Source organism: Bacillus sp. FSL W8-0183, from assembly GCF_038006825.1.
GTDB lineage: Bacteria > Bacillota > Bacilli > Bacillales > Bacillaceae > Bacillus > Bacillus altitudinis.
In genome coordinates this window covers 344,355-459,697 of sequence record NZ_JBBOVY010000001.1, presented here as the reverse complement: position 1 = coordinate 459,697, position 115,343 = coordinate 344,355, and the positions used below count along the sequence as shown (strand labels likewise).

95 protein-coding genes, 2 pseudogenes and 1 riboswitch (2 of these 98 cut by a window edge) are annotated in these 115,343 nt (G+C 42.3%); of the genes and pseudogenes, 25 read left to right on the top strand and 72 right to left on the bottom strand.

Going from position 1 to position 115,343, the window contains the following annotated elements:
* From NSQ64_RS02515 to NSQ64_RS02480, 8 genes are all read right to left on the bottom strand, one after another.
* On the bottom strand, positions 1 to 1,343 hold the start of the coding sequence (locus NSQ64_RS02515; RefSeq protein ID WP_341014873.1) for a non-ribosomal peptide synthetase. 9,352 nt of this gene lie to the left of the window's left edge; the window shows 1,343 of its 10,695 coding nt (coding positions 1–1,343); its start codon is at positions 1,341 to 1,343; its stop codon lies off the left edge, out of view.
* A gap of 19 nt (positions 1,344 to 1,362) precedes the next feature.
* Positions 1,363 to 12,078 (bottom strand): non-ribosomal peptide synthetase, encoded by a 10,716-nt coding sequence (locus NSQ64_RS02510; RefSeq protein ID WP_341014871.1) that lies wholly within the window; start codon positions 12,076 to 12,078, stop codon positions 1,363 to 1,365.
* A gap of 146 nt (positions 12,079 to 12,224) precedes the next feature.
* Positions 12,225 to 12,318, bottom strand: a riboswitch (cyclic di-GMP riboswitch).
* 368 nt (positions 12,319 to 12,686) lie between these two features.
* Positions 12,687 to 13,490, bottom strand: a complete 804-nt coding sequence (locus tag NSQ64_RS02505; protein WP_326377260.1) for an ABC transporter permease — start codon at positions 13,488 to 13,490, stop codon at positions 12,687 to 12,689.
* Positions 13,483 to 14,352: an ABC transporter permease gene (locus NSQ64_RS02500; protein WP_008347830.1), complete on the bottom strand. Its 870-nt coding sequence runs from the start codon at positions 14,350 to 14,352 to the stop codon at positions 13,483 to 13,485. Before NSQ64_RS02500 ends, NSQ64_RS02505 begins: the two co-directional genes overlap by 8 nt.
* Positions 14,352 to 15,443: an ABC transporter ATP-binding protein gene (locus tag NSQ64_RS02495; RefSeq protein WP_326377261.1), complete on the bottom strand. Its 1,092-nt coding sequence runs from the start codon at positions 15,441 to 15,443 to the stop codon at positions 14,352 to 14,354. Before NSQ64_RS02495 ends, NSQ64_RS02500 begins: the two co-directional genes overlap by 1 nt.
* An 8-nt stretch (positions 15,444 to 15,451) precedes the next feature.
* Positions 15,452 to 16,537: an ABC transporter substrate-binding protein gene (locus NSQ64_RS02490; RefSeq protein ID WP_341014868.1), complete on the bottom strand. Its 1,086-nt coding sequence runs from the start codon at positions 16,535 to 16,537 to the stop codon at positions 15,452 to 15,454.
* Positions 16,534 to 18,519: a hydantoinase B/oxoprolinase family protein gene (locus NSQ64_RS02485; RefSeq protein WP_268383551.1), complete on the bottom strand. Its 1,986-nt coding sequence runs from the start codon at positions 18,517 to 18,519 to the stop codon at positions 16,534 to 16,536. Before NSQ64_RS02485 ends, NSQ64_RS02490 begins: the two co-directional genes overlap by 4 nt.
* Complete coding sequence (locus NSQ64_RS02480; RefSeq protein ID WP_268383549.1) at positions 18,509 to 20,578, bottom strand: hydantoinase/oxoprolinase family protein; 2,070 nt, start codon at positions 20,576 to 20,578, stop codon at positions 18,509 to 18,511. The genes NSQ64_RS02485 and NSQ64_RS02480 overlap by 11 nt, the downstream gene beginning before the upstream one ends.
* A gap of 366 nt (positions 20,579 to 20,944) precedes the next feature.
* Between NSQ64_RS02480 and NSQ64_RS02475 the strand changes: the two genes are divergently transcribed.
* The 3 genes from NSQ64_RS02475 to comJ all read left to right on the top strand — a co-directional run bounded on the left by NSQ64_RS02475 (position 20,945) and on the right by comJ (position 23,720).
* Entirely contained in the window at positions 20,945 to 21,373 is a 429-nt protein-coding gene (locus NSQ64_RS02475) for a NucA/NucB deoxyribonuclease domain-containing protein (RefSeq protein ID WP_058336347.1), read from the top strand.
* 126 nt (positions 21,374 to 21,499) lie between these two features.
* On the top strand, positions 21,500 to 23,197 hold the full coding sequence (locus tag NSQ64_RS02470; protein WP_056703001.1) for a methyl-accepting chemotaxis protein: 1,698 nt from the start codon (positions 21,500 to 21,502) through the stop codon (positions 23,195 to 23,197).
* A gap of 136 nt (positions 23,198 to 23,333) precedes the next feature.
* The gene (gene comJ / locus NSQ64_RS02465) at positions 23,334 to 23,720 is read left to right on the top strand and encodes a competence protein ComJ (protein ID WP_039166300.1); all 387 of its coding nucleotides are present in this window, start codon (positions 23,334 to 23,336) and stop codon (positions 23,718 to 23,720) included.
* Between the two features lies 1 nt (position 23,721).
* On the opposite strand, the gene NSQ64_RS02460 is transcribed toward comJ, so the two are convergent.
* Together NSQ64_RS02460 and NSQ64_RS02455 are read right to left on the bottom strand one after the other, a co-directional pair.
* Positions 23,722 to 24,528, bottom strand: a complete 807-nt coding sequence (locus NSQ64_RS02460) for an aminoglycoside N(3)-acetyltransferase (RefSeq protein ID WP_058336346.1) — start codon at positions 24,526 to 24,528, stop codon at positions 23,722 to 23,724.
* 24 nt (positions 24,529 to 24,552) lie between these two features.
* Positions 24,553 to 24,972: an Lrp/AsnC family transcriptional regulator gene (locus tag NSQ64_RS02455; protein WP_024718958.1), complete on the bottom strand. Its 420-nt coding sequence runs from the start codon at positions 24,970 to 24,972 to the stop codon at positions 24,553 to 24,555.
* A gap of 115 nt (positions 24,973 to 25,087) precedes the next feature.
* Between NSQ64_RS02455 and NSQ64_RS02450 the strand changes: the two genes are divergently transcribed.
* Complete coding sequence (locus NSQ64_RS02450) at positions 25,088 to 25,852, top strand: MBL fold metallo-hydrolase (protein WP_341014859.1); 765 nt, start codon at positions 25,088 to 25,090, stop codon at positions 25,850 to 25,852.
* A 46-nt stretch (positions 25,853 to 25,898) separates the two neighbouring features.
* Here NSQ64_RS02450 and NSQ64_RS02445 read toward each other — a convergent pair whose 3' ends face one another.
* Positions 25,899 to 26,228, bottom strand: coding sequence for a YckD family protein (locus NSQ64_RS02445; protein ID WP_017366586.1), 330 nt, complete (start codon positions 26,226 to 26,228; stop codon positions 25,899 to 25,901).
* Positions 26,229 to 26,466: 238 nt separating this feature from the next.
* On the opposite strand from NSQ64_RS02445, the gene NSQ64_RS02440 reads away from it, so the two are divergent.
* A complete protein-coding gene (locus NSQ64_RS02440; protein ID WP_370529221.1) occupies positions 26,467 to 27,282 on the top strand; it encodes a transporter substrate-binding domain-containing protein in 816 nt (271 codons plus the stop codon).
* Between the two features lie 12 nt (positions 27,283 to 27,294).
* On the top strand, positions 27,295 to 27,972 hold the full coding sequence (locus NSQ64_RS02435) for an amino acid ABC transporter permease (RefSeq protein ID WP_008347854.1): 678 nt from the start codon (positions 27,295 to 27,297) through the stop codon (positions 27,970 to 27,972).
* 232 nt (positions 27,973 to 28,204) lie between these two features.
* Here the strand turns inward: NSQ64_RS02435 and NSQ64_RS02430 are convergent, their stop codons facing one another.
* The 5 genes from NSQ64_RS02430 to NSQ64_RS02410 form a co-directional block, all read right to left on the bottom strand.
* Positions 28,205 to 29,503, bottom strand: coding sequence for an arsenic transporter (locus NSQ64_RS02430; protein ID WP_008342056.1), 1,299 nt, complete (start codon positions 29,501 to 29,503; stop codon positions 28,205 to 28,207).
* Positions 29,504 to 29,632: 129 nt separating this feature from the next.
* The gene (locus tag NSQ64_RS02425; RefSeq protein ID WP_341014856.1) at positions 29,633 to 30,865 is read right to left on the bottom strand and encodes a PucR family transcriptional regulator; all 1,233 of its coding nucleotides are present in this window, start codon (positions 30,863 to 30,865) and stop codon (positions 29,633 to 29,635) included.
* Positions 30,866 to 30,990: 125 nt separating this feature from the next.
* Entirely contained in the window at positions 30,991 to 32,538 is a 1,548-nt protein-coding gene (pruA, locus tag NSQ64_RS02420; RefSeq protein ID WP_341014854.1) for an L-glutamate gamma-semialdehyde dehydrogenase, read from the bottom strand.
* 23 nt (positions 32,539 to 32,561) lie between these two features.
* Positions 32,562 to 33,479, bottom strand: a complete 918-nt coding sequence (locus tag NSQ64_RS02415) for a proline dehydrogenase family protein (protein WP_024718963.1) — start codon at positions 33,477 to 33,479, stop codon at positions 32,562 to 32,564.
* Positions 33,480 to 33,640: 161 nt separating this feature from the next.
* The gene (locus tag NSQ64_RS02410) at positions 33,641 to 34,444 is read right to left on the bottom strand and encodes a nucleotidyltransferase domain-containing protein (protein WP_224562856.1); all 804 of its coding nucleotides are present in this window, start codon (positions 34,442 to 34,444) and stop codon (positions 33,641 to 33,643) included.
* Positions 34,445 to 34,504: 60 nt separating this feature from the next.
* Here NSQ64_RS02410 and NSQ64_RS02405 point away from each other — a divergent pair, with 60 nt between their 5' ends.
* A complete protein-coding gene (locus NSQ64_RS02405) occupies positions 34,505 to 34,819 on the top strand; it encodes a hypothetical protein (protein ID WP_008342068.1) in 315 nt (104 codons plus the stop codon).
* A gap of 70 nt (positions 34,820 to 34,889) precedes the next feature.
* On the opposite strand, the gene NSQ64_RS02400 is transcribed toward NSQ64_RS02405, so the two are convergent.
* Positions 34,890 to 35,852, bottom strand: coding sequence for an acetylxylan esterase (locus NSQ64_RS02400; protein ID WP_224562858.1), 963 nt, complete (start codon positions 35,850 to 35,852; stop codon positions 34,890 to 34,892).
* A gap of 210 nt (positions 35,853 to 36,062) precedes the next feature.
* Between NSQ64_RS02400 and NSQ64_RS02395 the strand changes: the two genes are divergently transcribed.
* Positions 36,063 to 36,848 carry a carbon-nitrogen family hydrolase gene (locus NSQ64_RS02395; RefSeq protein ID WP_144679667.1) on the top strand — a complete coding sequence of 262 codons (786 nt, stop codon included), beginning with the start codon at positions 36,063 to 36,065 and terminating at the stop codon, positions 36,846 to 36,848.
* 196 nt (positions 36,849 to 37,044) lie between these two features.
* Here the strand turns inward: NSQ64_RS02395 and NSQ64_RS02390 are convergent, their stop codons facing one another.
* Entirely contained in the window at positions 37,045 to 37,950 is a 906-nt protein-coding gene (locus tag NSQ64_RS02390; protein ID WP_144626412.1) for a LysR family transcriptional regulator, read from the bottom strand.
* 118 nt (positions 37,951 to 38,068) lie between these two features.
* Here NSQ64_RS02390 and NSQ64_RS02385 point away from each other — a divergent pair, with 118 nt between their 5' ends.
* Positions 38,069 to 38,842: a class I SAM-dependent methyltransferase gene (locus NSQ64_RS02385; protein ID WP_274660763.1), complete on the top strand. Its 774-nt coding sequence runs from the start codon at positions 38,069 to 38,071 to the stop codon at positions 38,840 to 38,842.
* A 230-nt stretch (positions 38,843 to 39,072) separates the two neighbouring features.
* Here the strand turns inward: NSQ64_RS02385 and NSQ64_RS02380 are convergent, their stop codons facing one another.
* The 5 genes from NSQ64_RS02380 to NSQ64_RS02360 form a co-directional block, all read right to left on the bottom strand.
* Positions 39,073 to 40,449, bottom strand: a complete 1,377-nt coding sequence (locus tag NSQ64_RS02380; protein WP_024718969.1) for an MFS transporter — start codon at positions 40,447 to 40,449, stop codon at positions 39,073 to 39,075.
* A gap of 120 nt (positions 40,450 to 40,569) precedes the next feature.
* Entirely contained in the window at positions 40,570 to 41,577 is a 1,008-nt protein-coding gene (locus NSQ64_RS02375; RefSeq protein WP_341014846.1) for a LacI family DNA-binding transcriptional regulator, read from the bottom strand.
* A gap of 77 nt (positions 41,578 to 41,654) precedes the next feature.
* Positions 41,655 to 42,602, bottom strand: coding sequence for a dihydrodipicolinate synthase family protein (locus NSQ64_RS02370; protein ID WP_045034606.1), 948 nt, complete (start codon positions 42,600 to 42,602; stop codon positions 41,655 to 41,657).
* A 403-nt stretch (positions 42,603 to 43,005) separates the two neighbouring features.
* Entirely contained in the window at positions 43,006 to 43,563 is a 558-nt protein-coding gene (locus tag NSQ64_RS02365; protein ID WP_025206715.1) for a shikimate kinase, read from the bottom strand.
* Positions 43,564 to 43,648: 85 nt separating this feature from the next.
* Positions 43,649 to 44,422, bottom strand: coding sequence for an IclR family transcriptional regulator (locus tag NSQ64_RS02360; protein ID WP_017366579.1), 774 nt, complete (start codon positions 44,420 to 44,422; stop codon positions 43,649 to 43,651).
* Positions 44,423 to 44,565: 143 nt separating this feature from the next.
* Between NSQ64_RS02360 and NSQ64_RS02355 the strand changes: the two genes are divergently transcribed.
* Positions 44,566 to 45,927, top strand: a complete 1,362-nt coding sequence (locus tag NSQ64_RS02355) for a hypothetical protein (protein WP_341014841.1) — start codon at positions 44,566 to 44,568, stop codon at positions 45,925 to 45,927.
* 242 nt (positions 45,928 to 46,169) lie between these two features.
* On the opposite strand, the gene NSQ64_RS02350 is transcribed toward NSQ64_RS02355, so the two are convergent.
* The 7 genes from NSQ64_RS02350 to NSQ64_RS02320 form a co-directional block, all read right to left on the bottom strand.
* Complete coding sequence (locus NSQ64_RS02350) at positions 46,170 to 47,480, bottom strand: MFS transporter (protein WP_268438513.1); 1,311 nt, start codon at positions 47,478 to 47,480, stop codon at positions 46,170 to 46,172.
* 45 nt (positions 47,481 to 47,525) lie between these two features.
* A complete protein-coding gene (locus NSQ64_RS02345) occupies positions 47,526 to 48,728 on the bottom strand; it encodes a CaiB/BaiF CoA transferase family protein (RefSeq protein WP_341014838.1) in 1,203 nt (400 codons plus the stop codon).
* Positions 48,729 to 48,815: 87 nt separating this feature from the next.
* Positions 48,816 to 49,196 carry a cupin domain-containing protein gene (locus NSQ64_RS02340; protein ID WP_024718975.1) on the bottom strand — a complete coding sequence of 127 codons (381 nt, stop codon included), beginning with the start codon at positions 49,194 to 49,196 and terminating at the stop codon, positions 48,816 to 48,818.
* 23 nt (positions 49,197 to 49,219) lie between these two features.
* Entirely contained in the window at positions 49,220 to 50,980 is a 1,761-nt protein-coding gene (locus NSQ64_RS02335; protein WP_045034610.1) for a thiamine pyrophosphate-binding protein, read from the bottom strand.
* Positions 50,981 to 51,018: 38 nt separating this feature from the next.
* Entirely contained in the window at positions 51,019 to 51,792 is a 774-nt protein-coding gene (aroD, locus tag NSQ64_RS02330) for a type I 3-dehydroquinate dehydratase (protein ID WP_341014835.1), read from the bottom strand.
* A gap of 9 nt (positions 51,793 to 51,801) precedes the next feature.
* Complete coding sequence (locus tag NSQ64_RS02325) at positions 51,802 to 53,235, bottom strand: aldehyde dehydrogenase family protein (protein WP_341014833.1); 1,434 nt, start codon at positions 53,233 to 53,235, stop codon at positions 51,802 to 51,804.
* Positions 53,232 to 54,089 (bottom strand): citryl-CoA lyase, encoded by an 858-nt coding sequence (locus NSQ64_RS02320; protein WP_025206709.1) that lies wholly within the window; start codon positions 54,087 to 54,089, stop codon positions 53,232 to 53,234. Before NSQ64_RS02320 ends, NSQ64_RS02325 begins: the two co-directional genes overlap by 4 nt.
* A gap of 304 nt (positions 54,090 to 54,393) precedes the next feature.
* Here NSQ64_RS02320 and NSQ64_RS02315 point away from each other — a divergent pair.
* Positions 54,394 to 54,723 (top strand): annotated as a pseudogene (locus NSQ64_RS02315) (sporulation protein); the annotation flags it as partial.
* Positions 54,724 to 54,972: 249 nt separating this feature from the next.
* Here NSQ64_RS02315 and NSQ64_RS02310 read toward each other — a convergent pair.
* The gene (locus NSQ64_RS02310; protein WP_041106640.1) at positions 54,973 to 56,085 is read right to left on the bottom strand and encodes a Rap family tetratricopeptide repeat protein; all 1,113 of its coding nucleotides are present in this window, start codon (positions 56,083 to 56,085) and stop codon (positions 54,973 to 54,975) included.
* Positions 56,086 to 57,317: 1,232 nt separating this feature from the next.
* On the opposite strand from NSQ64_RS02310, the gene NSQ64_RS02305 reads away from it, so the two are divergent.
* Entirely contained in the window at positions 57,318 to 57,893 is a 576-nt protein-coding gene (locus tag NSQ64_RS02305) for a hypothetical protein (protein ID WP_268383649.1), read from the top strand.
* A 45-nt stretch (positions 57,894 to 57,938) separates the two neighbouring features.
* Here the strand turns inward: NSQ64_RS02305 and NSQ64_RS02300 are convergent.
* From NSQ64_RS02300 to NSQ64_RS02290, 3 genes and pseudogenes are all read right to left on the bottom strand, one after another.
* Positions 57,939 to 58,737, bottom strand: a pseudogene (locus NSQ64_RS02300) (transposase).
* 134 nt (positions 58,738 to 58,871) lie between these two features.
* Positions 58,872 to 59,693, bottom strand: coding sequence for an ammonia-dependent NAD(+) synthetase (gene nadE, locus NSQ64_RS02295; protein WP_341014829.1), 822 nt, complete (start codon positions 59,691 to 59,693; stop codon positions 58,872 to 58,874).
* A 195-nt stretch (positions 59,694 to 59,888) separates the two neighbouring features.
* The gene (locus tag NSQ64_RS02290; RefSeq protein ID WP_331833087.1) at positions 59,889 to 60,485 is read right to left on the bottom strand and encodes an urea carboxylase-associated family protein; all 597 of its coding nucleotides are present in this window, start codon (positions 60,483 to 60,485) and stop codon (positions 59,889 to 59,891) included.
* Positions 60,486 to 60,567: 82 nt separating this feature from the next.
* Between NSQ64_RS02290 and NSQ64_RS02285 the strand changes: the two genes are divergently transcribed.
* Entirely contained in the window at positions 60,568 to 61,917 is a 1,350-nt protein-coding gene (locus NSQ64_RS02285; protein WP_146271385.1) for an amino acid permease, read from the top strand.
* On the opposite strand, the gene NSQ64_RS02280 is transcribed toward NSQ64_RS02285, so the two are convergent.
* The 7 genes from NSQ64_RS02280 to NSQ64_RS02245 form a co-directional block, all read right to left on the bottom strand.
* A complete protein-coding gene (locus NSQ64_RS02280; protein WP_039166353.1) occupies positions 61,912 to 62,670 on the bottom strand; it encodes a YqcI/YcgG family protein in 759 nt (252 codons plus the stop codon). The two genes, NSQ64_RS02285 and NSQ64_RS02280, sit on opposite strands and share 6 nt — an antisense overlap.
* Before the next feature lie 505 nt (positions 62,671 to 63,175).
* Positions 63,176 to 63,559: a UPF0715 family protein gene (locus tag NSQ64_RS02270; RefSeq protein ID WP_268383655.1), complete on the bottom strand. Its 384-nt coding sequence runs from the start codon at positions 63,557 to 63,559 to the stop codon at positions 63,176 to 63,178.
* 119 nt (positions 63,560 to 63,678) lie between these two features.
* Positions 63,679 to 64,308, bottom strand: a complete 630-nt coding sequence (locus NSQ64_RS02265; protein ID WP_268383658.1) for a LysE family translocator — start codon at positions 64,306 to 64,308, stop codon at positions 63,679 to 63,681.
* A gap of 125 nt (positions 64,309 to 64,433) precedes the next feature.
* On the bottom strand, positions 64,434 to 65,621 hold the full coding sequence (locus tag NSQ64_RS02260) for an MFS transporter (RefSeq protein WP_331833093.1): 1,188 nt from the start codon (positions 65,619 to 65,621) through the stop codon (positions 64,434 to 64,436).
* 57 nt (positions 65,622 to 65,678) lie between these two features.
* On the bottom strand, positions 65,679 to 66,725 hold the full coding sequence (locus NSQ64_RS02255) for a Gfo/Idh/MocA family protein (protein WP_331833095.1): 1,047 nt from the start codon (positions 66,723 to 66,725) through the stop codon (positions 65,679 to 65,681).
* Positions 66,722 to 67,588 (bottom strand): HAD-IIB family hydrolase, encoded by an 867-nt coding sequence (locus tag NSQ64_RS02250; RefSeq protein ID WP_331833097.1) that lies wholly within the window; start codon positions 67,586 to 67,588, stop codon positions 66,722 to 66,724. The genes NSQ64_RS02255 and NSQ64_RS02250 overlap by 4 nt, the downstream gene beginning before the upstream one ends.
* Positions 67,563 to 68,888, bottom strand: a complete 1,326-nt coding sequence (locus NSQ64_RS02245; protein ID WP_331833098.1) for a DegT/DnrJ/EryC1/StrS family aminotransferase — start codon at positions 68,886 to 68,888, stop codon at positions 67,563 to 67,565. The genes NSQ64_RS02250 and NSQ64_RS02245 overlap by 26 nt, the downstream gene beginning before the upstream one ends.
* A gap of 109 nt (positions 68,889 to 68,997) precedes the next feature.
* On the opposite strand from NSQ64_RS02245, the gene NSQ64_RS02240 reads away from it, so the two are divergent.
* A complete protein-coding gene (locus NSQ64_RS02240) occupies positions 68,998 to 69,987 on the top strand; it encodes a LacI family DNA-binding transcriptional regulator (RefSeq protein ID WP_096880964.1) in 990 nt (329 codons plus the stop codon).
* Between the two features lie 52 nt (positions 69,988 to 70,039).
* Here the strand turns inward: NSQ64_RS02240 and NSQ64_RS02235 are convergent, their stop codons facing one another.
* The 3 genes from NSQ64_RS02235 to NSQ64_RS02225 all read right to left on the bottom strand — a co-directional run bounded on the left by NSQ64_RS02235 (position 70,040) and on the right by NSQ64_RS02225 (position 74,301).
* Positions 70,040 to 71,662: an L-lactate permease gene (locus NSQ64_RS02235; RefSeq protein ID WP_041091225.1), complete on the bottom strand. Its 1,623-nt coding sequence runs from the start codon at positions 71,660 to 71,662 to the stop codon at positions 70,040 to 70,042.
* A gap of 43 nt (positions 71,663 to 71,705) precedes the next feature.
* Positions 71,706 to 72,653 (bottom strand): L-lactate dehydrogenase, encoded by a 948-nt coding sequence (locus NSQ64_RS02230; RefSeq protein WP_007498309.1) that lies wholly within the window; start codon positions 72,651 to 72,653, stop codon positions 71,706 to 71,708.
* Positions 72,654 to 72,870: 217 nt separating this feature from the next.
* On the bottom strand, positions 72,871 to 74,301 hold the full coding sequence (locus tag NSQ64_RS02225) for a YfcC family protein (protein WP_341014816.1): 1,431 nt from the start codon (positions 74,299 to 74,301) through the stop codon (positions 72,871 to 72,873).
* Between the two features lie 153 nt (positions 74,302 to 74,454).
* Here NSQ64_RS02225 and NSQ64_RS02220 point away from each other — a divergent pair, with 153 nt between their 5' ends.
* Positions 74,455 to 75,582 (top strand): M20 peptidase aminoacylase family protein, encoded by a 1,128-nt coding sequence (locus tag NSQ64_RS02220; RefSeq protein ID WP_100325500.1) that lies wholly within the window; start codon positions 74,455 to 74,457, stop codon positions 75,580 to 75,582.
* Between the two features lie 51 nt (positions 75,583 to 75,633).
* On the opposite strand, the gene NSQ64_RS02215 is transcribed toward NSQ64_RS02220, so the two are convergent.
* From NSQ64_RS02215 to NSQ64_RS02145, 15 genes are all read right to left on the bottom strand, one after another.
* Positions 75,634 to 76,356: an SDR family NAD(P)-dependent oxidoreductase gene (locus NSQ64_RS02215; RefSeq protein ID WP_024718996.1), complete on the bottom strand. Its 723-nt coding sequence runs from the start codon at positions 76,354 to 76,356 to the stop codon at positions 75,634 to 75,636.
* An 85-nt stretch (positions 76,357 to 76,441) separates the two neighbouring features.
* Positions 76,442 to 77,317, bottom strand: a complete 876-nt coding sequence (locus tag NSQ64_RS02210; protein WP_160758247.1) for an alpha/beta fold hydrolase — start codon at positions 77,315 to 77,317, stop codon at positions 76,442 to 76,444.
* A gap of 39 nt (positions 77,318 to 77,356) precedes the next feature.
* Positions 77,357 to 78,238, bottom strand: coding sequence for a glycine betaine ABC transporter substrate-binding protein (locus tag NSQ64_RS02205; protein WP_024718998.1), 882 nt, complete (start codon positions 78,236 to 78,238; stop codon positions 77,357 to 77,359).
* Complete coding sequence (gene opuAB, locus NSQ64_RS02200; protein ID WP_341018220.1) at positions 78,238 to 79,083, bottom strand: glycine/proline betaine ABC transporter permease subunit OpuAB; 846 nt, start codon at positions 79,081 to 79,083, stop codon at positions 78,238 to 78,240. The genes NSQ64_RS02205 and opuAB overlap by 1 nt, the downstream gene beginning before the upstream one ends.
* Positions 79,084 to 79,093: 10 nt before the next feature.
* Positions 79,094 to 80,362, bottom strand: coding sequence for a glycine/proline betaine ABC transporter ATP-binding protein OpuAA (gene opuAA / locus NSQ64_RS02195; RefSeq protein WP_135010189.1), 1,269 nt, complete (start codon positions 80,360 to 80,362; stop codon positions 79,094 to 79,096).
* A 400-nt stretch (positions 80,363 to 80,762) separates the two neighbouring features.
* A complete protein-coding gene (locus NSQ64_RS02190) occupies positions 80,763 to 81,857 on the bottom strand; it encodes a toxic anion resistance protein (protein WP_024719000.1) in 1,095 nt (364 codons plus the stop codon).
* 14 nt (positions 81,858 to 81,871) lie between these two features.
* Complete coding sequence (locus tag NSQ64_RS02185; RefSeq protein ID WP_341014811.1) at positions 81,872 to 83,488, bottom strand: YceG family protein; 1,617 nt, start codon at positions 83,486 to 83,488, stop codon at positions 81,872 to 81,874.
* A 70-nt stretch (positions 83,489 to 83,558) separates the two neighbouring features.
* Positions 83,559 to 84,374, bottom strand: coding sequence for an HAD family hydrolase (locus tag NSQ64_RS02180; RefSeq protein ID WP_268416909.1), 816 nt, complete (start codon positions 84,372 to 84,374; stop codon positions 83,559 to 83,561).
* A complete protein-coding gene (locus tag NSQ64_RS02175; RefSeq protein ID WP_341014808.1) occupies positions 84,371 to 85,480 on the bottom strand; it encodes a cysteine protease StiP family protein in 1,110 nt (369 codons plus the stop codon). Before NSQ64_RS02175 ends, NSQ64_RS02180 begins: the two co-directional genes overlap by 4 nt.
* Complete coding sequence (locus NSQ64_RS02170; protein ID WP_341018218.1) at positions 85,473 to 86,804, bottom strand: phosphoribosyltransferase family protein; 1,332 nt, start codon at positions 86,802 to 86,804, stop codon at positions 85,473 to 85,475. The genes NSQ64_RS02175 and NSQ64_RS02170 overlap by 8 nt, the downstream gene beginning before the upstream one ends.
* Complete coding sequence (locus NSQ64_RS02165) at positions 86,788 to 87,981, bottom strand: HpcH/HpaI aldolase/citrate lyase family protein (RefSeq protein WP_025206690.1); 1,194 nt, start codon at positions 87,979 to 87,981, stop codon at positions 86,788 to 86,790. The genes NSQ64_RS02170 and NSQ64_RS02165 overlap by 17 nt, the downstream gene beginning before the upstream one ends.
* 82 nt (positions 87,982 to 88,063) lie before the next feature.
* Entirely contained in the window at positions 88,064 to 88,843 is a 780-nt protein-coding gene (locus tag NSQ64_RS02160; protein WP_007498342.1) for a TerC family protein, read from the bottom strand.
* Positions 88,844 to 88,983: 140 nt separating this feature from the next.
* Entirely contained in the window at positions 88,984 to 89,562 is a 579-nt protein-coding gene (locus NSQ64_RS02155) for a TerD family protein (protein WP_007498343.1), read from the bottom strand.
* 41 nt (positions 89,563 to 89,603) lie between these two features.
* Complete coding sequence (locus tag NSQ64_RS02150; protein WP_008342133.1) at positions 89,604 to 90,185, bottom strand: TerD family protein; 582 nt, start codon at positions 90,183 to 90,185, stop codon at positions 89,604 to 89,606.
* Between the two features lie 20 nt (positions 90,186 to 90,205).
* The gene (locus NSQ64_RS02145) at positions 90,206 to 90,808 is read right to left on the bottom strand and encodes a TerD family protein (protein WP_008342134.1); all 603 of its coding nucleotides are present in this window, start codon (positions 90,806 to 90,808) and stop codon (positions 90,206 to 90,208) included.
* A gap of 417 nt (positions 90,809 to 91,225) precedes the next feature.
* On the opposite strand from NSQ64_RS02145, the gene NSQ64_RS02140 reads away from it, so the two are divergent.
* Positions 91,226 to 92,218 (top strand): LLM class flavin-dependent oxidoreductase, encoded by a 993-nt coding sequence (locus tag NSQ64_RS02140; RefSeq protein ID WP_341014803.1) that lies wholly within the window; start codon positions 91,226 to 91,228, stop codon positions 92,216 to 92,218.
* Positions 92,219 to 92,431: 213 nt separating this feature from the next.
* Positions 92,432 to 93,472, top strand: a complete 1,041-nt coding sequence (locus NSQ64_RS02135) for an acyltransferase family protein (protein WP_341014801.1) — start codon at positions 92,432 to 92,434, stop codon at positions 93,470 to 93,472.
* Between the two features lie 19 nt (positions 93,473 to 93,491).
* Here NSQ64_RS02135 and NSQ64_RS02130 read toward each other — a convergent pair whose 3' ends face one another.
* Together NSQ64_RS02130 and NSQ64_RS02125 are read right to left on the bottom strand one after the other, a co-directional pair.
* Positions 93,492 to 94,274, bottom strand: a complete 783-nt coding sequence (locus NSQ64_RS02130; protein ID WP_341014799.1) for a glucose 1-dehydrogenase — start codon at positions 94,272 to 94,274, stop codon at positions 93,492 to 93,494.
* A gap of 112 nt (positions 94,275 to 94,386) precedes the next feature.
* Complete coding sequence (locus tag NSQ64_RS02125; protein ID WP_008342138.1) at positions 94,387 to 94,815, bottom strand: cell wall hydrolase; 429 nt, start codon at positions 94,813 to 94,815, stop codon at positions 94,387 to 94,389.
* Between the two features lie 546 nt (positions 94,816 to 95,361).
* On the opposite strand from NSQ64_RS02125, the gene NSQ64_RS02120 reads away from it, so the two are divergent.
* The gene (locus NSQ64_RS02120) at positions 95,362 to 96,423 is read left to right on the top strand and encodes a DUF5105 domain-containing protein (protein ID WP_341014797.1); all 1,062 of its coding nucleotides are present in this window, start codon (positions 95,362 to 95,364) and stop codon (positions 96,421 to 96,423) included.
* A 230-nt stretch (positions 96,424 to 96,653) separates the two neighbouring features.
* Positions 96,654 to 97,205 (top strand): hypothetical protein, encoded by a 552-nt coding sequence (locus tag NSQ64_RS02115; protein WP_268383878.1) that lies wholly within the window; start codon positions 96,654 to 96,656, stop codon positions 97,203 to 97,205.
* Positions 97,206 to 97,261: 56 nt separating this feature from the next.
* On the opposite strand, the gene NSQ64_RS02110 is transcribed toward NSQ64_RS02115, so the two are convergent.
* Positions 97,262 to 98,443: an ABC transporter permease gene (locus NSQ64_RS02110; RefSeq protein WP_041091209.1), complete on the bottom strand. Its 1,182-nt coding sequence runs from the start codon at positions 98,441 to 98,443 to the stop codon at positions 97,262 to 97,264.
* The gene (locus tag NSQ64_RS02105; RefSeq protein WP_007498365.1) at positions 98,443 to 99,183 is read right to left on the bottom strand and encodes an ATP-binding cassette domain-containing protein; all 741 of its coding nucleotides are present in this window, start codon (positions 99,181 to 99,183) and stop codon (positions 98,443 to 98,445) included. The genes NSQ64_RS02110 and NSQ64_RS02105 overlap by 1 nt, the downstream gene beginning before the upstream one ends.
* Positions 99,184 to 99,343: 160 nt before the next feature.
* Between NSQ64_RS02105 and NSQ64_RS02100 the strand changes: the two genes are divergently transcribed.
* Positions 99,344 to 100,045: a LytR/AlgR family response regulator transcription factor gene (locus NSQ64_RS02100; RefSeq protein WP_024719011.1), complete on the top strand. Its 702-nt coding sequence runs from the start codon at positions 99,344 to 99,346 to the stop codon at positions 100,043 to 100,045.
* 11 nt (positions 100,046 to 100,056) lie between these two features.
* Entirely contained in the window at positions 100,057 to 101,022 is a 966-nt protein-coding gene (locus NSQ64_RS02095) for a sensor histidine kinase (RefSeq protein ID WP_319078361.1), read from the top strand.
* A 35-nt stretch (positions 101,023 to 101,057) separates the two neighbouring features.
* Here NSQ64_RS02095 and NSQ64_RS02090 read toward each other — a convergent pair whose 3' ends face one another.
* On the bottom strand, positions 101,058 to 101,987 hold the full coding sequence (locus NSQ64_RS02090; protein WP_007498377.1) for an aldo/keto reductase: 930 nt from the start codon (positions 101,985 to 101,987) through the stop codon (positions 101,058 to 101,060).
* Positions 101,988 to 102,417: 430 nt separating this feature from the next.
* Between NSQ64_RS02090 and NSQ64_RS02085 the strand changes: the two genes are divergently transcribed.
* A complete protein-coding gene (locus NSQ64_RS02085; RefSeq protein ID WP_319078362.1) occupies positions 102,418 to 103,452 on the top strand; it encodes a DUF5105 domain-containing protein in 1,035 nt (344 codons plus the stop codon).
* 51 nt (positions 103,453 to 103,503) lie between these two features.
* Here NSQ64_RS02085 and NSQ64_RS02080 read toward each other — a convergent pair whose 3' ends face one another.
* From NSQ64_RS02080 to NSQ64_RS02070, 3 genes are all read right to left on the bottom strand, one after another.
* Positions 103,504 to 104,592: an SEC-C metal-binding domain-containing protein gene (locus NSQ64_RS02080; protein WP_319078363.1), complete on the bottom strand. Its 1,089-nt coding sequence runs from the start codon at positions 104,590 to 104,592 to the stop codon at positions 103,504 to 103,506.
* 193 nt (positions 104,593 to 104,785) lie between these two features.
* On the bottom strand, positions 104,786 to 105,724 hold the full coding sequence (locus NSQ64_RS02075; RefSeq protein ID WP_178896792.1) for a response regulator: 939 nt from the start codon (positions 105,722 to 105,724) through the stop codon (positions 104,786 to 104,788).
* A 4-nt stretch (positions 105,725 to 105,728) separates the two neighbouring features.
* Positions 105,729 to 107,015, bottom strand: a complete 1,287-nt coding sequence (locus tag NSQ64_RS02070; RefSeq protein WP_017358607.1) for an ATP-binding protein — start codon at positions 107,013 to 107,015, stop codon at positions 105,729 to 105,731.
* 517 nt (positions 107,016 to 107,532) lie between these two features.
* Here NSQ64_RS02070 and NSQ64_RS02065 point away from each other — a divergent pair.
* Together NSQ64_RS02065 and NSQ64_RS02060 are read left to right on the top strand one after the other, a co-directional pair.
* Complete coding sequence (locus tag NSQ64_RS02065; protein ID WP_008342152.1) at positions 107,533 to 108,513, top strand: glutaminase; 981 nt, start codon at positions 107,533 to 107,535, stop codon at positions 108,511 to 108,513.
* A gap of 33 nt (positions 108,514 to 108,546) precedes the next feature.
* Entirely contained in the window at positions 108,547 to 109,974 is a 1,428-nt protein-coding gene (locus NSQ64_RS02060) for an alanine/glycine:cation symporter family protein (protein WP_017358609.1), read from the top strand.
* 39 nt (positions 109,975 to 110,013) lie between these two features.
* Here NSQ64_RS02060 and NSQ64_RS02055 read toward each other — a convergent pair whose 3' ends face one another.
* The 4 genes from NSQ64_RS02055 to NSQ64_RS02040 form a co-directional block, all read right to left on the bottom strand.
* Positions 110,014 to 110,874 carry an alpha/beta fold hydrolase gene (locus tag NSQ64_RS02055; RefSeq protein ID WP_024719018.1) on the bottom strand — a complete coding sequence of 287 codons (861 nt, stop codon included), beginning with the start codon at positions 110,872 to 110,874 and terminating at the stop codon, positions 110,014 to 110,016.
* 156 nt (positions 110,875 to 111,030) lie between these two features.
* Entirely contained in the window at positions 111,031 to 111,396 is a 366-nt protein-coding gene (locus tag NSQ64_RS02050; protein WP_008342155.1) for a VOC family protein, read from the bottom strand.
* A gap of 100 nt (positions 111,397 to 111,496) precedes the next feature.
* On the bottom strand, positions 111,497 to 112,879 hold the full coding sequence (locus tag NSQ64_RS02045) for an amino acid permease (RefSeq protein ID WP_019743569.1): 1,383 nt from the start codon (positions 112,877 to 112,879) through the stop codon (positions 111,497 to 111,499).
* Positions 112,880 to 112,946: 67 nt separating this feature from the next.
* Complete coding sequence (locus NSQ64_RS02040; RefSeq protein ID WP_061417791.1) at positions 112,947 to 114,455, bottom strand: class I adenylate-forming enzyme family protein; 1,509 nt, start codon at positions 114,453 to 114,455, stop codon at positions 112,947 to 112,949.
* A gap of 262 nt (positions 114,456 to 114,717) precedes the next feature.
* On the opposite strand from NSQ64_RS02040, the gene NSQ64_RS02035 reads away from it, so the two are divergent.
* Positions 114,718 to 115,155, top strand: a complete 438-nt coding sequence (locus NSQ64_RS02035; protein ID WP_024719020.1) for a MarR family winged helix-turn-helix transcriptional regulator — start codon at positions 114,718 to 114,720, stop codon at positions 115,153 to 115,155.
* A 21-nt stretch (positions 115,156 to 115,176) separates the two neighbouring features.
* Here the strand turns inward: NSQ64_RS02035 and NSQ64_RS02030 are convergent, their stop codons facing one another.
* A protein-coding gene (locus NSQ64_RS02030; RefSeq protein ID WP_035390568.1) for a zinc-dependent alcohol dehydrogenase crosses the window boundary here: on the bottom strand, positions 115,177 to 115,343 show its 3' portion. It continues 967 nt past the right edge of the window; 167 of the gene's 1,134 nt are visible here — the last part of the coding sequence; its start codon lies beyond the right edge, outside the window; the stop codon is at positions 115,177 to 115,179.

The following is a 115,343-nucleotide window of genomic DNA, read 5'->3' as shown; positions in this document are numbered from 1 at the left end:
TGCTGTTTTTCTTCTTCAGTGATACACGTCACGTCATGAAGGCGAACTTCCGGATTCTCGATGATCTGCTTCATGAGGTTGGTCAGGTGTTTCGATATTTTTTCAATGACCTCTTCTTCAAAAGCCACCGCATTGTATTTGATTTTCAATGTCCATGTTTCACCTGGATATACGAGGACATTTAGATCGAAATTCGTTTGTTCAAATCCGTCTTTTACATCAATGGAAAACCCTAGACGTTCCGACATGGTGTCACCAGATAGCTCTTGATCTAAAGGATAGTTCTCAAACCCGACCAAGTGATCGAAGAGTTGTCCTCCTGCAGCTGTCTGTTGCTGAATGTCATAAAGCGGCATAAAATCATAGTTTTCCGCTTCCAGCGCATGCTGCTGAACTTTTTGAAACAGCTGTTTGAAGGTGTCTTCCTGATTCATTTCTACCCTGACCGGTATTGTATTGATAAAAAGTCCTGCCATCTGCTCTATCCCAGCCACACTTGGCGGCCTGCCAGATACGACTGTTCCGAAAGTGACATCATGTGCCGCATGGTAAGTGCCTAAAAGAACCGACCAAACAGCCTGGAATAGATTTGGTGCTGTCACTTGGCAATTCCTTGCGATCTCTTGAATGGTGCTGACCATTTCAGCATCCCATGTGAACGTCCATTCCTGATGGTCATATTGTCCGTTCGCTTCTTTTTGCTGCAAAAGCCCTTGATGCTGAATCGCACCATCTAAGCGATCCTTCCAATAGCCTTCCGCTGCTTGTTGATTTTGCTTGCCAAGCCACTGAATATAATCTGCATAAGGTTTTCCTTGTGAGCGATCCGGCGTTTTGCCGTTCCGATAAGATTCGTAGTAATGAAACAATTTGTTCATCAAAACTCCCATGGACCAACCATCCATGATGATGTGATGGTTGCTCCAAATGAGATGCCAGTTTGTTTCATTCAGTTGAAAAACAGCGACCTTCAATAACAAATCATTCGTTAAATGGAAGCCTTGCTTTCTCACTTGCTTTTTATATTGATCTAGTACCTTTTGCTGTTCCTGATGGTTCAGGTGAGATAGATTCTCTCTATACACATCTAGATTGCGCTCTGCCAGTACAACCTGTCGAGGCTTCTGTAATTGCTGATAGACAAAGGCTGTACGGAGAATGTCATATGTGCCGATGAGCTCATTGAGACTTTTTTCAAAAAGATCGAGATCAAACTCCCCTCTTATTCCAAGCTCCAGCTGTGTGAAATAAGAGGACGAATTAGGGTCTAGCATGGCATGATATAACATGCCTTCTTGCATTGGTGTTAAAGGATATACCTTTTGAATCTTCTGTTTGCTCATAGTCCACCTCTTCGTTTGCTTAAAATATATCCATTAGCTTTTCAAGTTCATCCATGGTCAGGTCATCGTCTCCTACATCACTAGGCGTAATTTGCGCTTCATCTTGTGATACACAATGTGAGATGAGTGCCTTCACGTTCTTTTCTAAAAGGTCCTTAAACTGTTCCATCGTTTGCTCTTCAAATTCAAGCTGGTGATAGGATATCGTCATATGGAACATGCCCTGTTCTACGAAACCAACAATATCTAATGCATGAGGTTTCTCTGATTCTGGACTTAATGATTGACCTGCCTGCCAAGTGGATCGACTTAGTTCACCTCCGCCAATCTGTTCATCAAACTGACCAAGATAGTTAAAGCTGATATCTGGCGTGACATCAAATGCGAGACCGTCCTTCATTTTGTCAGGCGTTAAGTATTTTAAAACGCCATAGCCGATTCCCTTGTTCGGAATGTGTCTGAGCTCTTCTTTCAAAAGCTTGATTTGATATGAAAGATCCTCCGCATGCGACAAATCAAGCAGCACAGGATACATGCTCGTAAACCAGCCGATGGTCCGCGACACATTGACCGCCGGAAGGATGTCTTCCCTTCCATGTCCTTCAAGGTGAATAAAGTGTCTGTCTTCTCCTGTCCACTCTTTCAGGGTCAATCCTAAAGCGGTTAGCAAAATGTCGTTGATTTCCGTGTGGTACGCCTCATGTACTTCTGTCATTAGGCTGCGTGTTTCTTCCTCAGACAGCGTAAAGCGAATGGTTTTTGTATGCAGCATTCTTTGATCCTCTGTGACATGATCCTTTTGCAGAGGTGCAGTTAAATGCCCAAGTACCTTTTTCCAATAGTCCCTTTCTGCCAGCAGCTCATCTGACACTGCGTATTCCGTCAACTTCTGGGCATATGCTTGGAATGAATGTGTTTTTTCAGGAAGTGTCAGCTCCTCCCCGTGCTTCGCCTGCTCATAAAGAGCCATGAAGTCTTCAAGGAAAATACGCCATGACACACCATCAATGACAAGGTGATGTACAACGAGCAATAAGTGATCTCCATGATCCGTACGGAAAATCGCAGGTTTGACTAATGGTCCCTCTGTTAAAGAAATACTCGCCTGCACTTCATTTGCTAGCTTTTCTACCTGCTGGATTTGCTGTGATCGTTCTCCTTGTACTTCTATCACGTCCACCGCTACATCGTTTTCGTCTACTCCACGATGACGCTGGATGATGCGTCCTTCTTCTATCGGATAAACCAATCGCAAAGCATCATGATGGGTCATCATCTGCTCGAGCACTTGTTTGACAAGCACTTCATCCAAACCATTTGCCGCATGGAGCATAACGGACTGATTCCAATGATGTTGGCTGCTGAAGTTCCGTTCAAAGAACCAGCGCTGTATCGGTGTTAAAATAACCTCTCCTTCGACAGCTGACTGATCGGCTGTGAGAAGGTCCGCTTCTTCGATATATGGGCGAAGCTCCGCAATCGTTGGATATTGGAAAAGCAGTTTCATATCGAGCTTCCAGCCTGCTTGCGTGAGTCTGCTTGCCATTTGGATGCCTTTAATCGAATCTCCGCCAAGGAAGAAGAAGTGGTCGTGAATACCAACTTGGCTGACGCCAAGCACATCTTCCCAAATGCCGCAAAGCAGTGCTTCCACTTCATCTCTTGGCGCTTCGTATGCTATTTGATTCGCTTCCACATCAGGTGCTGGCAGTGCTTTGAGATCCACTTTGCCATTTGCCGTCATCGGCAGTTGGTCTAGCTTGATGATCCATGATGGAACCATATAGTCAGGCAAGGTGCGCTTTAAGCTATCTTTCAACGTATCCGTTTCTTTATCTGTGATGGCGTAAGCGACAAGAGCGTCTTGATCACTTGCGTCTTTGACCGTTGTCACGACGGCTTCTTTCACTTCATTCAGCGCAAGGAGCTGCGCTTCAATTTCTGACAGCTCAATCCGGAATCCGCGGATGTTCACTTGATGGTCTTTTCTACCGAGATAGATCAGCTCGCCATCCTCTGTCCATTTCACCAAGTCGCCTGTACGGTACATGCGCTCTCCAGGATAAAACGGATCTGGGACAAATCGTTTGTCCGTTTCCTCTGGGAGATTCCAGTAGCCTCTTGCCAGTCCTTTCCCCGCAATCACGAGCTCACCCGGTACGCCTTGCGGCGAGAGGTCATATAACGAACCCATAATGTAAAAACGAGTATTGGCAATCGCTGTTCCGATAGGAAGCGTGCCTTGATCTGGATCAATGATCCCGCTTGTCGCCACGACCGTATTTTCTGTTGGGCCGTAGTTATTGACGAGTTTGTATGGAACGGGCTTCACCTGTTTCAGCTTGTCCCCGCCTGTCAGTAAGTAACGGAGAGAATGATTGTCCATCGACATAAACTGCTCACATAGCTGTGTTGGCAGGAACGCAATGGTGATGCCTTCGTGATTAAAATACGAATTGAGCTTGATCATATCGAGGCGAATCGCTTCGTCGATGATATGGAGCTCTGCGCCGGCCATCCACGTCGGGAACATCTCCCAAATGGAGGCATCAAAGCCAAAGCCGGCATATTTGGCGGTTCGGTCTTGTTTCGTCACCTGGAAAGCATCATTGTGCCAAAAAGCAAGATTGACAAGAGACTGATGCTCGACCATGACACCCTTCGGCTGTCCAGTCGTTCCAGATGTGTAAATCATATAAGCGAGATCCGTTGGTTTGATAGGAACCTGAATCTCGTGTGCTTCTCCTTCTACTGCCTCTTCTATGAAGAGGGTATGACCTGTGAATGAAGGTGGTGCAGTGAGCCCTTTCTGAATCAGAAGGACCTCTGCCCCGCCATCTTCCAGCATGTAGGCAATGCGCTGCGCTGGATAATCGGCATCAATCGGCACAAATGCCGCGCCTGCCTTGAGAACTCCAAGAACAGCGGCTGTCATCTCAAGCGATGGACGTGTGAGAATGCCAATGCGGTCTCCCGGTTTTGTGCCGCTGGAAATGAGTCTTGCGGCGACTGTATTCGCCCGGTTGTTCAGTTCTTCATACGTCCAGCTTGTGCCGCAGAAGGATGCGGCTTTTTGATCAGGTACCTCCTGGGACTTCGCCTCAATCAATGCATGAACCGTTTGATCTGTCGGGACATCTAGATAAGGGCCGGACCATTCATCAAGCAGTTTTTGCTGCTGCGCTGGTGATAATAATTGCATCTGATCTAATAATTGGTCTGGTGCTGACACCATTTGTTCGATCAAGTAAAGGAAATACTCCTTCCACTTCTCAATCGACGACCGTTCAAAGATAGAAGAATTATAATCAAACACAAGCTCGATTTGATCGTCAGATTCGTTTCCAGTTAAGGTTAAGTCAAATTTTGCTATGTTCTCATTGAACGGCTGGGGAATGATATCAAGTCCATCCATCGACAGGTCACGAATATCTGCATTTTCCATCGAGAACACCACATCAAAGATTGGATGGCGGCTTGTGTCGCGAACTGTTTGCACTTGGTCCACCAGTTCTTCAAATGGGTAAAGCTGGTGTTCATTTGCCTCTAACACAAGCTCATGAACTGTTGACGCAAATTGAGAAAATGTCTGATGTCCTTCTGGTTTTGTTCTGAGTGCCAGCGTATTCACAAACATGCCGATGACTGATTGAATATCAGGATGGGTTCTGCCCACCACTGGAGAACCGATCATGATGTCTTCTTGTCTCGAAAGTTTGCTTAAAAGCGTACTGTAGCAAGCAAGCAGCACTGTATAAGTTGTACTGTTGAGTGATCTAACCAACTCATCCAATTGCGCTTTAAGCGCACCGTCTATAGAGAATTCGACGCGGCCCCCTTCAAACGTCTGAACCTTTGGTCTCGGAAGATCCTCAGGCAGCGCCAAAACAGGCAGTTCTCCTTGTAATTGTTCCAACCAAAACGCCGCTTCAGCCTCTTTTTGTGCAAGAAATTTTTCACTTGTTGACCAAACCGCATAGTCCTTATATTGAATAGGCAATTCATCAAGTTCGTCTCCTCGATACAAGATCGAAAGCTCATCAATTAAAATACCGACAGACGCACCATCTGAAATGATGTGGTGCATATCAATCAACAAATAATGAACACTCTCCGATTCAGACACAAGCCCCACTCTGAGCAGCGGCGCTTTTCCTAAATCAAATGGACGGATAAAATCATTCATTAATTGCTGAATGTCTCGGCCATCCCCTTCGATGTTTTCAATGTTCACAGAAACATTCGTTTCAATTCGCTGAACAGGTTCACCCTGAACGAAGTCAAAGCTCGTACGGAATGCTTCATGACGATGAACAAGCTGGTCAATGGCTTTTTTAAATCGTTTCTCATCAAATACACCTTCAAGCTTTAAAGCAGCTGGCATATGATAGCTCTGCTCGGCATCTGTTATTTTTTGCAGAACAAACAATCTTTTCTGAGCAGATGTCACAGGATAAAAAGCCGCTTCTTCCGCTTTTTCTACTCGCCTGATTTCAGTTCGATCTGTTTGATCCACCGCAAGGGCAAACGCCTCTAAAGTGGGTGATTCAAATAATGTTTTCAAAGTACATTCCACATGCATCTCTTCATAGAGCCTGTTCAGCATTTTCATGCCGCGCAGTGAATGACCACCGCATTCAAAGAAATGATCATGTCTGCCGATTTTCGGCACCTCAAGAACTTCCTCCCAAATGTGTGCCAATATACGCTCTGTATCTGATTGAGGAGGGACGTATTCATTTGCCGCCTGCTCACTTACATCAGGTACAGGTAATGCCCGTCTGTCTACCTTGCCATTCCCCGTTAGTGGTAGCTCGTCTAATTGCATGAAGAAAGCTGGCATCATATAAACAGGGAGTTCTCGTCCTGCTTGCTCACGTAAATCCGACAGCGGAACAGCACCTTCTGCTGTGAAATATGCACACAATGTATCATTTGATATCGCAATGACAACGGCTTCCTTCACTTGCGGATGCTGCAATAGCTGGTGTTCAATTTCGCCAAGCTCGATACGCTGACCTCGAATCTTGACTTGGTGATCTATTCGCCCAATGAATTCAATATCTCCATTTGACAGCCATCGTGCGAGATCGCCCGTTTTGTACATGACTTCACCAGATCGGAAAGGATTTTCAACAAACTTTTCGCTCGTTAACTCTGGTTGGTGATAATACCCCATGACCAGTCCATCACCTGCAACACAAAGCTCTCCAGCAACTCCCGGCGGCTGCACTTGTCCAAACTCATCGACAATATAAACAGCTGTTTGACTCACCGGCTTTCCGATCGGAATCGATAGTGCTTGTTCTTCAATGTGATTCACCGGATAATACGTTGTGAAAATCGTGCTTTCAGAAGGTCCATACATATGAATAAGTTTGTCTTCTCCAACCGTTTCAAGGGCTGCCACAACATGCGGCACAGAAGCACGTTCCCCACCAAACAGCACTTTTCTGACGTTTTTCAGGCTGCCTTTTTTCATATCAATCAATAAGTGAAATAGAGCGGTCGTGATCATTAAAATACTGACTTTTTCCTTCTCAATCGCGCCAGAAAGCTCATTCATATTTAAAATGTGATCCTTTGGCAAAACAATGAGTTTCGCTCCGTTCAATAAAGCACCAAACACATCAAACATAAATGCATCAAATACATAGTTTGAAAGGCTCATCACCGTGTCTTTATGATGAATGGTAAGATAATTCGACTGCTTCACTGTTCTCAAAATGTTCCGGTGCGTCACCATGTTCCCTTTAGGTTTGCCTGTCGTACCAGATGTGTAGGTCAAATTCGCCAAGTCCAAAGGCGAAACACATACAACTGGATTGCTCTCTGACTGCTGATCAACAGCTTGATCTTCTGTTTCTATGATTTTCCCTTCAAACGCAGTAAGCACAGAATGATGACGCAGCACCTGATGGGTCAGGACAAACTGTGCACCACTATCTGTCAAAAAGTGCTTGATGCGCTCATCAGGGAAGTCAGGATCAATTGGCACATATACACCGCCAGCCTTTAGCACAGCTAAAACCGACAGCACCATCTCATTGGAACGTTCAAAGAATAAAGCCGCTTTCATCCCTTTTTCAAAACCATGTTCGTGTAAATAATGAGCCAGCTGGTTCACTCTGCGATTCAGCTCTTGATAAGAAAGAACCTCATCTTTACATTGCAAAGCAGGCTGATGACCATGCTGCTGTACTTGTGATTCAAATTGCGTCACAATGGTTTCTTCCGCAGGATAAGGCGTAGGTAACGGGTTCCACACCTTCAATTGAGCCGCTGCCTCTTGTTCAGACAGTAAGCGGTATGATTGAATCGCTTGCTCCGGTACTTCGACCATCTGCTCCAGAAGATAAACATAATGCTTGAGCATCTGCTCGGCTGTACTTCGTTTAAATAACGCCGTACTGTAATCGAGAACAAAGGAAAGACCATGACTTGACTCTGTCGCTTGAAGTGTGAGATCAAACTTCGCAATATGGAAATTGGTTTCCTCGACTTCGACTTTCATCTCTCCAATATGCTGGGTTGTTGAATGATCTGGCGTCAGAGTAAAGACCGTATCAAACAATGGATGGCGGCTAAAATCTCTTTGCACATTTAGCTTTTCAAGCAGCCGCTCGAATGGATATTGCTGATGCTCAAACGCCCTCATCGTCTTTTCCTTTACTTGCTCAATCAACTGTGTCATTGAAGCGTTCGGATCTACCTCTGAACGTAAAGCAAGTGTTTGGACAAACATGCCGATCATGTCATTCAAATCTGCATGCACCCTGCCTGCTGTTGGCGTCCCCACCACAAACTCCTTTTGACCTGTGTATTTCGCAAGCAATGTATAGTAAGCAGAAAGCAACACGGTATACAGCGTCGTATGATGATTCGCTGCAAGCTCCCGCAAACGGCCTGTTAACGTCTCATCGATGTTTCTGAGAACGCGGTCTCCAGCGAAAGACTGGACAGCGGGACGCTGATAATCCGTTAGCAGCTGCAAAGCAGGGATATCTCCTGAAAATTCTTTCAGCCAGAATGCTTCATCTATTTGACCGCCTTGCTCTGCCTGTTGTTCTTGCCAAACAGCATAATCTTGATATTGAAGCTTCAATGGCGCTTTCACTAATCCCTCATATGCGTCAGACAACTCACGCAGCATCAAATCAATTGAAAGACCATCTGAAATCAGATGATGCATATCGAAATAGAGAAGATGCTCCTGATCATGTAAAGACTGTAGCCCAACACGCAAAAGCGGAGCCTGCTCAAGGTAAAAAGGTCGGACAAATTGACGCATGTTCTCTTCCATCGTGCTGCCTATCACCTGTTCTATTTGAAATGGAACGGATGAAGCTACCCGCTGACGAGGGACTCCTTTGACTGTATGAAAAGAAGTGCGCAGCATATCATGACGTGCGATCAGTTTTTCAAAAGCTCCCTCCAACTTCTCTCGTTGCAGCGTTCCTCTTAATTTCACAACGGCAGGCATATGATAGGCGATGCTCTGCTCCAACTGAGTCACCATATAAACACGCTGCTGTGCTGGTGACAGTGGATAATCGGCAGCAGTCGGTGCTTTCGGTATGACCACTTGTGAAGACTTTTCCGCTTGTTCAATATAAACAGCAAGTGCTGCAATCGTTTGCTGTTCAAATAAAACAGATAAAGGGACCTCCACTTGAAAAGCCCGCTGAACGAGTGTAAGAACTTTCATCGCTTTGAGTGAATGCCCGCCTAGGTCAAAGAATGAGTCGTACACACCTATGTTCTCTTGATGAAGAACGTCTTCCCACAAACGAACAAGCTTCGTTTCTACATCGTTTCTAGGCGCTACATAAACAGCACTGACAGCCTTGTCTCCTTTTAATGCAGCAAGCGCACGCCGGTCGACTTTCCCGCTAACTGTCAGTGGAAATGCCTCAAGCTGCTTGAAATAAAGCGGCATCATATAAGCTGGCAGCTGATGTTTGATAGCGGCTTGCAGGGTGTCCACGGAAAGAAATTCTTGTCGTGCTTGATAGTAAGCACTTAAAGCCTTTCCACCGTCCGGTTCATCCACGACAAGCACGACAGCCTGATCGACTCCGTCTACCTGCTCCATGACTGCCTCAATTTCACCTGTTTCGATGCGGTAACCTCTTATTTTTACTTGGTCATCTATTCTTCCAAGGTAATCAATAGTGCCATCTGGAAGCCATCTCACTACATCACCTGTGCGATACATCCGGTCTTCAGGAAAAAATGGATCTGGTCTGAATGCCTTCTCCGTCAATTCAGGCTGATTCACATAGCCCCGTCCCACTCCTATTCCCGCAATGCATAGTTCTCCCACAGCTCCCTGCACCTGTAGTTGTTCATGTTCATTTAAAATATAAATCCGATGATGACCCAGTGGCTTTCCAATTGACACATAGCGCTGTTCTGGTGACTTCTGCATCTCACTGAGATCTAGACGGTGAACCGCAGCATCCACACACGTTTCTGTCGGACCATACACATTCCACAAGGCAAAATCGGGCTGGCTGACACGCACAGCTTCAATCAGCGCCTGCGCTGCTTTCGCAGGGAGTGCTTCTCCCCCAATCAGCATGTGAGTCAGTGCAAGCCCATCCAAATCCGCTGCAAGTAAAAGCTGCACATGTGCTGGCGTTCCATCTGTTGCTTCAATTTGATGTTCTTTGTAATAAGTCGCTAGCTGTACACCGTTTCGTGTCGTTTCTCTTGGCACAATATGAAGCGTATGTCCAAATAAAAGAGCAGCAAAGATTTGTTTAACAGATGCATCGAAATGGAATGGTGCAAGAAGCGCCACTTGAAGCTGATTTGCCCCCTCATATACTTCGTGATGCAGAGCATGAACCAAATGATGCAGCTGAAGATGCTCGATCATCACTCCCTTCGGCTTTCCAGTCGTACCCGATGTATAAATGAGATAAGCCAAATCCTGTGATGTCGTCTGATCGATCAGCTCAGGCAGCGGACGATCTTCTAATTCCATATGCTGCTGGACAACCATTTTTTCCGCAATGGATGAATATCGCTGAACAAACGATTCTTCTGTTAAAACGATAGAAGCACCAGAATCTTCTACAATAAATTGAATGCGTTCCTCAGGTAATGCTGGATCGATCGGTACATATGCACCGCCAGCTTTTAATATCCCAAAAATGGCAACCATCGCATCTGCCGTCCGTTCCATTAAAACGGCAACTGGTACATCACGCGAGACACCTTTCATCTGTAAAAATCGTGCCAGTTTGTCCGCTTTTTGATACAGCTCTCCATAAGTGAACGTTCCATTTTCCGCTACCACAGCTGCCCGTTCTGAATACTTTTTAGCTACCTCATCAAATAAGTGGTGAACTGGTTTCGCTCCTGGTAAATCAAATGCTTCTCCCTTAGATAATTGAAGCAGCTGCTTTTGTTCATCTGCTGGCAGTAAAGAGAGAGCCCCAATCAGCTGATCTGGCTGAGAGACTGCCGCCTCCAGCAGAATCATCAATCGATCAAACAGCTTACTCATATCGTCTTCACTAAATAGATCTGTACGGTAATCCAAATCAATGGTCAATGTATCTGTATCCCAGCGGTCTTTCACATGAATCGATATATCATTCATTCCGCTTCCACTAAAAATCGGCTCCGTAATGAACGAAAGATTCTCTTTTTTCTGCCACTGCATGACCTGATACTCTAAAGAAATATCAAACAGGCGTCCTGTAAATCCATCTCTTTCCCTTAAATCATTCATGAGCACATTGTAAGGATATTTTTGATGACGCAAGATCTTCATCTGATCCGCCATGACTTGCTTCACGAAATCAAGAAACGTGAGGGATCCTTGCACAGATGCTCGCATCGGAATGGTCGACACAAACATCCCAATCATCTTTTTTTCCTTTGCATTTGTCCGATTGCCCATAAAGGTTCCAAGGACCACATCCTCCATGCCGCTAAATCGGTGCAAGTAAATATAGACAGCGGACATAAACATAGAAAGCATACTGACTTTCTCTTCTTCACAAAAAACTCGAAGCTTCTCCTTTAAAGCATCTGGAATATCTCCTGAAAATCTCTCCGCATGTAAACTCATCTCGTAACCTTTATGCGGTGTTAAAGAAGCGAAATCTGGAATATTGGCAAATTGCTCGTTCCAAAAAGCTTGGTCTTTCTGAAAACGTTTAGAAGATTCATACGTTTGCTCACTCATGATATGATCAACGAAGGAAATGTCTTCAATTGGGGAGATGTCTGTCCCCTGCAGCATGTCATGGTATAGATCAATGATTCGGTTTCCCATCAAGATAATTGAAATACCATCAGCCACAATATGATGTGCTTTACAGAACAGCCAGCACTCTTGATCACTGATTTGAAAGACCGTAAATTCGATTAAGGAACGGTCAATCAGTTCCATCGGCTCACGAATCTCCTCGTTCGCCCACGCCCTGATTTCCTTTTCACTCCATCCTTTCACCAAACGAATCGGCTGTTTTTCATATGGCTTGATATATTGAACGGGCTCCTCCTGCTCATGTTGATACACCAGCCTTAAACGAAGAGAATCAGTTTCACGAATGTACGCTTGAAGCACATCAACGATCAAAGAAGGATTTAGACCTGATACCGATCTTAACTTGGCAAACCCACCCAAATTAGAAATACTTGTGCCTGGATAAAATCTTTCCGTGTAGAATACTCGCTTTTGCGCATGTGTTAAGGGGTAATAAACTGTACTCATTCTTATCCTCCGCTCTTCTATGTTTTCTCCACCAAATGTGATACCCTGCACCCTCTATATCAAAAGAACCAAGTCTATTTCATTAAAATAGACGAATAACAGAAAAGGAGCCCACCCCGAATAAAACGGAGGGACTCCCATTTTGATTCGGTAACCTGCCGACCATAGTAAAAAAAGAAACTTTTACCTTAGGACATGGCTTTGCGTCTCTATGTTTCCATAGATTTGCCTTTTTCTTCTTTTCTTTTAGATATTTTCTATTTACGTCCACTTTATATGAAATTATTGTTTTTTTCACCGAAAAATGGGTGTAAAGATTCATGCGTTATGCCGAAGGGATCACATCATAATTTACGATATTTACCGAAAATAACTAATAATAGTTGCGTTCCACCGAAAATAAATGACCAATTACCGCAAAAATTTCATGTTTTTCCTTAAATCTTGCAAATATGACCGAAAATGTAGGAGAGAGGTCTCCTATCACGCCTCGCATTTTCTTAAATCTTAAGAACTATATTCCCTAAAACTTTGAATATTTTTACCATAAAAAACAATACAAAAAGAGCTGTCATTTCAAATGACAGCTCCTTGTTTCTTCATTATATTTACATCACCTTAGACAGACCAATCGTTTTCTCAATAATGAGCAACGCAATGATAGAAATGATAATAAATATGACAGATATCGCATTGACACTCGGATCAAAAGTTTGCTCAATGTAATTAAACGTCCTCACGGGAATCGTAATGGTTTGAGGTGAAGAAACGAACAAACTAATCGAGATTTCACCAAATGATGTCACAGCAGAAAACACCCCACCTGCGATAATGCCCGGCTTGATCAAGGGCAGTGTCACACGAAAGAAAGTACGTATGGGCCCTGCACCAAGATTCATGGAAGCTAGCTCAAGACGTGGATCAAGATTTGAAACACTGACACCCACGGTTCGTACCACATAAGGAAAACCAATGATGACATGCCCAATGACTAATGCCCACAAAGACCCTGTAAAACCCATAGCCGTAAACAAATACAGCATCGCAATCCCTAATACCACCTGAGGAATCATAAGAGGTGACAAAATAAAGGCTTGAACAGCTTCCTTTCCCTTAAAAGAAAGCCTTGCTAAAGCATAAGAAGCCATCGTTCCTAAAAGAACAGTAAGCGGCGTCACAATCAATAACAGAATCACGCTGATACGCAAAGATTCCATCCATTCTGGATTCGACAAGACCTCATGAAACCAACGAACGGAAAATGAAGTCGGCGGGAATTCAGGAAAGGCATTCGGGCTAAAAGCAGAAAGAACAATGACAAGAACAGGTACGGTTAAAAAGAGATAAACGAGTGAGCCTGCGGTCCATATCAGAACCGAAAGCAAACGGTCACTTATTGATTTTTTACGCATGCATCCTCGCCTCCCATCGCTTCAATAGATAGCTTAATAGACTGACGACCGCTAGCACACAAATCAATAAAGTAAAGGACATCGCAGCGGCAAGAGGCAAATTATACACCTGCATGACCTGCTGATAAATGGACAGTGGCAAGAGCGGCTGCATCCGTCCGCCGACTAGCAGAGGAGTAATATAACTTCCTGCTGCAAGTGAGAAGACAATAATTGCTCCGGTGATCATGCCTGGAATCGTAAGCGGCAAGGTCACATGAAAAAATGTCCGTATACGCCCAGCACCAAGACTCATAGAAGCCGGTCTTAAGTGACGGTCCATATCAGTTAAGCTCGTTGCAATAGGCAGCACTGCAAAAGGCAGCATCACTTGAACATAAGCAATAATGACCGCATTCATATTCCACAGCATCGATAGCGGTTTCTCAATCAGATGTAAATCGATCAGCATGCCATTGATCAAGCCATTTTGCGAAAGAAGAACGATCCATGCAAATGTGCGAATGACGACACTCGTCAAAAGCGGCGATACAAGTAAGATATAGAAAAAAGCCCGCAATCTTGGATGAGGTGCTTTCACTAGCACATAAGCTGCAGGATATGCCATCAATAAACAAATCACCGTTGTCTGTAAGGCCACCCACACAGTACTTCCAATTGCTTTCACATATGCATCTGTCGTAAATACATGTAAATATTGAGACAAACTATAGGATTGTAACGTATTCATCATCGAATCCACATCACGAAAACTGAGGACAAACATCATCACAAGCGGAGCAAGAAGGAATACAACTAGAAACAAACAAGCTGGCAGCAGCATAAACCAATGAAAGCGCTGATTCTTTTTTTTGATTCGCATCACGCATGCACCTTCGAATCTAAGAAAACAATATCTTCAGGCTGCCAATGAATATGCACAGTTTCTCCAACTCGAGGCAGCTCGGGAAATGCTGCGTCTGATGCATGGACAATGATTTCACCTTGATCAAGCCCAACGACCAAACGTAAAGAGTGCCCAATATAACTGACATCTGCCAACATTCCTGTGACATGATTTGGCTGAACTTCCTCCCCGCCAGAAGATAACTTGATTCTCTCAGGACGCAGCATGAGTAAATGCTTCTCGCTCTTCTCTTTAAATGCGGCAGCTTTTAGCTGAACTTGCTTCCCATTTGATTGAGTGAAATGTGGAACATTGTATGTGGAAGTAACTTCATCATACTCCGCTTCAAATAGATTGACCTGTCCGATAAATTCAGCAACAAAACGATTATTTGGCTGACGATATACTTCTAAAGGTGTCCCAATCTGCTGAATTTTCCCCTCACCTAATATCCCAATTCGGTCGGAAAGACTTAAGGCTTCCTCCTGATCATGCGTCACAAGAATAGTCGTAATTCCGACATTCCGTTGAATATTTCGCAGCTCCGTCTGCATATTTTTTCTTAGCTTTGCATCTAGGTTACTGAGTGGTTCATCCAGAAGGAGAACAGCCGGCTGGATAGCAAGTGCCCGTGCAATTGCGACCCGTTGCTGCTGACCACCACTTAATTGGTGCGGCATACGTTTGGCAAATGACTCTAATTGCACAAGAGACAAGCTCTCCATCACCTTTTGCTTGATTTCCGCCTTCTTTTTCTTTTGAACCTTCAACCCATATGCAACATTATCAAATACGGTGAGATGTGGGAAAAGTGCATAGCTTTGAAAGACCATCCCCGTTTTTCTTTGATAAGGAGGTAAAGTCGTCACATCCTGATCACCAATATAGACGACTCCTTTTGTCGGTTCTAAAAAACCGCCAATGATATTGAGTAAAGTTGATTTTCCGCAGCCACTAGGGCCAAGAAGGGAGAAAAACTCCCCCTCTTTTACCGTAAGACTGACATCATCAAGAGCAATCTGTTCGCCGAAATGCTGGCTGATATGTTCTAAATTGATTCCACTCATGCGATCACCTATTTTCCTCCGCCTAATACTTCATTCCATCGATTTGTCCATTGACCGAGCTCTGAAGTCGCTGTTTCGTAATCTACCCAAGTCAGCTTGCTATAATAATTTTCGCCAACCTTCACTTTCCCCTTAATTTTGTCTCCGTATTTCACATCAGAATTCGACATGCCATAGTAAGATTTTTCTGAGAAGGCTTCTTGAGCTTCTTTCCCACTAAGGTAGTTTAATAGCTTATAAGCCGCTTCCTCATGCTGACTTCCCTTTGTTAACGCCCAGCTCGCAACTGCTGCCACAGCGCCTTCTTTCGGATATGAGAATCCAATATCCACCCCTTCTTCTTCAAGTGCAAATGATCGGCCATCCCAATATGGAACTGCCGTCACGTCACCACGTTCTAACAGCGTTTGAATAGACCCTGGGTTATCAGGAAAAGCAGCTACACGCCCTTTTAATTGTGCGAGGCTTTTAAATGCTTTATCAATATCCTTAGGATTTGATTCTGTCCCTCCTTGAGCATGGACAAGTGCAGAGAAAAATTGTAAGCCCGCTGAATAAGTTGGGGAAGAAATCGCCACTTTCCCTTTCAGCTGATCGCTCCATAAATCTGTCCAGCTGTTTGGCTCCTGTTTGACAAGATCTTTTCTATAAGCAATTCCAAGCTGTCCCATACTAAAGCCTGCTGCATATTGTTTTCCATCAACAGTGAGTTTCTTTTGAACAGAACGATAAAGCTTTTTCACATTTGGCGCTTGATCTTCATCAATAGGCGCAAGAACGTTTGCCGCAATACCTCTTTGAATCGTATCAGGCTGTAAAATAAGCAAATCATACGGTGGATTTTTACCATTAGATGCTTTTAATTTTGTAAACCATTCAGAATCTGCCCCAGAGACCGTTTGTACCTTAATGCCTGTATCCTTTTCAAACTTTTCGAGGATTGGCTTAATATTCTTTTCCCAATCTCCTCCGTAGACACCAACGATCACAGTCTGCTGCTGTTTACTTTGGTCCTGCCCATTTCCACCGCATGCAGACAGCAGTAACATGACGGATAGGACACCTGCAAATATGGCGATTACTCTTCTTTTCATGATTCATTTCCCCCTTTTTGTTGATTCAACTGACGAAGTGCTTGAATAATATCCATCTTTGTTAACGGTTCCTGTCTATGACTAAAATGAGAATGAACCGCATGTTTATAGTGCGTACGCTCATTTGCTGGGTATGAACGAAGCTGCACAGCAAGCTCACTGCTGGCTTCGTCCGTCCACACTTTCTCATAAGCTGCTCTTTGCTCTCCAAAATCCCAAGCGACAGCATCAGCATCATTCATCTTTTCACGAAGCCTGCTCGTCTGTTCGTCATCAATTTTCCATTCATTATGGTCTCGATAGACTTTGACGCCATATTGCTGAAGTGCTCTTTCTTCACTTAATAGCCCTGCTTCCACTTCATGAAGGACTTTTTCTTTCTTTCTAGCAAATGGATTCCCCCATCCTCCCCCACTTGGTGAAACCAATTGAACAATATCGCCTTTTTCAAGACGCATAACATCAATTTTCGGCTGGTTTTGTGTCTCCCCATTTGGTTTGGTCAATTTCACCTCACCAATTGCTCCTGCTCGGCCACCCATTAACCCCCAAGGTTGAAACTTCATTCGTTCCATTCCTCGTGCCGTCACCATCGATTCTGGCTTGATCATTTCAAATTCTAAACCAATCGCATGTCCCCCTCTATGTTCCCCTGCTCCACCTGTGTTCGGCAGCAGTTCATATCGGTGTACATGAATATCAATATGCTGTTCCAAGCTCTCAATAGGTGTATTTTTTAAAAAGCCTGACGAATGATCAATTCCATCTACTCCATCAGTCCCTTTTTGAGCACCGCCGCCTCCGCCTAACGGTTCAACCACAGACATTTTTCTGCCTCCTGTTTGATCATCAGGAACAGAGAGAACGACGATAGCGGATTGACCTGCACCTGCCGCCGGCACTGCTTCAGGCAACAGCTTACCAATAGCACCTAGCACGACATTATACAGTCTCATTGTAATGGAATGCCGAATACCGACAGAAGCCGGATATTCTGGATGGATAAGCGTTCCTTTAGGTGAAATCACGTCTATCGGATACGTAATCCCACCATTAATCGGAATAAAAGGATCTTTACTAATGATGTAATTAATCAATCCTTGATATAAGAAGGAGTGCTTTTGACCATTGGTGACAAGATTAAAAGCTGTCTTAACTTGCGGGTCACACTCAGAGAAGTCCAGTGTCAGCTGTTTCCCTTTGACCGTCAGCTTAATCTTTAATCGGATCGGCACGTCCGAAATCATATCATCATCCAAGTAATCAGCGAATTCACTCGTTCCATCAGGGATGGCTTCAATTACTTTTCCGGCGCGATCCTCTGCTTGCTTCAGTAGATCAATCATTCCTTGCTTCACTTCGTTTTTTCCAAATTTCTCGATCATTTCTTTTAGTCTGATTTCTGCTGTATTAACAGCGGCAATCATCGCATTAATATCGCCATCATTTAAATGACTCGCCCGGCTATTAGCTCTTAAAAAGGTACGAACAACCTGATTCTCTTTTCCACCTTCATAGATTTTCACTGGCGGAATTCTTAATCCTTCTTGATGAACATCCGTGGCAGTTGGAGAAATACTTGAAGGGACAAGACCGCCCACATCACTTACATGAACAAAAGACCAGGCATAGCTGACAATTTCATTTTCTATAAAAATGGGTTTGATGATATGAACATCTGGCAAATGAGTCGCTAAACCGTCTGTCGTATAAGGATCATTTGTGATGATAATGTCACCCGGCTGCATCGGTCCGCTTTCTTCAATCGCTTTTCTGAGACTCAGCCCTAAAAAGATCGTGACACCGACTGTTTTTGGGTAAACAAAGAAATCTCCAGAAGGCGTGGCTAATGCTGTGGCAAAATCCGCCGATTCTTTTACGAATGTTGTAAAGGATGTCCGCTCAATGACATGTCCCATGCCTGATGCAATCGCATTAAAATAACTCCTCATCATCTCAAGCTTTGCTGGATCAGTTCCCATGTAAAGCCGCCTCCCTTGAAATCACCAAGTTTCCTGAATGGTCTATGCTGCCTGCCCAGTTTGGCAAAATCAATGTTGTCGTATCATCTTGCTCAATGATGGCAGGTCCATTCACAACAGCACCTAATGACAAAGTACTCCGATTGTAAACAGATGCTTCGTACTCTTTTTCTTCTATAAAGATTCGTCTGTATGATTGTGGTATTAAAGGCTGTCCGCTGCTTTCATCAACAGAAGAGAAAGGCAGTGGAGGCGTTTCACCTATAACCCGAACTCGCAAATGAGTAAATTCAATGTTCGCCTGATCATCTCTATGGCCATATTGACGCTCATGCAGGCTGTGGAAAGCTTCAATCAGATGATAGACGTCTTGTTCCTGCTTTAGCCAATCCACCGATAATGGCAATTCAATCTCAAATGCCTGTCCTTGATAGCGGGCATCTGCTAATAACAAAATGGACGTTTGTTTGATATGTTGAATATTTTGCTGGCTGAACCAATCCGTTGCTTTGCGAGAAAGCATTTCATAATCTTGTTTTAATTCGTCCATCGTATAGTCTTGTAAGCATATTTTCTTAGACAACACAGCATCATGGATAAAATCGGCTGTAAGTGCACCTAGCGCACATAATGTCCCTGGACTTGGAGGGACGACCACATTTTTCGCATGAATTTCTCTCGCAAGGAAATTCGCGACAACAGGCCCTGCCCCGCCAAATGCTAGCAAACTAAAATCTCTAGGATCAAACCCTTGCTGCTCCATGACATTGCTTAGTTCTGTGTACATATTGGCAACAGCCACTTGAATCAACTGGTCAGCCGCCTGTTCGACCGTTTTATGAAGCTGATCAGCAATTGGCTGAAAGGCTATTTCCGCTGCAGACCGCTGCAATTGTAAATGTCCTCCGGCAAACCGATCTTGATTGAGGTAACCGCATATGAGAAATGCATCGGTTAAAGCAGCTTTTTTTCCCTTTCCATACGAAGCAGGCCCAGGCTGCGAGCCAACTGATTCCGGTCCTGCTTTAAGAAGCCCGCCTTGATCAAGCCATGCAACAGAACCTCCGCCAGCCCCTATCGAATACATTGCAACAGATGGAAGAATGATCGGAAATCCTGAAAGCTGATTCGACTGAGCCATTGTAGGCTGCCCATTTTGAATGATCGAGATATCTGCACTTGTGCCACCAACATCAAACGTAATTAAATTGGGTTCATTTGCAGATGTTGCAATTCTTGCCGCACCAATTACTCCAGCTGCCGGGCCAGAAAAAAGTGTTTTAACGGGTGAAGTGGCTGCGCTTTCTGCATCCATTAAACCACCATTTGATTGGGTAATGTATGGAGAAATTGGTACACCTTCTTCTTTCAAACGGTTTTTCAACTTTTGTAAATATTGTTTCACCTTTGGTTGAATGTACAAATTGACAACAGACATCACTGTCCGCTCATATTCTCTCATTTGTGGCCATAATTCTGATGATGTCAGGACTTCTAACTGTGGGTAATGATGATGAATATAGGCTTTTGCCTGTAATTCATGAACTGGATTTTGATAGCTATGTAAAAAAGAAATGACAATGCCTGCTAGTTTTTTAGAGATGACCTGCTGGACAGCATCATCTAATTGCTGCAGTTGGAGAGGTTTTTTGATCGAACCATCGTGTATGAGCCTTTCAGAGATTGGATATACATGTTTTCGTGGTATCAATGGTTCTGGCAATTGAGAATTGAAGTCATAAGGAATGGGTAGACGTAAACGCTGTAATGACAAAATGTCTTGAAAACCTTCCGTTACAAAAAGGGCTAAATCTGCTCCCTTTCTCTGCAATAATGTATTAAGACCGATTGTCATGCCGTGTACGAGATATTGGATTTTGGATAAATCGACACCTCTTTCTTTTAGAAGTTTTAGCCCATTGATAATTCCTTGAGCTGGGTCATCTGTCACTGTAGGTGTCTTGAGTTCAGTCAGCTCCCCTGTTGCTTCATTCATCAGCGATAAATCAGTAAATGTTCCACCTATGTCTATTCCGAGCCGATAAGAGACATCCGCCATTTGTACTTCCCTCCTGTCATGTAAATGGAATCATATTTTGATAAATTACGACATTTTTTGATATTTGACTCCATATTATTAAAGCATATCGGTCTAGTCAATTTTATTTTTTGAAATTTCTGTGTGTTAAAATCTTGAAATTAGCCCAAAAACCAATCATAAAGCCATTTTGCATCAGCATATATGTTTTTTGAGTAGCAAAATTAAATTTTTATGATGTTTGTACAACGAGGAAAAGAGCATAAACAGGTAAAAAACGTTTTTCGAACTTTAAAAGACGTTTTTTCAAAACGAGGAGAAATTGGTAAGTAATTCTGCTATACTTCTGTTTACAAAATACGCTAAAGAGAAAGAGAGCTAGCATCTATGAAACTTCTTAAAACCATTCTCTTGCTTTTATTGATTGTCATTGGTGTAGCAACAGGCTATGTCCAACTAGGGCAACATAAACAAGAGACGACAAACTCTTCTTATGACAAAACCATTCACTTTCCATCAGATCGTTATCCAGAAACTGCGAAGCACATAGAAGAAGCTATTGACGAAGGTCATTCTTCCATTTGCACCATTGATCGGAAAAATAGTGATGAGCAAAGAGACAAATCACTTCATGGCATTCCAACAAAGCGTGGTTATGATCGTGATGAATGGCCAATGGCGATGTGTAAAGAAGGTGGAGCAGGGGCTTCTGTCAAATATGTACGTCCTTCGGATAATAGGGGGGCAGGCTCTTGGGTAAGTCATCAATTATCAGATGATCCTGATGGCACAAGAATCCAATTTATTATCGAGTAGCACGATCTTTCCTTTTTTCATAACAAAAATTTCTGTGTAAGTGCATTCACGTATATCAAACATTTTTTTCATGCCGATAATCTTTAAGGAGGGATACCCTACCTTATACCTAAAGGAGTAAAAAGCATGAAGAAAAAAGGAAAACTGAGGCTTGGCGCCAAAATAATGCTGATCTTTTTAAGTGTCCTCATCGTATTTTCAGCAGTGGTTGGTTATGTAGTGAACCGCGAAATGACAGAGAACATTAAGCAAATGGCCACCGAAAAAGCAAAAGGCGATCTAAAGCTAGGATACGCTTACCTAACTGAAAAGGTTGCTGGCTCGTGGCAGATAAAAGATGGCAAGCTTTACAAAGGAAATACTCAAATCAATAACCATGACACATTGGTTGATCAATTAGCCGAGTATACTGGTGATACAATCACGATCTTCCAAGGAAATACCCGCGTTGCCACAAATGTCATGTTAAACGGGAAACGAGCTGTAGGAACCGAAGTCTCACCTGAAGTAAAGGCCGCTGTTTTGGATAAAGGTGAGAATTATTACGGAACAGCCAATGTTGCCGGGAAAGACTACCAAACGGCTTATATGCCCATCAAAAATGATACAGGGGAAACGATTGGTATTTTCTATACCGGTGCAAATCAAAGCATGATTTCACAAATGCTTCAGTCTTTCTTTATTCAATTTGTCACGGTCCTACTGTTAAGTTTAATTGTTTCTGTTATCATTATTTCTATTTTCACAAAGCGGATTCAGACACGTCTCAAACATATGGCATCTGCTATTAAGAGTGCGGGCGAAGGAAATTTAACCATCAACGTGACAGATCACACAGGCGATGAACTTTCTGAGCTGGCAGGTCACTTTAATAAGATGCGTGAGAAATTAAATCAAACCATTTTAAATGTGATCAAAACATCTGAATTAGTAGCCACCTCTTCTGAGGAGCTGTCAGCTAGCGCAGAAGAAACGAGTGCAGCATCAGAAAAAATTACCCATACCATTCAAGAAGTCGCTCAATCGTCTGAACAGCAATCGTCCCAAATGACAGCTAGTGAGCACACGATGAGACAAGTATCTAACGAGCTGGTAAACATCACTGAAAATGCGGGACAAATGGCAACAAGAAGCCAGTCCGCACAAGAAATGGCCCAAAAAGGTGTACAAAATATCGGTGAAGTCAATTCACAAATGACATCTATTGCAAAATCAATTGAAGAGAACGGCACAGCAATTCAAGCGCTAGAAACACGTTCAGCCGAGATTGATCAAATTTCCAAAGTGATTACAGATATCGCTAACCAAACAAATCTACTTGCTCTTAATGCGGCCATTGAGGCAGCACGCGCAGGTGAACATGGAAAAGGTTTTGCCGTTGTGGCAGACGAAGTGAGGAAGCTCGCAGAAGAATCGCAAACATCATCCAACATGATTTCACATCTCATTTCCGAAATACAAAAAGAGATGAATCATTCGACGAGTGCCATTAAACGAGTACGAGAGGAAGCGGCTCAAGGGGCTGTTCTTATTTCTCATACAGAGGATTCATTTATTGACATTCAGCAGTCAATGAAGGAAATGGCAGATGGCATTAAACATTTATCAGATGCATCCCAAAAAATCGCAGCTTATACAAATGATGCGAAGCAAACCTTTGCCTCTATCACAGAAGGCGTTAAACTGACGAGTGAACATTCACAACAAGTAGCAGGTTTAACAGAAGAACAATTTGCAGCAATGGAAGAAGTAACAGCTTCATCAGAGGCTCTCGCCCATTTAGCAGGAGACCTAAAAGAAATGGTTTCGCAATTTCACATCTAGATCCCTCAAACAGTAGCGCAAGACGGCGACAATCGTCTTGCTGCCTAACATTCTCTTCAATAATCTTACTTTCAAACATTCACTTTTCAACATGATCGCCAGCTGGACAAATCTTATGAATAAAGGAGTTATCTATATGAATGATTTAAATCAAACGTATCCCCTATCTATCTCCTATCACCAAATCACCGTATACACTGGAAGCACGACGCCACCTGTGATTGATTGGACAGATGACGATATTCTTCAAGGATTCGCAACTGGGGATCGAGGTATTTCTTTTGAAGGCATCAATAACGGAAAAGCTTCTATTATCGTGACATTAAACAGCCATGAGCCTCCATCATCCGTTGATAGAGTCATCACAGTGCCATTTACTCATTCAAGTGATCATGTTTATCTGACAAGCGTCATGGCACAGGTACTGTCTTTCTCCATTCCAAAAGGAGACTATCAGCTCACCTGCTATATATCTGAGCACCCTGATCAAGATCTCTATTATTTTGATTTTCAGACTGCTTAGATCACGCCTGGTCGTACTGTTCAAGCCATTTTTCCGCAAAATCGACCGATTCTCTCATCGGCAATAAATACGAATTGGCTAGCCCAATTCGACTGTGGTTATAACGACATCCTGATTGTAAGAAATCACGACCAATCTGTTCGAATAGTTCTTCTCTTGTGATGATATCTTGATACTCTTTCCACACCCTCCAACCATTCTCTAAAATGGGGGCCCCTCGTGTCATGAGGTCTTGCTGTGAGATTCGATATTCAGCTAAGTGAAAAGCTGTCACACTCTCGAATGACGTGCCAATTAGCAGCACTTTTGCATCAAGATCGTACATACGTCCAAGAGGTGAATTTTCTCCTAAACCATAAGGAAGCGCATGGTGTTTCAACACTTCATCTTTCCTTTTCCCCCAGGCGGTGAATGAGAAATGAGGATGATTGCTTCTTTCTACGCCTGGGTATTTCCAAAAGGTCTCCGCTACCTTTCCCATTGCTGTTGGAGCTGTGTAAGCCGGATCAAATGCAGGCATCGTGTCTTTGATCGGTTTCCACCAAGAATAAGGAACAGGCGGATTGATCCAATCAGCAGGATCAGACAGCTCTAATGTTTGTGCCGGCATAATCAGTGTTCCTTCATCTGTTAAAATATCCATCATAGCTTGTATAACGGCTATAGCTCCTCCATTCACCCAGCCAATAGATGACAAGGATGAGTGGACACATAAGATCATGCCCTTCCTTACACCAAGTTGAACCAAATCCGCTTTGATTCTTTCCTTTGTGATGGGTTCAGCCTGATGTTCAATTAATCTTTTCATCGGTTATTTCCTCCTGCGTCTCATCTATTCTTGATGAGTGAGACGTTTCACAGCGATAGACAATTTATAATTTGCATGCTTTGTTAGCTCCGTTAAAAATTGATCAAGCTCATCATGACTGGAGAAATGTCCTTCAGCCATATAACAGCCCTCTCCACTTATTTTAAACAGGTTTTTGATTTCTTCCTTTTGATGGAGAAACGATAAAAGCGGTTCATGATCATGACTTCGGGTAAAGAGCTGTAAAAATGTTTGGATGTTCTGCTGTGTCCGCCAGTTAATTGAAATGGTATAGGCTTCAATAACCCCCTCTTCTTCAAGCTTTAAAACTCTATTTTTAGCAGCTTGACCAGTTAAATGGACTTTTTCACCAAGTGCTTTCATCGTCAATCGGCTATTCTTTGAGAGTTCTTTTAATATATCCATATCTGTTTTGTCTAGCATTGGCTCACCTCTTTCAAAAATCAAGTCGTTCCGCTGAAAGACTTTCATGATCCTCTGTCACATGAAGCTCTTTTAATATACTGTAAACTTAATGAGAAAAAAAGGAGGCCTTCTAATGAAAATAACACTCATTCGTAATGCTACTTTATACCTTCAATATGGTCCGTCAACATTTTTAATCGATCCCTTTTTAGCAGCAAAAGGAACCTATCCACCGTTCCCGCATACTGCCAATCAACATGTAAACAATCCAATTGTGGATCTGCCTGCAAACATTGATTTGGACAAGATATTACAGCCGGATGCTGTCCTGCTCACTCATTTACATGTAGATCACTTTGACGACGAGGCAAAAAAGAGATTAGCGCAAACTTTGCCGATCTATACTCAATCAGAGAAAGATCGCATGGAAGTAAAAGAAGCTGGATTTCAGCATGTCACATGCATTGAAGATGAAATGGATGTTTGCGGTGTTCATATGAAACGAACTGGCGGGCAGCACGGGACAGGAGAAACCGCTAAACGGATGGGACAAGTGAGCGGTTTTGTTTTCTCTCATCCTGATGAGCCTACTCTTTATATTGCAGGAGATACCATTTGGTGTGATGAGCCGAAAGAGGTTGTGAATACATGCCAGCCAGATATTATTGTGGTCAATAGTGGGGCTGCCCAATTTTTAGAGGGAGACCCAATTACGATGACCAAGGAAGAGATTGTAGACATTCACCATACTCAACCACAAGCTCAAATCATCGCCTGTCACCTTGAAGCCGTGAATCATTGTTTATTAACAAGAGCCGCATTAACATCTTACATTCAAGAGAATCATGCAAATCAGGCCATTTTTGTCCCTCAAGATGGTGAAACGCTGACCTTTTAACACATAAACAATAAAAACCGGCCCCTTGCTGCCGGTTTTCTTGAACTTATGGTCGATGGTGCTGTGGTTTTTTTAGTAATGGAACAAACCCGTTATTTTTTAAATGGTTGTAATGTTCATCCATTCGTTTTGTGATGTGCGTGCCTTGTTCCTTCGTTAACACACCATACTGAACGTATTTTTCAATCACTTCTTTTCGTTTAGACAAAATTTGCTGTTCAAGTACTTCAATTTGTTTTTGTTGCTCTGTCGTTAATTTTACTTGATGCGTGACGGGGCGCTTTTCCATTTGGGGTGTTTCTCCATGAGCCGTATTCACCTGAAAACCAAATAATAGCACCATCGTTAGTATGATCAAACCACTTGTTTTTTTCATCTCTGTCGTTCCCTCCTTTATTCGATTTTAATTTGCGCATTCTTTCCTTTTTTATACATTATTCACAGCATCAAATTGCACATAATATTCTTACTTTTTCGCTTTTCATCTGAAAACGTTGTCCTAACTGAAAAAGCGTGCTATGTTTTGTTTTGTATAAAAAATAGAGGAGGATTCTTAAATGAGTCGTTTTTATCATAGAAAACCTATATGGGTGCTGCTTGTTGTGTCTGCTCTCATGCTTGTCATGTCTGCTTGCAATCAATCAGGCTCATCTCAGTCTGGAGAATCAAAGTGGGATCAGATTCAAAAGAAAGGGAAAATCGTGGTCGCTACTTCAGGCACCTTGTATCCTACGTCTTACCATGATACATCGAACGGCAAGGATCAATTGACTGGCTATGAAGTGGAAGTCGTCAAAGAAGCATTTAAGCGCCTTGACGTCAAAGTAGAATTTAAAGAAATGGGTTATGACGGTATGCTCAGTGCCATTAATTCAGGTCAGGTGGATGCCGCTGCAAACGATATCGACATCACAGATGACAGGAAAGATAAGTTCGCCTTTTCAACACCTTATAAATACTCCTATGGAACCGCTATCGTCAGAAAAGATGATCTGTCAGGTATTAAAACGCTAAAGGATTTAAAAGGAAAGAAAGCAGCAGGTGCTGCAACGACCATCTATATGGATGTTGCCCGTAAGTATGGTGCAAAAGAAGTCATTTATGATAATGCCACAAACGAGCAATATTTAAAGGATGTCGCAAACGGCCGTACAGATGTCATTTTAAATGACTACTACTTACAAACACTGGCGCTTGCTGCATTCCCTAAGCTAAATATTACGATCCATCCAGACCTAAAATACATGCCGAATGAACAAGGGTTTGTGATGAAAAAAGACAATACAGAGCTTCAAAAAGAATTAAATCGTGTATTAAAAGAGATGAAAAAAGACGGAACCATGAAAAAGATTTCAGAGAAATTCTTTAATCATGCTGACGTCTCAAAGAAAATTGATGTTGATGTCGAAGATGTCGACATTTCTAAATAAGGAGCCGCAGACGTGGGAGATATTCATTTAGAATATATCTTTAATCCTGCACTGGCAAAAGCGTCATTTCCATTTGTCATGAAAGGCATCTGGCTGACGCTGCTCATTTCCTTTGTGAGCATGTTTTTTGGTACGATTCTAGGTTTTTTTATTGCCCTTGCTAGAATGGCAAATACGTGGTTCCTTCGGCTGCCTGCACGGCTGTATATCTCATTCATGCGAGGGGTTCCCATTCTGGTCATTTTGTTTATCCTTTATTTCGGATTCCCTTACATCGGCATTGAATTTACAGCTGTCACTGCTGCTATTATTGGATTCAGCTTCAATAGTGCTGCATACATTGCCGAAATTAACCGGGCGGCTCTCTCCTCTGTTCCAAGTGGTCAAGTGGAAGCCGCCAAATCTCTTGGTCTCAGCTATTGGCAAACGATGCGCGGAGTCATCTTGCCTCAATCCGTGCGCATTGCACTGCCGCCCCTGACCAACGTCATGCTTGATTTAATCAAAGCTTCCTCACTAGCGGCAATGATTACTGTGCCCGAACTCTTCCAGCAAGCAAAAATTGTGGGTGGACGAGAATTCGATTATATGACCATGTATATATTGGTTGCCTTGATTTACTGGGGCATATGCAGTGTGGTCTCATTGCTCCAAGACTTTTTGGAAAAACGCTATGCAAAATATCTATAACAACAAAAAGCAGATCCGTTGGATCTGCTTTCTGCTTTTTGTTGACAAAGGGCTAAAATGAACTTGATTTTAGCCCTTTGTCTTCTTTTCAGCGTGAAAGAAAACCTTTGCAGTCTAGGAAGGACGAGCACTGGAGCAGAGCGAATTTGACATTCGTGAGCACCAGCGCGCAGGACTGACACCGAATGCGAGGGTTTGTCTTCACGCTGAGCAGATCCATTGGATCTGCTTTTTAATGTATCAACCATAACCACACATACAACCCCAATAACGTGATGATCAGCGTCGGTATGGTTAGAATGATTCCAGCTTTCATGTATGCCCCCCAAGAAATATGCACACCTTTTTTCTTCAAGACATGAAGCCACAGCAATGTCGCCAATGAACCGATTGGGGTCATTTTCGGACCAAGGTTTGAGCCGATGACGTTGGCATAAATCAGTGCATCTCTCATCACACCTGCTGTATCTGTGTGACCGATGGCAATCGCATCAATTAAAACGGTTGGGAGGTTGTTCATGACAGAGGATAACACGGCTGCCAGAACCCCCATAAACATCGTTCCCGCAAGTAAACCGTGTGACGCCCCCTGTTCAATCCACGCCGCTAAAATTTCTGTCAGGCCGACATTTTTCAGCCCATACACCACGACATACATGCCGATAGAGAAAAACACAATCGACCACGGTGCTTCTTTGACGACTCGTTTTGTCGCTACTTGTGGACTCCGTTTTGCCAGCCATAAGAAAGCAATGGCAATGCCTCCTACAATGATTGACACCGGAATGCCTGCCAATTCCCCAGCAAAATATCCAACAAGCAAGCACCCTAACACATACCAAGATAACCGGAACATGCGCAGATCACGAATGGCCGAAGCTGGTTCCTTCGCCTGCGAAACATCGTACGTTTTCGGGATGAGTTTCCGATAAAACACATACAGCACAAGCATACTAGCGCCAAGCGATACAAGGTTTGGGACGAACATGTTTGCTGTATATTCAAGAAAGCCAATATGAAAATAATCGGCTGATACGATATTGACCAAGTTACTAATGACAAATGGCAAAGACGTCGTATCTGCAATAAAGCCGCTTGCCATGACAAATGGCAGGATCATTCGCTCATCCAACTTCAGCGCTCTGACCACAGATAAAACGATCGGGGTTAAGATAAGTGCTGCTCCATCGTTGGCAAAAAAAGCTGCTACCACAGCGCCGAGCAATGTTAAATAAATAAACATGCGGACCCCGTTCCCTCTTGCAGCTTTTGCCATATGAAGTGCCGCCCATTCAAAAAAACCAATCTCATCTAAAATCAATGAAATGATGATAATTCCAATAAATGCAAAGGTGGCGTTCCAGACAATTTGAGTAACTTCCCATACATCGCCCAAATGAACGACCCCAAAAGCAAGAGCAAGAATCGCTCCCCCGCACGCTGACCATCCAATGGTTAAACGTCCTGGCTGCCAAATGACAAGGACGAGGGTCATGATGAAAATTAAAATGGCCAAGGTGACTGATCCCAAAGGTGGCCCTCCTTTCACTTTCCTCATAAAATCTTTATCTATCATACAACGAAATAAGGCAATTGTATGCCATTTTATGATCTCGCATAAAAATCCGCAGGTCATCCTTTGCACCTGCGGAGTCCACGCCTATTGATCTTTTTTCATCAGCATCAATTCAATAAATAACTCACATCGCTGGCTAAAATGACTTAAATCAATAGACGTCATTTCAAAAATTTGTTTCATTCGATAATTTAGTGTATTTTGATGAATAAACAACTGCTCTGCAGCTGGTTTTAGCTTGCAATTATTCAATAAGTAGACCTCTAAGGTTTTTAAAAATGATGTTTGGCTGTCACGGTCTTTTTCCTTTAGGCGCAACAAATCTGGATTAAAGTCGTTTTTCTTTTTTTGGTGACTGTAAATCGAGTCTAAGAACCGGAAGACCCCCAAATGCTCGTAATCGTATGGAATCAATTCCTGTCCGCCGACAATCTTCACTGCTTTCACGACTTCTATCGCTTCAAATCGACTTGTGCTCATTTTCATGACATCTCGATATTCTCTTCCCATCCCAATATATAAAGGAGATGGGTTTGTATGCGTTTTCGATTGAAGATGGGCGACGACATCCGCAGCGGTCGCTTTTGGTGAGTGGCGATCTGACAAACTGCCTAATATCACGACGATGTCTGCTTGCACAGAGTAGACATGATTGACCTTGTCTTCTAGCTGTAAATAGGTTCTAATCACATCCTTCACATCTTCTGCCGTCTCACTTTTGTTATCGGCGGCATGAACAACCATCACAGTAAAGACAGCTGGCAGTGGAATGCTTAAATTCTCAGCTTCCCATTTCAGCTCTTCTTCTGTATAAAAATGATCATCCATGACCTTTTTGAAGAACTCTTCAATCTTGCCTTCCTTTTTCTCCAACTGTTTCTTATTTTTATAAATAACTTTTCCAACTTGAAACGATACCTCGTGTAAAAATTGCAGCTCCTCTTGAGAGAGAGAATCTTCAATGTCCTGCACCCAAATAAAGCCGACAACCTCTTGTTTGTGTTTGGCGCTCACAGCCACTCGTCGATTAAACCCGAGCTCCTCATGACCATTCACATAAAAAGGATTTGAATCTGTATATAGCTGCTCAATGACCCCTGTTTTTTTTAACCAATCCACCACAGCTCCCGGGCATTCCTTTGAGAAAATGGTTTGCTGATTGACTGGGTCGAACTGCTGGATGCTGTAAGAATTATAAGCAAGCAGCTGACATTCAGTACTTTCTAAAATGACTGGTTTTTTTAAATACCCACTAATAAATGCAATTAATTTATCGACATCAAAAAATGTATGAAGCTTTTCTAATATCTCTTCCATCCCGATTGCTCCCTGAATAAGTGATACATTTATCATACTTCTTTCCAGTCATATTTGTATAGAAACAAGTCGTAGACAGGTAAAAAAAGCATGAACTCGCCTGCACGAGTTCATGCTTTTCCATATTAAAACATTTCGCTAATCGTTTTGGCCTGCATGTGCAGAGAAAGATAATCTGGTCCGCCTGCTTTTGAATCAGTTCCTGACATTTTAAAGCCGCCAAATGGGTGGTATCCCACAATCGCTCCCGTACAGTTACGGTTAAAGTAAAGGTTCCCGACATGGAACTCCTGCTTCGCACGGTTGATGTGATCACGATTATTTGTAATGACCGCACCGGTTAACCCGTATTCTGTGTTGTTGGCTACTTCAAGCGCCTCATCAAAGCTTGAGACTTTTGAGAAAGCTAGGACAGGTCCAAAGATTTCTTCTTGCATTAAACGAGATGTTGGCTCTAGATCTGCAAACACGGTTGGATGAATGAAGTACCCTTCTGAATCATCACTTGTTCCGCCAGTGACTAGACGACCTTCTTGCTTGCCAATCTCGATATATTCCGTGATCTTGTCAAAGGAAGCTTGATCAATGACAGGTCCCATGTACACATCAGCTGATAACGGATTCGCTGTTGTTTTCGTTTCTGTAATTTCCTTCACTCGCTCAACGACTTGGTCATACAGCTTCTCGTGGACGACAGCACGAGATCCAGCTGAACATTTTTGACCTGAGAACCCGAAGGCTGATGTGAAAATGGCGTTAGCGGCTAATTCGACATCTGCATCCTCATCTACAACGACTGTATCCTTACCACCCATTTCAGCAATGACACGCTTTAAATGCTGTTGTCCTGGCTGCACTTTTGCCGCACGTTCAAAAATACGTGTGCCCACTTCTCTTGATCCAGTGAATGTAATAAGGCTTGTTTTCGGATGATCTACTAAGTAATCTCCAACTTCTGCTCCGCTACCTGGCACGAAGTTGACAACACCTTTCGGAAGACCTGCTTGCTCCAGTTCTTCTACAAAGCGGGCAGCAATGACAGGCGTCGCACTTGCTGGCTTTAATACGACTGTATTCCCTGTGACGATTGGTGCAACGGTTGTTCCTGCCATGATCGCAAACAAGAAGTTCCATGGTGGAATGACAAGCGTCACGCCAGTTGGTGTGTACACATATTGATTGCGTTCCCCTTCGCGGCTGTTCACCGGTTTGCCTTTCGCAAGCTCTAGCATTTGACGGGCATAATACTCTAGGAAGTCAATGGCTTCTGCTGTATCTGCATCCGCTTCATTCCAAGGCTTCCCTGCTTCTTTTACGAGAAGGGCTGAATACTCATGCTTTTTACGGCGAATGCTTGCCGCAGCGCGGAATAAGACGCCGGCTCTTTCTTCCGGAGACGTGTAGCGCCATGTTTCAAACGCTTTTGCCGCAGCTTGAATCGCCTGCTCTGCCTCTTCTTTCCCAGCTTTTGATACGGTACCCACGACTTCTTCCTTCTTCGCCGGATTGATCGAGACAATCTTGTCTGTTGTTTCGATTCTTTCTCCATTAATCACAAGCGGATAGGTTTGCCCAAGTGATTCTGTTACTTTGGCTAATGCTTGTTCAAACGCTTGGCGATTTTCTTCCTGGCTAAAATCCGTGAATGGTTCATGCTTGTAAGGTGTTGTCATCTTTGTCACGCTCCCGTTTCAAATTATTTTCTCGTCATCCCTTTTAAAGCAAATGCAATGTTTGCTGGTCTTTCTGCAAGACGTCTCATGTAGTAGCCATACCACTCTCGTCCATACGGGGTGTAGACCCTCATTTGATAGCCTTCCTTCACGAGTGCTTGCTGCGTTTCTGATCTCATGCCATACAGCATTTGAAATTCAAACTGACTTGTCTGTATATTGTGTTTTTTCACAATATGTTTCGTAAATTCGATCATTTGATCGTCATGTGTCGCAATGGCTGTATAGTTCCCTGAGAGTAATTGCTTTTCGATCAGCTTCTTGTAATTCTGATCGACGTCTTTTTTGTTTGGATACGCCACTTCGGCGGATTCCTTATAGGCACCCTTTACAAGTCTTAAAAATGGCTGCAACTCATTTAGGTCATCAAGATCTTGTTCTGTTCTGTACAAATACGCCTGCAAAACCGTACTGACATACTCATATTGAGATTTCATTTCTTTAAAAATGTCCAGCGTTTTTTGACAGCGCTGTTCATCCTCCATATCAATTGTCACCATAATACGGTGTTTCTCTGCCGTATCTAAAATGCTTTTCATATTGCGATACACAAGGTCATCGTCAATATCTAAGCCAAGCGATGTCATTTTAAGTGACACGTGGGAATTGAGTCCCGCCTCTGCAATTCGCTGAATGGTTTGAATACACTCATTCGTCCGCTCATTTGCAATTTCTGCCTTTGTGACAAACTCACCGAGGTGATCAACCGTTACGGCCATACCTTGATCGTTTAATCGTTTGATGACAGGGATAGCGCTCTCAAAATCCTTCCCACCGATGATTTTCTTTGATGCAACAGCACTTCCCCAATTACGAGCAATATGGTTCAAGAGACTGCTCTTTGACAAAAACAAGAAGAAATTTCTTGTGACCGACTCCATAAAGGGCACCTCCCACTCTTTGTAAGCTATGTCTTTATTGTAAGGCTCATGAGCTGTCCGCTACAATATTTGAAGATGACAAAAATTCTGACTTTTTTTGTGGTTTTATCACAATAGGTGATAAAAAAAGAGTCTGCCGCTATTCGGCTGACTCTCCCCTCCTACGCCCACACCTCATCAAGGGTAGACTGCAAAAGCTCATTTAATTCTTGCATCAGATTGTCTTTCGGCTGATTGTAGCTTTTCACCAATTCATTAAAACGCGCCAGCTCTTGATCAATAAATGGATGGACATGAGCGAGACGGTTCTCTACATCCATTTCTTCTCCGTCCATTTTACGTTTGAGCAGTTCGTGAATTTCTGCTAACAGCGGACCTTCCTCCACTAGCTCCTTGAGTAATTCATGAAAGTCCATTGGTGGAACTGTTCGGTAACGTTCAATCCACTGACAGGCAAACAGCGGACGAAGCACATAGAAATACTTCTTGATTCGCACCTGCTCTCCTCGTAAATGCCGGCTTTCATTCCGCTTCGCCATATTGAGGTAATGATACATCAAAGCCGCAGGGTAAAACGCTCGATCCTTTAATTCTCTTAGCTCCTTTGCCAAAGAGAAAGATTCAGCATAGATGATATCAGAAGACAGCCATTCCATAATGGACGGATTTGATTTATTGAATAGGCGCAGTGCCTTTCTAAGCTCCCAGCCGCTGATATCAAGCATGTCATCAATCGGTCGTTCAATGACATCACGATGCTCTTCCATCGCCCAATACCATTCTTTCCGGGGAACATATAAAAAGCGAACATCATAATCACTATCGGTCGAGGGAAAACCCCATGCCCTGCTGCCCGATTCAACAGCGAGACAAATCTTGACGTCATACGTTTCTTCGATGATTTTCAGCTCTTCCTTAATTCTCTCTCTCAAGTGTCCATCAACTCTTTCTATAGAATTCTGCATGACTTCTTCACCTTTTGGGAAAATACGAATAAGACATATATGAAAAAGGAGTTGGATCTGATGTCTATATCTCGCATTATGAAATGGATCACTGGGATTTTTGAAGCTTGCCTTGCTATCCCTGTGATCGGAGGTCTATTCGTTATCAGCAATGGCTATTCACCGCTCATGGTCATGCTTATTCTGCATATTATCACACTCGTCTTATCGAAGCGAGACCAGGGACCAATGATTGGAAGTATCATTGGAATTGTCACATCCTGCCTTGCATGGATTCCGATTCTCGGATTCATCCTTCACATCATCACAGCCCTTGCCCTGATCGTTACAGCATTAGTGCCTGATGAAAAAACAAGACAGAACACCAGTTATTAAGCTGATCGCTCCAATAGCTGAAAAAGACAAAGAGCTAAAATGAATGTCATTTTAGCTCTTTGTCATGCTCTTATGTTGATAGAAGCAAATGCTTTTGTAAAAAGGACAGCTTCTCTGTTTGAAAAGCAGGAATAAACTCGTGCCCAAAATATCGGTACACTTTCAGCTCTTTATCTGTTTCTAAATGATTGTATGCCGCAAACACGGTGGATGGCGGTGTCACTTGATCAATCAGACCGATCGCCATCAATGTTGGCTGTTTCACCCATCCAGCTAAATTGATTAAATCAAAATAGCTTAATGTCTCAAATGCCTTTTCCTCCACTTTCGGATCACTGTTTCTGCGAAAGTATGAATTGATTTCTAAATAAGGCTGCTCCAAGGTAACATCAACTGCACGCTCAAAATTTGATAAGTAAGGATAGTCTGCCGCAACGACTTTTGGAATGTCTGAAAGGGCTGCGGCTGCAATCGCTAACGCACCCCCCTGACTTCCACCGATCACGCCGATACGGTGTTCATCTACTTCGGGGAAAGACTGAATGACTTCAAGTGCACGAACAGCATCTAGATAAACGCCTCGATAATAGTACGTATCCTTCGATAAAATGCCTTTTGTCATCCATCCTAATGCATGCCCGCCTGGCGTCACTGATGTGTCTTCACTGCCACCTTGACCGCGGACGAGCATACCAAATGTTGCATAGCCGTGCAGCGCCCAGTTGACGATGTCATGAATGCCGTCGTCATAGCTGGCATTATAGCCATGAAAACGAACGAGCGCTGGATGCGGACCAGTTTGATCAGGCACAGCATAAAAGCCTTCAATTTTAGAATGTCCAAAGCTTTGATACGTCAGGCGGTACACCTTGACGCCTTTCACTGGATAGTCATAAGATTCAAGTGTTGGCTCTGCCTCCACTTGGCGCAGTTCTTCGAGCGATTTCTTCCAAAAGTCTGAGAAATCAGGACGTGCTGTTTTCTTTGGTTTATATTTTTTTAGCTCTTCTAGTGATAAATCGAACAATTGCATATCATACTATTCCCCTTTGTTTTATTAGTTATGAGTATCATACCACTCATTTCTTGATTGAGAAAGTCATTTAACAAAACCTTCTGACATTTCTATTGGCAAAGATGGCGGAAAGCTTTATGATAAAGAAACTGGCTTGAAGACTAGATGCTTCAGGCAATATCACCCGAACCATTCATTGCATGAAACGAATAAAGGAGGCAGACCGACATGAACATCGCCCTGATTCAAATGGACGTACAAATAGGAGAACCTGATGTAAACTTTCAGAAAGCAGAAGCGTTTTTAGAAGAAGCCATCCGCCAACAGCCTGATTTGATTATTCTACCTGAAATGTGGAATACCGGCTATGCGTTAGAACAAGCGGATGAGCTTGCCGATGCAGATGGCGAGCGAACAAAACAACTCTTCTCTTCCTTTGCCCGCAAGCACCAAGTGTATCTCATCGCAGGCAGTGTTTTAAATAAGAGGACAGAAGATGAAAACATCACCAATACAATGTATGTCTTTAACCGCCAAGGTGAGCTTTTGTTAGATTATGATAAAATTCATTTATTCCGCTTAATGGATGAACACAACTATTTAACCGCTGGTGATCAGCTTGGTTTATTTGACTATGGTGAAGATGTCAAGATTGGTGCGATGATCTGCTATGACCTCCGCTTCCCTCAGCTTTCTAGGACGCTCGTGAACAAAGGGGCGAAGGTGCTTGTTAATACCGCTCAATGGCCGTCAGCAAGAGTGGACCATTGGCGCAGTCTGCTCATCGCAAGAGCCATTGAGAATCAGTCATTTGTGATTGCGGTGAACCGGACGGGCACAAGCAGAGACACTGAATTCCCTGGTCACTCCATGGTGATTGACCCGCTCGGACGCATTCTACTTGAGACAAATGATGAAGAAGACATTTATTATGCAAACATTGATCTTCAGCTCGTAGATGAAGTGAGACAACAAATCCCCGTCATGACAGATCAGCGGCTGGATTTATATTAGAAAGCAGGGGCCCCCTGCTTTCAGCGTGTAGACAAACCCTCGCATTCGGTGTCAGTCCTGCGTGCCGGTGCTCACGAATGTCAAATTCGCTCCGCGTCGGTACTCGTCCTTCCTAAACTGCAAAGGTTTTCTATCACGCTGAAAAAAGGTAAAAGCAGGGGACTCCCCTGCTTTTTACGTTTAATTAAACGTTTGTTTAAGCTTTTCCTTGATTCTGTTGAAGGTCCATGAAGGCTTGAGCGGCTTTCGTTAAATATCTTTCTTCCACATATGCAAACACAAGAGTACGGGTTGGGCATGAATCAATGTGTAAATAAGTGACTGCTTTCCTTTCCTCTTGTGCCACCATTTTCGGCACCACCGTCACACCTAGCTCATTTTCAACCAATGCCTGAGCTGTTTGAATATGACTTGTTTCAAATGCAATTCTCGGCCGAAAGCCATGATGACGGCACAGTTCCGTGACCACTTGCCGAAAGCCATATCCCTCTTTCAGCATAATAAATGGGGCGTTTTCCAGAAGGTGAAACGGGACAGACCCTTCTTGATCCGCTTGATTGATGATTTCATTCAGTTCATCCGTCAACCACGGCTGAGCCGTTTGCGGAATGGCGAGGAGAAGCGGCTCTGTTAGCATTTGTTTTGTTTTCAATGATTCATGCTCGACAGGCAGAGAAAGAATCGCCAGATCCAGTTTCCCAGCGAGTAAACGTCTTTCTAGCTCACGAGGCGATTCTTCTATCAAATGAACGTGAACGTGCGGATACGTTTGACAATAGGTTTTTAATAAACTTGGCAGGACATATCCCCCTGTGACAGCTGGCGCACCGATCTTCAGTTCTTTCCCTACCTCATAAGCAGCTTCCCCCATCTCACGCAACAAATCATCTCGTTCCTTCAAAATGGTTTCTGCTCTTTTGATCAATCGGTTTCCTTGAGGTGTAGGAGTGACTTGTCCATACTTCCGAATAAACAGAGGAGTATCTAATTCCTCCTCAAGTTTTTTAATTTGCTGACTTAACGAGGGCTGTGCAATGTGAAGTTTTTCCGCTGCTTTTGTAAAGCTTTGCTGCCGGTACACTTCCATGACATATTCCATCATTCGTATATCCACTTCTCTCACCTCATAGGTTTTAACTATTCATATCATATCTTTTATGTCTTAGACAAATCACGGGAAGAACCCTACGATAAAGAAACAACAAAAAGGGGGTAAAGGAATGAATCCATATTCAAAAGCCGAGAAACAATTCTCACAAAATGCAGAGAACTACCGAGATTCACCCATCTTTGCAGCTGGAAAAGAACTTGAATGGATGAAAACGGCGGCGAAGGCAAAGGGCGATGAGCATCTACTTGATATCGGCTGCGCGGCAGGTCATACCGTTTTTTCCTTTTCAGACGTCATCTCTAAAGGAATCGGGATTGATGTCACACCCAAAATGATCGAGGTTGCTACAGCTCTTGCGGAAGAGCGCCAGTTGAGCCACATTACGTTTGAGCAGGCATCCGCAGACGCATTGCCCTTTTCTGATGCATCATTTGATCTGGTCACATGCCGATTTGCTGCTCATCACTTTCCACATCTCCCGGCAGCCATGTCTGAAATCAGCCGAGTCTTAAAGAAAGGCGGCAAATTTCTACTTGTCGATCATTATGCACCTGAAAACCAAGCACAGGATGACTTTATTAATCATTTAAATAGACTGAGAGATCCCTCCCATGTGCGAGAAAGCTCGTTATCAGAATGGAAAGAGCTTTTCGCTGACAACCATCTGACGAAAGAAGATATCCGTTACTGGGATCTGCATATTGATTATCAGGACTGGATCATACGAGGACGTACACCAGAAAATGTTCAAAAGGAAATCGTTGCCCACCTTCATGCTGCAGACGATGAAACGAAACAGCTGTTTCAACTGCAATTCGACGAACATCGTCAGCCAACATCCTTTTGCCTAAAAGCTGCACTGCTTCAAGGGATCAAACATTAAACTGATCGAAAAAGTCTACCCTGGCCGGTAGACTTTTATATTTTGATTCTACATTTACACTATCTGATAGATATTACTTTTCATGTTCGTGACAAGGAGTGCTGCATGATGTTTCTATTATAAGATAATTGAACTGAGGTAGGTTAGGCTTTTTCAAAAGTGTACGTAAATCCTCTAAATAAAAAAAGAACCTACCCTCTTTAGAATAAGTTCTTCACTGCACGCATCACTTACGGTGCAATATCCTCTAATACTTTCTCTCTCGTTTCGATCATTTTAAAAGCAAGAATTGCTCCCACTACAGTCACACTTGCAAAAAGAATAAAAATAGTTGAAACACCGCTCACCTCTAAAATAAAACCTATCATAATAGGAGCGATCGCTGAGGCCAGCCTAAGCCACGCTGTAGCAAATGCCGTACCAATTACCCTCATACGGGTTGGATAGATTTCAGGTGTATATAAATAGAGAAGAACTGTAATTGTCCCCATCATTCCGTAGGCAGCGGACCCTAAATAAATAACGCTTTCTGGAGAATTTGCTCCGCTGATCCATAAAGCCGTTAATAAAGCACCTGTTACGATAAATGCAATGGTTGCCCAGCGCTTCCGTCCTACTTTATCGATTAAAAATGCACAAGCGAATACCCCTATGGTCTGTAAAATATTTGTGAGAGAGGCTGCCCTTAATGAATCTCCAACTGGCAAATTGTAAACCGTATTATAAAGACTCGGTAACCAGTTATTTAATCCATTCGATACAAAGTAGGCAGAAAACCATAGTCCCCATACGATCAATGTTCTTTTACGATAAAAAGTAGAAAAGAGCTCTTTCCAGTCGCCTTTTTCAGTGCTGCTGGATACTTGCTTTGCAACAGGCATTCGTTTGTCTGTACTAGCTTCAATCTCTTCAATGATTCTTTCGGCTTCATCTAACCTGCCTTTTGAAATAAGCCATCTTGGAGATTCACGCAACATGAAAAAGAAGACAAAGACGATTAAACCGCCAATTCCACCAATCAAGAACATCCATTTCCACCCAAAGCTAGGTACAACAAATGCACCAATTTGAGCTGAGATCATTAATCCTAATGGAAAAATCATCTCATAGAGCATAAAAAATCTCCCTCTGCCTTGGGCCCGGGACAACTCATTGATATATGAGGCCGCTACTGGCACTTCTCCTCCTACTCCAATCCCCTGTATAAAACGAAAAATAAAAAGGGCCATAAAGTTACCTGAAAATACACATGCGATACTCATAATAGACATGAGAAATACAGTCCACTTTGCACTAAATACACGGCCACGTCTTTCTGCTAACCATCCAAAGAAAATAGCACCAATCGCTTGTCCGATATAACCAGACCCAATAAGAAGACCAATTTGAGCAGGTGATAAATTCCACATGCCGATGAGAACTGGGAGAACAAACGCTAAAGATAGTGCATCAAAAGCATCAAAAAAGGTAGCAGATCCCATAATGATACGAGGTTTTAAATGCCATCTCGAAAAAGGTACACTTTCCATCCTAGTCAATAGTTGCGAAGCTCTATCAACAACTTGCTCATCATGAGAATTTGAATTTCCGCTGAGTTCTAACGTCATGGTATCTCCTCCTTAATAGAGGAAATGATGCAAAAGTACATGCTGATGAGCACAAAAGAAATCGCTTACATTTTAAATGAAGAGACATTCTAAAGCGATCATATGAGTTTTCAGCATCTATCATTTCTTTTTTGGCGTTCCCGTGGTGCCACGATCTACATAGTACATCGGGAAGATATGTTCCATCTTCTCTAACTGTTCTCCTTCTACTAACTGCGTTAGTAAAGAAACTGCTTTTCTTCCCATTCCAACTAAATCAACATGAACAGAAGATAAAGAAGGGGTTAGAAAACTTGCAATGGGCACATCATCAGCACCAATGACAGACAAATCATGAGGTATTGACACATTTGCGATATCTGCCGCTTTCATGACCCCTATCGCCAAAAAATCTGAAGAGCAAACAACTCCAGTCATGTGCTGGTTTCCTTGGAGAAATTGAGAAACCACTTCTACTACTTTTCCCCCATCAAATTCATCTAACTCAAACACAAGCTCTTTGTTCATTGTTAATCCTAAATTTTTCAGTGTACGCTCATACCCCTTGTAATACCTCACACTATGCATCGAACTCATTGGACCATTGACCAGTCCAATGGTTCGATGACCTTTATCAAATAAGGCCGTGACAGATTGGCACACACCTTCTTCATCATCGGGCCTGACACATGGAAATGGAGAATCCTCTAAGTAACTTCCGACAACGATAATGGGAATAGCTAAACTTTTTAACCAATCCATGCTCAATTCTTCATTTCTTGGAGAAAATAAAATGGCACCATCTACAGCCTGCGTTTCAAGTAATCGCTGCTGCTGTACAGATGTAAATGACATCAACATATTGAATTCAGTCTCATCTAATTCCTTCGCTATCCCATCTAAAATCGTCGAAAAAAATGGATTATTCAAAATATATGAACCACGAGGAACCACGACAGCAATATTGCCAGTCTTTCTTTTAACGAGCCCTCTAGCTCCTAAATTAGGACGATAGCCTAATTCATCAATCACTTGTTTGATTCTTTCAGCCGTTTGAGCACCTACTCCTGGTTTGCCACTTAATACTCGGGAAACAGAGGCGATAGATACTCCAGCTTTCAATGCGACATCTTTAATACTTACTGACACATTTCATACCTCCGGGAGTCTGTTGTTTTATACTCTATTATAACCTGACTCACCTTCATCATGAAATCAATGGTCTGTTATTTACTAACGTTTTCCTTAAGTAAACCAACACTTTGAAGGCCCTGACGAATCTCTTCTTTTTCCTTTTGAGTTAAAGGTAATACTGGCTTCCTCGCAAGCGAACTGCTGATCAAACCTCGCTGGAACATCGCTTCCTTCATTCGCAGATGAGAGGTAGAAGAAGGTTCATCCATTTTATACACAGCATGCTTTAATTCAAAGATTCTATCGTACACTTTATTAGCCGCTACAAGGTCTTGTTCTTCCACACATTTCACAAGCTCAGCAATCAAATCTGGGACAAAACAGCCGAAACCTACAAGCGCCCCATCAATTCCTTGAACTAATGTTGGCAATAAATATTCATCGTGACATGTGAGCAACGATACATCTGGTGCATGCTTTTTCAGTGCGCGCACATCCACTTCATATTGCGCCATGTCTCTTTGACCGATTTTAAATGAGACAACGTTTGGAATCTCCGACATTTCTAATAATTGACTGGTTGTATAAGAGGTTTTTGTCCATGTTGGATATTGATGGACGATGATTGAAATATCAATTGCTTCTGCAACATCTTGAAAGAATTGGACAGGTGACTCAGGCTGCATACCGAATCTCAGCCATGAATGTGGCGGCATAAGAAGAATACCTTCTCCGCCAGCTTCCTCCACTGCTTTTGCATGCTGGATCGCTTCGATTGTCCCTTCAGCAGAAACCCCAGAAATGACAGGGATTTCTCCCTTTAATTCGTCGGCTGCAATACGCACAGCTTCAGCTCGTTCATGTGGCAACAAAGTCATAATCTCGCCAGTATGTCCATTGACAACGATCCCATTAATCCCTTCGTGCTCCGCCACCCAGCGAACAAGCTTACGAAAAGCAGGTTCATCAATTGAATAGTCATCTTTAAAAGGAATTAAGACTGCCGGGAATACACCGCTCCATTTTTCTTTATTTTTCATCAACAAATTCCTCCCCATCCGTTATAGTAAACGTTTACGGTAAGCGTTTACGTTAATAATCATAGAATGATCTAACCGAAGGTGTCAACAATATTTTTAAAAATTATAATAATTCAAAAAATGATTATTAGAATTTAGATACTATTTTATTTTTTCAAAAAAAGAAAATGAGAGATATATTTCGTTTCCCACATCAATCAAAAAACCTCATCATCTTGAACTCGTTGTAGTTTAATCACCACTTTTTTCAAACGGCTAGTCACACCACATAGAGGATGCATACATTTTGATATAATGACGAAGGAAAAAACATCTTTTCTTCTTTTTTTCAACCATCAGACTGTGATTTCTTTGACTACTCCTGATCTAATAGAAAAAGTCTACCCCCTTAGGATAGACTTTTTTATTTCGAATATAGATCCCAGCCAAGCTTGAGTGTGTCGACAATATAATTGGCGACTTCTTCAGCTTCTAGATGATCTGTTTCCACTCTTGAGTTATGAAGGGAATAAATTTCCCGGCGCTCTTCAAACAACTCTTTCATCTCGTCAAGCGTGCGGTTATGAAGAACAGGACGGTTTTCAATTAAAATATCCAGCCGCTGTTTCCAATTCTCCCAAGATAGGTCAAGGAAAAGAACCGTACAATGCTTTAAGCAAGATCGTTTGATTTCTTCCTGTTTAAACGCACCGCCTCCAAGAGATACGATCTTTAGCTGAGTATGTTCACATAAATCGACGATATAGTCCTTTTCAGCCTGTCTGAAGAAATCTTCTCCTTTTTGCTGAAACATTTCTGGAATCGTCATGTTGTACTTTTTCTCAATCTCCTGATCAACATCAATAAAATCTCTATATAACTTTTTGGCAACGAGCTGCCCAATGGTTGTTTTCCCAACGCCCATAAAGCCAATGAGGACAATATTTCGCTGTCTCACAGGAATCTCTCTATTGTTTTTCATGTTCGTGACACGTCCTCCTTACGACAAGGAATGCTACATAATGTTTCTATTATATGATAAATGGACTGAGAAAAGATAGGCATTCTTAAAAATTGTGTTTGACGACGTAACCGAGCTGTTCGGAGAGCTTCTCGGCATGCTCTTTCACTTTTTGCTGCAATTGAGGGATGACATCTTCAGTAAATCGTTGGGTCGGTCCAGAGATGGATAAACATGCCTGCACCTCCCCATGAATGTTAAAGATCGGTGCCGCCACTGCCGCCGATCCGACTTCCCGTTCATCAATACTGCAAGCGGTATGCGTTTCAAGAATATGACGACATTCTTTTTGCCATTCCTCCATCGTCATGTGATCAGCCTCAGACGCGAAAACTTGCTGTTGAAACTCTTCGCTTTGGAAAGCAAGCAGCACCTTTCCACCAGCACCAGCGTATAACGGCAGCTTCTCACCGATTTTCACAAGATGCCGAATCGATTGCAGCCCTTCGGCTTGTTCAATACATACCCTGCTTTTGTGATCGAGCACATACAGGTTGACGGTTTCCTTTGTTTCATCACGAAGTGTGTACATGAGCGGTTTTGCCAGTTCCCTCAATTTGATGGACTTCCCAGCAATATAACCGAGAAGATAAAGTCTTTGACCGAGCCGGTACTTCATTGTCTCTTGGTTCTTTTCTACAAAATGATTCATTTCAAGTGCCTTAAGCAGTCTCGTTGTGGTAGACATTGCTAAGTTCATCTCTTTTGAAATGTCCGTTAGCGTCAGCTCTTGACGTTCTTCGCTAAAGCAAGAAAGAATATCCAAAGCACGCTGAACGGTACGCAATCCTGATTCTTCTTTTGACTTCTTATCAGCCATGTTCACTTTCTCCTTTTCCCCTTTGATTTCTTATCGACATGATTAACCAATTTTGCTATAATCCATTTTAAATGTTCCATTAAAAGAAAACAAATTCCACTGTACGGAATAAAACCGATAGATGTTTTGATGGAGGAGATATCATGATCTACCTGCTCATTTTCACACTTCTTATTAGCTTATACATCGTTCATCAACTATTCCCTGCTCCCATTCTCTCCTATTTGGTTGGTCTGCTGGCGGCTGCTTCGCTCACCATTTCCTTTAAGAAGGCCAATGGGCTTTATTTGAAAACGGGTGCTATGTTTCTCTTGATTGGATTGGTGTTATTTTTCTGGTCAGAACAGCCTTTGCATACGCTTTTTCTTCATTTTCATTCCATGCTAGGCTTGCTTTCTTTATTTTTCATGTTGCCATTTATTCATTCTCTCATACATGTTGGACATTTCGATACTCAATTAAATAAACTGCTTACCTTACATACAACGAGTACAAATCAGCTTTATCGCAAGAGTTCATTTGTCACTCATGTTCTTGGCATGTTTTTAAATATCGCAACGATTCCCTTATTATATACATCCTTAAAACCGTCGCTGAACGCCCTTCAGGAACAAGTCAAACAGCACCTTTATACGCGCAATCTTTTAAGGTCATATGCGCTATGTCTTAGCTGGAGTCCTGTCGAAGTACTGGTGAGTGTTACCATTGATGCAACCAAATTGAAATATTATCAGATTGCACCCGTTACCTTTTGTTTAATGGTGCTTGTGCTGTTGACGGATTGGTTGCTGTTTTCTCGTCAAAGCAAACGATTGCCGCATATCATCCAGCCGGCAGAAGCTTACTCCAACCCTCATCGCATCAAGAGAAAAACCCTTCAGCTTGCTTTCATGCTGCTCAGTTTTATGACAGTCGTTTCGCTTGTTGACGCCTGGATTGGGAAAGGTTATCTGTTCGCTGTTGTGCTGACGATTATTCCTTTCGCTCTATTATTCTCGTCTATCATCAAAAAACGAAAACAATATGTAGCCGTCTCTATTCCCCATTGGAAAGAACGGACCCGCCAGCTCTCCAATTATATGTGTCTATTTTTAAGCGCGGGCTTCTTTGTCGATATGCTGCTTGTCACAAACAGCCTGCAGCCGATTCAAGCATTTATCGTCAGTATATCAGATCATGCCATTTGGGTTTATGGGGTCATCGGGCTGTATTTTCTCATCACCGCTCTTTGCGGTTTTCACCCGCTCGTTTCGCTTGCTCTCTTAGTGAGCTTGATGGCACCTGTCATTCATGAACTGCCTGCCCTTCCCATCGCAATCATGCTCATTATCGCTGGAACCTCAACGGTCATGTTTAGCCCATATAATGTATCTGTCTCCCTATTAGCCGATTTGATGAAGGTCAACCCTTACCGAATCACTCGATGGAATATCTGGTTTGCTGGTTTTTATATCAGCATGGGTATCGCATGTGCAACGATCATCACCGTCATCTTTTATTCATAGAAAAAGAGAACCCAATGAGTTCTCTTTTAAGATTGTTGACAAAGGGCTAAAATGAATTTGATTTTAGCCCCTTGTCTTTTTTTCAGTGTGATAGAAAACCTTTGCAACCCTAGGAAGGGCGAGTACCGGCGCGGAGCGAATTTGACATTCGTGAGCACCGGCACGCAGGACTGACACCGAATGCGAGGGTTTGTCTACACGCTGAAAGAGAACCCAATGAGTTCTCTTTTTCTTACTCTCTATTATTTTAATTGAATCCGTTCAATCTTACCCACAATAAAGATATACGACAACGCTCCGCCTAATGCCACTAGGCTGACGAATAAAATACCGCCGTTGTAAGAGCCTGTCGCCGATACAATGAATCCGATGATCAGCGGGGTGATGATGCCGGATAAGTTAGCAAAAAAGTTGAATACGCCGCCAGCCAGCCCGACCATTTCTCTTGGTGCCACCTCAGACAGCATGGTCCAGGAGATATTAGACAGTCCTTGCGCAAAGGATGCGATGGATAAAATAGTCAGCACAAGCGGGATATTCGTTGTAAAATTCGCTAAAACAATGGTACTTGTCAGAAGCAGACCGACCACAACCGGCAGCTTTCTCGCTACATTGACCGATACACCCTTTTTAAGCAGCCAGTCAGACACATAGCCTCCAAACAGCACTCCAAAGAATGCAGCGATGTATGGCAGGGATGCCGCAAAACCCACTTTGAGAAAGGCCATATTTTTCGCCTCTGCTAAATAGGTCGGAAACCATGTTAAAAAGAAAAAGAGGGTAGACGCAACAGAAAATTGACCAATATAGAGTCCAATCAATTTACGATATTTCAAAAGTGCGGCAAAGTCTGCCCATTTCAGTTTCTCCTGTGATGCCACTGTCAGCCCTTCGCCTTGACGGATCAATTCTAACTCATCTTCATTGATCTTTGGATGCTCTTTCGGTTCGTGATAAAACTTGTACCAAAAGAAAGCAAATATAATACCGAGCGCACCAGCAGTGATAAAGACGGTTCTCCAATCGAAAGTTGTCATGATCCAAAAAAGAAGAGGTGTCGCAAATGCAAGCCCCACATACTCTCCAGCGGTATAAACCCCTGTTGCAAATGCGCGTTCCCGCCTTGGAAACCATGTGGTCACAATGCGATTATTCGCAGGAAATGCGGGAGATTCTGTAATTCCGATAAACAAACGGCAGCCAAATAAGAAGGCAAAGCTGTTCGCAAACGCCTGTAAACCGGTGAAAATAGACCAAGTAATGAGTGATATTCCATACGTTACCTTTGATCCAAACTTATCAAGAATAAAGCCGCCAGGGATCTGCATGGCTGTATAGGTCCAGCTAAATGCTGAAAAGATGAGGCCTAATAAGGCAGGGTTTAATTGCAATGAAGACTGAATCGCAGGTGCAACAATGGATACACTGGCTCGATCAATATAGTTAATAGCGGTAATAAAAAACAACAGAATCAAGATGCCGAAACGAGCTTTTGTTGGTTTCACATAAGCAGGCCGCAAGTCGTTCCCCTTCAGTTCTGAATGCACTTTCATAACCATCCTCCTTTGTTTCCGCAGCGTGCGGATCGGTTGAGTGTCTTAAATGACCCCTTTTTCTTCTAACTGTTTACACTCTTCTTCTGTGAAGCCAAGCATTTTCGTTAAAATGTCATAATTATGTTCACCTAAATCAGGCGCAATATGGCGAATACGGCCGGGGGTTTTTTCAAACTTCGGAATGATTCCAGGCACCTTCACTTTTCCAAGACGTGGATGATGCACCTCGACAATATTTTCTCGTGCTTTAAATTGCGGATGCTCAAAGATATCCCGAATGCTTAGAATCGGACTCACAGGCACACCATGTGTATCTAGAATGTCTAGGACGTCATCTCTTGTTTTGGACGCAATCCACTGCGAGACGATCGCATCCATTTCATCGTTATGCTTCAGCCTGGCTGCATTCACAGAGAATTTCTCGTTCTCTAGTAAATCTAAGCGATTCATCGCCTCTGCCAATCGATTAAAGGTCGAATCTGTACTCGTCACAAGAACCAAATAATGCCCGTCCTTTGTCTCATAGGTGCCGGCAGGGCTTGAATGACCGCTTAACCCTGGTGCACGCTCACGCACCTTCCCTAGCTTGTCATATTCAGCAACCAAAAATTCTAACATGCGGAACACAGATTCATAGAGAGCCAAATCCACCATTTGCCCTGTTCCTTCTGGATGTGTGTCACGGTAATACATCGCTGTCACAGTGGCAAACGCCACATAGATTCCTGCGATATAATCCGTAAGGGAAAAGGACGGGCTGACTGGATGCCGATCTGGAAACCCTTGAATATATGTAAAGCCGCTAAATGCCGTCGCAGGTGTACCAAATCCCGCCTTGTCCTTAAATGGACCGGTTTGCCCATAACCCGAAACTCGAATCATAATTAAACGAGGGTTGATTTCTTTTAATACATCGTACCCAACGTCCCATTTTTCAAGTGTGCCCGGACGAAAATTTTCAATGATCACATCAACCTGCGCTGCAAGCTTTTTAAAAATGTCTTTTGCTTCTTCTTTGTGTAGATCGAGTGTAAGAGATTTCTTATTCCTTGAAAGCCCTGACCATCTCAAAGGTTCACCATCTGCAAAAGGGCCAACATGCCGCAGTGTATCCCCTTTTCCAGGAATCTCGACTTTAATGACCTCTGCACCGAAATCTCCTAGAAGCACCGCGCCGTATGGTGCAGCAATCATCGTAGAAACATCTAATATTTTGATTCCTTCAAGTGGTGTATTCTTATTCATTGCTTGACTCCCTTTCGTTCAATTGATAAAGGGCTAAAATGCTTTCTATTTTAGCCCCTTTTCTTCTTTCTCTCGTGCAAGGTTTCTTTAGTCCTTCGGCAGCTGCCCTTGCGGTGTATAGAGCCAAATCAGCCATAAAGGTTCGTCCCCTGTGTTCACATGCTGATGCGAGACACCGTCTGGAATAAACATAAAGTCATTTTGTTTAAATGATTGTCTTTCTCCATCGCAAATGACTTCGCCAGACCCTTTAATCACATAATCAAATTCCTCTGAACCCGGGTGATTGTGTACTGAGCTTGCTTCTCCCGGCTCAAAAATAGTGAGACCTGCCATCATATGCTCTGATCCAACGGTATCTGGTGTGATCGTTTGAAACACCTTCCGAATCATGTTCTCTTCTGGATGATCTAAACCTAACCATAATGGATGACCGTCTTGAAATGGATTTAACACTTTAATTTTCATTGTTGATTCCTCCCTATTCATGTTTAGTTCACACTGACATGTGAACGTTTTGTATTTGGTGAATAAATATCATTAATGTTCCAATGTCCATCAGTAGGCACAGGATCATTTTTCATCGCTACATCAATGACACATGGTTCCTGAGAAGCGATCGCTTCAGCCAAAGCTTCTTTGAATTCAGAAGCCGCCGTAATTTTGATCCCCTTCATCCCATAACCTCTTGCAATGGCTGCAAAATCAGGCGAATAGCTTTCTCCATCTTTTCTAAAAACAGTGCCGTATGTCGTTTCATAGTGTGCCATTTGCAAGCCGGCGATCGTCCCAAACGCACTGTTGTTCATCACAATCCACACGACAGGAATGTTTTCTTCCATAGCTGTTGCGAGAACAGATGGATTTTGACCGAATCCGCCGTCCCCGACAAGTGATACAACGACACGGTCAGGCTGGGCAATCTTTGCTCCAAGTGCAGCGGGAGCGCCAAATCCCATCGTCGCAAAACCACCTGGGGTTAAAATAGTGCCTGGCGTGTATACAGGAAATTGCTGTCCGACCCCATTTTTATTCCAGCCAACATCGGTTGTAATGAAGGCATCAGGCGGCAATACTTCCCGCACTTCCTGCAAAATACGTTGTGGTTTCATTGGGAAAGACTCGTCTTGAATATTCGTCAAATTGCTCTTCTGAAATTCCTCACGATATACCGCAATGTCCTTTTTCAATTGAGGGCGATCCAGACCTTCTGGCAGCCTTTCTTTCGCCACACGATTGAGTACGGTCAGGGCCTGCTTGAGATCTGCTACCGCTCCAATTTCCACAGGATAATTTCGGCCAATTTCATTCGGATCAATGTCAATATGAATGAGCTTGGTTGATTGGAAATTGAACGTATACTCCGATTCCCACGAACTCGCATCTGCTTCAGCAAAACGGGTGCCTAAAGCCAATATATAGTCCGCTGCTTTACACTGATCATTGATAAATTTCGTCCCCCAAAACCCTGTCATGCCAAGGGTCATTGGATGATCATCTGGCATCGCCCCTTTCCCCATCAAAGAATGGGCAACAGGGATACTCAAATGGTCAGAAAATGCCTTTAACTCTTCTGCTGCATCGGCTAGTAAAATGCCTCCCCCTACATATAAGAGCGGTTTGTCTGCCTGCAGCAATCGATCTAATATCCGATTCGCTGTTTGATCATCAATAGATGGTTTTTCAACGGTGTGTGTATGATGAGCGATTTGTTCAAATAACGACACATCTAAGTCTTTTGAGAACACATCCATCGGAACTGAAATCAGGACTGGCCCAGGGCGGCCGCTTTCAGCTAACTGAAACGCTTTTGATAGAATTTCTGGAAATAATTCTGGAATGTCAACTCGCCATGCTCTTTTCACAAACGGGCGATAAATTTCGTATTGAGAAGCATCGGAATGAAGATTGATTTCTTGGTGTGGGTGCTTTCCGTAGTAATGACTTGGAACATCTCCTGCAATAACAACCATTGGAATGGAATCGAGTGCGGCATTCGCTACGCCTGTTGCCGCATTGGTGAGTCCAGGACCTAAATGACTGAGCACAACAGCCGTCTGTTTTTTCGCTCGTGCATAACCGTCTGCTGCATGCGCCGCTATCTGTTCATGTCTGACATTCACAAATTGAATACGGCTTTTTTCTAGCGCTGATAAAAAAGCAATATTCGTATGACCGCACAGACCGAAGATATGCTCAACTCCTCGATTTTCTAAATACTGAATGACCTGTGTAGATATATTCTTCTTCATGTTTCTCTCCTCTCACGGTGCAGCTATGAATCTGCTACTCACTGATTCTTTGAAAACACAATCGATAGAACGGTATTCAAATCCTGTATCGCAACTTGTCCAGGTGCTGAGCTTTCTTTCCCTACAGCAAAGGTCATGATAGACCCAAAGAGTCCACCTACCATTCTTGTGAAGGCGCCATATTCCCCCATCGCCATCGAAATAACGGGGATGGACAGATGCTTTTTCGCCTTGCCTGTCGCAGAGAGCAGTGTCAATGCATCCTCATAGGAATGCGGCATGACGGCGATCTTTGCGATATCGGCGCCAACCGATTCTGCATGGGTGAATAGCTCCACGAGCCGATCCGCCGCAGGGGTACGCTGGAAATCGTGGTACGACACAATCAAGATGACCCCGTTTCTCTTAGCCGCCTGACTGACTTGCTGGATATGCGAGACATCATGCATTAATTCAAAATCAACGGCAGCCACAAGCTGAGTGGCACAAAGCTCAACAAGCAGGGAAACCTTTTCATCCTCTGAGAGTGAGATGCGTTCGCCGCCCTCTTTTTCAGAACGAATGGTGAATAAAAATGGGATGCTATCTGCCTTTTCGATCATCCCTTTTAGGGTGTCGATGACTTGTTCCTTGTCATTGAGGTGATTGAAAAAATCCGCTCGCCACTCTATCACATCAGGCTTTTTCTCAGCTAACACCTCAACTTCAAGAAACAATTCTTCCTTTGTTTGTCCAATGAGCGGCGTACAAATCATTGGCTGACCGCCATTTTGCACATTTTTTAACTTTTGCTGAAAGACATTCACATCCATCTGCCCCCTTTATAGCCCATTTGGCAGCACAACCATTTTGGTTTCGGTCATCTCCTCGATGGCGAAACGTGGGCCTTCCCTTCCAATACCGCTTCGTTTAATCCCGCCATATGGCCAGTGATCTAGTCTGAAATTCGATGTCCCATTGATGACTACGCCGCCAGTTTCAAGCTCTTTTGCTGCGTGTAACGCAACATCTAGCTGATTCGTAAAGACACCTGCCTGCAAACCATATCGACTATCGTTTGCTTCTTTGATTGCCTCATCCAGCTCCTCATATGGGAGAATGCTGACAACTGGACCGAACACTTCTTCACAGACGACCTTGGCTTGTTTTGGCGGGTTTAGCAAAATAGCCGGTGTGATGCTTGCGCCATTTCGTTGTCCTCCAGATAGAAGCTCGGCACCCATTTTCTCTGCCTCTTGTATCCAAGCCTCCACACGTTTTGCTGCCTGTACATCAACCATACAGCCGATATCACTTTCACTAGACAGCGGATCTCCAACGACGAGCTGCTCTACTTTTTGTTTAAGTGTCTCAGTAAATGACGACATAATTTGCTTGTGGACATAAATTCTTTGAACAGAAATACAGCTTTGACCAGAGTTGCTAAAGCCCGTTTTGGCACAAAGAGATGCGGCTAGCTCGATATCTGCATCATGATGAACAATCGTCGCTCCATTTCCTCCGAGTTCCAGCAGTACCTTTTTTAATCCAGCAGAGTTTGAAATATGTTCTCCGCCCACCGCACCGCCAGTAAAAGAAACAAGATTGGTTCTTTCATCAGTGACTAACTGTCTGCCGGCGTCTACTCCTCCAATCACAAGCTGCAGGCTCTTTTCAGGAAACCCTGCTTCAAGCAGGAGCTTAACAAACGCTGTGGCAACAGCTGATGTTTGCGGTGCTGGCTTTAAAATAATGGCATTCCCTGCCGCAAAAGCTGGACCGATTTTGTGACAAATTAAGTTGAGAGGCGCATTAAAAGGCGTAATCGCCAGCACAACCCCAACCGGCACTTTAAATGTCATCGCCATTGCTCTCTGTCCACGGGAAGATACATTGCCAGGAATGGTCTCACCGATTAGTCGATTGGCTTCTTCGGCAGACTGCGCCAGCGTTTCAATTGATCGTGAGACTTCATCTCTTGTATTTTTAAGCGGTTTGCCTAATTCTAAAGAAATGAGTTTTGCAAAATGCTCTTTTTGTTCTTCCAATAAGGCAGCTGCCTTTGTTAGAAGCGTTGAGCGTTCTAATGCTGATATTGCCGCTAATTGTTTTTTAGCTTGCTGCGCAATAGAAAGTGCCTGTTCTATATCTTCTGAGGATGCAAGATAGGATGTACCGATCATTTCCCCAGAGTATGGATTGATAATGCCTTCTTTGACATGGTTTGCATCCAGCCATTCGCCGTTTATATATGACAACGCTTTCAATTCACTCAAATTCTCTCACCCTCCTTCAAGTGACGCGTCCCGACCCCCGCATAACGAACAAGTCTTTCTTCATTCGGACAAGGACCTTTCACTAGGGCACCTTTTGTCAGCTCTTCATATGCATGCGCCACGATGCCCATTCCTCTGGATAAGGAAAAGATGCCTTTTGCCGCTTCAGCTGGAATGTTTAATTCACATTGGATCGCAGCAGATACACCATCTATGTTCATCGTGATTTTTTTCCCTTTTAATTGTTCAAGTTCATGTCTAATCGCCTCAGCTAACCGTAAGTACGTTCCGCTGATATCACCTTGCTGCACATATGTTTGACTCAGCTCATACAGCCGTCTCACTCTCGGATCATCATCATGCAGCTGATGACCGATTCCCGGAATTTTTTCCTTGCGAGCTAACCATGTCTGACATACTTGCTTTGCAGCAGACTTGATATCCTTGTGTTCATCGTAGGCTGCTTTGGCTTCGTATAACATACGCATCGCCTTTTCTCCGGCTCCGCCATGAATATCACCTAATAGATTCACCCCTGTTGCAACAGAAGAATTAAACGAAATGCCGCACGTAACCGCCATTCTTGCCGCTGCAATAGACGGTGCTCTTGGCCCATGATCCGCACCTGCGACAAGAACACTTTCAAAAAGAGCTGCCTTCGAATCATCTAGTAATTCACCAACAAGCAGTAGATAAAGCATCTGTGGATACGATAATTGACCAATAAGCTCTTCAATTGGATAGCCCCGAAGTTCAATTGAATTTTTTTGAATATGACTAATCTCAGTCTCCCACCAAGCGCCTCCTTCTTTGTATATTTCCAGTGCACTTCGATTTTTCATTGTGTGAATCATTCCTTTAGCCACTTATTTGGAGATGAACGACTCCTTTATTCCGTCTAGTGGAATTCAATTTCACTTTTTGGAATGTGTTTTCATTGTAAGCGCATTCGTTTTTATCGTCAATCATTTTTTCTGAAAATACTGTCAATAGAAGTGAAATTAAGTGAATCGAACTAATTATGTTTTCTTTTTTAATCAAAAAAATTGATATTTAGTTAAATGGACTTAAGTAGATCGTTCTACTAATTTAATGAATTTTTGGTTGTTTTGTCAAACCCACTTCGACATAAAAAAACCTCTCCTTCTTCTGGAGAGGTCTCAGTATGATGTGAAATTGAAGTTTCCGTTTGATAAGTATCCAGAAACAGCACGAGACATAAAAAATGCTATAAAAAAGGGCGCTTCTGCCGTCTGCACGATTGATAAAGAAGGTGCCGATAAAAATGGAGAAGAATCATTGAAAAACATACAAGTAAAAAGGGAATATGATCGAGATGAATTCCCTATGGCTATGTGTGAAGAAGGCGGTGCAGGAGCCGATATAGAATAAATATCTCTTTCAGACAATCGAGGTGCGGGATATTGGGTGTCCCATCAACTAAATGAATACGAAGATGGAACGGCAGTACTGTTTGTTGTTGATTAGGGTTATGCAACTTTGAATTAGATCACAGCTTACTCAAAAAATCCCTATCCAATTGGAAGGGATTTTTTCTGAGTGTCTGTTAGTGCATTGGTGTTGTTCCAGAAGAATTTCCAAATAGACAGACCCAAAAGGTCTGCCATTTTTCATGTACCTAATCGAATAGCCAACTCCATAGCAGTCTCGGTATGATTCAGATATAAACCACCAACCAACATCATGATCGCAAGACCAGCTAAAACAAAGCTTTTTCTAATGTTCATACAAACAGTCGCCCCTTCGAATTTGTTTTTGAGCGTACACCATTTGCTGATACAAATATACAGATTCCTCCATACGCTCACATTTAGTATAAAATTCTGCGGACTCTAATGCCAGTTCTTCTAAATATGGATAACCCCTAATGTTATCAAATCGTTTCAAAATATCCTTGAGATCATCAAGATTAAGTGGCTTTATATATAGGTTTACAAGAAAATCGTACAAAGATTCGAATAATTGATCAGGGTTTGATTTTAGATAATCTATGCCACGCTGCAAATATTCCTTGGCCAATTCATCGTTACCCAATTTAAAATGGATCAGAGCCTGCTGATAAAGGATTGCTCGTATGTGAGAATGACGTTTCAAATAAATTTCAGCTTCCTCCAAATGATCTAATGCCAACTGATATTTTTCCAAACTAGAATAACAGTGACCCAAGTTCATCAAACTTATACCAATCATTAATTCATCCTTAATCGCATGTGATTTTTCTAATGCTTTGTCTAAATGCGGGAGAGACTTTTCAGAACTGTTAAGATCAATATAATTTCCTGAAACAACAAAACGAGACTGAATTTCTCGGACAAGATATGTCGGGTGCGCCTTATATGTATCAAGGGCTAGCATGATGTAATACATAGACATTTGAGTTTGCTTCATGTGATAGAAAATCTCTGCCATCTTGAAGTAAAACTCTGCTCTTTCAACTTCATCCGCCACTCGATCCAACCGTTTTTCTGCCTGTCGATAAAAAGTAATCGCAGTAATGTAATCACCTTGCGAAAACTCATACATCCCTTTGAAAAAATTAAAATAGTATTCCAGGATTCCAGTAAGCTTCCGCCCTTGCCCTTCAACTGATCGCAGGTACTCCGCTTTGTTTAATTTCCGAGCTCCTAGATTCATGTATTCAAGCATTTGTTCGTGGCGGAATTCCATAAGCTGAAAATAAAGAACAGCTTGCTCATCTTCCTCCATGATGTCTAAATCCCTTCTGATCTCACTCCGAAGCATTTCCGCATCTGTTACATTCAGCCTCTTGATATTCTGATACCATTCATTAATCTTCTGACCGATTTTCGCTGAAGATACAGCTGCCATTCATTCATCCCCCTCAATTTTTGCCGTTTTATGTTAAATCCTAGCACATGAAATACGTCCAAAACCCATTTTAGTTCCAATTTTGAAAATTTTCGGTATCTCGCAAACAGATTTTCAAACTGATTTCAGTAGCCAAAACGAAAAAACACATTTAAAGCCCTTATAAGCGTTTTTGACACACCACCCCTACTTTTAATACCTAAACAAAAAAGCGATCAGAATCAAATCTGAGCGATCTCAACTGAAATTTTTAAGTAAACCTCTATGTAAGTGTTAAAATCTCTTGATTTCCGTCAAGCGCCTTTCAAGAAGCAGCCTAGCTCTTTCTTTTTCGTTTTCGTTCCTCTTTAGCCTTGATTAAAAACAAAACTGAAACACCTAGAATGAGAAATCCTAGCTCAAACAGGTTTATTCCTACTTCTATCTTCACATGATTCACCTCCGCAGTGACTGGATTTTATCACAAAAAAAATCCGTCAAAATGAAGCACTGAAAAATAAAAAAAGTGTTTGCGGATACCGCAAGCAAAATGGAATTTTTCAACAAAAACATAATATTTTTTTTAAAAAAAACAGGCTCTCCAGCCTGTTCATTAGCGATAATTGACAATCTAATTCTTCTCTATTCGAAATTTCTCCTCCCAATTAAAAGAACCATAATTGCGGACACCGCAACTGAAAAATAAAATTCCCACCATATTACCAATTATAAAGAAATAAATGGTAGCATTGGAATGTATCAAAGAAAGTGAGTGATTTTTATAAGCACATGTCTCTTATGACTCTTTATGCAACCATTTTTTAGACTCTCTTATGATCCCCCAAAATAGGAACCTGTACAGAACTACAAGCAAGAAAAAAGTATAAACAAACTCAAAGGGAGAGAATGGTTCATAATCAATTATGTATGCATTAATAAACACTATTACCAAAGAAAACAATTCCATCAAAGAATCTATAAATCTGTTTTCTTTGAACACGTCCCTTGTCTTTTTGAAATTAAAGATGTCTTTAATTTCCCCACTGGAAAACCCTTTGATTAAAGCTAACCCTATCAAGTACACACCAAAAGACATCTCAAAGGAAAAACTCAACATTTGTGTGATTACACAATAAATCAAAGTAAATAAGAATAAATACATCTTATTACTCTCCTAACCTCTAAGTATTCCACCCCAATAGAAGGAAATATCATGTATGCGTTACCCCAAAAAACAAATAGGAGTGGTACATATGTTTAAAAAATTTCTAGTAATGTTATGTGTGCTTACTATTACATTTGGTTTCTCTTCTCCAATGATTAGTCATGCCAGTCAAGGTAATAATGAGACCCCTCCAGTCAGTGTAGATAAAAAACAATTGGAATTAGCAGAGAAACTATCTAATTACTTCGAATTAGATAAGGATGGAAATATTCATTTTACAGCTGATAAAGAAACCCTTATGGAAATGGGAATTTCAGAACACGACAGTCTACTAATGACTTCAATGAAATCAGAAGAATTTAGCTTTGAAGAGAATGAGAAAAAAGGTGACATGCAGACATTAGGTTTTGTAGGTTTACACCTCAAATTAGGACCGAAAGTTAGAAGCATGAATGCCATAGTAGCAGGTGGATTTGCAGCCGGATATATCGGTTGGTACACAAGTCGAATTGCTGCTGGACCATGGGGTGCTGGAGCCGCTGCGGCTATTACTGCTGGAACTTCTGGTGCTGTTGCATGGGCAGTTAAAAACAAATATAAGAAAGTTGATGTAGGCGTAAATATTATGTTTGTTAATTTAGCATATACTGTAAAAATACCTTAAAAATTACTGTTAAGCAACAATAAATAAAAAAGGCCTCCCACAGACCTAGCCTAGCTTGGCTAGGTCTGTGGCAATCTTTTTCATGTTCTGGCACGTAGCTGTGAGGAGAACTTGCACACTCACATTCTGTTTTCCCCTCAACCAACAGTAGCGAAGCCCATGCAGTTGTTTTGAATCTGCAAAGCTTCGCTCTATTTTTTCTTTTCTCTTTTTATATAATTTTTTTCCAGAGATAGACAGACGATTTTGTCTAATCTTTTCTTTTTGTTCTCCCATACATGTCTTGAGATCACTTTTTGATAATTTTTCGATCTTGTACAGCTTTCAAGGAAAGGACAAGAAACGCATTTTTTAGGGTCTGATTTATAGTACCTATAACCTTTTCGGTCAGTTGTCGTATATGATAGCTTTTCACCATTTGGGCATATGTAATGATCATGTTCAAAATGATACTGGAATTTCCTCTTGTTCGATGAAAGCGTCTATGTGCGATGACACCAAAAATGCGGCGATCGGATAAATCCTTTACAGATTGATGTTGTCAAATAACCAGAATCAATGGTAACCGCTTCTACTTGAAAATCAAATCGGGTGATTTGGTGATCCAATCGATCAAGATACGGAACGGATACCGTACAGGTATGCGATAAATTTCATTTTAAACAAAATAAGTTGATCAAGAGAAGGACGACCATTATTGTCACTATAATAAGGTTTGACTTTGTCTATGATAAATGAAAAATCAATGTAGTGATCAATTTTACGAAGCAGGTGATCCTTCGATCAGTTGATCTAGTAATACAAATTCGGCTTCGTGCTGAGAAGTATTTCTAGTGTGGAACATAAGAAAAAACACCTCCTTTAGTGGACTTATCTCTATTATAAAATTTGGAGATGGAAACTTTAAGGAAAAAATAAAGCTGTCGAGATTTTCTCGACAGCCTGAAACCTCTCCATCTTCTGGAGAGGTCACTTATTTTATTTCCACCAGTCATCAAACATAGAAGCTGGTACTTGACGTTTATGTTCTGATTGAACATAGCGTTTTTCAATCGCTTCTGCTGCTTGATCTGAAACTGGTTTTCCTTCTAAGTAATCATCAATTTCATTGTACGTAATACCAAGTTCTGTTTCATCCGTTTGCTGAGGCTTGTCATCCAGCAGATCGGCTGTCGGTTTCTTTAAGTATAATCGCTCCGGCGCCTGAAGAGTCTCTAGCAACAACCGTCCTTGGCGTTTCGTTAAACCTGTGAGCGGAAGGACATCTGCGCCGCCATCGCCATACTTCGTGAAAAAGCCCGTCACAGCTTCAGCTGCATGATCCGTTCCAATGACAAGTAAGCCTTCCTGTCCACCGACGGCATACTGTGCGATCATTCTCATGCGTGCTTTGACGTTCCCTTTATTAAAATCAGACAGCGCACCGCCTGTTTCCTTTTGATATTGTTCACTGAATGCCGTCACGGCAGGTGCGATATCATATTTCCAAGACTTGTCCGGCTGAATAAATGATAGAGCCAGCTGCGCATCGTCTTCATCTTGCTGCGAGCCATGCGGAAGACGGACTGCAATAAAGACAGCATCCTCTTTTCCTTCTTGACGAAGCTCACTTACAGCGAGCTGAGCGAGACGGCCGGCAAGCGTTGAATCCTGTCCGCCGCTAATACCGAGAACGAATCCTTTTGCACCGGTCTTTTTCAAGTAAGCCTTTAGAAATCCAACCCGTTTTTCGATCTCCTGCTTTGGGTCAATTGAGGGCTGCACATGCAACTCTTGGCTGATTTTTTTCTGCAAACTCATACACTTTTCCTCCTAAGCATCCTCTACATGAAGAGAACAGGTTTTACTTCCATTTCAATTGATTTACCTACGATTTTAGCCACTTTATTATATCATGTTTTGAAAAAAGATATTTTTTAGACGTTCCCCTTTTTCATAAATGATCAAACATTCACAAACGAAATAGACCAAGTCTCTTTGACTGGTCTTTCCTTTTCAATCAATCTCCACCCGGATGGATGTACAGCTTGAGCCATTGCATTTTCCAATGTCGGCAGGACATGCAGACACCGCGACGATGAGGTCCATTTCTGCACGCAGGCGGATGTAATCACCGGAGAGCGATTTTGGCAGCTCGACAGACAACTTTCCTTTGTCATCAATGACTGTATTCATAAACGCATTAAAAGGATAATACATATCCTCCTTCGGAATACCGAATGGCTCAAAGGCTGTCCTGAGATTATCGTAGCATGTATGCATGACCTCTAGGTGCGTACGCCCATATAAGAGCTGATACATTTCTTGCCGGCACGCAGGCATATATAAATCATGACATTCGACTGTATCTTCGATGACCGTAAACATTGGTTTATATAAATTAGAATAAAGCTGATCTCCCTTTTTCACCTTGGAAGAGAACAGGCTATCCATTGTAGCGCCTTGATCAAATTTTTCATAAAAATCCTTTTCATGATAGGCCATCACGTCTGCTACTTGCTGCCCTTCGACATCAACCACTCGCATACATTGTCCTTTTCCTAACCGAAAGCCAAATCCATCCTTTGGTAAAATCACGTATTCTCCGTTCATCACATGCACTCCTTTCCATGTTGACAGTATGCCCAAAACGTCCTCTTGATCATGTATAAAAAAAAGAGGCGGTCACAAGCTAATGCTATTGAATCGGAAAGGTGTTGCACATGCATTGAAAGAAGAACAATCTTTATCTTGGTGGCAGCTTTCTCTTATCGGAGTCGGCTGTACAATCGGCACTGGTTTCTTCCTTGGTTCCAGCATCGCCATTACAAAATCCGGTTATTCCGTCTGCATTTCATTTTTGCTTGCGGCAGTCGGCACATATCTCGTCTTTAAACACCTGGCTGCGATGACAGCCGAGAACCCAGATAAGGGATCATTTTGTTCCTATGCCCGAAAAGCCTATGGGCGCTGGGCGGGTTTTAGTAATGGCTGGGTGTATTGGTTTTCAGAAATGCTGATTACAGGGAGTCAGCTGACGGCGATTTCTCTTTTTACTCGTCACTGGTTTCCATCCATTCCACTTTGGGTATTTTCAGCGATTTATTCCGCTCTTGCCCTGCTTGTGATTATCATTGGGCTTTCTTCTTTTCAAAAGACGGAAAATGTTCTTGCCGTGCTGAAAACCGGGGCGATCCTATTGTTTGTCGTCCTTGCCGTTCTTGTTTTATGCGGCATTCTCACAGAGCATAGGCCTACCCTCCACCTGCCAAATAAAGACCATGAATGGATGCCGCTCGGCCCGCTCGGTCTATGGAATGGGCTGATTTATGCGTTTTATGCTTTCGGGGGAATTGAAGTCATGGGGCTGATGGCGGTTCATTTAAAAGACCCGAAAGACGCCGCAAAATCTGGACGTGTGATGCTGATCATTCTTGCTGTCATTTATATCGTCTCCATCGGACTTGCGCTTTTGCTTGTGCCAGTGACAGCCTTTAACGAGAATAGCAGTCCATTTATTACATCACTGGAACCATTTCATTTATCGATTTTCCTTCATATCTTTAATGGCATTTTCATTATTGCCGGGTTTTCCACATTGGTTGCCTCCCTCTATGCAGTCACGACGCTGCTTGGCACGATGTCGGAACATCACGATGCACCTGCTTGTTTTAAACAAAAAGAACCATCTCATGTCAGATGGTCTTCAATTCTTTTAACTGCTGCTGGATTGATTGTCTCGATTTTGCTGGCACTCTTTTTGTCCAAACACATATATGAGCATCTCACAACAGCAGCCGGTTTAACTCTTTTATACACATGGGTGTTTATTCTGCTTTCGAGCAAAAAGCTGTCAAAACCATCTACTCGTCAAACGTGTGAAACGGTTCTTGCCCTGCTCTTGATTGGTGCGGCTGTTTCAGGCACTCTGACAGAGGCAAGCGGACGACCCGGCTTTTTTATAAGCCTTGGGATCATCGCCGTGATTGGCATCATGGTACTCTTTATGAGAAAAAAGTGGAAACAGGATCAGGCCGCATCATAATTTCATCATGTTTTTTAAAGCAGTAAATGGACATTTGGCGGAGGCTGGTTTCTCCGCCTCATCATCTGAGAGAAAATATTGCTTCCATTCATGATTTGTTGGATCACCGTACCATTTTAACGATGGATGGACGTCAACTTGATCATATGCTTTGAGCCGCTTGCGAACGAGCTGGCTCATTTTTTGTCCAAACTTGGTCGATCCATTCAATTTTTCGAACACCCATCTGGGCTGAAATGCCATCATGACATATGGAAAGTGGCGGCTCTTTCTGAGCTTATGAGCTGGTGTTGAACACAGAATAAAATAAGCCTCGCCATGAAAACAGTACTCCCATTCATGGTGATGAGGGTCCAGCGGAACCTCTTCAGGCCATGGCACTGCATCTTTTTGATGTAACCGTTGAAGCAATGACCAGAACTGCTGCTCAAATTCTTCAATTGGGCTTTCCTTTAAATCCTGCGGAGTTTCAAAAAAGCAGATAAATGAAGCGTATTGACCAGTTTGTTTAGCGCAGCCTTGATATTCTTTTAGCAACTCTGCTAACTCATTCACTGCCCCGTCTCCCCGCAGATCACCGACAAATCCATAACGCAAATGATCGAGAAAAAATCCTTGTCTGCCTGGTACACACGGAAATGTATCTGCCTCATCCCCTACCATCTCTCCAAACTGTGTGAAGGCATCCTGCTTCCATTCTTCGAGTGATCGTAGATTTTGATCAAGGCAACTTTTTGCATACAGCTGGGCCATTTTCTTCCACCTCGTTTTAGCGTCTTCTCCATAGCCTATGAGGAGGAAAAAGCTGTGGTGACTGTCCTTCAACGACTTTCACTGGACATTCACAAGGTGATTGATTTGCCGGATGAAGCAGGAATTCACTTCCATTTATCTAATCATGTATGAGTATGCTTCTGCATATCATCATTTAGCCGCCTCTATCTAATAGAGTTGGTCATTATAAAAGAAATGGGTGAATGACATGCGTCTTCTTTTTCTCCATCCGATGTATCTGATCTTATTTACACTACCAGTGATGGCTTTCCTTTGGGGATTTGTTGGTTATCTGCTATTTAAACGGATATGGCCTGTCCTCATATTAACGTCCGTGATTTCGATGATTTTCATCTTCGCTTATACTGGATTTGACCTTAGCAATCTATATTGGGTCCTTCTGATGACGGCTCTTGCTTTTGTATCAAGCGGACTCTCGAAGGTCATACACGTTCATGTTCAAGAGAAAAAACGGGAAAAGCCTTTATGATTGTTTCTTCTTTAAAATGACGGAATCAAGCAGCCAATAAATAAAGGCCGCACAAAAGCTAAATAGATAAACTTTGTAGCTAATAAAGACGACAACACCATAATCAATCCATAATGCGAGCGCCGTACAAACCACCCACGCCCCGATAAAATAAACCAATAAATCACGGCGTCGAAACTTCTCAGGATGACGGTGTAAAACCATTTGGATAGGTGTAGCAAATAGGACATAAGCGATCAAAATGAAAAGACTGGTGACCTCCACATAACTGAATCTGGATTCAGGTGGGGCAAACAACATGGTATAAACAAATGTCGCTGTGATCACAGACAAAATCAGCATACACACATAGTTGAATGCTGGCAGGAACATACGCATGGCAAAAACTCCTTCAATTTTATGTATCTTCCATCATTATTGAAGAGTGTCCTATTTCTGTCAAATATGAAAAAGGGCTAAAATGATTTAGATTTTAGCCCTTTTTCTTATCAACCATTCTATCCAATGAGCGCCATGATCCCTTGATATCCAAAATAGGCACCGAAGCCAAGTAAAGAGAGACCTGCCAGAACGGATAAGCCGTGCAACATTCGTTCATTTAAATACCGTCTAAACGTACTGGCAAGCAGCGCCATACAGAAATCCCATATGAGCATGCCGATAAAAATAGCCACGCTATACATCAGCATTTGAGATGCTCCATACTTTTCGATCGTATTGGCTAAAATACTGCCATAAATTCCAAGCCAAAATAAAATGCTAAGCGGATTGGAAAGAGAAATGAAAAAGCCCGTCATGAATGAATGCCCGATCGACGTGTTTCCTCCATCCTTCTTTGGACTTTCCTGCAAATTGATTTTACGAAGGCTTTCAATACCGGTATAGGTTAGAACGAAAAAGCCGAACAGCCACAAAAAGGTTTTCACAAGAGGTGCAGTCAAAAGCTGGGCGACACCAAAATAGATGAGGAGCATATAGACAATATCCGCAGCCATAGCCCCCACACCAAAAATCCAAGCGTGCCAAAATCCACTTTTAATCCCTCTGTCGATTTGGGCTGCATTGACTGGCCCAACAGGCGCTGAAAGTGACAACCCTAAAAAGATATAACCAAAAAACACCGCCACATAGACGTCCTCCTTTTGATGCTGACTTGTACATGTTATTCACGCTTTCGTTGTTTTAGTACAAGTCCTTCGTCACCTTTTCTGAAGATATGCTATACAAAAGGAGGAGCCACCAGAGCAGCTGCTTATCGATCGGCTTTCATCGCCGGCGGCTGTGTGGGTATGGTTTCTTTTTTCCGAGATCGATTCATTTGAATGGCAGCTGCAAAAAGGAGAACAGCTAAAAAGGCGAAAACAAAGACGGCGCTTGCCGCACCTGCCCACTCAAGGCTAAACCCAATCAAAAAGGACAAACAAGCTCCACCTAAACTAGCGGCGGCAATAAAATAACTCGTGGCCTCGTCGATGGCATTTTCAATCATTAATGCAGAAGCCGTCAAGGCAATGGGGAACATGCCAGCTGCGCACAGACCGATGAAAAAGATAAGAATTAGCTGCGCGGCGATGTGGGTGGCTAGAGCAAATACGGCGAGTAGCACAATCATCAGCGCTGCGCTTAACTTTAAAAAACGAAGCGGATGCAGCTGATCGGCTTTTCTCGCAATGACAGTTCTGCCAATGACGATCGCTGTCCAAAAAGTAGAGACCGCAAAAAGACCCCAGTTGTCTCCCCCTTTTTCTAGCATGATCGACGGTAAAAAGTTCGCAAAGTTCGTTTCAATTCCTGCGTAGAAAAACGCAAAACAGATCATCAGCACCACAATCATTCGATTCCCTCGATCAAACAGCAAAGACGGTTTCTTCATGTCTTGAATAGGAGCCGCCATCTGCCCACGAGGGAGTTTATTCATAAAGGTAAGCCAGAGCATGAGAAAAAAAGTCAGTGCACCGACTTGAAATAAAAACACATAATGCCACGTTTCCTCTGTCACAGTCAGCAGAATCAATAGAGGAAATAATAATGCACCTAATCCAAAAAAGACCTCCATGATGCTGATTCGCTTTGCACTGTTTGCCATTGAAATGATATACGCCCCGGCCGTTGTCTCAAGACTGCCAGCACCGCTCCCAAGGAAAAAACCTGCCACCACAAGAATCGTCCAACCTGGTACCAAAAGGCCAAGAAGAAGCGCTCCGATCATCAGCAGCAATCCCATCGTCAGAACAGCGCCGTAGCCTTTTTTCCTCACAAGAATGGGCGACAAAAGAACGCCTGTCAAAAAGCCAATAAACTGAAAGAAGATTAAAGAAGATAATTCCCCAGGACCCTTATCATAACTAGACAGCAAATAAGGCGTTAAACTGCCAAAAAACACATGAATGGTCCCAATAAAAAAATAAAAGATACAGCCAAAATAAAACACCTTTTTCATCTTTTCACTTCCTCTAAAAAGGAGCGGAGTCATGATATCCTCCGCTCCACCTCTTCATTAATATGCGCGGGCAGAGACGACAGCCTCTTCCCTCTCGAAGCACGTATTCAGCGCAGCCTGCGCGCGATAACCATCTGCAAAATCAGCTACCTTCATATGAGATGGATATGAGTTTGTATTTACCCAATGCATCAGCTGATCACGGAATGTATCAGACCATCCATAAAATTCATTTGGTGGATCTGTCAGCAATGTTTGCGGCATTTGATGTCGCTCTACACACAAGCCATCACTGATCTCATATTCGTTTTTCATGTTTGTATGGTATTTAAAAACCTTGTCATGCCCCACCACTTCTACACTAAATCCACATTCCTCCGGCTGCGTACTTTTGGACGTCACCAAATGAAAGAACACTTGATTCTCCATTTGCCCAAAAATTTCGGTATGGTCATCAACCTGTACCTTTTTCTCTTCTTTTTCCTTTACATGTGTCAGCATCTTCGTATTAAGGGATTCTTTTTTCATTTCACTGCCAAATAAGTACCACAGCATATCAATCAAATGAATCCCTAAATCTCCTAATGCACCGCTTGTACGCAGACTTTCGCTGCTGTCTCTCCACGAAAATGTCTTTCTTCTAAGGGCACTATTTTTCTTAAAATGTGTCCGTACTGTCAAAACGCGTCCTAATTCACCATTGGCGATCAAGTTCTTCAAAATATTCACAAAGGATAAATAGCGATAGTTAAAGCCCATACTGGCTTGAACCTGGAACTGTTTGGCTGTCTCCACCATTTCCTTCGCTTCTTTTAACGATACAGCCATCGGTTTTTCACATAAAATCGGCTGTCCTGCTCTAAGCGCCTGAAGGGCATGGTCCTTGTGACAGAAGTTAGGGGAAGCAATGATCAATCCATCTGATGCATCCGCTAGTGTTTCGATACTGGCATACACCCGTCCGCCGTACTGTTTAATAAATCCTTGTGCGACGGATTCGTGCAAGTCATAGACCCCAGATAATTCTGCACCTTTGATCGTTGATAATGCTCTAGCATGTGCTTTTGCAATATTCCCTGCTCCAACAATTCCAATTTTCTTCATGAATGTGCCTCCTCATGTTTATACATCACTGTTTTCAATGTTTCATAGATTCCTTTTGCATACCCATGATGACAAATTTGATGATGGTGCCGTTTGGCTTCGGCTGTTGCATTTTGGACAAGAAAGCCGTGCGTGACGGATTGAAGCATCCGCAGATCATTCCCACTATCACCAAAAGCAAAGCCCTTATCTTTTGACAGGTTATATTGATTCAGCATAAACCGAACGATTTCATCCTTTCCTGTTCCCACTGGTAAAAAATCAACGTCATAGCAATCCGCAGGGTCTCCCGCAAGCGGGTTGCATTTGTTGATGTTCACCGCAACACCCTGCTCCTTCGCAAGTGTTTGGATGAATGATAGATGATGGAGATCTGTTCGTTCATCCTGCTCCTGATAATAGAAATTCTTTTTATACCCAGAGCTGCCTAGCTGCGTTTGCGGCCTAAGGGTGATCCCCTTTTCACGTACGCTTTGCAGAATACCTTCAATTTTTTCATCTGAAAAGCCCTGTGCATCAAGCCGTTTCATCCATTCTGCATCCGGCTGTCCAAATTTCCCATCTGATGTATACACGATTTCAGTTCCTAAATTCGACGCAATGAAATGCGGGAATTGATAGAAACCGCCTTTCTCCATTTTGCTCGTAACAGAATCGAGGCTGCTTCCCGTCACCCAGCCCAGCATGAGCTGGCCGGCTTCGCTCTTTTCTGCCACAAAAGCTTCCAGCCGTTTTACATCCTCTCTCTGCTCCTCGGTCATTCCGTGAGAATAATAGGTCTCATCGAAATCACAGAAGACGATCCACTGCGGATGTTGTGGTTGATGCACAAGCTTTTTATTGAATGGAAGATTTGATAACATGATGGACCCCCTCGATGACTTTCTCCTGATCTTGCAGCGGCATACCTGGGTAAAGCGGCAAATGGAGTAATTGCTGTACGGCTTTTTCCGTATGTGGAAGTGCCGTTTGTTTATACTTTTGAGAAACAAGATTCGTTTGATGCTGATGCGATAAAATTGGGTAATAGACATCTGTTTCTATGCCCATTTCCAGTAATTTCTCTGCCAGCTCATCTCGGCTTCCCTTCACCACTCTGATCGGGAATAGATGCCATACATGATCCTCTGTCATCTTCGGAAGCTTTATGTAGCCTTCGTCTTCCAGCGTTTGCAGCTGATCTATGTATCTCTTTGCCAAGTAAAAGCGTTTAAAGTTTTGTAAACCTAAATATTTCATTCGTTCTAGCCCGATTGCGGCCTGTAAGTTATCAATCTTAGAATTAAAGCCATAGTCACTGCGCTTCACGTTTTTCTTTCCTGGTTCAAAACCGTGATAGCTGATTTCCATGCATTTTTCGGCTAGGGCTTCATCATTTGTCGCGATGGCTCCTGCCTTTCCGCAAACTCCAAGGTTTTTGTAAGGATTAAAGCTGAGAACAAGTCCATCTCCAAATGCCCCAAGCTCGCTGCTGCCAATCGCCTGACAGCCATCCTCAATGATCAATAGACCATGCCGTTTCGCAATCGTCGAAATGGCCTTCATATCCGCTTGCTTTCCATACAAATGAACCGGGAGAATACATACTGTCTTATCTGTGATATGCTTTTCTATTTCATTCGGCGCTAGGCAGTAGGTGTCTGGATCAATATCGGCATAGACTGGAACCGCACCAATCGCAAGCACTGCATTTTCTGTTGCAGCAAAGCTGTTGGCAGGTAGGATGACCTCATCTCCAGGATGGACGCCTGCTGATATTAAACTGATCATTAAGGCATCTGTTCCACTTGATGTGGCAATGACATATTTTTTCCCTAAGTACGCTGCGAGCGTCTTTTCAAACTTTGGAATATAAGGGCCTGATGTAAAACGGCCTGAACTTAATACTTCTTTCAGCACCTGCATAATATCATCGATCTCATCCTCTGAAATCAGTTTATCGACCGGCAGGAACGGTATCTTTTTTTCCTCATTTTGTTTATAATGGAAGAGAATTTTTTCCAAACCCGTACGCGCAATATCTTGCTCAAGGAACGCAGCAAGCTTATCATTCGCTAGATTCTTGTCAACTGAATCAGCCTTTACTTGAACACCTTGATTGATCATATCCAGCAACGGTAGATAATCCTTGCTTTTACCTGATATCTTCGTCAATATTTGCATTCCATTCCCTCCAATTAATCAATTCCATTTGTTAATATTTAACTTGTTTCACATTGTAAATGATGTTATCGATTTCAGAACAATAACTTTGTGTAAAGGATTTGTTAATATGTGTACAATTTATGAAATTGCCAAACGCTGCGGGGTTTCAACGACCACTGTTTCTCGGGTGCTGAACAACCATCCATATGTATCCGAAGAAAAGCGCCAGCACATTTTACAGGTGATGAAGGAAATGGAGTATACACCAAGCTCAGCGGCCCGCACCCTTCGGTCACATCAGACAAAAACCATTGCTGTGTCTGTTCCAGCTGTGGACCATCCTTTTTTTGCACAATTGATTAAAGGCATTTCAAAGGAAGCACTGGATCAAGGGTATAAAGCCATCGTGCTCCAGACGTTTTATCAAGAATCAGTAGAACTTGAAGGGCTTCAATTATTAAAAAGAAAAGAAGTAGATGGTGTCATATTGGGGGCGTTAGAAAATAAGTGGGCAACAATCGAGCCATTTTTAGCAAACGGCCCGATCGTCATGGCAAATGAATTTCATCAAACAGCAGACATTCCGATTATCGGATATGATGAGCGTGAAGCTGCTTATAAAGCGGTTGACTACTTGATTCAATCAGGGCGTACATCCATTGGATTTTGCTTTGATACAGAAAGCAGCGAAGCGCAAAAACAAAGAAAGCAAGGCTATCTTGATGCGCTTTCTGATCACGGTTTGTCGCTTAAAGAAGATTGGCTGTTCGGCGAGGCTTTTACCATTGAGGACGGCTTTCGTTTAATGGACTTAATCCACCGGATGCCGGATGCGCCGGATGCGATTTTCACCGGCAATGATCAAGTGGCAGCAGGCCTCATTAAACAAGCCATTTCATATGGATATCACATTCCTAAGGATTTAGCGGTGATCGGTTATGACAATCAAGACATTTGCGAGGTGACAGCTCCAACGATCACGACCATCGACATCCCCATCGTCGAGCTTGGCCAGCAGTCTGTAAAACAAATGATTCAGCTGCTCCAAGATCAAAAACCATTACAACGTGAACATATTCAGCTACCTACTCGGCTTGTCACACGAGAATCCACATAAAAAAAAGACTGAGAAATCTCTCAGTCTTCCATTTTTCAATCAATCGATCAACCTATATAAATTGAGCAAGAATGAATGTCCATATACATACGATGCCGAGCAAAATGAAGCTGTACTTCACTGTTTTTTGGAAGAGCTCAGATTCTTTACCTGTTTCTCCAACAGCTGCTGTTGCAATGGCAATGGATTGTGGAGAAATTAATTTCGCCATCACACCACCGGTCGTATTTGCCCCGATTAACAAACCTGCCTGAGAGCCGATTTGAGAAGCGGTGACTGCTTGAAGGTTGCCGAATAAGGCATTGTTACTCACAACAGATCCCGTAATAAACACGCCGATCCAGCCAAGCACTGGGCTGACAAGCGGGAATAAATCGCCTGTTTTAGCAAGCGCTAGTCCGATAGCAGAACTTAGACCTGCAAAGTTCGCCAAATTGGCAAAGCCCATAACAAAACAAATTGTAAGAACAGGGACCCAAAGCTCTTTGACCGCTGCATTTAAGCAGGTAGCCCCTTCTTTTAATGTAATATGTCTGCTGAACAATCCTGTCAGCATCACTGCAATTAGAATAGCGGTACCTGTTGCACTAATAACATCAATTTTAAAGATCGCATCAATCGGTGTTTCTGTTTGAGCAATTGGCGGTAATTTCACAATTTGCTGATGCAGAAACGGCATTTTCACTAAAATGGTTGTCCAGTTGAGCGGTCCTCCTTCAGCAAATAATGCTTTAAAAGCTGGTAGGCTCCATACAGTAATGACGGCAGTTAAAATATAAAACGGAGACCATGCTTTCAGCACCTCAACCCCGCTATACGTTTGTTTCTTCTCAATGGCTGGTGCCCCTTCTTCACGATAAATATGTTTCGGCTGCCATTTTCGAAGAAATAAAGCCAAAATTCCCATACTCGCTAAAGCTGAAATAATATTGGCAAGCTCAGGGCCCATCGTGACCATTGTAACAGCCTGCAGAATCGCATAGCTTCCACTTACAACAAGCAAGGCTGGAAGGGTTTCTTTGATCCCTTTAAAGCCGTCTACAATGAGAATAAGCAGAAACGGAATACAGAAAGAAATAAACGGAATGGTGTACACAAGGGTTTGAGACAGCTCAAGCGGCGTCATATTTCCCATTTGCGCCCCTGTAATAACCGGAATACCTACTGCACCAAAAGCGCCAGACGCAGCATTTGCAATCAAGCAGAGCATGGCGGCTTTCAGTGGTTTAAACCCAAGCTCTGTTAAAAGAGCGGCACTAATCGCAATCGGTACACCGAATCCAGCGGCTCCCTCTAAAAATGCGTTAAAACTAAAACCAATTAATAAGAGCTGTAACCGTTGATCTTGAGAGATTCCTGCAATACTAGAGCGAATGACATCGAACTTTCCAGATTTCACAGCAATTTTATAGAGCCATACGGCCATGATGACGATATATCCAATCGGCCACAGCCCATTAGATACACCGAGCACCACAGCAGATAATGCTTTTTCAATTGGCATATGAAAGAAGAAAACAGCTGTTACAAAACTGACGATCAAGGTAAAACAAGCGGCTAATACACCTTTTAACTTAAATACAGTTAATGCAAGTAGAAAAAACAAGATTGGAAGCATGGCCACCAATGCACTGACGAACTCATTACCAAACGGATCATATATTTGCTGCCACATAGTGATTCATCCTTTTCTGCTCAGATAGGTTGCCTTTGATTGATTAAAAATGAGGAGCTAAAATTTCTTTTAACACATTCACACTGTGTGCGAACTTTTCTTTTTCTGTGTCGTTCAGTGCGAGCTCCATCACTTCTGTTGCACCATTTCGGTTCACGAGGGCAGGTACACCAATGTAGACATCTTCTGCTCCGTATTCTCCATCTAAATAAGTGCTGACAGTCAAAATGCTGTTTTCATTGTGTAAAATGGCTCTAGTAATACGGGCTAAACTCATCGCTACACCGTAATAAGTCGCGCCTTTTTTCTCAATGATTTGGTAAGCAGCATGACGGACATTTTCCATGATGTCGTCTAAATCTTCTTGTTTGTATTGGTCATTTCTCTTCATTAATTCTGTGATCGGTACACTTCCGATATTCGCATGGCTCCAAACAGCAAGCTCTGTATCCCCATGCTCTCCAATGATGTACGCATGCACATTGTGCGCCGCTGCTTCAAAGTACTCACTAAGCATGTATCTGAATCTTGCCGTATCAAGCGTTGTTCCACTACCAATCACTCGTTCTTTTGGCAGTCCGCTGAATTTCCAAGTCGCATATGTCAAAATATCAACTGGGTTCGTAGCAACTAAGAAAATACCATCGAATCCGCTTTTCATCACATTGTCTACAATGCCTTTAAATATATTTAAATTTTTCTCAACAAGATCAAGTCTCGTTTCACCTGGCTTTTGGTTTGCACCAGCGCAGATACATACAATGTCAGCATCCTGACAATCCTCATAATCTCCATACCAAGTATTCACAGGATGCGGGGCGAATGCTTTCCCGTGGTTTAAATCCATGACGTCACCCATTGCTTTGTCTTGATTCAAATCGATGACTACCAATTCATCTGTGATTGCTTGATTTATTAATGTAAAGGCATAACTGCTGCCGACAAAACCTGCTCCAATAAGTGCTACTTTGTTTACTTTTTCGTTTGTCATTTATCTCATCCTCCTGAGTAAAACTAGGTTGTTTTTCTTATGTGAAATATTTCACATTCTTATTGTGCAATACTTCACAAACTTTTGCAAGGGGATTGCTCAAAAAAATAATGTAGCCATTTTGTGAACACTCTTATTGTGGTTTTAAACCGCTGTCCCCATACATTTTCTCATAAGAAAAAAGCCGCCAAACACTCTTTGGCAGCTTCTCTCTTATTTAATAAGGTCCCCAATTGATCATGACACCGATACAAATAAAGACAAGGCCGATGACGAACCAGATGAGCGCAAGCGGCACCATAAAACGCAGCCATTTCACGTAAGGAATCCCACTTGCAGCCAAGACAGCCATCAACACACCTGAAGTCGGATTCACGCAGTTGACCACCCCTTCACCGAGCATCACTGCTTCTACCGCTACTTGTCTCGTGATACCCATTAAATCAGCAAGCGGCGCAAGAATCGGTATAAAGACAACCGCTTCTCCTGATCCTGATGAAATCAAAAAGTGAAGGAGCGCACTGGCGATATACATGCCGATCGCACCAGCGATTGGACTAAACCCTGTCAGCATACTCGCAAGCCCATTCACCACAGTATCAAGCAGCTTGCCGTTTTCCAAAATGACTGAAATGCAGCGTGCCATGCCGACAATGAGTGCGCCGTATACAAGGCTTTGACAGCCGACAATAAACGTTTTTGCAATATCATTGGCAGCTAATCCCCCAAGCAGTCCAGCAGCAATTGCCATGAAAATGAACACACCAGCCATTTCCTTATCGGTCCAGCCAAGCTGAAGCGCACCATATAAGAACCCCCCAAGCGACAAACCGCACACCGCTAAAATCAGCTTATGTCTACTGGTGAATTCAGGCTTGTCCACAGATTCCGCAACAGCTCCTCCTAGCCCTTTAGCTGGAAACCACTCGTCACCAAGCAGGCTCCCCTTTTCTTTATTTTTCAAGCGTTTTGTATATAAATAGATGTACACAATACTAGATAGAAGAAAACAAAGATAAATGATGACACGCAGCCCAATACCAGAAAAAATCGGCAGTTCTGCAATCGTTTGTGATAAACCTAAAGGAGATGGAGACAAAATGGTTGCGTTAAAACCTGCATAACAGCCGATGTAAATAACCGCCGCTCCCGCCACTGCATCCCACTTTAAAGAACGTGCCACAATGATCCCAATAGGAATAAAGCCAATGACCGAGTTCACCACAATTCCGGTCGTCCCAAGTACAGAAAACAATCCGCCAACAATACAAATAAACAATAGCTGTTTCGTTTGGAACCGGCTGATGACATTGTGAATCATCCCGTTAATGGCACCTGTCTTTTCCAAAATTGCAATGGTTCCGCCAGTAAAAAGAATCAGAAAAATAATAGAGGATGAACCAACCATCCCTTCTTGAATCGCTGTAAAAAAACCAACCGGACTAACTGGTGATTGATCAATACGGTGATAACTGCCAGGAACAGCTGTTGTGATCTCTCCTGACGTTTTCCGATCAAATTCACCGGCTGGTACAAAATACGTTGCGATCGTACAAATTAAAGCAATCATAAATAAGAGTACATACGCATCCGGCATCTGAAGTTTTCTTTTTTGTTTCTCAGGTGCTGATACTGTTGCTGTTTTCATCTGTCAAAACCCCTTTGTCCCGATCGGAATTTCACTTAATTTTCTGAATAATCAAATGATGTGTTATATTATAAACACTGATGATATTTAAGATCAATATTATTTCACTAAAAGAATGTTTTGGCAGATTATCTGTCAGCAAGGAGGCTTCTCATGACAACTTTGACAAACGAGATGAAACAAACCGTGACAGACATCTTTGAACATCTGCACGCCCATCCAGAAATCAGCTGGGAAGAGACAAATACGACAGCTTATATTGAAGCTCTATTAAAGAAATTAGGCTGTAAAACGAGAACATTTGAAGACTGTACAGGGGTAATCGGTGAAATTGGGGAAGGCGCACCAGTGGTTGCTGTGAGAGCCGATATTGACGCACTGTGGCAGGAAGTAGATGGTGTATTTCAAGCCAACCATTCATGCGGACACGATGCACATATGACGATGGCACTTGGGACATTCATGGCATTGAAAGAAAAAAAACTCCCTAGTGGCACGATCCGATTCATTTTTCAGCCTGCCGAAGAAAGAGGAGGCGGCGCTTTAAAGATGATCGAAAAAGGTGTGTTAGCTGACGTCGATTATTTATACGGGGTGCATGTGCGCCCAATTCAAGAAACCTTAAACGGACGCTGCGCTCCTGCCATTTTGCACGGATCAAGTAATCATTACGTCGGAACCATTCTAGGGGAGGAAGCACACGGTGCACGCCCGCACCTTGGGGTCAACGTCATCGAAGTTGCATCTACGCTTGTGCAGAGACTGGCACATATCCATGTCGATCCACGAGTCGCCCATTCTGTGAAAATGACCAATTTAAATGCAGGCGGTGGCAGCTCCAACATCATCCCTGGCAAGGCCTCTTTTACACTCGACGTTCGGGCACAGACAAACGAAGTGATGGATGAATTAGAAAAGGAAATTGAAAGAGCATGCCATTCTGTAGCGGATGCTTTTGGCGCCTCTATCACACTTTCAACTGATCATCGTCTTCCAGCTGCGACATTAAATGAAGAAGCTGTGGAGATCATGTCACATGCCATAGAGCAAGTGCTAGGCAAAGAACAGCTCGATCCACCGATCGTGACGACAGGCGGAGAGGACTTTCATTTTTATGCAGCAAAGCTTCCTCATATTAAATCGACGATGCTCGGTTTAGGCTGTGATTTAAAACCTGGGCTTCATCACCCTTATATGACATTCGATCGCTCTGCGATTTTGACCGGCATTGAGATTTTGACGGAAGCTGTATACGAAACACTTCAGCAGCATTCATCGTAAAATAAAAAAACAACCACCCGTCTTTTCTTTAAGCGGGTGGTCTCCTTTATTTTACGCATTCACATCTGTCATTGCCGGTACATTGATTTCTTTGACACAGGACACCCTGGATAGATGAATGACACACCTTGCCAGCTCGACAATATCTTGTACAGGTATTCTCGTTTCATCATACAGAGCAATGGCTTTTTCAGCGCCATCTTCGTACGGAACTTCTGCCGCCAGCTCTCCTGGATTGATACAGGTAACGGATATTTTATCTTTCCTTACGTGCTCTCTTAGTGCGTTCACAATACCACGAAGCCCAAATTTAGAAGCAACAAAAGAAACCTGAGGCAAATTCGTATGGTCAAGTCCCGCAGTAGAACCAATGACGATGATCTTTCCATTCTCAGATGTCCTTACGTGCGGAAGCAGAGCTTGGATGTAGGTAATCGTTGAGGTAACGTTCACATTGATTAAATGAGCGATATCCTCCGGTTGATCAAGATCGAAAGAATAATCATCTTCAAAGCCGCGTTTTTCCCATAAACCTACGTTATAAATGAGTACATCAATTGTTTGATTCTTCAATGCTTCGAGCATAAAAGGGATATGGGTTTGACTTGATAAATCGATCTTCAGCCAAATTCTACGCACCCCATCGTCTATGTTCAAACTGCTTGGTTCACTTCGTGACACAATCCATACTGTATCTCCACTTGAAGGAAGACCTTTTACAAAGGCATCCCCTAATCCTTGACTCGCACCAAATATGATATAGTTTTTACTCATGCTTCCTCCTTCATGGCTCACTTACGAGCTTCCATCCATACACCAATTCTTCTGTAAGCGTTTTATACCTATATCATACAATGTCTTATACATGCCTGCCCCTTTTATGCTCATCTTCACTTTCTAAATGGCCTAGCTTCCTTATTTCCTTTAATTCCGCTGGTAACGCACGCTCTTCTATAAAGCTTTTGATCATGTTGACAAAAAGTTCTTTCTTTTCAAAAGTAAACGTATGTCCAATGTCAGGAACGATGAACCCAGCTGCATTCGGGTGTGCATTCGTGATTTTCTCTGCTGACCTAGTCATAATGCTCTTTTCCCTTTCTCCCACTGTCACAAGAATCCGTGCCTTCGCTTGTTGAAACGTCTCAGGGAGCTTGTAATGAAGATTTTCTTGAAACATCGTAAGCAACGTCTTCTTCTGCAATTGTTTGGAATCCGCTGCATAATGATCCAGTACATCGTTTGGAAGTCCCATCTTTTCTGCTTGCAGCTGGATGAACCAATCTTTTTTTAATAACGGATATGTAAGAGGTAAAATGGGCCTTACCATCAAATAGAGCCATGGTAATGGCAACACAAGGGCGCTATTGATAATGGCGATGTCTGCGATGTCTGGCTCTCTCGATAACACATCAACGGCTACCTGTGCACCTAGAGAGAAGCCAATTAGAATGACTGTACGACCATGTGCATGCTCCTTTATCCATGAAATGATTTCAAAAGCACTTTCTCGCATGGAAAACGATGTTTCATTTGCTCTTGTCCCGTGACCGATAAAATCAGGGGTATAGCATTCATACGTTTCCTTGAATATTTCCATATGCTCCTGCCACATCCAGCTGCTTACGCCTCCACCGTGCAGGAAAATCATCATTGGTTTTTCCACCATCGACAACTCATCCACCATCCTTATATATAAGAAAAAGCAGTCGCTTTTTGAGCAGACTGCTTTTTCCATATGCTCCCTTCTATTATAAGGGAACTGTTATACAATTGGCTATTTTTTCAAATCTTCGATCGAGTTGACGTTTTTCATATAAGTCGGAACAACGAGACCCATGCGAAGACCCTTCATACTTGTACCGAGGTCATCATATTTTCCTTTAAACTTCGCTGCATACGTTTTATGCGTATTTGGAAGCCATGCAGATAATGATGCATCAGCACTTCCGGTTGCAATTGCTGTCCACATTGGGCCTGCTTCAACCTGAGTCAAGGTGACTTTAAAACCAAGCTCACGCAATACCTCTGCGGCCACATTGGTACTTGCAATTTCACTATCCCACGCAACGTAGGCAAGATTGATTTTGTCACCGTTTGACTTTTTCACGCCTTTTGTCCATTTCGCTACTTGATCTTTATGCTTTTTCACATATTTAACAGCAGCATCCGTCGGTTTGACGCCATCCTGAATATCAAGCATCACTTCACCCATATCATCTTGAGACCATTTAAATTGACTGAGCATTTTGGCTGCTTCCGGCTGATCCTTCGCAAATCCTTTACGTGAAATGGTGTGAATTTCTTCTTCCTCACCATATGATTTTTTCGGATCATCTAAATATTTTAAATCGTAGCGGGAAAACATCCAGTGAGGATTCCAGCCAGTGATGATAATCGGTTTTTTACGGTCATACGATTTTTTCAATGTCGCTGTCATCGCTGCACTTGAGGCAGATACAACCGTCCAATCCTCTAAACCGTAGTCCTTTTTCGCTTGATCCGTCAGCGCCATAATACCTGAACCCGGATCAATACCGATAATGGTTTTATTCACTTGCTGTGCTGCACTCGCATTTGAGTCCGACTTTGCACCACAAGCGGCTAGTAAAAAGACAAGCAGGGCGGTCATCCCAATGTAGAGAGACTTTTTCCACATTAAGCATTCCCCCTGGTTTTTTTCGTTTTCATGTTTTGTGTAATACGATCCAGTGTAATCGCCACGATAACAATGGCAATACCTGCTTCAAAACCAATCCCTGTTTTCAGCTGTGTTACTGCACTATATACTTCCGAACCAAGTCCTGGTGCACCAACCATTGCCGCAATGACGACCATGGATAGAGCAAGCATGATACTTTGGTTAATCCCAGCTAAGATAGTTTTTGTAGCAAGTGGAAGCTGAACTTTGAACAAACGCTGGAATGTCGTAGAACCAAAAGCTTCTGTTGCTTCAATTAAATCAGATGGTACTTGTTTAATCCCCAGAATGGTCATACGAATCGTTGGCGGCATAGAGAAAATAACCGATGCCACAACCCCAGGTACTACTCCGATGTTAAAGAAGAAGATCGCTGGTAAAAGGTATACGAATGCAGGCATTGTCTGCATTAAGTCTAAAATAGGTGTGACAATTTTACGCACCGTTTCCTTCTGTGATGCCCAAATACCGATCGGAACCCCGATCACGATAGAAATGACCACAGCTGTCAGAACGAGCGCAAGTGTTTGCAACATTGGCTGCCAATAGCCTAAATAGTCGATCAGTAAGAATCCAATAAGTGTGAAAAGAGCAACTCCTCTTGTACTGATCCACCAAGCAATGCCGGCAAAGATAAGCGTTAAAATAATAGATGGAATGACGCCAAGTGCAGCCACAATACCATTTACTGTTCCAGCTAATCCATTTGTGATGCCATCAAAGAAACCACCAAAGGTTAATGTTAACCAGTCAACAAATTGATCGATATAATCCGCGAACGGAATTCTAGGTAAATCACTCATACTAAACATCTTATTCTACCTCCTGTGCAGAAGGCTCTTGTGTTTTAATTTCCTCTAGCTTGTTAGAAGACATGTTGATATATTCATCATTTCCTGATAATGCACCAATCAATGCACCTCTGACCACAATACCCTTCATTCTGTTTTTCTCATCTACAACGGCAATTGGAATATTTGCCGCATCAGATACTGCATCAAAGATCTCTGTTAAATACGTTGATTCCAATACTGTCGTAAATTCTTTATCAAGAACAGTTTCTAGCGACGCACCCGTTTCTGCCGCTTTTTTCGCTGCTTGTGCAGAAATAACACCTAATAAATGCTTTTTCTTATCTACTGCATAGATAGACGAAATACCAAGGTTCTTCATGAGCGTGAGCGCAACACGTGCCCCTTTATCAATCTGAACTGTTTCTGCACGTTTCATAATATGACCAGCGGTTAATACTTTAGAAAGGTCTACATCTTCAACGAAACGTTCAACATACTCGTTCGATGGGTTCATCAGAATTTCTTCTGGTGTTCCGATTTGGACGATATTCCCGTCTTTCATGAGGACAATGCGGTCGCCAATACGAAGCGCTTCATCTAAATCATGCGTGATGAAAATAATTGTTTTTCCTACAGACGTATGAAGCTCAAGCAATTCATCCTGCATGTCTTTACGAATTAATGGATCTAGTGCGCTGAACGCTTCATCCATTAACAAAATATCAGGATCATTAGCTAGTGCACGTGCCAATCCAACACGCTGCTGCATACCGCCACTTAATTGATTTGGGTACTGCTCTTCAAAACCTTCAAGTCCAACAAGCTTTAAAGATTCAAGCGCTTTAGAGCGGCGCTGATCCTTCTCTACACCTTGCAATTCAAGCCCGTATTCTGTATTCTCCAGAATGGTACGATGCGGGAACAATGCGAAGTTTTGGAAGACCATGCTGATCTTTTTCCGTCTGACTTCACGCAATTGATCCTTTGACATATTTGTTATCATATCCCCATCAATATAAATTTCGCCGGAGGTTGGTTCGATTAACCTATTCAGCAGCCGCACAAGTGTGGACTTTCCGCTCCCTGATAGCCCCATGATGACAAATATCTCGCCGTCATACACATCAAAATTTGCTCGATTGACACCAACTGTTGCGCCGGTCTCTTTTAGGATTTCTCTCTTTGTCTTCCCTTTTTCAAGCATTTGAGATGCTTTTTTAGCATTTTTACCGAAAATTTTAGATACATTATTTATCTTGATTTTGATCTTTCTCTCTTCAGAATTCATTTTTTCCCTCCAAATTAGCATCTTTATAACCGTAACATAAGCGTTATGATGCGAACAATCTTTAGAATTCGCTTATTTCCGTACAATATGTATGAATTCCATATAGAGGTCTGGTGATTACAGTTTATACGCCGTATTACTCGTAAATCCTATAGAATGCTTCATAAACTACATATTTTACGGGGTATTTTCTCTCACCAGACAATATTTTACTGGAAATTCCTTATTGTGCTAAAAAATAAGTCGAATCCTTGTGGTAGCGGGCTTTTTCTTTCATGGGTGAACCATGCCCCTGAACAGGATTTACCCGAAAAAGGTCACATAAAAACCTTTTTTCTCAAATTTTAATCAAATTCATGAAAAAACTGCCTGCAACTTTCGTTACAGACAGCCTGTTTTTTTAGGACTCTAGGGCAGCTCTCTTAATATTATCTTGAAGTTCAAGCATACGTTTTGTTCCGTCCTCACGTAATCGTTTGTTTTCTTCTTCAATCTGCTTCGTCTCTTTCATCCCTTGTACAATCGTATTAAAGGATGATTCGATCGTTTCAATGTCGATGCTTGGACGACCTGATAATTTAGCAATCTCAACACTTTGACTTGAGATATTTTCAGCATTTCGTTTCAGCATTTCATTCGTTCTTCTGTCCAGCTCACTCATGGAATCAGCCACAAGCTTTTGTCTCTTCGCTGTTACCGCTTGAATGATTCCATTTTTGAAAATTGGAATCGTAATGATGAAGGCAGAGTTAATTTTCCCGATTAATTTCGTATTACCACGCTGCAGCAAACGGATTTGCGGTGCCGTTTGAAGTGCCACCATCCGTGCCATATCAAGATCATATACACGTTCCTCAAGCGCTTGAATTCCATTACGAAGCGTATCTAGCTCCATTTGTGCCAGCTGGTTTCCCCCCGCCGCTTTTTCTTCATAAGAAGGAACCAATTGTTTTAATTCTTCGATCTTCATTTGCCCTGCGACGACATACTTTTCAAGCTCCATATAGTATTGAATGTTATGCTCATACATTTCTTCAAGCGTAACCGTCGATTTGGTCATTTCATCTTTGTATTTACTAATTTCCACATTGATTTTTTCAATTTCTGCACCGAGCGTTTGATATTTGCTGAAAATCTTCTCGATCATGCTGCCACCGCGTTTAAAGATTTTTGATAACAAACCGCCCTTTGGCTCGTCAAAATCATTTTTATCAAAACGATCCATAATTTTTCCAAGCTGTGTAAGCATCGTTCCTGAGTCTGTGACACTTGTTGAACGCATCATAGAGAGAATACGGTCAGAAAACTTAGAGATTTCGACAGCCGGCTGTTTTCCGTATTCAAGCAGTTCCAGCTGATTTTTGGCATCAATCTGTCTCGCAATGTTTTGGACTTCTGGTTCATTGCGCAGCTGAACGCGAATATCGTCTGCCTTTTCAATCGTGATTTCCTCTTTATCAATTGAAATGATGTCATTTCCGTTTGTATTTGTCATAAGCTTTGATCTCCTTATCGGTTTTTAATGGATTGAAATAACTTTCTCACAATGGACGGCTCTTTAAACTCTTGGTTCATGACCATTTCATCAAGCCAATGTGTATCAAATAATTGATCGTCTATATACCGCTCTATACACTGATAGCCGGCGGGATGATACACGAAGAGATCCACACCCATTTCATTTAGGAAAATCAGGGCAGCCGCATCAGAACGAGTCAGCTCACCATTATATTCCGTATGGTATAAAATCACTTTCGGTACAGTCTGGGCATAATCAAAGGTTTGAATGAGTTCAATTACATCTTGGTTCATATGCAAAAGCTGCTTGAATAAATAAATACGCACATCTAATTCGGTCTCATGACCTTCTTTTAACAGCTTCGGATGCTGACAAATTCGAGAAATGGCCTCTGCGATCGCACGCTGCGTGCCCTCATATAAATGCGAGAACTGCCACACATTGCTTTTCATTAACAAACCAGGGTCAACCTCTCCTGCTTTAGAGAGTGCATGCTGATAATGAAATTGATAATTCGAAGACACTTCTTGTGTGAAAGGGAAATGACGAATCGTTTTCGTTTCTTTCCCCTCCATTAGCGTATGGATACGGTCCCAATATTCTCGCTTGTCTCTCGTCACCCCCATCATCTTCGCAAAAAGATTCGGAATCTGTATGGTGTCACGGTCTGCTTTGAAATTCGGGCGGATAAACGACCGTTCCTTTGCAATTAAAAACAGCTCATCATACGTTGTCTTTAGCGTAATAGAATGAGGGGTATGATCTCTGAATTGCCATGGCTTATATAGCATGGAATCTTCTGTGTGAAGTACCTCTTCAAGCTCTTTTGTCGAACGGTACGCCACCGTTGATTTCCTCTCAGGCTTTTCAGTAGGGAACGGTTCAAGCTTTGACGTCCCTGGATACTGATCAATAAAAGTCAGCTTTTCTTCTGGATCTAATTCACGAAATTGATCCTTGCCTTCTGGATGAAACAGCACCACATCACAGCCAATCAGCATGACATAGTAAAGAAAATAAAGCTGACTTTTATTCGCCTCTCCATACCAAATGACAGCTGGCATTTTTTCTTCCAAATTGACTTCCTTCAGCCATGGTCCTAGATGATTATTTGAAAACTTCACTACATCTAGCAGCACGCGGCGGAAATCAGGATGCTGGAATCCCCCTTCATGCAGCTGCTTGAAATGTTCAAACACCTGGATTAACGAAAGGCGAATATGCCGGTTCATCACTAGGTTTGGATGACGGACAATGAGCTGTTCACCGTCTAAGAAAGCCACAAATCGATTCACGGACAATCCCTTTTCTTCCTGATTGATCATATGAATCCGCTGGAGCGCTTGAAAGTGCTCCGGCTCAATATGCCGGTTGAGGGTTTCACTTAAAATATGCATGCCGTCAGTTTCGTATAATTCATGTAAATAAATAAAATAATCGGTTGCATCATGCGGAGTTCCAAGGACACGGGCGGCGAGACGCGGCAAGGATAAGGTGTGCTCGTCCTTGACGTAGCCGTCTCGTTCAGGGAGCGGCTTTTTCAGCAGGTTTTTCCAGGCTTCCTGTTTCGCCCGTGTCTGGGTTACGTTGATTTCTTTATAGCTCACGCCGCTCCTTCCTTTCTCCTATATTTTCTCGAAAGCTACTACTATCATATCATTCAGCCTTCTACTTCTGCTATCGAATCGAAGGCTTTTTTGCTGTGTTCATCTTCTTTGCGACAGAAGCGGCGATTTCGTCTGCCGCCGCCATGCCAGAGGCTGTCGTCGGTTCAAGCGATAGATCAACATCTAAGACTTCCCCATGACTCGGAGCGAAGCCTTTATCCGCTTGACGTATGAGATCAGCATCTAACAAGGAGTCGCCCGCACCATATACATATTCAAGTTGTAGCCTTTCTTTTAGAAAAGCAACAGCAGCCCACTTATTGAGCGGCTTTGGAATAAAATACAGCTTTCGGCCTTGAAGGGAAACTTGCCAGCCTCTCTCCTCACCCCACAGCCTTAATTCAGCAAGCGGAATATGAGAAAGAAACTCGTCTTTCATAATTAAATAAAGAAATCTTCCCTCAGCTGTTCGAGTACGTTTCACCCAAGCGGCAACCGGAAGTTCAGAGATCGCCCGCAGCATATCTATCACTGGCATACACTCTTGCAGTCTCTCATCTACAATCGCCTGCCACTCCTCAAGCGGCTTGCCATGATGAAGAATACAGCCGCCGTTTGTCGTGACGGCATACTCTGGTTTGATCTCTTGCTGAAAGAGAGTGATTCGTTCAAATTGTGCTGTCGTTCTTGTCGTCACTGGGATAAACCAGCCTGCTTGATGAATTGCCTGTAAGGAGGCTTTCGTTTCAATAGACATATAGGAAAGCGGCCGGTCGTCCAGCACCTCAATTAATTCGTATGCTCCCTTGTATGCATACTGCTCCAGCATTCGATGTGAGTATATCAGTGTCCGGTCTAAATCACTGGCAAACGCGATGTTCTTCATGACGATTGCTCCAACGGGCGGATGAGCCCGCAGCATGTGTAGGACATGTTGGCATATTCAATGACGGGCACGCCTCTGTCCTCTGCGAGTAGTAAAATGTGCTTGAGCTTCTCCCGAGATCCAGGCTGAATGAGTATTTTCCAAGGGACTCTTCTGAGCAACACACGGGTCGTCTCACCGACACCTGGCTTAATCAAATGTGTATTGTCAATTTGGAACTCCTGACCAATTGCTTCAATGGAGGTCATCCCCCGCCAGTCAGGAGGCGTTCCTTGTGCGAGCAGGGTCTCTGCTTTCTCTTGTACATTTGCCTTAAGTTCAGAAAATGCTTCTTCAATTGTATTCACGTACAGATTAGAGACATCCTCATCAATGAGCTCTTCATAATACTTGGCCCCATGGAAATCATCGGCATGGATCCAGCGGTTGTTTAGCACCGTTCGACTAACTAGGCCAGAGACCGTTGAATTCAAGCAGGCACTTGGAATGAGGAAATCCTCTCTCGTTCCGTAAACATTTGTACAATAACCAGGATCAGCAAGCACAGCTAACTCACTCGAAAGACGAATTCCATACTTCTGTTCAAAATCAAGCACCGCTTTTTGAAGCTCTTTGGAAATAGCACCCTTTCCAGTCCAACCGTCAATAAAGGCAATCTCAAAACCTGGATGTTCTTTGAGGATATAATGTAGCGCATTTTCATCTATTCCACGGTCACGAATAATAGAGATGCTATAATGCGGCAAATCGAGACCATACGTCTTTCTGATATACCGTTTAATGAGCACCCCGATTGGTGTCCCAGCCCGTGCCAAGCTGCACAGAACGGTTTGAAAGCCTCGCTTTTTCACAATTTGTTCTGCGACAACCGCTACGGCTTCCGCTACCTTTTGCTTACTTTCTTCAAGAGATTGATAGAATAAGTCCATATAAGATGACGTCGGCTTATATTCAATTGGCAGCATTTCTGAGTAATGGGCACCGCTTTGAATAGAGCGCTCCCGCTCTTCTGTACTTTTCTCCATCTCAATCGACGATAAATCCTTGAGTAAGAAGGTTACGTCCTGCTCTGGATAGCTTCCCATCTTTGTATACACGTTAGCCATTCACCTTCACCTCATCTGATAAAGTCACAATATGCACATGCTTCACATGCCGCTCAGCAAATAAGTGGATCAGCGGCATCAAAGCTTCTTGAGACACCTTTTTCTCAAAAAACAAAAAGACATCATCGTACTGATCTTTAGGGATATTGTACACGTAGTGCTGAATGCGGGCATCCTCTGGACTCAAAAATGCGAATCCGTTTTGAACAGCGTACCCTTCCTTTTCAACCGGATGAATTGGACTTCTTGTCGTCGAATGAAAAAGGACACCTTCGCCCATATGAGTTGCAAGCCTCATCGGCACATACATCAATTCTCCTGTCCCTAAGCAGAGTGTCTGTTTTCCTTTTCGTTCTCGCTGAAGCTTCAGCCCAGCCTCAACAGCTGCTTGATCAATGGTGTCCGTGTCCGCTGCGCTTAAACCGAAACGACCTGTTTCATGGATATACGGCGAATGCCCCGCCGGATTGACTGCATGGGAAAGTGAATATGGCACTTGCTTAAAGAAGGATTGAAGAGAATGAAAAGAGAGTTCAGGTCTTTTCACTTGCGCAGCAATTTCATACGAATAAGCAGGCTCATCCAGCGTTGTCCCCCGAAACATCATCTGCCCTTTTAATAAAGATAATGATGTGATATTTACACCTAGCTCCTCTTGAAGCTGAAGCATCGCTTCCTCGTGCTCCTCTGTTCTCCAATCTAAAATGGATAGAATCGTATAAGAGGACCTAGGGTGCTTTGCGTGCAGATCCCGAATGATATTCATATTTGTCCGACCTGTCGTGACCTCATCATCTACTAGCACAATCGGGCGATCCGTCCGAAGTAAGGCGTCGTCTGCGTAGCAAAGCTGATCTGTCGCATGAGAATGTTCCTCTTCAAATACGAGTGAAGGATCAAGATCCAACAACTGTTCACGTGTCGTATGAATGTAAGATGCTCCTTCTATGACGTCATACACACCATGACCAAGCGCAGTTGCCGTTTCAGCAAAGCCGATCACAATCGGCTCGTTTACAGCAGAAAGCTTCTCTTTTTTGAGCGCAGCATAGGCTTCAGTTAACTTAACATGATCATTCGTTTTTAGTGCTTCTACTATATCGTCTTGATGCGAGGGCGTCTTGCCTGTTTGTTCTTTTGCATAAGCCATTGCCAAAAGACCTGAGACGAGGAGTGGTTTCAACGGGTGAACAGGCATATGTTTCCCGAGCACCTTACTAACAAATAAAAAGGCTCTCTTTTTGTTCACCCGTGCCGCCATGTCAAAAAGATGTTCTTTTTCAAGCTGAAGCGTACCCCCTTTGAGGTTAAGCTCCACCTCCATATGTTCCAAGATGTTCAGCGTATGCGGCTTCTGATTCTGTGAGTATGTCGATATAGCTTCTATTTTCATGAAACACCCCGTAAATGTCTGACTTCATTAAAATGTTTTCCGCCCAGCGATAGTGCGGCTTCGTTTCGTTCATTTTATTAGAGAAGGTACTCTTCATCACGCCGACTGTACCATCTGCATGCTCTAAAATACTTAATGCATCCATGTACTCTTCCTTTGTGACAACGTACATGCTTTGAACTGGCTTGAGATGCGTTGGATGGATGACTGTCTTGCCATGAATACCGTTTACCACATCCAGCCTTGTCTCTTTGAGCAGACCTTGCATATGATCGAGTTCAGATGAGGAAGATTCACCGCTCTTAGAAATTGCACGGATGAATGGATTTTGTTCTTTTCGTGCCGGTCCAAAATGCTCCCATACAGCTCCTGATATCACAAAAGAACGACCAAAATAATTGATGATATCTGTGATCAACTCAGCAATGACTCTGATCTCATAAATGGTGGTCTCGCGATCACGGCGAATGCCGTATAATCCACACAGATCCGTTGCCCCAATGCGAATATTCAAAATATATTCCTCATCATTCAGCATGATCTGCTTTAACTCAGACAACACCTGATATCTCGTTTCTTTTTCTAATAAATCTGGTGTTTCTAAAATGGGCATTCCGTATAGTGTTTTCTGAGTTTGTGCTGAAGCCTGTTTCAAACTGTTCACATATTCCTTTGCATTGTGAACAGAGCACTTTGGAAACACAAAACCAGTCAGTAAATGAAGAGAGGGACCGAGCAAATCTGCCATTTTGAGCAGCTGTTTGGGCGAACGGACCCGAATAAATAAAAGCGGCAAATGCTCAGCCATTTCTGGAGAGTGATGAATTGTCTCAGAAAGGCAGGTCAATTGTGCCACTATATTCTGTTCAGCCATGTCCACTTCCTGATCACCAATGGCGTCCTCCAAGCAAAACACAACAGAGCAAAGCGCTTCATATTTCTGCGAAAGCAGCATGTCTGCTACATCCTGTCTTGTCGCAGGCATATACAAAGTAGCACCTAATGCATGCGCAAGTACATGCCTTGGCGTCAATGAATGAACTGCCGCCGGCCGCTTAAAAAAAATATCGTGCTGCCTCGTCTCTGATAAAAAACGAAAATATCGCATGCAGTGCCACCTCCTGTTGTAATGACTTGATGATTCAAAAAAGGATGGAGCCGCTAGTCAACTCCATTCCTTTTTGATCGTCCTATTCTTCTTTTGAAGCCGCAGCTTCGTTTGTTACACCTTGATGCTTCTTCTTATTGATTTTATGAACAATAAACGTTCCGATAAACGCTAGGATAATAATCGCAAAGAATGCAAGATGCGGGATTTCAATATGAGCAGCACTTAAGCCCATTTTGATGGCAATAATTCCAATGAGAATAAATGCCGTATTCTCAAGCTCTGGTATACGGTCGATGAGCACAAGGAATAATTGTGCCACTGTACGCATCATGAGAATTCCAAGCATTCCACCTAAAAGAAGAATCCATACTTCCTCAGATACAGCGAATGCAGCAAGAATACTGTCTACCGAGAAGGCAAGGTCCATAATTTCTACAGAAATAACAGTTGCCCAGAAGACGCCAAATACACGAATCATCCAGCCTTCTTTTTTCAATTCCTTCGCTTCGTCATCTCCGTCACCTAACCAGAAGTGCTTAATGACCAGCCAAGCTAAGTATGCAGCGCCTAGTACCTTAATCCACCAAAACTTAATAAGCAGCATCCCTACGCCAATAAATAGAAAACGGAAGAAATAAGCGCCAATTAATCCGTAGGTTAATGCCTTTTTACGCTGCTTTTCAGGTAAATGTTTCACCATAACAGCTAATACAAGTGCGTTATCCGCTGACAACAAACCTTCAAGCACGACAAGGGTCCCAATAAGCCCCCAAGAGACAGGGTTTGTTAATACCTCTGCCCACATATGCCAATCAAAAAACGAGGCATACGTGTCCAACATATGTTTCAAAATGTCCAACTGGTTTTCCTCCTATAAGTGTAGAAGCATCAGCAGGCTTTCGCCTGCTGTTATTCTTGATCGCTGTTTCTTTCTCACTTTGGAAAATACCCTCATATGAGTCATTGGCAGCGCCTCTTGAATGAAGTTGTTTCTTCTCTTTACACTTCTAACCCATAATTTTGACAAAGAGCTGCAAGTCCGCCAGAGAATCCGCTTCCGATTGCGTTAAACTTCCAATCGCTGCCGTGTCTGTATAGTTCGCATACAACGACAGCTGTTTCAATTGAGAAGTCCTCGCCTAAATCAAAACGAATCAATTCTTCCCCGCCCTCTTCATTTACAACACGAACAAATGCATTAGAGACTTGTCCAAAATTCTGGCTGCGTGCCTCTGCATCATGAATCGTAACTGTAATTCCGATACGATCAATGTTAGCAGGAATTTTCGAGAAATCAACGAGAATTTGCTCGTCATCTCCATCTCCCTCACCCGTACGATTATCACCGGTATGAGTGACACTGCCGCTTGGATGCTGCAGATTATTATAGAACACAAAGTCTGTATCTTGTTGACAACGATTGTTTGCATCTACTAAGAAAGCCGAAGCGTCCAAATCAAATTCGGCTCCGCCTGAATATTTATTCGTATCCCAGCCAAGTCCGATCATCACTTTTGTCAGCCCTGGGTTGGTTTTCGTTAAATCGACACGTTGTCCTTTTGAAAGCTGAATCGCCATATTCGTATCTCTCCTATCTCCTGAAAATATGAAAACGGGCGTTACCCGATATCTAAGCCGAAGTCTGTTGCAATGCGGGCAAGTCCGCCTTGATAGCCTGATCCAACAGCTGAGAATTTCCACTCTCCGCCGTGACGGTATAATTCACCTACAATAATCGCTGTTTCAATTGAAAAGTCTTCTGCCAAATCATAGCGAATGAGCTCTTCATTTGATGCCGCATTTAAAATACGGACGTAAGCGTTAGACACCTGTCCAAAGTTTTGGCTGCGTGCTTCTGCATCATGGATTGTAATGACGAAGGAGATTTTCTCAATACTTGCTGGTACAGTTGAAAGATCAACATTGACCTGCTCGTCATCTCCGTCTCCTTCACCTGTACGGTTATCGCCTGTATGTACGATACTTCCGCCACCGCCAGTTGTTTGATTGTAGAAGACAAAATCAGATGGAGAGTTTGCTTTCCCTGCTGCATCTAAAAGGAATACGCTTGCGTCTAGATCAAAGTCATGTCCGCCATCATACTTGTTTACATCCCAGCCAAGACCTACGACTACTTTTGTTAAACCTGGATTCGTTTTTGTTAAATCAATTTTTTGACCTTTCGCTAAAGAAATTCCCACTAGGAACCTCTCCCTTCTAATTAAATGTAGTTTCTCGTAATATCGGCAAGCTTCGCATCGTTTGTACCATTTCCTACAGCTACAAACTTCCACTCATTCTCGTGGCGATAAAGCTCTCCAACGATTAATGATGTTTTACCTGCATATTCATCTTTCAAATTATATTTCACTAATTCTTGATTGTTTGAACGGTCAACAATTCGGATGTAAGCATTTTGAATCATACCAAAGTGTTGGTTTCTTCTAAGTGCATCATAAATGTTCACAACGAACACCAATTTATTCACATTGCCTGGCACCTTGCTTAAGTTGACGAGGACTTGTTCATCATCTCCGTCTCCTTCACCTGTCAGGTTGTCACCTGTATGCTCAACACTGCCGCATTTGCTTTTCAAGTTACCAAAGTAAATCAAATCTTTATTTTCAACAAACTTATCATTTTTCAGCATCAGCACTGAAGCGTCACAATCAATATCAGCGCCGCCTCCGCCGCCAAACAGCTTTCCAAGAAAACCGCCGCCTTGTGACACAGGGTCCCAGCCAAGTCCAACTAGAATATTGGTTAGTCCTGCTTTTCCTTTTGTTAAATCAATACGTTGACCTTTTTCTAATGTAATCGCCAAATCAATCACTCCTCCAGCATAATAAAAATCTATTTATTAAGCGATGGACCCTATTAAAATCATCATACATGAAAATTCGACAAAATTCATGAAATGACATTGGAGCCTCTTACTCTTTTTTCTATTTACTAGTATATACGATCTATGTATAAAAGAGGTTTCAATATGATGATATTTTTTTAAAGAAAGATCCATGACAAAAATGATTCATGTCGTAAAAGAAGTGTTTCATGTGAAACATTGTCGAATGTTCCCGTTACACAGCCTCTCGCTTAAAAACAGGGCGCGCATCCACTTCATATGTTGATATAGAAAATTCATGTACATAGCTGTGATAAACCCTTTCATTTCCTTCCGTTCATGACTTTCTTTATACTTATGGATAGAATTCAACGTATTGATGAAAGGGTGTTGATGATGCCATCACTTCATATATTAGATCAAGTCGCCATCCCTAAAGGCCAATCCGCACAAGAAACATTGGTTCATACGACAGAGCTGGCCAAGCTTGCGGAAACACTGGGGTATGAGCGATATTGGTTTGCTGAACACCACAGCACGAAAGGACTCGCGAGTACAGCGCCTGAAATATTAATGGCACATATTGCTTCACACACATCGACTTTGCGCACAGGTTCTGGGGGTATTTTACTCCCGCAATACAGCCCTTTTAAAGTAGCAGAAGTCACCCGCCAGCTTGAAGCCCTTTACCCTGGGCGGATTGAGATCGGGGTTGGTAAATCCCCAGGCGGAATTGAACGGACGAGACTCGCTTTGACAGACGGCGTGAAGAAAGAACTATCTCAATTTGACCGCCAGCTGGAGGACCTTCTTTTTTACTTATCTGACAGCCTGCCTTCTGGTCATCGGCATGCAGGAGTGAAAGCGGCTCCGCTCGTTGATTCTTATCCGCCAGTCTGGTTGCTTGGACTCGGGGAAAACAGTGCCATCCAGGCGGCATCACTTGGAATCAACTATATTTTCGGACATTTTATTCATCCTGCACGAGGCCGGCAAGCTTTTGAAGCGTATCGGTCACACTTTTCTCCATCCGTTTTCTCACGTCAGCCTCAGTCTATGTTTGCTGTCTTTGTGATCTGCGCAGACACAGACGAGGAAGCAAGCCGCATTGCCACCAGTACAGATTTATGGCTACTTCGGGTTGAAAAAGGGCTGGACAGCCGCGTTCCTTCTATAGAAGAAGCAGAGAACTATCATTACACTGAGCAAGAAAAGAAAAAATTGTTACAAAACCGCCAGCGAATGATTGTTGGCTCAAAGCAAACAGTGAAAGAACAGCTACAAATCTTAATGGACCGCTATCAAACGGACGAGATCATGATATTAAACAATTCATTTGATCCAATGGAAAAACAGCGTTCCTTTGAACGAATCGCAGAACTATTTTGAAGCCAATCTTTCATTGGCTTCTTTTTTACATTGTTATAAAAAATGGGAAATGTAACATCAAGATGTCAAAAAGCTTCCTTCTGTCATCTGATCGCAAATGTGTCTTCTAATCGTTAGCGAACTGTAAACGCATGGTAGGTGTACCTTTTATATAGTAGAGGTACATATGAAGTAACGGTTTACAATGCTGAGAAAGGAAGGAGATGACTGGCCATGAATAAGCGACTCGACTGGGTGGATGCGGCTAAAGGAATCGGCATTCTGCTCGTCGTTATGGCACATGTACCCATTCCTGATTCATTCAAGCAATTTATATACTCTTTTCATATGCCACTCTTCTTTTTACTATCAGGTATGATGTTTCGATCATCCTCACAACCTGCTATGTCATTTATACAGAAAAAAGCAAAAAGCTTGCTCTTACCTTATCTCTATTTCTCCATTATTACGTACGTTTTCTGGTTCACGGTGACCCGATTTTTCGCCTTTAAGGGGCAAACAGATATTGATCCCTTCGTTCCTTTTACAGGGATTTTCATTTCAAATGCCGATGAAGCAAGACTGACGCATAACCCAGCCATCTGGTTTTTAACGACGCTCTTTTTAGTGGAAATGTTGTTTTTCTTAATGCATCGTCTGACAAAAGGAAAACCAGCTGTATTGATTTTACTGACCGTCCTTTGCGGCGGAGCCGGATATGCTTCCACGCTATTGTTAAACCAGAGTCTCCCTTGGAATGCCAACGTTGCGTTAACGGCTGTTGTGTTTTATTCAATCGGATTTTTAGCAAAACAATGGTTTGTGGAATTAAAAACAGATCCTACCCTTCTGTTATGTACAGGTCTGCTTGTACTGACTGCATATATGCAAAGCTTTAATTCACGAATTGATATGCGGGTCAATGACTATGGGGCTCTATTCATTTTTTATGCTTGTGCACTGCTCGGTTCAGCTGCTGTTATTTATTTAAGCTTCAAATTGAAAACGTCCACGATATTGACGTATCTCGGACGTCATTCCATTGTGATTCTCGTCCTGCAATTTGCCGGTATCGATATCATGAAGGCATTTGTTTATTACGGACTAGGCATCAATATCTCTGATACAGCGCAGCTTTCTTGGACGCTCTTTTATACGATCGGTACATTGCTGCTCATGGTGCCATGTATCTCTTTCTTGAGCAAGTATCCTATGCTGCTCGGCAAACCAGCAAAGTCAGCACACCGCTACAAAGAAAAAACATCCGCCGGCTAATGGGGCGGATGTTTTTCTATTATTCATCATTTAATTGAGAAGGATAAAGCGTCATTCCTCCATCAACAAATAATGTAGTACCCGTTATATAGGCCGCTTCTTTCGATACGAGAAATGCAGCGGCGGATCCAATCTCCTTCGGATCGCCAAACGTTCTCATTGGAATTTTCTCAAGCTGCTTTTGTTTTTTCTGTTCATCTTGAAGGTCGTCATTTGATTCCGTTGCCATTGTACCTGGTGCAATCGCATTGACACGAATACCCGCTTCAGCATAATCAAGAGCCAGCGTCTTCGTCATCATATTCATTCCTCCTTTAGAAGTAGAGTAATGAACATTGAACGGACGCGGGATCTCTTGATGGACACTGGATATATTCAAGATTGATCCTTTCACATCATGCTCCATCATATAGGCGATTGCTGCCTTTGCTCCTAAAAATGAGCCTGTGATATTCACATCAATGACCTTTTGCCATTGTTCCAACGTCATTTCATGCGGCATTGCTTCTTCACCATTAAATCCCGAATTATTGACGAACACATCTAGTGCGTTAAAATTCTCCAGCGCGGCATCCATTAACGCCTGAATCCCTTCCTCTTTGGAGACATCTGCGTGTACTTTCACCGCCCTACCTCCATGCTGCTGGATGGCTTGTACTGTTTCTTCAGCACCCTCTTCATCACCTTTATAATTCACAATCACGTTCATTTGTTCTTGTCCAAACCTCAAGGCGATGGCTTGTCCAATCCCTTTAGAAGAACCTGTCACAATGGCTGTTTTCCCTTTTAAATCTTGATACATCTTCATTTCCTCCAATCACGTGCTTCATCTTGTTGATACACAATGGTTACCCATTTTGAAAAAAAGAAAAACACAATCCTCTTGAATACAAAGGATTGTGCTGTTCATCAAGCTAAAAGGTGTTATAAACATTCTCGCAAGTTTCAGCTGTGGGCTGGTAAAAGCAATGTGACTTATACCTTGCCACAAACGGCTGATTGTACCAAGTGGATGGACAATTTCCAGGCGGTTTGAAATACCAAAGACTGAATTTCGCAGGCCAAAATCGTTCACCATTAATGTTCCTCCGTGCAAGTGTCTTTTCACTTTCTCGTGCTCGCTGATAAAAATAGCCATGCGTGACTGCCTCAAACGCATGCTCCTGATAAATCATTTGTGGAATCGTACGCAGCCCTTTAAAGTCAGAACAGTTGGCACGCAAACGATTGATGCCTACATTTCCTACAAGCAGCATCCCTTGTTTCCCTTCACCTTCCGCTTCGGCTCTCAGCAGTCTGGCCATTAAATCAATATCAGAGCTTGTCGCTCTTACCACTGCCATACATCCACCTCCCATTCATTTCTCTTTTATTTTATGTAGGGTTTCTGTGTAGATGACTGCCATTTTGAAGGGAAAAGACACATTCCGTGTCGAGAGCCTGTCTAAATACCTCAACATTTCGCTGGACAAGTGTCTCTCTGTCAACAACACACAAACCTAGTGATTAGTGATCATACACATCACAGGAAAAAATATTCATTACTAACGACTCATTTACAAGTCATAAAAATCCTTCTATTTGCTACATCTTCTTCAAAAACAGTCATTTGAACCTATTCAATAATCCGACTCAAAACCTTAAAATATAAAATGTTGAGTTTTTACAGGAGATTTCAAACAATAAAATACACATTTCTCCTCTCAACATAGTGTCATTTTTACTACTTGAAGTGGATGAACCTTTCGAACGCACTGAGGTATTGACAGTACTTTCGCTTCATTCTACAGTAAAAAACATACAGTATTTTTCTTTTTGTGCAAAAAGAACGATATGAACTAAAGCTTTCCAATGAAATTCACCATAAAACCCGAGGAGGAAAACATCTCATGTTTAAAAAGAAATTATCCCTGTTTCTTCTGATTTTGTGTGTAACTGTTGTCGCTGCTGCTTGTAGTGGTGGAAAAGACAAAACTGCTGCGAAAGAAAGCGATACAAAAAAATCCCTTGATGCAGCTGAAGTAAAAGTAGAAAGTGCTGAGTACACTTTACCACCTCAATACGATACATCTGTTCAGGATGATCAGTATGTCCTAAAAGTGAATGTATCTGTAAAAAACATCAGCAAAGAACCATTGAATGTGGATAAAAGCAACTTTACGCTTTACCAAGATGACGCTCAGGTGTCTACCATCTCTCCTGATGACTACAACGAAGTATTATCTTCAAGCTCTATAAATGCAGGTAAAGTATCAAAAGGTGGTCTTTTCTATGTAGTTGATAAAGAAAAAGACTATCAACTTGTCTACACAGAGCCTGGTACTGGATCGAAAAAAGATGACAAAACACTAGAATTCGATATTAAAGGAAAAGACTTGATGAAAAAGGCAGATACACTTCAAGCGTCTGCAAAAGCCCTTTCTTCTTATATTGATGTCATGATCTTTGGTAAGAAAAATGACGATTTCGAAAAACTAACAGGTGATAACAAATCAACTGTCGTAAACGAATTTGATAAATCATTCAAACAAGGCTACATTTCTTCTTCTGGTATTTCATCTAGCTCAGCAAAAGACGAAAACCTTGATAAGCTTCTAAAAGCTGTGAAAGAAACATTAGCTGAAAAATCAAAAGTATCAACGAAAACAAAATCAATCAGCGGTGATAAAGCTGTCGTGACTGTGACACTTACACCAATTGATGCAAGCCCGCTTGTCGATCGTTTAAAAGAAAAAGCAACTGAATTCTACAGCAAAAACCGTACAGCATCTTATGATGATGCACAGAAATATCTACTTTCTATCTATCCAGATGAATTTAAAAAATTAGGACCATCATCTTCTGAAGAAACAGTAGAAGTGAACATGAAGAAAAACGATATCGACCAATGGAAACTTGATTTGAACGACTACAAAACAAGCTCATTGGTTGAAAAGTTCATCAAGAACTAAAGAAAAACCCCCGGTTCCCGGGGGTTTTTTGTTATAATTTATCATCTGGTTAGCGACAGACAAGAAGTGTTGCAGCTGGAGCTAATACAAAAGGTAAACCATTTAAAGAAATAGATAAATCAAAAACAAGCCCCAAAAAGGGTATTATTATCACTGGCATCCCTATAAAAGGACTCCAAAAGCTCATGCTTATTACGGAGGTCCTGTTAAATAGTAAATAGAGGTGAATCATGTATCATTACGAAAAGCTATATAAACAGTATTTATATAAAAAAGATCAATTGACTTTTACTAAAGAACTAGTCGTTGAGATGATAACGTCTAAATTTAAAGCTAGAGAATTTTCAAAAACAAAGATTTTAGATTTAGTAAATGATGATCACTTTGAATATACTAAGATATATAAATGTTTTGTCATTGATGATCCAAGTATATTGATTCAATTGTTTTCGAATGAGGAAAAAAAGGATCATCGTGAACAAGTACTTCATAATCGTCTCCATCCGTTAAATCCTAAAAGAGTAAAAGAATGGGATTATAATCATTTATTACTTGATGAACAAGAAGGTAGAAGAATTGATATTATTTTAGAAAGTAAAGATGGAGTATATGTTTCAGAATTTACCGTAAGAGCTAGTTGCGAAAAGCTTGATAGGTATATAAATGCTTTAATTGTAGGTGCACTTATTGAAAATGAGTTAGAAGAATATCCAGTTGATATTCATGACGAGTATTTTCAATTTTATTTAGAGAACTTGTATCAATTCGGTTTCTTAGACTAAAACATACGGTGATCGGCATTCACTTGAAAACGCCCTCTATCATAGAGGGCGTTTCTTTATTTCGCAAGCATCCATTTCTCTTTCATAAACAAACTTCTCACGATGACAAACAAGATCATCACTGTCAGCGCCGAGGAGCCGAGCGTCAGCGCAATCGACATCGGGTCAACGATGCCAAACATCAATTGCTTGCATAGTGCGTGAATATTAAGGAATGGGATCGCAAAGTAATACGTATCTAGCTGCGTAGCGCCTGCTCTCATGGTGAAAAACATCGGAATCACACCTAGTGTAATGATCATGGACATGTACGATTGTGCTTCTTTCACTGAGCTTGAAACGACACTGAGCAGCAGTTCAATCATGGATACCATGAATGAGAAAATAATTAATGCCGCAAACATAACGCCGATGATGCTCCACACTTGATCTCCGAAGTTCAGCGCTTGTTTCAGTTTTTCTGTAAAGAGCAATGTAGAGAGCAGAAGCATGCTAATCGCCACAATGCCACTTAATATACCAAACATAGAAACAGCTAGCCATTTTCCAATTAAAAGCTGAAGTCTGCTGGCCGGTGTCAGGAATAAAGCTTCAATTGACTTTCTATCCTTTTCACCTGCTACGATATCAAGCGCAGCTGGCAAAGCACCTGAGATCACAGACGTCACTAAAATCATTGGAAGAAGAATCGACAGCAGCATGGTGGTCACCCCGTTTTCTCCATCCCCGTCCTCTCCTTCTTGCACATCAACCGATTGTACCTCAAACGGATGAATCACTGACGATTTGATCTGATCCTGTGCCAAACGCTTTTCTACGACTTGATTTTGATATTGCTCCAGCAACGATTGCAGCATTTGAACCGCAATCACTGAATCATCATCTGTTGGATACCCATGGACTTTAATGGCAAACGATGTTTGATGCTGAAGCATATCGCCTGCATCTTTTGGCATTTCTAGATAAGCATTTGCCTCACCGTCTTTAACGGCTTGCTGCGGGTCATCAAATGTTTCAAGTTTCAGGTTTTTCACTTCTTTGATCATGTCATTCATATCGGACGGAAGCTTTTCATTGATTGCGACTGTATACGTTTTATCGCCTGGATCAGCGATCATGCTTTCGTAGAAAAACACGAGTCCGAGCATCGTCAAAAGAGGGATCAACACTGTTAAGAGCAACGTTTTCCTGTCTCTGAGCGAATCTGTCATTTCTTTTAAAAAGACGGTTTTCCACATTATGCATTCCCCCTTGCGAGCTTCGACATAAAGATGTAATTCAAGTCTTCACTTTGTTCCTGTGCATATAATTCTGGAAGCGTTCCTTTGTACACGAGCTCCCCTTGATGAATCATCATGACACTGTCACAAAGCAGGCTGACTTCTTCCATGATGTGGCTTGAAAATAGAATCGTTTTATTTTGCTGTTTCAACTGATGAATAAACTCTCTGAAAATATTACTCGATGTGATATCTAAACCTGTTGTCGGTTCGTCAAACAAAATAATGTCAGGGTCATGAATCAATGTTCTGGCAATCGCCACCTTTTGCTTCATCCCTCTTGAAAATCCTTTTACCTTGCGATCCATGTACTGCCTCATCCCGAATCGCTTTGCTAAATCCTCAATTCTTGCTTTGATCTCATGCTGATCCAAGCCATATAATTTCCCAAAGTATTCAAGGTTTTCACGAGCCGTCAAACGGTCATAAAGTCCCGTCTCACCGCCAAACAAGACCCCAATTCGCTTTTTCACTTCAGTTGCTTCTTTGACTGTATCAAAGCCTGCAACATTGACTGTTCCATGAGTAGGCTCCAATAATGTCGCAACGGCGCGTAATAATGTGGTTTTCCCCGCACCATTTTCTCCTAAGATGCCGACGACTTCTCCTTCCTTCACGGAGAATGTCATATGTTTCATCGCCTTTACGACTTTTTTCTTATCTGTAAACCAGCAACTACAATCGCTGAGAGTAATCATTTGGTTCGCCCCTTTCGACTATCTACGTCTATGATAGAAAAAATACCACCTGCCTGACATAAAAATGTCGCGAAACGTCCTTTTTCTGTCTTGAAATGATCCATTTTAAAAAACAAATGGTAAAATAGACAAATAATAAGAAGAGTCATAGGTGATTTTTATGATAAAAGTAGGTCTTGTCGATGATTACCGAGTGGATTTAGAAAAGCTGCATGCCATTGTCGGCAGAATGGATGCCGTTGACATCGTTTTTGTGACGCAGTCAGCGGAGGATGCATATGAGAAGGTCAAACAGGGCGACATTGATCTATTGTTTGCAGACATTGAGATGCCTGGCATGTCTGGCTATGAATTAGCAGACCTTATTCACTCCCATGCACTGAATGTGGATGTTGTATTTGTGACGGGAAACAGTGGGTATGCTGTCCATGCCTTTGATTTGAATGTCCATGATTATATTATGAAGCCTTATCAAGCTGATCGAATCGCCAAATCCTTAGAGCGCTACATGTCCACCAAGCAGGAGAAAAGCATTCACGGACGGCTTCTCATCAAGCAGCAATCAAATATCCATGTACTGCAAAAAAAGGATGTCATCTTTGTTGAACGTACTGGCAGGTCGACGACCATTGTCACAACAACAGGAGATATTCAAACATACCAAACTCTCAACGAGTTAAAAGGTGATTTAGCTGAGAAAGACTTTATCCGCTCCCACCGCTCGTTTATCATCAATATTCATTACATTAAGAACTTTTCGGCGTATGCCAAAAATTCATTTATCGTGTCTTTTGAAGGGACTGATAAAAAAGCCATGATGACGAAGCAGCAATTAGAATACTTTAAGAAATACTACTTTTAAGGAGAACGAACGTGAACGCTTTCTATCTTGGATTTCGCATATATACGCTCATCTGGCTCGGTCTTGCAGTTCAAGCTGCTGCTAAAGCTGTTCTGCCTTTGTCATCAAGCATGGTGTGGCTTCTGACCTTTTGCATCATGTGCCTTTACACCTTTTTCATTTACAAAAGGTTTTGGCTAGGTATGAGTGGTTACGTGATATTAGGCGCTTTTGTGCTCATCACCTGTTCAGGCATTTCACTTTTTCTCACGCACGGAAATGGACTAAGCCATCTTTTAACTGTCCTCATCATTTTGACAGCCGATCTCCTTTCCTTCAAGGTGATGCAAACGGAGCAACGATTAAATGGACGGCTTCAAGAGCTGATTCATGCTGAGTCGAGGACCAATGACTTGCTGCTTGAGCTGCGAAGTAAACACCATGAAACAGCTAGACATTTAAATGCCTTTTCCGCATCGAATGACGAGCATGAGATTAAAGATTTGATTCAGCAATACGTGAAACATTTTCCTTGGATCAAAGGGGAAAATGCTTATTTGGCCTCCACCCTTCATTCCTTTTTCCAACGGGCTGAAAAAGAGGAGATTGCCCTTTCACTAGATCTTCAAGCACCCTTTTCTTCTCTTCCTTTTTCTAAAGCGGATCAGGTGAGTTTTACTGGCAACCTGCTTGATAACGCATTAGACGCCGCTATTGAAGCGAAGCAAGCTGGGAACGAGGGAAGCATCTCGATCACGACTTCCATCCGGAGCGGGCTCTTTTTGATTCATTGTGAAAACAGTACTAAGGGAATGGAAAAACACGTATTAGATCATCTGTTCAAGACGTTTGGCCGCTCGACAAAAGGCGGTGATCATCAAGGTATGGGTACTTATATCATTCATCAGCTTGTTGAAAAGGCAGACGGCACGCTTGATTTTACGTATCGTTCTCCAAACCTGAGGCTCGTGATCAAGATTCCTCTCACAATGGCATAAAAAATAAGGTGCTACTTGGCACCTTATTTTTTATATTATGAAAAGATCTGATCGATTTCGTTGATTTCTTCTTTTGTTAATTGAACATCGTTTGTTTTCAAGTTTTGTAAGACTTGCTCGGCTCGTTTTGCACCAGGAATAATGGCATCAATGCCATCCTGCGCCAACAGCCACGCCAGCGCTACATGGGCTGTTTCGGCATGTTTTGATTGCGCAATGGCCTTCAGTTTGTCTACTTTTTCGAGGTTTTGAAGGAAAGCATCACCTTGGAAAAGCGGGTCCTTTGCTCGAATATCATCAAATGTCGCATCCTTTGTAAACTTCCCAGTCAACAGGCCTGACGCCAATGGAAAATAAGGGATAAAGGAAATCCCATGCTCCACGCAGTATGGGAGAAGGTCTTGCTCGGCCTGACGTTTCAGCAGAGAATACTCTGATTGAAGCACGTCTAGGTATCCATCTCGATTAAAGGTTTGAAGCTGTTCAAAATCAAGGTTTGATGCCCCAATTGCCCGGATTTTCCCCTCATCCTTCAATTCCTTTAAAGTACCGGCCACTTCATCCAGCGGCGTGCGGCCGTCTGGGAAATGCATATAGTACAAATCAATATAATCGGTTTGCAACCTCTTCAGGCTGTCTTCGACCTGCTGTCTTAAGAAATCACGGCTATTGTCCAGTTCGATTTGTCCGTTTACTTCTTTATGAGCCCCTTTTGTCGCAAGAACCAGTTCGTCTCTGCCGCCTCTTTTGGCAATGATCTCGCCAATCAATTCTTCTGAACGGCCCAGCCCATAAATAAAAGCAGAATCTAAGAAATTGACACCATGATCAAGAGCAGTTTCTACTAGCTCCCGCCCTGCATCTTCACTCAGATTCGGGAATAAATTATGGCCACCTACTGCATTTGTTCCAAGCCCTATCGGATTCACCTGTAAATCAGTTCGTCCAAGCGTTACTTTTTTCAAAAGCTCATCTCCCTTATCTGCTTAATCATCCTTATTTTCCCATGAATCATTTTCAACATTCAAGTATTCTGCTCTCTGAAAATCAATCTGAAGGTGGACGCTGAGAAAATAGAAGGTGTGTATGATGACAGACCATTGACACATAGCGATTGTCTCTGTTAAAGGATAGCTTTCATTTAAAATTTATTTCTTTTTTACTAGTCTTTTTCTCTCAAAACCCTCCTAAACCCACACGTTTTCGGAACTAAACTTACTAAAATAGGAATTAAAACCTATTCCTTACCATGAATAAAATAGATAAAATAAATGAAGTAAATTAAGGTCAGGATATTTAACCCTTAAAATCCCGATTATTCCTTTTAATACATCACTTTAATATTAGACTGATGACATTAAAGGAAGGATAAATACATAAAAAAAGGAGTATCAAATGGTAAAAAAAATAAGTGTACTTTTCGTAATTTCATTAATGGTCATTTTCTCTGCAGCTTGTCAAAGCTCAGGAAAAACAACAGCTTCCGAAAAACAATCTTCTAATACGGTAGACATAAAAGTGAATAACTATGAATATACTTTACCTGACGACACATCGACTACTCTCCGAGATAATGAAATCGTATTAAAGGTCAACTTAACTATTACGAACAAAGATAATAAACCACTTTCATTATCAAGCAGCCATTTCACGCTTTATCAAGGTGATTCACAAGTATCAGAATTAGATTTTTATAGTAGTAAAGATAAACTCAAATCAAATTCATTAAATTCAGGAAAATCTGTAACAGGATCTCTTTACTATTTGGTAGATAAAGGTGAAAAATATCAGCTCGTTTATGAAAATAGAATCAATAAAAATAATGATCCTATCGAAATTGACCTTGACGGTAAAAAAATTCTTGATACAGCCGAAAAATTAGACAACCCAGCAAAAGCTCTTAATGCATACACAGATGTCATTGTATTCGGTGAGGAGAATAAACAGTTCCCTGAATTAACTGGTGACAACAAAGCTGATATTGTGAATAAATATAATGAAATGTTTATTAAAGACTTTAGAAGAAGTGCAAGCATCTATGGTAACGAAGTCAGTGATGAAGATATTCTAAACATGTACAAGAGCATTCAAAATACAGTAAAGAACAAAACCAAAGTAGAAACTAGTGTAAAAGCTATTAAAAATGATGAAGCTGAAGTTGCTGCAAAAGTTACAGGCATTGACGCATCTGAATTAGAGGAGAAGCTAGCCGATATTTCAAAAGAATTTTACAAAGGGAACATCACCAAAAAAGAGTTGTACAAAAAAAGTTTAAAGCTATATGCGAGTGAATTCGATAAGCTTCCTCCAGCATCAAGCCCTACTGAATTTGAAGTGAAAATGAAACGAAACGGTGAGGGTCAGTGGAAGATAGATTTAAACGACTTTAAAACAAAAGAATATATGAGCAGTTTTATCATCACAGAATAATGTTTTACAAAAAAGACGCTGGCCCTTAAAGGGGTCGCGTCTTTTCTAATGTTATACAGTCGTTTCTTGCTCTTCTTTCACCGCTTTTTCAATGTCTTTAAATCGGCTCGATACAGTGGACGCACTAATGCCATACTTTTTAGCAACTTGTGCTTGAGAAAGCGGGGCATCGCTTGCAAGTGAATGAATATAATATTCGATTCCCGCAGCAAATGACGCCGCTTTACGGATCACAGGTGCTTTCTGATCACAGTAAGCTTTCCAAACTGTTAAAGCGCCATCTGTCAGGCTTTGGTCACCGTGCTCTTTCATCCCGTCTTCAATCAGCTTGGCTGTTTCCAACTGAACGTCACTAGCCCAGTCCATCCGATCTGCTGATAGTCCTACTGTACTTCCTTCTGTTTGAGCAGGCGCTTCTATTTCTTCAGCTTCTTGCTTCGCAAACATACACTTCAGCACTTCAGGGAAGGCTTCTCTCATAAATGTGCTACGTGCTCCTCCGTTTGCCTCATGTGCTTCAACGAGCTGGCGAACCTGAAGAAGAAGCGTATCAGTAAACTCTTTCGCGAACATCGTATATTGAATGAAAAACTCTGCTTTTTCTTCAAACTGAACAGGGAAACCTAGAACAAGACTACCTTTCTCAGGGAGCACGGTTTGATCCGGCTTCACATCAACTTCAACCTTCTCAGCTGTCACCATATTCTCAAAGTAAAGAGACTCGTCCGTTTTTTCATTTAATAAAAGCAAAGATGGCTCCATGTCTGTCCAAGATTCAACCACTTGTCTTGTTTTAGGACGGGTAATATCTTCTGCTTTTTTTGTCAGGAATTCTTGGAAGATGGTCTCTTTCTTATCTGTTAATGGGCGGAAGAAAATGCCCCATACACTCAAATGAAAGACTGAGATTTGTTGCGTTTCTTTATCCATATCTGCTAGGAAAGAAAACTCATTAATGAATTGATTGATCGCTCTCTGATGCTTAGAGAACGCATAATTCATTAAATCCTTTTGAACTTGTACAGCTTCTTTAAACACAAGCTCAGACGTTTGTTCTCCGCCTGACTTTTGACCACAGCAATGTTTATATTTTTTTCCGCTTCCGCATGGGCAGAGCGCATTTCGTTTAATTTTTCCCAAAATAAAACCTCCGACATTCTAGTCTAACCTCACTATTTTAACAAACGATTGCACAGGAGAGTTTTATTTTCAAGAAAAAAGAAAAATCAGAATGATCAGATAAATAACAAAGACGTCTAAAAGAGCAAGGCGGCTCATAGTCAAAAGCACTCTGTCTCTGTTTATTTTCTCCAATCATTCCAATAGATTTCCCTCAGCTCATCCCTTCGAATAGCTGCTTTGCTTCAAAATAAAAGATTTGCACAAACTTTTTCGTATTGACTCTGCCTGTTGACCCTGCAGATGAAGAAGTCTTCTGCATTTCTTTCATCCTTTGGCTGACATCAGTGAAATCAAAAAACTTCGACGCATAGTGCTCAAATTTAGGATTTGAAAAATCTGTGAGCCCAAGTGATGCGAAATGATTTAAGGAATGATGGATGGCTCGTCTAATTCGCTGCTCTGCTGCTTTCACTTCCCGCATCACTTCCACATCCGCCGCACCACGACCAAGCTTTCGTTCCGCCGTTTTGATAAATAGCTGCTTTAATGGCGGAAAATTCACCTCATGAGAATTGGCTGTCTGCGTTTCATGTAAGTAGATCAATATCTCTAGTAAATCCTTAGAGCCACTCTCTCCGACAATTCCTAATTCAGATAGGAGGAATTCCCCTGCCTCTTTCATCGTTCTTCGCTTTAATCCAGTACCTATCTCATGAGAAATCACTGGCTCTAATGGCAGCACATGCCGAAGAGAAGCTTGAATATCGTAAATTGATTTTTCGAGCTTGATCCGCTCCATGACCTTTCGAATGACACTGACAATCTCAATTCGATTGACGGGTTTATGAATATAATATTCAATTCCAAGTTCATAGGCTTCTGCCATCATCTCTTTTGCTTCTACTTGAGATATCATGATGACCTTGCCTTTGAATTCAGGGTGAATATGACGTATGGTTTGAATGCCGTCTCTAGCTGGCATTAAAAGATCAATCAGAAGGATGTCTACTTTTTTCAGGTTCAATGAATGCGCTTCTAATCCAATGCCGTCATCAGCTTCATCCACGACCTCTCCTAGATCCTCATCCTCAATGATCTGACCTAAAATCGAGCGTATTGCACGATCATCATCTGCAATGAAAAATCGCATACACTCACCCTCTCTGTATTAAATTTTTTATCGGAAGGACAAGCTGAAAAGCTGTTCCTTTCGTTTCTTTCTGCTCAATCTGGATTTGACCGTCCAGCTCTTGAACCAGCTCTCTCACATAGGATAAGCCAATCCCAGTTGACGGTGTTCCATATGCATCAAATTTTGAGGTATATCCAGGATCAAATACAATCTCTCTCAATTTCTCAGGAATACCCGGTCCATCATCCTCAACCCGAATCTCTATTTTATCATGACTCCCTTTTAATACGAGTGAGATGGCTCCATCATCCTTGATTGCTTCAACTGCATTTGCCATTAAATTATTAATCAGCGATAAGAAAATGAACACATGATACTCATGCAAGTGAATGCCTTTTATATCAGATGTAAAGGAAATGTTCTTCCCGAGAGATAGCGCATATTTCTCTTGAATGCGAATCACGATTTGAACAAGATCCTCTGCCCTCATATAATCTTGCATATTTTCCTTTGAAATCAGCTTTGAAAGCCCAGCGTAAATACGCTGATTGTCCTTTTTGACTTCATGTATTTCCCCTGCAAGCTTCAGCAGCTCCTGACTCACTTTCTTTCCTGCCTCATGTTCATTCAGCAGACGATAGAGCCGATAGGATTCTTGCGTTATGTGCTCTGTATGATTTAACGTTTTCTTTAAATGAACTGTTTCCTCATATAAATTTGAAATGACCATCATCATATGCTCATTTTGCTTCATGATTTGTTTCTCTCTTGATTGTGCCTCATACAGCCTCATCATATTAAAAAAGCTGATGACCACGAAGCTGTGAGCAAATGCAATGAGGATCATATCACTCAGCTTTGAGAAAGTCATGGTTGTATCAAACACTAAAAATTGTACAAACAGCTCAACAAAATCAGCCAGCAGTTCAATCATCAGTCCGATCAGCCCAATAAAAATGGAACGTTGCTTGAAACGTCCTGTACGGACAACAAAGAAAAGAAAAGCATAAGTAAAGTAAAAAAAGAAGCTCGGAAACTGCTGATAAAATGACAGAGCCAGATCAGCTTTTTGCTGAATAAGATCTAAACCTACCCGAAATAGGACAATGGCTGCGCCTGTTAAAAACCCTGGCAGCAATGGTCTTGATTTTCTTAAAAGTAATAAGCAAAAGAAAAACGCAGGTGCCCCAAAACTAATACGAAATGTTTCATTCACAGGATAAAACTTCAGCTCTCCCGCAAGCGGCACAATGACGATCATAAAAATCAAAATAAATGCGTCTTTTTTGACAAGCTGGTTTAAACTCAAATGACTGACATCCCTTCCCCTGTTTACATAGCCACAGTATACAAGGAGACTCTTTGCTTCACAATGAGCAAAAAAATTATTTTCACGGCTACTTCTCTCTTCAAAATCATTTTTTATGACTATTCTCCGAGAAGGCAAGGTGACCTTTCAGCCATTCTACGATTTGGAGATTGTCTACAATAATGGGAATTGTTTAGACAATTACATGCAGACTGATTTTTATTTGTAAGTTTTTCTGTAGATTTTCGTCAGATTGTGTAGTTTCCAAGATAAATTGAATGAACAATTTTAGTGAAACTATATGTAAGCGTTTTCTGAATTTTCACTAAAAACCCTTTTTGTTGTTTCGCCGCCAAAGCCTTCATTTGAACATATATTTAGGTGTAAAGGAGTGGTACAAGCAGCGCATGACAAGTTCTTTGAAGATGTGTAACATGTTTTCGTGCCTATTTGATTGCATTTTTTGTCATCCGCCAATTCAATAGGGTACTTTTTGATTTTTGATTGGAGGAATCGTATGAAAACAGCAATTTCTAATAATACACAACACGCATGCCAGTCTTCTGTTGATCAATGGGCAGAAGAAATACGTCCGTATTACAAAAACGGGCAGAACGCTGGCTACATTCCAGCACTCGGAAAAGTAAATTCCTCTCAACTTGGTATCAGCGTGATAGGCCCAGATGGATCATCTGTACGTTATGGTGATTGGGACGTTCCCTTTACCCTGCAAAGTATCTCAAAAGTCATCAGCTTTATAGCTGCCTGTTTAGGAAGAGGCGTTCCGTACGTCTTGGATCGGGTAGATGTAGAGCCAACTGGTGATGCATTTAATTCCATCTACCGCCTTGAGATGCATAAACCAGGGAAGCCCTTTAATCCAATGATTAATGCTGGAGCTATTACCGTATCCTCCATCCTTCCTGGAAAGACTTCTACAGAAAAGCTAGCATATATTTTCGATTTAATCGAAAACTTAATAGGGAAGCGTCCTTCTGTTAATGAAGAGGTTTATCAATCAGAATGGGCAACTGCACACCGCAACCGGGCACTTGCTTATTATTTAAAAGAAACCAATTACTTAGAATCAGATGTCGAGGACACGTTAGAAGTGTATTTAAAGCAATGTTCCATTGAGGTCACAACAGAGGACATCGCCTTGATTGGACTGATTATTTCAAGTGATGGCTACCATCCCTTTAAACAAGTCCAAGTCATCCCAAAAGATATCGCAAGACTAACAAAGGCATTGATGCTGACATGCGGCATGTACAATGCGTCTGGTAATTTTGCTGCTTTCGTAGGCGTTCCAGCCAAAAGTGGTGTGTCTGGAGGAATCATGGCTTGCGTTCCGCCAAGCGCAAGAAGAGAATTCCCATTTCAGACAGGCTGCGGTATCGGCATTTATGGTCCCGCCATTGACGATTGTGGAAATAGTATTACCGGTGTCATGATGCTGAAGAAACTCGCCAAAGAGTGGGATCTCAGTATTTTTTAAAAAGAACAGTGATGAATTCGAAGAGGTGATGTTATGAACGAAAAAGCTTTGCTATCTTATTTAACAACTACAAATGATTTTATTTGGACTTATCTAATCATTGCTCTGTTACTTGGAGTAGGGGTCTACTTCACATATAGATCACGCTTCCTGCAAGTCAGAATGCTGAAAGAAATGCTGCGTGTTCTAAAAGAAGGAAGAAAAGAAAAAGAGGGAATCTCACCGTTCCAAGCTTTTGCCATCAGTATGGCAGCACGTGTAGGAACAGGGAATATCACAGGGATTGCCATCGCTATTGCGATCGGTGGACCTGGCGCAATCTTCTGGATGTGGATCGTCGCAATTATCGGTTCTGCTTCAAGCTTTGTTGAAAGTACACTAGCTCAGGTGTATAAAGTCAAAGATAAAACAGGATTCCGCGGTGGACCTGCTTATTACATGGAAAAAGGGTTAAATAAGCGCTGGATGGGGATTTTATTTGCCATCCTGATCACGATCTCTTTTGGGATTGTCTTTAACGCAGTGCAATCAAATACAATCACCGTCGCTTTTAAAAACTCTTTTGGCCTAGATCGTTTAACTGTCGGAATCGTTATGGCTGTTATTTTTGCGTTCATTATTTTCAAAGGAATCAAAGCGATTGCAAAAGCATCTGAATATATTGTCGTTTTTCTTGCCGTTGCTTACATCGGGATTGCTTTCTTTGTCATTATCACAAATATCACTGAACTACCAGGTGTCATCAGTACGATTGTGAAGCATGCTTTCGGATTTGAACAGTTTGCCGGCGGTACATTAGGTGGAGCATTGTTACAAGGGATTAAACGCGGTCTCTTCTCAAACGAAGCCGGTATGGGTAGTGCCCCTAACGCAGCAGCAACTGCTGTCACGAGCCACCCAGTCAAACAAGGATTAATCCAAGCATTTGGTGTGTTAACAGATACGTTAATTATTTGTACAAGTACAGCCTTTCTTGTTCTGTTCTCTGATGCGTATAAAACAACCAATCTGGAAGGAATTGAGCTAACTCAGGCTTCATTAAGCCAGCACATTGGGCCTTGGGCTTCTGGATTCCTGGCGATCATGATTTTCTTATTCGCTTTTAGTACGTTAATTGGTAATTATTACTATGGTGAAACGAACATTGAGTTCTTGGGAGCGAATAAAATTTGGCTCAACATCTATCGTGTTGCTGTCATTGGCATGGTTCTTTTCGGAGCTGTTGCGACTGTTCCTCTCGTTTGGGGTCTAGCCGACTTATTCATGGGTCTCATGGTCATCGTCAACCTCATTGCCATTACCATGTTGTCCAAAGTCGCCTTTGCAGCACTGAAGGATTACATGAGACAGAAAAAAGAAGGCAAAGATCCTGTTTTCTATAAAAATGCCGTTCCAAACAATGAAGAGATTGAATGCTGGGACGACGAACCTGTTTCCTTGAAAAAGAATCAAATCGGATAAAACAAATAAGCTCTGGTCATATGATCAGAGCTTATTTCTTTATGCTAAAAATTCGAGAATGAGCTTATTCACGACATCTGGTTTCTCATGATTGATCCAATGAGTCGCATCATCGACAAAAATCAGCTGTCCATTTGGGCAAATTTTGATCGTTTCTTTTGCGAGCTTTCTGCTTAGAAATTTGTCCTCCATTCCCCAGATCATGCGGACAGGAACGAGAATTCGTTTGGAAATCGGTTTTTCAAAGCCGCCTTTTTTAATACCTCGATACCAATTCAACATGGACGTAATGGCTCCAGGCTGCGTCCATGCCAGCTTATAGCTTGAGACATCTTCCTTCGTGAACAAATGAGGTCTAGCAGACAGTCCAATGGCTTCATCCAGTCTTTGAAAGTGATTTTCTTGAAGGGCTGCCTCTGGTACATTTGGAAGCTGAAAGAACGCGATATAAGAGCTCTTCTTCCACTGCGGCGGATAAAACGGAAGGACCTTCATCATCACACGAGGATGCGGCATGTTGACGATGATTAATTTCTCTACATATTGAGAACGGGTTGAAGCAAGGTGCCAAGCAACCGCTCCGCCCCAATCATGTCCGCCGACAATAGCCTTTTGATTTGGGCTCAGCGCCTTAATTAATCCCACGATATCATCTCTTAATTTGTCTAAGACGTATGATTCGACTCCTTCCGGTTTGTCACTCAGGTGGTATCCCCTTTGATCAGGAACAACGACACGATACCCCGCCTCAGCCAGGGGGAGGATTTGATTTTTCCAACCATACCAAAACTCAGGAAATCCATGCAGCAGAACCAGCAGTGGGCCATCTTCAGGACCAGCCATTGCCGTATGGAGTTTTATGCCGTTTGTTTGAATATATTGAAACTCAACTTGATCCATTCCTTTTCCACCCTTTCCCCATGTCTTATCATTCTTCCAACATAGCATATTTTCCATTTTTCAGAAAATAAAAACACTCACAAAAAAACCTTCACAAGGGTGAAGGTCTCAGATTACTGACAACGAATGCGAGGGTTTGTCTCACGCAAAACGTCTTTATTTCATATAATTCAGCACCCATATCAGACCATTCTTCCGATCTTGTACTTGTCCATGAAGTGCGCCAAAAAACGTATCCTGTAATTCCACAAGGACATCTCCGTCAGCTTCAAGCGCCTCGTATACAGCCTTTAACTCTTCCTCATTGTCAAACTGCATGATCAATCGAAGATTCTCTGGTTTTGGTGTGCGGCCAAATGTATCTGAAAAGTGGAGCAGTGATTCTCCAAGGTGCAGCTCAGCATGCAATACACGGTCTTGATGTTCATTTAAGATACGAATATCTCCGCCAAAAATTCCTTGATAATATTGAAGAGATTCTTTGACGTCTTCTACAACAATATAAGGACTAACGCTGATCATTTCCCTCATCCTCCTCTTGTTCCGTTCATTATCTCTTATATAGCTTATCCCAAATCGTATGAAAAAAGGCACAAATCGTCAACGGATTTGCACCTTTTTCTCAAGCAGATTTCGCTAATTCACTGTGTTTGTTAGAATACGCTGCGTACATGACGACACCGATAATCAGCCAAACCCCGAAGTACAGCCATGTCCGGCCTGGTAAATTGAGCATCAGAAACACACAACAGCCCATCGAGATAATTGGCAAAACCGGTACAAACGGAACCCGGAATCCCCTTTCCAGCTGTTTATGTGTCTTTCTCAAAATGAGTACGGATAAACTCACCATCGCAAACGTTAATAATGCACCAATATTGGCTAGGTTGGACAGATCCTTCAAATCAATAAACCCTGAAATAACAGCTGTCATCCCGCCAATCACCCATATACTGGCAACCGGTGTATCACTTTTGTTTGTTTTTGAAAACACTTTAGGCAAGAGCCCGTCCCGCCCCATCGCAAAAGCAATTCGAGTTGCCGCATAATTATTGGCGAAAATCACAGCCATCAATCCAATCACAGCACCGACAGAAATAATACCAGCCACGCTATGTTGATGGACACTTTGCAATACATAAGACATTGCCTCTGTCACATTCAACTTCGTATAGTGCACCATGCCTGTCATCACCAAACAAACGACAATATAAATGATCGTACAAATGAGCAATGAACCAATAATGCCAATTGGCAGGTTCCGCTGTGGATTTTTCACCTCTTCTGCAGAAGCTGAAATGGCATCGAATCCTAAAAAGGCAAAAAACACAGCAGCGGCTCCAGCAATAATCCCTTCCGTACCAAACGGCATGAACGGCTGCCAATTGGCTGGCTCTACATAAAAACCACCTACTACAATGAAAAGAACAATAATGCCAAGTTTCACAAACACCATGATATTATTGAATTTTTTACTTTCTTTCGTTCCTCTAGATAGGATCCACGCAATGAGTAAAGCAATGATAATTGCTGGCAAATTCATATATCCGCCTTGTTCTGGACCAGCTAAAAATTGATGTGGAATTGAGATTCCAAACCCCTCCAGCAGGCTGTTAAAATAACTCGACCAGCCACTCGCTACAGCTGAAGCAGTCAGCATATAAACAGATAATAACGTCCATCCCATGAGATGACCTACGAGTTCACCCATTGTGGTATATGAATAAATGTACGCACTGCCGAACACAGGCAGCGCGGAAGCCATTTCTGCATAACAAAGTGCTGCTAAACTGCACACAATCGCTGCGATCGCAAAGGAGAAAATAACAGCCGGTCCTGCATCCTTAGCTGCTGTAATTCCGGTTAACACCATGACCCCCGTCCCAATCACAGCCCCTATGCCAAGGAGCGTGAGATCGAGCCCGCCCAGTGTTTTCTTTACCTTTTGCTGTCTGCTCTGTTCTAACAAATCGTGAATGTGTTTCTTACGAAGTATATGTCGCAAACCCTTTCCCTCCAAAACGTTAGAAAAACAAAAAAATCATTCAAATTTCATTATAGCAGAATAGGTCCTACGCATTCACAACCAATTCACGTAAATCTTTCTTCATGATTTTACCAAGTTTATTTTTTGGCAGATCCTGCGTGAAATGAATGGATGGCACTTTGTAATCTGCTAAACGTTCCTTGCAGTAATTCACCACATCTTCTTCGCAGAAATCGACAGATTCGTCTTTTACGATATACGCACTTGGTACTTCACCATATAAGTCATCTGGTACCCCAATGACAGCAGATTCAATTACACCTGGAATTTGATCAATGACCTCTTCCACTTGGTCAGGATAAATATTATCCCCACCGTATAGAATCACATCTTTGTATCTCCCTGTGATGTAAAGAAAACCGTCTTCATCCAGATAGCCTGCATCCCCCATATGGAACCAGCCATCTTTGAGCACTTTCTCTGTCGCTTCAGGTTGATGATAGTAGCCTAAGAAATAAAATGGGCTTCTCATGACGACCTCGCCAATTTCTCCAGCTGGGAGCGCCTCTTCTGTCTCAGGATGCACGATTTTGACTTCTACATCCGGATCCACTTTACCAGCAGAGCCCATCTTATCCTCGCCCATCGCTGGATGCCACGCACTCACAACCCACGCTTCTGTACTTCCATAGCCATGCATCATCTGAATGCCTACTTCTTTGTAATCTTTAATTAAGCGTACCGGTACCTTCGTACCACCAGAAATCGCAATTTCAAAAGATGAGAGATCGTACGAACCGCGCTTCATTTCTTCTAGCATGTACGTATAAGCTGATGGGAAAGCCATCATAAACGTAATTCTTTCTTTCTCAATCGTTTCTAAAATGCGTTTCGGTGTTGCATCATGTAAGAAGACTAACGTATACCCTTCAATTGCAGCTGCAATCAAGTGATTAATAGAACTCATATGATACAGCGGATGACTTGCCAAGTACCGTTTTCCTTTCAGATCAAATCCTCGATTCCCACGTCGTGTTAAAAATTGATAGATTCGTCCATGTCCGACCATACAGCCTTTTGGATTGCCTGTTGTACCTGAGGTGAATAAAATCATGGCCAAATCTTCTTCTGATACCTCTTCAGCAAGATCACTTCCATCATTAGACGCCAATATGTCTTCAAACAACTGTGTTGTTTTCGCATTGACACCAGATTCCACCATGAGACAATCTTCTAAAGACACATTCACTGCCGCAATGATGTCACGGAATTCACGGTCAAAAAATAAAGCCTTTGGCTCTGCTTTTTTCAAGATACCTTCTAGCTCAAAAGAGGTAAGCTGCCAGCTAAGCGGTACGGCGACTGCACCTGCTTTAATGGCTGCCAGCATAATCGTAGAAAAGTGATGATGGTTTTGACAAATAAAGCACACCCGGTCACCTTTTCGAATTCCTTTACGGTGTAAGTAATGTGCCAGCTGATCAATGCGTTTTGCATATTCTTCAAATGTATAAGACACACCTCCGCCAGTTACCGCTTCAATTTGTGAAGAGCGTTCCATTCTGTCGTTTAGTAATGCCTGTAAAGTATTCAATATCTTCATCTCCAAACGTTTGATGTCCAATAGCCAATTTCCAGAGAATTGGATTGGCAGATTTTATCTCATTCACATTCTAAAATAAAAAGAGGTGAAAGTAAAATCATTTCATTTTGGAATTGTTCCTTTTATTAATTGATAATATAGGTAATTTTATAGCCGTCTTCCATTTTGGTTTAAATGATGATGCTTATTATGATAAGATAGACCTAGTAATTGATCGGAAAATGCGAATGCAATAGGAAAAGAGGTATGGAGAATGCAACATTTCGAGCTAGAGGCAAGTTTGTTAGACCATGCACTGACAAAGTATTTAAAGGCGACGAAACGAATAGATGAAGAGAATATCCCGAAAAACGTCACGAATGTAAAAGGGTTTATTTTACGCATCATCTACCGCCATCAATCATGTACTGTGAAAAATATTCTGCAGGAAGTTTCATTATCTCCCTCCGCAACAACAACCGCTCTCAATCACTTAGAAGATGAAGGGCTGATTATCCGCTCTAGAAATAACAATGACCGCCGTACGGTATGGATTACACTCTCTGAATCAGGTGAACAAATCGCCAGACAAATGATCGACAATCGTCAGCTGCTTGTCAATCAACTGTTCAATCACCTATCAGAAGAAGATAAAAAAACATTTTTTGAATTAATCGAAAAAATGATGGACGAGTATACATTAAAGGCTTAGGAAATATCCTAAGCCTTCTTTTTATGGCTTTAAGATGACTTTTATACAATCATCTTGTTTTTCATTGAATATGTGATACGCATGAGCTGCGTCATCTAGCGGCAATTGATGTGTGATGATCGCTCTAGGATCAATTTCCCCGGTTGTCACTTTTTGATAAAGCTTTGACATGTACCCTCTCGCTGGCG

Coding starts and splice junctions, on each gene's coding strand:
- NSQ64_RS02055 (WP_024719018.1), bottom strand. CDS start 110,874: ATGGATCAAGTTGAGTTTCAATATATTCAAACAAACGGCATAAAACTC.
- NSQ64_RS02255 (WP_331833095.1), bottom strand. CDS start 66,725: ATGAAGAAAATTGGAATTGTTGGAGCAGGGAATATTGCAAAAGCACAT.
- NSQ64_RS02130 (WP_341014799.1), bottom strand. CDS start 94,274: ATGTATCAAGATTTAAAAGGGAAAACAGCCATTGTGACAGGTTCTTCT.
- NSQ64_RS02180 (WP_268416909.1), bottom strand. CDS start 84,374: ATGAAGAACATCGCGTTTGCCAGTGATTTAGACCGGACACTGATATAC.
- NSQ64_RS02270 (WP_268383655.1), bottom strand. CDS start 63,559: ATGCGTATGTTCCTGCCAGCATTCAACTATGTGTGTATGCTGATTTTG.
- NSQ64_RS02310 (WP_041106640.1), bottom strand. CDS start 56,085: ATGGCAGCTGTATCTTCAGCGAAAATCGGTCAGAAGATTAATGAATGG.
- NSQ64_RS02470 (WP_056703001.1), top strand. CDS start 21,500: ATGAAGAAAAAAGGAAAACTGAGGCTTGGCGCCAAAATAATGCTGATC.
- NSQ64_RS02360 (WP_017366579.1), bottom strand. CDS start 44,422: ATGGCTGATAAGAAGTCAAAAGAAGAATCAGGATTGCGTACCGTTCAG.
- NSQ64_RS02400 (WP_224562858.1), bottom strand. CDS start 35,852: ATGCAATTGTTCGATTTATCACTAGAAGAGCTAAAAAAATATAAACCA.
- NSQ64_RS02350 (WP_268438513.1), bottom strand. CDS start 47,480: ATGAAAGTGCATTCAGAACTGAAGGGGAACGACTTGCGGCCTGCTTAT.
- NSQ64_RS02395 (WP_144679667.1), top strand. CDS start 36,063: ATGAACATCGCCCTGATTCAAATGGACGTACAAATAGGAGAACCTGAT.
- NSQ64_RS02415 (WP_024718963.1), bottom strand. CDS start 33,479: ATGGAGTCGGTCACAAGAAATTTCTTCTTGTTTTTGTCAAAGAGCAGT.
- NSQ64_RS02290 (WP_331833087.1), bottom strand. CDS start 60,485: ATGAACGGAGAATACGTGATTTTACCAAAGGATGGATTTGGCTTTCGG.
- NSQ64_RS02065 (WP_008342152.1), top strand. CDS start 107,533: ATGAAAACAGCAATTTCTAATAATACACAACACGCATGCCAGTCTTCT.
- NSQ64_RS02175 (WP_341014808.1), bottom strand. CDS start 85,480: ATGGCTAACGTGTATACAAAGATGGGAAGCTATCCAGAGCAGGACGTA.
- NSQ64_RS02475 (WP_058336347.1), top strand. CDS start 20,945: ATGAAACTTCTTAAAACCATTCTCTTGCTTTTATTGATTGTCATTGGT.
- NSQ64_RS02110 (WP_041091209.1), bottom strand. CDS start 98,443: ATGTGGAAAACCGTCTTTTTAAAAGAAATGACAGATTCGCTCAGAGAC.
- NSQ64_RS02345 (WP_341014838.1), bottom strand. CDS start 48,728: ATGAATAAGAATACACCACTTGAAGGAATCAAAATATTAGATGTTTCT.
- NSQ64_RS02495 (WP_326377261.1), bottom strand. CDS start 15,443: ATGAGTGGAATCAATTTAGAACATATCAGCCAGCATTTCGGCGAACAG.
- NSQ64_RS02050 (WP_008342155.1), bottom strand. CDS start 111,396: ATGATCAGCGTTAGTCCTTATATTGTTGTAGAAGACGTCAAAGAATCT.
- NSQ64_RS02505 (WP_326377260.1), bottom strand. CDS start 13,490: ATGCGTAAAAAATCAATAAGTGACCGTTTGCTTTCGGTTCTGATATGG.
- NSQ64_RS02285 (WP_146271385.1), top strand. CDS start 60,568: ATGCTATTGAATCGGAAAGGTGTTGCACATGCATTGAAAGAAGAACAA.
- NSQ64_RS02260 (WP_331833093.1), bottom strand. CDS start 65,621: ATGAAAAAGGTGTTTTATTTTGGCTGTATCTTTTATTTTTTTATTGGG.
- NSQ64_RS02100 (WP_024719011.1), top strand. CDS start 99,344: ATGATAAAAGTAGGTCTTGTCGATGATTACCGAGTGGATTTAGAAAAG.
- NSQ64_RS02425 (WP_341014856.1), bottom strand. CDS start 30,865: ATGGAAGAGATATTAGAAAAGCTTCATACATTTTTTGATGTCGATAAA.
- NSQ64_RS02450 (WP_341014859.1), top strand. CDS start 25,088: ATGAAAATAACACTCATTCGTAATGCTACTTTATACCTTCAATATGGT.
- pruA (WP_341014854.1), bottom strand. CDS start 32,538: ATGACAACACCTTACAAGCATGAACCATTCACGGATTTTAGCCAGGAA.
- NSQ64_RS02170 (WP_341018218.1), bottom strand. CDS start 86,804: ATGGAGGTGGAGCTTAACCTCAAAGGGGGTACGCTTCAGCTTGAAAAA.
- NSQ64_RS02245 (WP_331833098.1), bottom strand. CDS start 68,888: ATGCAAATATTGACGAAGATATCAGGTAAAAGCAAGGATTATCTACCG.
- NSQ64_RS02305 (WP_268383649.1), top strand. CDS start 57,318: ATGTTTAAAAAATTTCTAGTAATGTTATGTGTGCTTACTATTACATTT.
- NSQ64_RS02165 (WP_025206690.1), bottom strand. CDS start 87,981: ATGCGATATTTTCGTTTTTTATCAGAGACGAGGCAGCACGATATTTTT.
- NSQ64_RS02460 (WP_058336346.1), bottom strand. CDS start 24,528: ATGAAAAGATTAATTGAACATCAGGCTGAACCCATCACAAAGGAAAGA.
- NSQ64_RS02485 (WP_268383551.1), bottom strand. CDS start 18,519: ATGGGAACTGATCCAGCAAAGCTTGAGATGATGAGGAGTTATTTTAAT.
- NSQ64_RS02075 (WP_178896792.1), bottom strand. CDS start 105,724: ATGCGATTTTTCATTGCAGATGATGATCGTGCAATACGCTCGATTTTA.
- NSQ64_RS02215 (WP_024718996.1), bottom strand. CDS start 76,356: ATGAGTAAAAACTATATCATATTTGGTGCGAGTCAAGGATTAGGGGAT.
- NSQ64_RS02370 (WP_045034606.1), bottom strand. CDS start 42,602: ATGAAAAATAAAGAAAAATGGAGCGGTGTATTCCCGGCAGTCTTAATT.
- NSQ64_RS02340 (WP_024718975.1), bottom strand. CDS start 49,196: ATGAAAATTAAAGTGTTAAATCCATTTCAAGACGGTCATCCATTATGG.
- NSQ64_RS02320 (WP_025206709.1), bottom strand. CDS start 54,089: ATGATTCACACAATGAAAAATCGAAGTGCACTGGAAATATACAAAGAA.
- NSQ64_RS02115 (WP_268383878.1), top strand. CDS start 96,654: ATGTATCATTACGAAAAGCTATATAAACAGTATTTATATAAAAAAGAT.
- NSQ64_RS02220 (WP_100325500.1), top strand. CDS start 74,455: ATGACAACTTTGACAAACGAGATGAAACAAACCGTGACAGACATCTTT.
- opuAA (WP_135010189.1), bottom strand. CDS start 80,362: ATGAATTCTGAAGAGAGAAAGATCAAAATCAAGATAAATAATGTATCT.
- NSQ64_RS02105 (WP_007498365.1), bottom strand. CDS start 99,183: ATGATTACTCTCAGCGATTGTAGTTGCTGGTTTACAGATAAGAAAAAA.
- NSQ64_RS02155 (WP_007498343.1), bottom strand. CDS start 89,562: ATGGCGATTCAGCTTTCAAAAGGACAACGTGTCGATTTAACGAAAACC.
- NSQ64_RS02240 (WP_096880964.1), top strand. CDS start 68,998: ATGTGTACAATTTATGAAATTGCCAAACGCTGCGGGGTTTCAACGACC.
- NSQ64_RS02445 (WP_017366586.1), bottom strand. CDS start 26,228: ATGAAAAAAACAAGTGGTTTGATCATACTAACGATGGTGCTATTATTT.
- NSQ64_RS02500 (WP_008347830.1), bottom strand. CDS start 14,352: ATGCGAATCAAAAAAAAGAATCAGCGCTTTCATTGGTTTATGCTGCTG.
- NSQ64_RS02280 (WP_039166353.1), bottom strand. CDS start 62,670: ATGGCCCAGCTGTATGCAAAAAGTTGCCTTGATCAAAATCTACGATCA.
- NSQ64_RS02440 (WP_370529221.1), top strand. CDS start 26,467: ATGCTTGTCATGTCTGCTTGCAATCAATCAGGCTCATCTCAGTCTGGA.
- opuAB (WP_341018220.1), bottom strand. CDS start 79,083: ATGAGTGATTTACCTAGAATTCCGTTCGCGGATTATATCGATCAATTT.
- NSQ64_RS02140 (WP_341014803.1), top strand. CDS start 91,226: ATGCCATCACTTCATATATTAGATCAAGTCGCCATCCCTAAAGGCCAA.
- NSQ64_RS02205 (WP_024718998.1), bottom strand. CDS start 78,238: ATGTGGAAAAAGTCTCTCTACATTGGGATGACCGCCCTGCTTGTCTTT.
- NSQ64_RS02480 (WP_268383549.1), bottom strand. CDS start 20,578: ATGGCGGATGTCTCTTATCGGCTCGGAATAGACATAGGTGGAACATTT.
- NSQ64_RS02355 (WP_341014841.1), top strand. CDS start 44,566: ATGATCTACCTGCTCATTTTCACACTTCTTATTAGCTTATACATCGTT.
- NSQ64_RS02085 (WP_319078362.1), top strand. CDS start 102,418: ATGGTAAAAAAAATAAGTGTACTTTTCGTAATTTCATTAATGGTCATT.
- NSQ64_RS02455 (WP_024718958.1), bottom strand. CDS start 24,972: ATGCTAGACAAAACAGATATGGATATATTAAAAGAACTCTCAAAGAAT.
- NSQ64_RS02225 (WP_341014816.1), bottom strand. CDS start 74,301: ATGAAAACAGCAACAGTATCAGCACCTGAGAAACAAAAAAGAAAACTT.
- NSQ64_RS02125 (WP_008342138.1), bottom strand. CDS start 94,815: ATGGCAGTGGTAAGAGCGACAAGCTCTGATATTGATTTAATGGCCAGA.
- NSQ64_RS02235 (WP_041091225.1), bottom strand. CDS start 71,662: ATGTGGCAGCAAATATATGATCCGTTTGGTAATGAGTTCGTCAGTGCA.
- NSQ64_RS02335 (WP_045034610.1), bottom strand. CDS start 50,980: ATGAAGAAGAATATATCTACACAGGTCATTCAGTATTTAGAAAATCGA.
- NSQ64_RS02060 (WP_017358609.1), top strand. CDS start 108,547: ATGAACGAAAAAGCTTTGCTATCTTATTTAACAACTACAAATGATTTT.
- NSQ64_RS02365 (WP_025206715.1), bottom strand. CDS start 43,563: ATGAAAAACAATAGAGAGATTCCTGTGAGACAGCGAAATATTGTCCTC.
- comJ (WP_039166300.1), top strand. CDS start 23,334: ATGAATGATTTAAATCAAACGTATCCCCTATCTATCTCCTATCACCAA.
- NSQ64_RS02410 (WP_224562856.1), bottom strand. CDS start 34,444: ATGCAGAATTCTATAGAAAGAGTTGATGGACACTTGAGAGAGAGAATT.
- nadE (WP_341014829.1), bottom strand. CDS start 59,693: ATGAGTTTGCAGAAAAAAATCAGCCAAGAGTTGCATGTGCAGCCCTCA.
- NSQ64_RS02405 (WP_008342068.1), top strand. CDS start 34,505: ATGTCTATATCTCGCATTATGAAATGGATCACTGGGATTTTTGAAGCT.
- NSQ64_RS02390 (WP_144626412.1), bottom strand. CDS start 37,950: ATGATGGAATATGTCATGGAAGTGTACCGGCAGCAAAGCTTTACAAAA.
- NSQ64_RS02510 (WP_341014871.1), bottom strand. CDS start 12,078: ATGAGTACAGTTTATTACCCCTTAACACATGCGCAAAAGCGAGTATTC.
- NSQ64_RS02035 (WP_024719020.1), top strand. CDS start 114,718: ATGCAACATTTCGAGCTAGAGGCAAGTTTGTTAGACCATGCACTGACA.
- NSQ64_RS02135 (WP_341014801.1), top strand. CDS start 92,432: ATGAATAAGCGACTCGACTGGGTGGATGCGGCTAAAGGAATCGGCATT.
- NSQ64_RS02190 (WP_024719000.1), bottom strand. CDS start 81,857: ATGACAAATACAAACGGAAATGACATCATTTCAATTGATAAAGAGGAA.
- NSQ64_RS02385 (WP_274660763.1), top strand. CDS start 38,069: ATGAATCCATATTCAAAAGCCGAGAAACAATTCTCACAAAATGCAGAG.
- NSQ64_RS02210 (WP_160758247.1), bottom strand. CDS start 77,317: ATGGAAAAAGCAGTCTGCTCAAAAAGCGACTGCTTTTTCTTATATATA.
- NSQ64_RS02120 (WP_341014797.1), top strand. CDS start 95,362: ATGTTTAAAAAGAAATTATCCCTGTTTCTTCTGATTTTGTGTGTAACT.
- NSQ64_RS02490 (WP_341014868.1), bottom strand. CDS start 16,537: ATGAAAAGAAGAGTAATCGCCATATTTGCAGGTGTCCTATCCGTCATG.
- NSQ64_RS02230 (WP_007498309.1), bottom strand. CDS start 72,653: ATGACAAACGAAAAAGTAAACAAAGTAGCACTTATTGGAGCAGGTTTT.
- NSQ64_RS02250 (WP_331833097.1), bottom strand. CDS start 67,588: ATGTTATCAAATCTTCCATTCAATAAAAAGCTTGTGCATCAACCACAA.
- aroD (WP_341014835.1), bottom strand. CDS start 51,792: ATGGATGTGAATGTCTTTCAGCAAAAGTTAAAAAATGTGCAAAATGGC.
- NSQ64_RS02380 (WP_024718969.1), bottom strand. CDS start 40,449: ATGACGTTAGAACTCAGCGGAAATTCAAATTCTCATGATGAGCAAGTT.